Annotated in this window: 98 protein-coding genes (1 of these 98 only partly in view); 35 read left to right on the top strand and 63 right to left on the bottom strand. The window is 54.7% G+C overall.

The window, feature by feature from the left end; translation table 11 throughout:
* Positions 1–802, bottom strand: the 5' portion of a protein-coding gene (locus tag CRO33_RS17335; protein ID WP_038643559.1) for a carbohydrate ABC transporter permease. 71 nt of this gene lie to the left of the window's left edge; the window shows 802 of its 873 coding nt (coding positions 1–802); its start codon is at positions 800–802; its stop codon lies off the left edge, out of view.
* Positions 803–860: 58 nt separating this feature from the next.
* Complete coding sequence (locus CRO33_RS17330; protein WP_097118990.1) at positions 861–2,204, bottom strand: extracellular solute-binding protein; 1,344 nt, start codon at positions 2,202–2,204, stop codon at positions 861–863.
* A gap of 531 nt (positions 2,205–2,735) precedes the next feature.
* Here CRO33_RS17330 and CRO33_RS17325 point away from each other — a divergent pair.
* Both CRO33_RS17325 and CRO33_RS17320 read left to right on the top strand, forming a co-directional pair.
* The gene (locus CRO33_RS17325) at positions 2,736–3,335 is read left to right on the top strand and encodes a GNAT family N-acetyltransferase (protein ID WP_097118989.1); all 600 of its coding nucleotides are present in this window, start codon (positions 2,736–2,738) and stop codon (positions 3,333–3,335) included.
* A 13-nt stretch (positions 3,336–3,348) separates the two neighbouring features.
* A complete protein-coding gene (locus tag CRO33_RS17320; RefSeq protein WP_097118988.1) occupies positions 3,349–4,440 on the top strand; it encodes an ABC transporter ATP-binding protein in 1,092 nt (363 codons plus the stop codon).
* Positions 4,441–4,539: 99 nt separating this feature from the next.
* Here the strand turns inward: CRO33_RS17320 and CRO33_RS17315 are convergent, their stop codons facing one another.
* On the bottom strand, positions 4,540–5,661 hold the full coding sequence (locus CRO33_RS17315; protein ID WP_058961835.1) for an ROK family transcriptional regulator: 1,122 nt from the start codon (positions 5,659–5,661) through the stop codon (positions 4,540–4,542).
* Positions 5,662–5,687: 26 nt separating this feature from the next.
* Positions 5,688–6,563 (bottom strand): BadF/BadG/BcrA/BcrD ATPase family protein, encoded by an 876-nt coding sequence (locus CRO33_RS17310; protein ID WP_176505788.1) that lies wholly within the window; start codon positions 6,561–6,563, stop codon positions 5,688–5,690.
* Positions 6,564–6,830: 267 nt separating this feature from the next.
* Here CRO33_RS17310 and CRO33_RS17305 point away from each other — a divergent pair, with 267 nt between their 5' ends.
* Positions 6,831–7,991 carry a Gfo/Idh/MocA family protein gene (locus CRO33_RS17305; protein ID WP_097118987.1) on the top strand — a complete coding sequence of 387 codons (1,161 nt, stop codon included), beginning with the start codon at positions 6,831–6,833 and terminating at the stop codon, positions 7,989–7,991.
* A gap of 102 nt (positions 7,992–8,093) precedes the next feature.
* Here CRO33_RS17305 and CRO33_RS17300 read toward each other — a convergent pair whose 3' ends face one another.
* On the bottom strand, positions 8,094–9,332 hold the full coding sequence (locus CRO33_RS17300; protein ID WP_097118986.1) for an MFS transporter: 1,239 nt from the start codon (positions 9,330–9,332) through the stop codon (positions 8,094–8,096).
* Positions 9,333–9,749: 417 nt separating this feature from the next.
* Here CRO33_RS17300 and CRO33_RS17295 point away from each other — a divergent pair, with 417 nt between their 5' ends.
* Positions 9,750–10,349 (top strand): hypothetical protein, encoded by a 600-nt coding sequence (locus CRO33_RS17295; protein WP_097118985.1) that lies wholly within the window; start codon positions 9,750–9,752, stop codon positions 10,347–10,349.
* A 283-nt stretch (positions 10,350–10,632) separates the two neighbouring features.
* Positions 10,633–13,023, top strand: coding sequence for a glucose/quinate/shikimate family membrane-bound PQQ-dependent dehydrogenase (locus CRO33_RS17290; RefSeq protein WP_097119026.1), 2,391 nt, complete (start codon positions 10,633–10,635; stop codon positions 13,021–13,023).
* Positions 13,024–13,152: 129 nt separating this feature from the next.
* On the opposite strand, the gene CRO33_RS17285 is transcribed toward CRO33_RS17290, so the two are convergent.
* The 3 genes from CRO33_RS17285 to CRO33_RS17275 all read right to left on the bottom strand — a co-directional run bounded on the left by CRO33_RS17285 (position 13,153) and on the right by CRO33_RS17275 (position 15,913).
* Positions 13,153–14,364 carry an MFS transporter gene (locus CRO33_RS17285; protein ID WP_097118984.1) on the bottom strand — a complete coding sequence of 404 codons (1,212 nt, stop codon included), beginning with the start codon at positions 14,362–14,364 and terminating at the stop codon, positions 13,153–13,155.
* A 110-nt stretch (positions 14,365–14,474) separates the two neighbouring features.
* The gene (locus CRO33_RS17280) at positions 14,475–15,365 is read right to left on the bottom strand and encodes a LysR family transcriptional regulator (RefSeq protein WP_097118983.1); all 891 of its coding nucleotides are present in this window, start codon (positions 15,363–15,365) and stop codon (positions 14,475–14,477) included.
* A gap of 179 nt (positions 15,366–15,544) precedes the next feature.
* Positions 15,545–15,913 carry a helix-turn-helix domain-containing protein gene (locus CRO33_RS17275; protein ID WP_034826803.1) on the bottom strand — a complete coding sequence of 123 codons (369 nt, stop codon included), beginning with the start codon at positions 15,911–15,913 and terminating at the stop codon, positions 15,545–15,547.
* A 290-nt stretch (positions 15,914–16,203) separates the two neighbouring features.
* Here CRO33_RS17275 and CRO33_RS17270 point away from each other — a divergent pair, with 290 nt between their 5' ends.
* From CRO33_RS17270 to CRO33_RS17260, 4 genes are all read left to right on the top strand, one after another.
* Complete coding sequence (locus CRO33_RS17270) at positions 16,204–16,863, top strand: response regulator (RefSeq protein WP_034826805.1); 660 nt, start codon at positions 16,204–16,206, stop codon at positions 16,861–16,863.
* Positions 16,860–18,218 carry a sensor histidine kinase gene (locus tag CRO33_RS17265; RefSeq protein ID WP_097118982.1) on the top strand — a complete coding sequence of 453 codons (1,359 nt, stop codon included), beginning with the start codon at positions 16,860–16,862 and terminating at the stop codon, positions 18,216–18,218. Before CRO33_RS17270 ends, CRO33_RS17265 begins: the two co-directional genes overlap by 4 nt.
* A gap of 50 nt (positions 18,219–18,268) precedes the next feature.
* The gene (locus CRO33_RS24440) at positions 18,269–18,493 is read left to right on the top strand and encodes a hypothetical protein (RefSeq protein WP_141399032.1); all 225 of its coding nucleotides are present in this window, start codon (positions 18,269–18,271) and stop codon (positions 18,491–18,493) included.
* A gap of 328 nt (positions 18,494–18,821) precedes the next feature.
* A complete protein-coding gene (locus CRO33_RS17260) occupies positions 18,822–19,688 on the top strand; it encodes a nucleoside-specific channel-forming protein Tsx (protein ID WP_034826809.1) in 867 nt (288 codons plus the stop codon).
* Positions 19,689–19,771: 83 nt separating this feature from the next.
* On the opposite strand, the gene yjdN is transcribed toward CRO33_RS17260, so the two are convergent.
* The gene (gene yjdN, locus CRO33_RS17255; protein ID WP_097118981.1) at positions 19,772–20,203 is read right to left on the bottom strand and encodes a VOC family metalloprotein YjdN; all 432 of its coding nucleotides are present in this window, start codon (positions 20,201–20,203) and stop codon (positions 19,772–19,774) included.
* Between the two features lie 108 nt (positions 20,204–20,311).
* Positions 20,312–21,214: a LysR family transcriptional regulator gene (locus tag CRO33_RS17250; protein ID WP_097118980.1), complete on the bottom strand. Its 903-nt coding sequence runs from the start codon at positions 21,212–21,214 to the stop codon at positions 20,312–20,314.
* 114 nt (positions 21,215–21,328) lie between these two features.
* Between CRO33_RS17250 and CRO33_RS17245 the strand changes: the two genes are divergently transcribed.
* From CRO33_RS17245 to CRO33_RS17230, 4 genes are all read left to right on the top strand, one after another.
* The gene (locus CRO33_RS17245) at positions 21,329–22,642 is read left to right on the top strand and encodes an amidohydrolase (RefSeq protein WP_097118979.1); all 1,314 of its coding nucleotides are present in this window, start codon (positions 21,329–21,331) and stop codon (positions 22,640–22,642) included.
* Positions 22,639–24,078 carry a M20 family metallopeptidase gene (locus tag CRO33_RS17240; RefSeq protein ID WP_097118978.1) on the top strand — a complete coding sequence of 480 codons (1,440 nt, stop codon included), beginning with the start codon at positions 22,639–22,641 and terminating at the stop codon, positions 24,076–24,078. Before CRO33_RS17245 ends, CRO33_RS17240 begins: the two co-directional genes overlap by 4 nt.
* A gap of 149 nt (positions 24,079–24,227) precedes the next feature.
* Positions 24,228–25,748, top strand: a complete 1,521-nt coding sequence (gene abgT / locus CRO33_RS17235; RefSeq protein ID WP_097118977.1) for a p-aminobenzoyl-glutamate transporter — start codon at positions 24,228–24,230, stop codon at positions 25,746–25,748.
* A 188-nt stretch (positions 25,749–25,936) separates the two neighbouring features.
* Entirely contained in the window at positions 25,937–27,346 is a 1,410-nt protein-coding gene (locus CRO33_RS17230) for an MFS transporter (protein WP_097118976.1), read from the top strand.
* 161 nt (positions 27,347–27,507) lie between these two features.
* On the opposite strand, the gene CRO33_RS17225 is transcribed toward CRO33_RS17230, so the two are convergent.
* From CRO33_RS17225 to CRO33_RS17215, 3 genes are read right to left on the bottom strand one after another with little or no spacing between them, the layout of a single operon-like run.
* Positions 27,508–28,827 carry a c-type cytochrome gene (locus tag CRO33_RS17225; protein WP_097118975.1) on the bottom strand — a complete coding sequence of 440 codons (1,320 nt, stop codon included), beginning with the start codon at positions 28,825–28,827 and terminating at the stop codon, positions 27,508–27,510.
* Positions 28,828–28,838: 11 nt separating this feature from the next.
* Entirely contained in the window at positions 28,839–30,623 is a 1,785-nt protein-coding gene (locus CRO33_RS17220) for a GMC family oxidoreductase (RefSeq protein WP_038643584.1), read from the bottom strand.
* 2 nt (positions 30,624–30,625) lie between these two features.
* Entirely contained in the window at positions 30,626–31,360 is a 735-nt protein-coding gene (locus CRO33_RS17215) for a gluconate 2-dehydrogenase subunit 3 family protein (RefSeq protein WP_058962216.1), read from the bottom strand.
* Between the two features lie 295 nt (positions 31,361–31,655).
* Here CRO33_RS17215 and sbmA point away from each other — a divergent pair, with 295 nt between their 5' ends.
* The gene (gene sbmA / locus CRO33_RS17210; RefSeq protein ID WP_034826847.1) at positions 31,656–32,891 is read left to right on the top strand and encodes a peptide antibiotic transporter SbmA; all 1,236 of its coding nucleotides are present in this window, start codon (positions 31,656–31,658) and stop codon (positions 32,889–32,891) included.
* A gap of 103 nt (positions 32,892–32,994) precedes the next feature.
* On the opposite strand, the gene CRO33_RS17205 is transcribed toward sbmA, so the two are convergent.
* The 4 genes from CRO33_RS17205 to CRO33_RS17185 all read right to left on the bottom strand — a co-directional run bounded on the left by CRO33_RS17205 (position 32,995) and on the right by CRO33_RS17185 (position 37,946).
* Positions 32,995–34,635, bottom strand: coding sequence for a dihydroxyacetone kinase subunit DhaK (locus CRO33_RS17205; RefSeq protein WP_097118974.1), 1,641 nt, complete (start codon positions 34,633–34,635; stop codon positions 32,995–32,997).
* Between the two features lie 123 nt (positions 34,636–34,758).
* Positions 34,759–35,808, bottom strand: coding sequence for a 7-bladed beta-propeller protein YncE (gene yncE, locus CRO33_RS17200; RefSeq protein ID WP_097118973.1), 1,050 nt, complete (start codon positions 35,806–35,808; stop codon positions 34,759–34,761).
* A 215-nt stretch (positions 35,809–36,023) separates the two neighbouring features.
* Entirely contained in the window at positions 36,024–36,233 is a 210-nt protein-coding gene (locus CRO33_RS17195; RefSeq protein WP_097118972.1) for a DUF1471 domain-containing protein, read from the bottom strand.
* Positions 36,234–36,758: 525 nt separating this feature from the next.
* Positions 36,759–37,946, bottom strand: coding sequence for an MFS transporter (locus CRO33_RS17185; RefSeq protein WP_097118971.1), 1,188 nt, complete (start codon positions 37,944–37,946; stop codon positions 36,759–36,761).
* A gap of 103 nt (positions 37,947–38,049) precedes the next feature.
* Here CRO33_RS17185 and CRO33_RS17180 point away from each other — a divergent pair, with 103 nt between their 5' ends.
* Positions 38,050–39,000, top strand: coding sequence for an AraC family transcriptional regulator (locus CRO33_RS17180; RefSeq protein WP_097118970.1), 951 nt, complete (start codon positions 38,050–38,052; stop codon positions 38,998–39,000).
* A 62-nt stretch (positions 39,001–39,062) separates the two neighbouring features.
* On the opposite strand, the gene CRO33_RS17175 is transcribed toward CRO33_RS17180, so the two are convergent.
* The 7 genes from CRO33_RS17175 to gltP form a co-directional block, all read right to left on the bottom strand.
* Positions 39,063–40,607 carry a methyl-accepting chemotaxis protein gene (locus CRO33_RS17175; protein WP_097118969.1) on the bottom strand — a complete coding sequence of 515 codons (1,545 nt, stop codon included), beginning with the start codon at positions 40,605–40,607 and terminating at the stop codon, positions 39,063–39,065.
* A gap of 370 nt (positions 40,608–40,977) precedes the next feature.
* Positions 40,978–47,061 carry an autotransporter outer membrane beta-barrel domain-containing protein gene (locus CRO33_RS17170; protein ID WP_097118968.1) on the bottom strand — a complete coding sequence of 2,028 codons (6,084 nt, stop codon included), beginning with the start codon at positions 47,059–47,061 and terminating at the stop codon, positions 40,978–40,980.
* Positions 47,062–47,630: 569 nt separating this feature from the next.
* Complete coding sequence (gene murP, locus CRO33_RS17165) at positions 47,631–49,070, bottom strand: PTS N-acetylmuramic acid transporter subunit IIBC (protein ID WP_034826865.1); 1,440 nt, start codon at positions 49,068–49,070, stop codon at positions 47,631–47,633.
* Complete coding sequence (gene murQ / locus CRO33_RS17160; RefSeq protein WP_097118967.1) at positions 49,070–49,981, bottom strand: N-acetylmuramic acid 6-phosphate etherase; 912 nt, start codon at positions 49,979–49,981, stop codon at positions 49,070–49,072. Before murQ ends, murP begins: the two co-directional genes overlap by 1 nt.
* A 151-nt stretch (positions 49,982–50,132) precedes the next feature.
* Positions 50,133–50,537, bottom strand: a complete 405-nt coding sequence (locus CRO33_RS17155) for a type II toxin-antitoxin system HicB family antitoxin (protein ID WP_166933893.1) — start codon at positions 50,535–50,537, stop codon at positions 50,133–50,135.
* Positions 50,538–50,645: 108 nt separating this feature from the next.
* Positions 50,646–50,822 carry a type II toxin-antitoxin system HicA family toxin gene (locus tag CRO33_RS17150; RefSeq protein WP_097118966.1) on the bottom strand — a complete coding sequence of 59 codons (177 nt, stop codon included), beginning with the start codon at positions 50,820–50,822 and terminating at the stop codon, positions 50,646–50,648.
* A gap of 223 nt (positions 50,823–51,045) precedes the next feature.
* The gene (gene gltP, locus CRO33_RS17145) at positions 51,046–52,347 is read right to left on the bottom strand and encodes a glutamate/aspartate:proton symporter GltP (protein ID WP_058960091.1); all 1,302 of its coding nucleotides are present in this window, start codon (positions 52,345–52,347) and stop codon (positions 51,046–51,048) included.
* A gap of 581 nt (positions 52,348–52,928) precedes the next feature.
* Between gltP and acs the strand changes: the two genes are divergently transcribed.
* The 3 genes from acs to actP all read left to right on the top strand — a co-directional run bounded on the left by acs (position 52,929) and on the right by actP (position 57,036).
* Complete coding sequence (gene acs, locus CRO33_RS17140) at positions 52,929–54,884, top strand: acetate--CoA ligase (protein WP_097118965.1); 1,956 nt, start codon at positions 52,929–52,931, stop codon at positions 54,882–54,884.
* A 173-nt stretch (positions 54,885–55,057) separates the two neighbouring features.
* Positions 55,058–55,387, top strand: coding sequence for a DUF485 domain-containing protein (locus tag CRO33_RS17135; protein WP_097118964.1), 330 nt, complete (start codon positions 55,058–55,060; stop codon positions 55,385–55,387).
* A complete protein-coding gene (gene actP / locus CRO33_RS17130) occupies positions 55,384–57,036 on the top strand; it encodes a cation/acetate symporter ActP (RefSeq protein ID WP_097118963.1) in 1,653 nt (550 codons plus the stop codon). Before CRO33_RS17135 ends, actP begins: the two co-directional genes overlap by 4 nt.
* 83 nt (positions 57,037–57,119) lie before the next feature.
* Here actP and CRO33_RS17125 read toward each other — a convergent pair whose 3' ends face one another.
* The 3 genes from CRO33_RS17125 to CRO33_RS17115 all read right to left on the bottom strand — a co-directional run bounded on the left by CRO33_RS17125 (position 57,120) and on the right by CRO33_RS17115 (position 58,899).
* The gene (locus tag CRO33_RS17125; RefSeq protein WP_034826879.1) at positions 57,120–57,665 is read right to left on the bottom strand and encodes a YfaZ family outer membrane protein; all 546 of its coding nucleotides are present in this window, start codon (positions 57,663–57,665) and stop codon (positions 57,120–57,122) included.
* A 120-nt stretch (positions 57,666–57,785) separates the two neighbouring features.
* Positions 57,786–58,481, bottom strand: coding sequence for an LrgB family protein (locus CRO33_RS17120; RefSeq protein ID WP_034826881.1), 696 nt, complete (start codon positions 58,479–58,481; stop codon positions 57,786–57,788).
* Complete coding sequence (locus CRO33_RS17115) at positions 58,474–58,899, bottom strand: CidA/LrgA family protein (RefSeq protein WP_097118962.1); 426 nt, start codon at positions 58,897–58,899, stop codon at positions 58,474–58,476. The genes CRO33_RS17120 and CRO33_RS17115 overlap by 8 nt, the downstream gene beginning before the upstream one ends.
* 104 nt (positions 58,900–59,003) lie before the next feature.
* Here CRO33_RS17115 and CRO33_RS17110 point away from each other — a divergent pair, with 104 nt between their 5' ends.
* Positions 59,004–59,906, top strand: coding sequence for a LysR family transcriptional regulator (locus CRO33_RS17110; protein WP_058960088.1), 903 nt, complete (start codon positions 59,004–59,006; stop codon positions 59,904–59,906).
* Positions 59,907–59,936: 30 nt separating this feature from the next.
* On the opposite strand, the gene CRO33_RS17105 is transcribed toward CRO33_RS17110, so the two are convergent.
* From CRO33_RS17105 to soxR, 5 genes are all read right to left on the bottom strand, one after another.
* On the bottom strand, positions 59,937–61,586 hold the full coding sequence (locus CRO33_RS17105) for a Na+/H+ antiporter (RefSeq protein WP_097118961.1): 1,650 nt from the start codon (positions 61,584–61,586) through the stop codon (positions 59,937–59,939).
* A gap of 139 nt (positions 61,587–61,725) precedes the next feature.
* Positions 61,726–63,075: an NCS2 family permease gene (locus CRO33_RS17100; RefSeq protein ID WP_058960086.1), complete on the bottom strand. Its 1,350-nt coding sequence runs from the start codon at positions 63,073–63,075 to the stop codon at positions 61,726–61,728.
* A 152-nt stretch (positions 63,076–63,227) separates the two neighbouring features.
* Positions 63,228–63,515: a hypothetical protein gene (locus CRO33_RS17095; RefSeq protein ID WP_058960085.1), complete on the bottom strand. Its 288-nt coding sequence runs from the start codon at positions 63,513–63,515 to the stop codon at positions 63,228–63,230.
* 158 nt (positions 63,516–63,673) lie between these two features.
* On the bottom strand, positions 63,674–64,336 hold the full coding sequence (locus CRO33_RS17090; RefSeq protein ID WP_097118960.1) for a glutathione S-transferase family protein: 663 nt from the start codon (positions 64,334–64,336) through the stop codon (positions 63,674–63,676).
* A gap of 44 nt (positions 64,337–64,380) precedes the next feature.
* A complete protein-coding gene (soxR, locus tag CRO33_RS17085; protein ID WP_097118959.1) occupies positions 64,381–64,857 on the bottom strand; it encodes a redox-sensitive transcriptional activator SoxR in 477 nt (158 codons plus the stop codon).
* 97 nt (positions 64,858–64,954) lie between these two features.
* Between soxR and soxS the strand changes: the two genes are divergently transcribed.
* On the top strand, positions 64,955–65,383 hold the full coding sequence (gene soxS / locus CRO33_RS17080) for a superoxide response transcriptional regulator SoxS (protein WP_097118958.1): 429 nt from the start codon (positions 64,955–64,957) through the stop codon (positions 65,381–65,383).
* A 252-nt stretch (positions 65,384–65,635) separates the two neighbouring features.
* Complete coding sequence (locus CRO33_RS17075; RefSeq protein WP_034826901.1) at positions 65,636–65,917, top strand: YjcB family protein; 282 nt, start codon at positions 65,636–65,638, stop codon at positions 65,915–65,917.
* Positions 65,918–65,972: 55 nt separating this feature from the next.
* Here the strand turns inward: CRO33_RS17075 and CRO33_RS17070 are convergent, their stop codons facing one another.
* Positions 65,973–66,923 (bottom strand): ATP-grasp fold amidoligase family protein, encoded by a 951-nt coding sequence (locus tag CRO33_RS17070; protein ID WP_034826903.1) that lies wholly within the window; start codon positions 66,921–66,923, stop codon positions 65,973–65,975.
* An 8-nt stretch (positions 66,924–66,931) separates the two neighbouring features.
* Positions 66,932–68,188, bottom strand: coding sequence for an oligosaccharide flippase family protein (locus CRO33_RS17065; protein ID WP_058960083.1), 1,257 nt, complete (start codon positions 68,186–68,188; stop codon positions 66,932–66,934).
* Positions 68,189–68,715: 527 nt separating this feature from the next.
* On the opposite strand from CRO33_RS17065, the gene CRO33_RS17060 reads away from it, so the two are divergent.
* Complete coding sequence (locus CRO33_RS17060) at positions 68,716–69,111, top strand: transposase (RefSeq protein WP_097118957.1); 396 nt, start codon at positions 68,716–68,718, stop codon at positions 69,109–69,111.
* A gap of 903 nt (positions 69,112–70,014) precedes the next feature.
* Here the strand turns inward: CRO33_RS17060 and CRO33_RS17055 are convergent.
* Together CRO33_RS17055 and CRO33_RS17050 are read right to left on the bottom strand one after the other, a co-directional pair.
* A complete protein-coding gene (locus CRO33_RS17055) occupies positions 70,015–70,968 on the bottom strand; it encodes a DMT family transporter (protein ID WP_097118956.1) in 954 nt (317 codons plus the stop codon).
* A gap of 72 nt (positions 70,969–71,040) precedes the next feature.
* Positions 71,041–71,871 carry an AraC family transcriptional regulator gene (locus CRO33_RS17050; RefSeq protein WP_097118955.1) on the bottom strand — a complete coding sequence of 277 codons (831 nt, stop codon included), beginning with the start codon at positions 71,869–71,871 and terminating at the stop codon, positions 71,041–71,043.
* Between the two features lie 124 nt (positions 71,872–71,995).
* On the opposite strand from CRO33_RS17050, the gene CRO33_RS17045 reads away from it, so the two are divergent.
* Positions 71,996–72,523 (top strand): isochorismatase family protein, encoded by a 528-nt coding sequence (locus CRO33_RS17045; protein ID WP_097118954.1) that lies wholly within the window; start codon positions 71,996–71,998, stop codon positions 72,521–72,523.
* A 55-nt stretch (positions 72,524–72,578) separates the two neighbouring features.
* Here the strand turns inward: CRO33_RS17045 and CRO33_RS17040 are convergent, their stop codons facing one another.
* From CRO33_RS17040 to ssb1, 3 genes are all read right to left on the bottom strand, one after another.
* The gene (locus CRO33_RS17040; protein ID WP_097118953.1) at positions 72,579–73,808 is read right to left on the bottom strand and encodes a DNA-processing protein DprA; all 1,230 of its coding nucleotides are present in this window, start codon (positions 73,806–73,808) and stop codon (positions 72,579–72,581) included.
* A complete protein-coding gene (locus CRO33_RS17035) occupies positions 73,808–75,904 on the bottom strand; it encodes a RecQ family ATP-dependent DNA helicase (RefSeq protein WP_097118952.1) in 2,097 nt (698 codons plus the stop codon). Before CRO33_RS17035 ends, CRO33_RS17040 begins: the two co-directional genes overlap by 1 nt.
* 114 nt (positions 75,905–76,018) lie before the next feature.
* Entirely contained in the window at positions 76,019–76,570 is a 552-nt protein-coding gene (ssb1, locus tag CRO33_RS17030) for a single-stranded DNA-binding protein SSB1 (protein ID WP_034826920.1), read from the bottom strand.
* Between the two features lie 222 nt (positions 76,571–76,792).
* On the opposite strand from ssb1, the gene uvrA reads away from it, so the two are divergent.
* The gene (gene uvrA / locus CRO33_RS17025; protein ID WP_097118951.1) at positions 76,793–79,624 is read left to right on the top strand and encodes an excinuclease ABC subunit UvrA; all 2,832 of its coding nucleotides are present in this window, start codon (positions 76,793–76,795) and stop codon (positions 79,622–79,624) included.
* Between the two features lie 290 nt (positions 79,625–79,914).
* Complete coding sequence (locus CRO33_RS17020) at positions 79,915–80,979, top strand: NAD(P)-dependent alcohol dehydrogenase (RefSeq protein ID WP_034826924.1); 1,065 nt, start codon at positions 79,915–79,917, stop codon at positions 80,977–80,979.
* On the opposite strand, the gene CRO33_RS17015 is transcribed toward CRO33_RS17020, so the two are convergent.
* From CRO33_RS17015 to dnaB, 5 genes are all read right to left on the bottom strand, one after another.
* On the bottom strand, positions 80,980–81,336 hold the full coding sequence (locus CRO33_RS17015) for an MmcQ/YjbR family DNA-binding protein (RefSeq protein ID WP_097118950.1): 357 nt from the start codon (positions 81,334–81,336) through the stop codon (positions 80,980–80,982).
* Positions 81,337–81,524: 188 nt separating this feature from the next.
* Entirely contained in the window at positions 81,525–82,718 is a 1,194-nt protein-coding gene (locus tag CRO33_RS17010; RefSeq protein ID WP_097119024.1) for an amino acid aminotransferase, read from the bottom strand.
* Positions 82,719–82,766: 48 nt separating this feature from the next.
* Positions 82,767–83,381 carry a YitT family protein gene (locus CRO33_RS17005; RefSeq protein ID WP_097118949.1) on the bottom strand — a complete coding sequence of 205 codons (615 nt, stop codon included), beginning with the start codon at positions 83,379–83,381 and terminating at the stop codon, positions 82,767–82,769.
* Positions 83,382–83,611: 230 nt separating this feature from the next.
* Positions 83,612–84,103, bottom strand: coding sequence for an Lrp/AsnC family transcriptional regulator (locus CRO33_RS17000; protein ID WP_034826932.1), 492 nt, complete (start codon positions 84,101–84,103; stop codon positions 83,612–83,614).
* Between the two features lie 128 nt (positions 84,104–84,231).
* Positions 84,232–85,638, bottom strand: coding sequence for a replicative DNA helicase (dnaB, locus tag CRO33_RS16995; protein WP_097118948.1), 1,407 nt, complete (start codon positions 85,636–85,638; stop codon positions 84,232–84,234).
* A gap of 73 nt (positions 85,639–85,711) precedes the next feature.
* Here dnaB and CRO33_RS16990 point away from each other — a divergent pair, with 73 nt between their 5' ends.
* Entirely contained in the window at positions 85,712–86,695 is a 984-nt protein-coding gene (locus CRO33_RS16990; RefSeq protein ID WP_097118947.1) for a quinone oxidoreductase, read from the top strand.
* Positions 86,696–86,880: 185 nt separating this feature from the next.
* On the opposite strand, the gene pspG is transcribed toward CRO33_RS16990, so the two are convergent.
* From pspG to CRO33_RS16960, 6 genes are all read right to left on the bottom strand, one after another.
* The gene (gene pspG / locus CRO33_RS16985; RefSeq protein WP_097118946.1) at positions 86,881–87,147 is read right to left on the bottom strand and encodes an envelope stress response protein PspG; all 267 of its coding nucleotides are present in this window, start codon (positions 87,145–87,147) and stop codon (positions 86,881–86,883) included.
* A 385-nt stretch (positions 87,148–87,532) separates the two neighbouring features.
* On the bottom strand, positions 87,533–88,528 hold the full coding sequence (dusA, locus tag CRO33_RS16980; protein WP_097118945.1) for a tRNA dihydrouridine(20/20a) synthase DusA: 996 nt from the start codon (positions 88,526–88,528) through the stop codon (positions 87,533–87,535).
* A 91-nt stretch (positions 88,529–88,619) separates the two neighbouring features.
* Positions 88,620–89,945, bottom strand: a complete 1,326-nt coding sequence (locus CRO33_RS16975; protein ID WP_058960074.1) for an MFS transporter — start codon at positions 89,943–89,945, stop codon at positions 88,620–88,622.
* 48 nt (positions 89,946–89,993) lie between these two features.
* Positions 89,994–90,851 (bottom strand): NAD(P)-dependent oxidoreductase, encoded by an 858-nt coding sequence (locus CRO33_RS16970; RefSeq protein WP_097118944.1) that lies wholly within the window; start codon positions 90,849–90,851, stop codon positions 89,994–89,996.
* 20 nt (positions 90,852–90,871) lie between these two features.
* Positions 90,872–91,876 (bottom strand): transketolase family protein, encoded by a 1,005-nt coding sequence (locus CRO33_RS16965; protein WP_097118943.1) that lies wholly within the window; start codon positions 91,874–91,876, stop codon positions 90,872–90,874.
* A complete protein-coding gene (locus tag CRO33_RS16960) occupies positions 91,873–92,733 on the bottom strand; it encodes a transketolase (protein WP_058960071.1) in 861 nt (286 codons plus the stop codon). The genes CRO33_RS16965 and CRO33_RS16960 overlap by 4 nt, the downstream gene beginning before the upstream one ends.
* A 183-nt stretch (positions 92,734–92,916) precedes the next feature.
* Between CRO33_RS16960 and CRO33_RS16955 the strand changes: the two genes are divergently transcribed.
* Positions 92,917–93,810, top strand: a complete 894-nt coding sequence (locus tag CRO33_RS16955) for a LysR substrate-binding domain-containing protein (protein WP_097118942.1) — start codon at positions 92,917–92,919, stop codon at positions 93,808–93,810.
* A 119-nt stretch (positions 93,811–93,929) separates the two neighbouring features.
* On the opposite strand, the gene traF is transcribed toward CRO33_RS16955, so the two are convergent.
* Entirely contained in the window at positions 93,930–95,180 is a 1,251-nt protein-coding gene (traF, locus tag CRO33_RS16950) for a conjugal transfer protein TraF (RefSeq protein WP_097118941.1), read from the bottom strand.
* 452 nt (positions 95,181–95,632) lie between these two features.
* Here traF and zur point away from each other — a divergent pair, with 452 nt between their 5' ends.
* Entirely contained in the window at positions 95,633–96,154 is a 522-nt protein-coding gene (gene zur, locus CRO33_RS16945; protein WP_097118940.1) for a zinc uptake transcriptional repressor Zur, read from the top strand.
* A gap of 65 nt (positions 96,155–96,219) precedes the next feature.
* Here zur and CRO33_RS16940 read toward each other — a convergent pair whose 3' ends face one another.
* The 4 genes from CRO33_RS16940 to CRO33_RS16925 all read right to left on the bottom strand — a co-directional run bounded on the left by CRO33_RS16940 (position 96,220) and on the right by CRO33_RS16925 (position 99,133).
* Positions 96,220–96,432, bottom strand: a complete 213-nt coding sequence (locus CRO33_RS16940) for a CsbD family protein (RefSeq protein WP_097118939.1) — start codon at positions 96,430–96,432, stop codon at positions 96,220–96,222.
* A gap of 163 nt (positions 96,433–96,595) precedes the next feature.
* Positions 96,596–97,918, bottom strand: coding sequence for an MATE family efflux transporter DinF (gene dinF, locus CRO33_RS16935; RefSeq protein WP_097118938.1), 1,323 nt, complete (start codon positions 97,916–97,918; stop codon positions 96,596–96,598).
* 126 nt (positions 97,919–98,044) lie between these two features.
* Positions 98,045–98,659, bottom strand: a complete 615-nt coding sequence (gene lexA, locus CRO33_RS16930) for a transcriptional repressor LexA (RefSeq protein ID WP_034826962.1) — start codon at positions 98,657–98,659, stop codon at positions 98,045–98,047.
* 105 nt (positions 98,660–98,764) lie between these two features.
* Positions 98,765–99,133 (bottom strand): diacylglycerol kinase, encoded by a 369-nt coding sequence (locus CRO33_RS16925; protein ID WP_034826963.1) that lies wholly within the window; start codon positions 99,131–99,133, stop codon positions 98,765–98,767.
* Between the two features lie 127 nt (positions 99,134–99,260).
* Here CRO33_RS16925 and plsB point away from each other — a divergent pair, with 127 nt between their 5' ends.
* Entirely contained in the window at positions 99,261–101,684 is a 2,424-nt protein-coding gene (gene plsB / locus CRO33_RS16920; RefSeq protein ID WP_058960067.1) for a glycerol-3-phosphate 1-O-acyltransferase PlsB, read from the top strand.
* Between the two features lie 64 nt (positions 101,685–101,748).
* Here plsB and ubiA read toward each other — a convergent pair whose 3' ends face one another.
* The 4 genes from ubiA to CRO33_RS16900 form a co-directional block, all read right to left on the bottom strand.
* Entirely contained in the window at positions 101,749–102,615 is an 867-nt protein-coding gene (gene ubiA / locus CRO33_RS16915; RefSeq protein WP_176505791.1) for a 4-hydroxybenzoate octaprenyltransferase, read from the bottom strand.
* 24 nt (positions 102,616–102,639) lie between these two features.
* Positions 102,640–103,158: a chorismate lyase gene (gene ubiC / locus CRO33_RS16910; RefSeq protein WP_097118936.1), complete on the bottom strand. Its 519-nt coding sequence runs from the start codon at positions 103,156–103,158 to the stop codon at positions 102,640–102,642.
* A 91-nt stretch (positions 103,159–103,249) separates the two neighbouring features.
* Complete coding sequence (gene psiE, locus CRO33_RS16905) at positions 103,250–103,660, bottom strand: phosphate-starvation-inducible protein PsiE (protein WP_058960065.1); 411 nt, start codon at positions 103,658–103,660, stop codon at positions 103,250–103,252.
* A 70-nt stretch (positions 103,661–103,730) separates the two neighbouring features.
* Entirely contained in the window at positions 103,731–104,429 is a 699-nt protein-coding gene (locus CRO33_RS16900) for a UTRA domain-containing protein (RefSeq protein ID WP_097118935.1), read from the bottom strand.
* Between the two features lie 223 nt (positions 104,430–104,652).
* Between CRO33_RS16900 and CRO33_RS16895 the strand changes: the two genes are divergently transcribed.
* The 6 genes from CRO33_RS16895 (at position 104,653) to CRO33_RS16870 (ending at position 111,060) form a co-directional block, all read left to right on the top strand.
* Positions 104,653–105,714, top strand: coding sequence for an ABC transporter substrate-binding protein (locus CRO33_RS16895; RefSeq protein ID WP_097118934.1), 1,062 nt, complete (start codon positions 104,653–104,655; stop codon positions 105,712–105,714).
* A 98-nt stretch (positions 105,715–105,812) separates the two neighbouring features.
* Entirely contained in the window at positions 105,813–106,622 is an 810-nt protein-coding gene (locus CRO33_RS16890) for an alkaline phosphatase family protein (RefSeq protein ID WP_097118933.1), read from the top strand.
* Positions 106,622–107,470 carry an ABC transporter permease gene (locus CRO33_RS16885; protein WP_058960061.1) on the top strand — a complete coding sequence of 283 codons (849 nt, stop codon included), beginning with the start codon at positions 106,622–106,624 and terminating at the stop codon, positions 107,468–107,470. Before CRO33_RS16890 ends, CRO33_RS16885 begins: the two co-directional genes overlap by 1 nt.
* Positions 107,471–107,473: 3 nt before the next feature.
* Positions 107,474–108,259: an ABC transporter permease gene (locus CRO33_RS16880; RefSeq protein ID WP_097118932.1), complete on the top strand. Its 786-nt coding sequence runs from the start codon at positions 107,474–107,476 to the stop codon at positions 108,257–108,259.
* Between the two features lie 2 nt (positions 108,260–108,261).
* The gene (locus CRO33_RS16875) at positions 108,262–109,254 is read left to right on the top strand and encodes an ABC transporter ATP-binding protein (RefSeq protein WP_058960059.1); all 993 of its coding nucleotides are present in this window, start codon (positions 108,262–108,264) and stop codon (positions 109,252–109,254) included.
* A gap of 180 nt (positions 109,255–109,434) precedes the next feature.
* Positions 109,435–111,060 (top strand): Na/Pi cotransporter family protein, encoded by a 1,626-nt coding sequence (locus tag CRO33_RS16870; RefSeq protein WP_097118931.1) that lies wholly within the window; start codon positions 109,435–109,437, stop codon positions 111,058–111,060.
* A gap of 162 nt (positions 111,061–111,222) precedes the next feature.
* Here the strand turns inward: CRO33_RS16870 and gntU are convergent, their stop codons facing one another.
* The 4 genes from gntU to CRO33_RS16850 form a co-directional block, all read right to left on the bottom strand.
* Positions 111,223–112,563: a gluconate transporter gene (gntU, locus tag CRO33_RS16865; protein ID WP_097118930.1), complete on the bottom strand. Its 1,341-nt coding sequence runs from the start codon at positions 112,561–112,563 to the stop codon at positions 111,223–111,225.
* Between the two features lie 2 nt (positions 112,564–112,565).
* Positions 112,566–113,102, bottom strand: a complete 537-nt coding sequence (gene gntK, locus CRO33_RS16860) for a gluconokinase (RefSeq protein WP_034826988.1) — start codon at positions 113,100–113,102, stop codon at positions 112,566–112,568.
* Positions 113,103–113,242: 140 nt separating this feature from the next.
* Positions 113,243–114,238, bottom strand: a complete 996-nt coding sequence (gntR, locus tag CRO33_RS16855; protein WP_097118929.1) for a gluconate operon transcriptional repressor GntR — start codon at positions 114,236–114,238, stop codon at positions 113,243–113,245.
* A 180-nt stretch (positions 114,239–114,418) separates the two neighbouring features.
* Positions 114,419–115,114, bottom strand: coding sequence for a pirin family protein (locus tag CRO33_RS16850; RefSeq protein WP_097118928.1), 696 nt, complete (start codon positions 115,112–115,114; stop codon positions 114,419–114,421).
* Positions 115,115–115,343: the final 229 nt, after the last annotated feature.

The following is a 115,343-nucleotide window of genomic DNA, read 5'->3' as shown; positions in this document are numbered from 1 at the left end:
CAACCGCAGACGCGTAGCCAAAGTAGTGCAGATCAAAGCCCTGCTTATACATAAAGATGTTGGTCACCATGGTCGAGGTGCCCGGCCCACCTTGCGTCATCACATACACCAGATCGAAGGCCTTCAGGCTGGCAATCACCGTCAGCAGCAGCGCAATGCGCAGTTCCGGGCGCAGTGAGGGCAGCGTGATACGCATAAACTTCTGACGCCGTGAAGAACCATCCAAATCGGCGGCTTCTAATAGCGAGGGATCCATGCGCTGTAATCCAGCCATAAACAGCACCAGACAGAATCCAAAGAAATACCAGGTGGCGACAAAACCCACGGCCGGTAACGCCCAGGTGAAATCCCCCAGCCACGACAGAGCCAACTGCGGCAAGCCAATCGCGCGCAGGAACTGATCGATAGGACCAAACGCGGGGTTATACAGCCAGCGCCACACCACGCCCAATACCGCCATCGGCATGATGTAAGGCAGGAAAAACAGAATACGCAATACGCTGCGCTCTTTGCCGTTGCGCGTTTCATACAGGAAGCTGCACAACAGCAGACCGACGCCAATCGGCAGTAAGGTGTAAAACAACATCAGCAGCGCGTTGTTACCGAGCGCCACCCAGAAAACCGGATCCTGGAACATGCGCACGTAGTTGCTGATACCGGTGAAAATCGGCAAGGAGGTGCCATCCCACTCGGTGAAACTGATGCCGAGCGAGGCCAGCAGCGGCAGGAGTAAAAACACCGCATAGACCAGTACGGCAGGCAGAAGATAGAGCGCATTGCGCCAGGCAGATTTGTTCAGCATAACCTTACTCGCTTGCAGGCTAATTCACGGCCCGGCATTGCTGTCGGGCCGGACGTCATCAGTGCTTCAGGGTTTTCAGGTAACGTTGATAGTTGTTGTCGAAATTGGTGACCATCTGCTCCGGCGTCTGTCTTCCGGCCAGTAACAGCTGCACGTTCTGATTCAGCTCAGCATTCATGGTCGGCGTGGCCCAGTCCAGATAATGGCCGAGGCCATCATGCTCGTTGAGGGTCACCCATACCTGATACGTCTCCGCCAGCAACGGGTTATCCGCAGGGATTTGTGCATTCTTGCTGGTACCCGCCGGCAGGAAGCCCACTTTCAACCAGCGGTTAGCCATCTCATCGGAAACGATGTAGTCGATAAATTTGGCCGCCGCATCCTGCTGCTCTTTGGTTTTCGCGGTGTTGGTGATCGAGAACGCCAGATCGGTACCGCCCACCATTAGCGCATGCTGTACCCCCTCACCCATCGGCATCGCCGCGAAGTGCACATCTTTATTGTCTTTAAACTGGCCGAGATACCAGGTGCCGCTCACCAGGAACGCGGCCTGACCATTCTGGAACAGCGTGGCCGCATCATCATGGCCAATGCCTTCGAAGCCAGGGAAGAAGTAGCCTTTGTCTTTCCAGCTTTTCATCATGCTCGCCGCTTTCACCAGCTTGTCGTCTTTGAAGGTGCCGCCGACGTCGTAAATCAGATCGTCGAGGGCTTTGCGATCTTTACTCTCAATCTGTGCTTCCCATACGGTACTCAGCAACTGCTGGCCCATATTGCCATCCAGCAGGCCGAGCATCATCGGCGGCGTACCCGCGGCTTTCAGTTTCTCCATTGCCGCTTCCAGTTCAGGCAGGGTTTTCGGTATCGCAACACCCGCTTTGTCCAGCAGCGCCTTGTTGTAATACAGACCCACCATTTCACCGAGACTCGCCACGCCATACAGTTTGCCGCTACCAAAGTCTTGCTTATCAGACCAGCGGTTACGCTTGAGGATCGAATCCGGGAAGCGCGTGGTCCAGCCGTAAGTTTTGGCATAATCGTCCAGCGGCCACAGCAGTTTGTCTTTCACCAGCGAACCCATATCGCCACCGCCCTGATTGACCTGCGCGATTTGCGGGCCATCACCGGCAGTCAGCGCCAGCTTCAGTGGAATGCGTGTGTCTTCAAAAGAGTGCACCGAGCGCTGGATGGTAATGCCCGGATTCTTCTGCTGGAACGCTTTAACCGCTTCATCCACGGCTTCGGTTTGCTGCGGATAGTTATAAATATCCCATTCGTTCAGCGTGACCGCTTGTGCCGTCGCCAGGGTCGCACCGAGCAAAATCCCGGCTGAAACCAGACGCGACACACTGCGCAGTGAGCTTTTCATACGGGACGGACGTTTGGTTGAATCACACATCATGCTCGGTTTCTCCAACAGATGACTGGCATCCCTTCATCGCGACACCTGCATGTCCTGGCAGGTTGATTCAGCAGCAATAATAACGACGTTAATTCATACTTACTTTATGAAAAAAAGAAAGTCAAACACCCTCACTGCGGAATTTTTGCTCTGTGATACAGTGCAAACTGTGAGAAGAAAAGCGGGCTATGCAGTAGAGAATTCTGCATGACAGCCGCTGAAGCGCACACCATAAGAAGACATGCCTCTGCCGACAGCACAAATCACTCACGCCATTCCGCCGCATTAACCCACTGACAGACCATATGAAAATTCTATACTTATTGAGAGAGGTGAGAGGCCTCTGCGGCAAAATCATCCCAGAACACAGGCACCACAGGCTCTGCGCCGCTTCACGTGGCCGTTCAGGCCACCGTCCCCCCTCAGGATTTACCTCGATGTTGTGCGGTAGCGCAATTATTACACCTTGAAAACTAAGTCAGCTTTATTTACCGTAAAATCTGTTCATCTCATGACCACAGAGGCATCACCATGACGGCTAAAGGTGTTATTCGCCGCGCCAGCGAGAGCGATTTTCCGGCCCTGTCGCGCATCTGCTTAGAAACGGCCAATGCGGGCACTGACGCCACCGCGCTCTATTCCGACCCGGCACTGCCCGGCCTGCGCTTTGTCATTCCCTACGCGCGCTTTGCGCCTGACTTCGCTTATGCCCTTGAAATAGAAAGCGAAGTGATGGGTTATGCGGTGGCAGCACCGGATACACGCGCCTTCGAAGCAGAACTGGATGCGCAGTGGTGGCCGCCACTGCAACAACAATATCGCGACTACACGCCGCGAGCCCCCCTCGACAGCAAAGTGCTGGACGCCATCCTCCAGCCAGATGCCGCTGCAGAACAACTGGTAGCGCAATGGCCTGCACATCTGCACATCAATCTGCTGCCGCCAGCCCAGCAAGGCGGCTGGGGACGAAAACTGATTGAGCAGTTGCTGCAGGATCTGCGTGCCGCTGGCGTACCGGGTGTTTATCTGGGCGTAAGCCTGCAAAACGAGAAGGTGTGCGGCTTTTATCAACGTCTCGGTTTCACGCCCATTATGCGCAGCAACGCCATCTACATGGGCCAACTACTCTGATTGAGGCATCACCATGACCAGCCTGCATCTGCAAAGCGTTAAAAAGTCCTACGACCATGTGAATGTGATTCACGGTATCGATCTCACCATTAACAGCGGCGAGTTCGTGGTGTTTGTCGGCCCTTCCGGCTGCGGTAAATCGACCTTGCTGCGCATGATTGCCGGGCTGGAGGAGATCAGCGACGGCAAGCTGTTGATTGAAGGCGCAGACATGACGCACCAGCCCGCCACCGAGCGTGGCATTGCCATGGTGTTTCAGTCCTATGCGCTCTATCCGAATATGACGGTGCGCGGCAATCTGGCTTACCCGCTGGAAGTGATGAAGAAATCCAAAGCGGAAATTGAGAAAGCGATTAACCAGACGGCGGCGCGTCTGCATCTGACGGAACTGCTGGATCGCCTGCCACGTGCGCTCTCCGGCGGCCAGCGTCAGCGTGTGGCCATTGGTCGCGCCATCATCCGCCATCCACGTATTTTCCTGTTTGATGAACCTCTCTCCAATCTGGATGCTGAGCTGCGGCTACAGATGCGCATTGAGATCGCTCGCCTGCACGCCTCACTGGGCAACACCATGATTTATGTCACGCACGACCAGCTGGAAGCGATGACGCTGGCCGATCGCATCGTGGTACTTCGTCAGGGCAAAATTGAGCAGGTAGGTGCACCGATGGCGCTGTATCACGATCCCGACAATCTGTTTGTCGCCGGGTTTATCGGTTCACCGAAGATGAACTTCCTGCAGGCGGAAATCGCAACGATCGCGCCAGGTGCCGTGCAGTTGCGCGTGCCCGCATTGGGCATTCACACGCTGACCATGAAGATCGACGCAGCCTGCCATGAAGGACAAAAAGTCACGCTGGGGATTCGCCCCGAACATTTCTCACCGGCGCAGCAGGAAACCGATACGCTGAGCTTTAGCGCTGATTTGTCATTCAGCGAGATGCTGGGGCATACCAACTATCTTTACCTGGATATCGGTGAGGAGAAGTTACTGGTGATTGAGGAGCGTAACGCGGCAGAACATGAGATTGGCGACCGCGTCAGCTATCAGATCAATGCTGAGCGCGGAATGTTGTTTGATGAGCAGGGATTGCGCCTGCGTTAAGCGCCTGAACGAAGCAAGCGCCGTAGTTATGCTACGGCGCTCTCCTTATAACGAGTGAACAACGTCGATGCAGATCTCGCCACTACCGTTATTGCTGCTTTAAGACACCGTCTCTTCATCAGCCTGCGCCGCCAGTAAATCCAACAGCTTATTCACCGCAAAACCTGCCGCACCCTGTGCCCACATCCGATTCGACTCAGTGAGGAACTGCAGCGGCGTCATCTGCGGCGTGATCTTCAGGCGATAGGTCTGGAAGCTCTGCGTAATGTGGTCGAGCAGGATGCGCGAGGCCATCTGCGGCTCCATCGCCAGATACACCACGTCAGGATCGTAAGCCACCGACAGATTCGCCAGCGACATGCCCAGATGCTGCCCGGCCTCCGCCAGCGCGCTAAGCACTTCAGGTGTGGGCTGGCTATCCAGATCGCGTAACGTCTGCGGCAGCGCCTCTTTCAGTGAAACTGCCACACGCTGCAAAATCGCCTGTGACGAGGCGACATCTTCCAGCAAACGTTCGGAGCCATCACCGAGCAATGACACACCAATCTCACCGGCTTTGCCATGGCGGCCGCGATAGAGCTGGCGATCCAGCAAGATTCCGGCCCCAATCCCTTTGCCAAAGGTGGCGATCACTGCTGACTGCGCATGGCCCAATTGACCAAATACCAGCGCGGCCATGGCTAAGGCATTGGCATCATTTTCGATAAAGACCGGCAGTGAAAAACGTTCTTCCAGCAGGCGTGCAATCGGCACGTTGTTCCAGCCCAGCGCGCGTGACAAGACGCAAACGCCGTTGCTGGCATCCACCAGCCCCGAGAGTGCAAGCCCAATGGCACCGACTTTCTTTCCTTCCACACCACGCAAAAACTTCGCCAGCGCATCACCCAGTTGCTTGGGGGTCATCGCGCCTGAAGGGATCTGCTGTTCGCCAATAATGTTGCCGCTGAGATCGGTTAAGACGATCAAATTACGTTCGGCGTTAAGCTGAATGCCCACCACACTGGCGTGATCCGGGTTGAGGCCGAGCAGGGTTTTCGGTCGTCCCATTGATACACGACGCAACCCCAGCTCCTGCACAATACCGCCGGAGAGCAAGCGGTTGGTGGCCTGCGAAACCGTGGACATACTCAGGCCGCTACGGACTTTGAGGTCAGACTGGCTGATTGGCGCATTTTCGACAATCAGCCGCAAAATGCGTGCAGTTACGTTGGGAGCGCTCATGGATCTCTTTTTTAAGTTAGAAGAGGCTAAGCCGGTTGCTGGCTGAACTGGCTGGCAAGGCGCAGTGCGCCGCTTAAGGCATCGCCCTGCGGCGGCACAAGCTGTGCAGCAATCTCGGCCGGTAACCAGGGCTGAATCGGCACCGCAAGCCCCCCCATCAGGGCCAGTTTGCCGTGACTGCGTGCCAGCAAGGGTTGCACCATCTGCACGATATCGGCAGCGGCCTGCTGCACCAGCGCAATGCCATGGGGATCGCCCTGCTGTGCAGCGGCAAAGACTTCAGGTACCACGCTGCCCCACTCGGCGGGTGTTGCCTGCTGTGACCAGAGTAACATCTGTTCCGGGCTGTGTTGATGCAACGCCATAATACGTTCAGTCAGCGCTGAAGCAGGCACGATAGCTTCGTGCGCCAGCAACGCTAAGCGCCGTGCACGGCGTCCAAGGATGGCGCCTGAACCGGCATCCGACAGGGCAAAACCCCAGCCACCCAGCAGGGTAAACTGCGCGCCGTCCCAGGCTGCGCCCTGGCTGCCCGTCCCGACAATCAGCACCGCGCCTGGTGCACCATCGTGCGCACCCGCGCAGGCGATTTCGACATCGGTAAACAGATAACGCGCCTGACAACGAGGCTGCCAGCTTTGCAGCCGTGAATGCACCGATGCCACATTGGCCCCCGCCAAACCCGCCACCAGCAGGGTGCGGTCACGCGCATCAGCAGCCAGCCCCGCTTGTTGAAAGAGCGTGTCGATGACCGATTCAATGGCGTTGATGGCGGCATCATACTGCGACCAGACATTGGCGGGCCCGCCCGTTGCTTCCGCCAGCACGTGGCCAGCGTGGTCCGTCAGGCGCCCGCGACAGTGTGTACCACCGCCATCAATACCCAGCAAAAGTGATTGCACGCGCTTCCTCCTGCCTGCCACGAACGGCATGATGCTTATAGATGTGCGAAAGATAGGGGAAAAAAACTTAAATCGCAATCACAAATAAATACGCATTCCGTATAGTTAATTAATATTCATTTAAAACATAAAGATAACAAAAAGTACCAATTTGAGATCGGCGTTACGGATTGACATTAGTTTTTCTGCCGTAATAAGTTAATGGTCAGATTATCAGCAGCCTGATGGGTCGGGCAGCTAACAAGCAACGGGCTTCAGGGGTACAACATGAAAGTGGGCATTATTGGTCTGGGCTTTCGTCTTTCCCATGTGGTGAAAGAGTTCAACAAAGCTGACGCAGAGTTCTCCGTGGTGGGTTACGTCGATCCGGCTCCCGCTGGCTTGCCAAATCTTCACACCTTCGGTATTGATGCCGGGAAGGCGTTCGACAGCGTGGATGCGCTGCTCCAGCACGGTGGTTTCGATCTGTTGCTGGTGGGGTCACCCAACTTTATGCACCTCGAGCATATCCGTCAGGGGCTGGCCGCCGGTTACACCGTGTTTACCGAGAAACCGGTGGTGATCAATGAAGAGCAGACGATGGCGATGGCGCAACTGGTACAACAATATGGCCATGAGCGCATTCTGGTCGGCCTGGTGCTGCGTTACTCACCGCTGTATCACGATCTATTGAACGCACGCGATGAAAATCGTCTCGGTGAAATCACCTCAATCGAAGCCACTGAACACATCAAGCCTTATCACGGCGCCTTCTTCCAGCGCGACTGGCGACGTCTGGAAAAATACGCCGGTCCTTATATTCTGGAAAAATGCTGCCACGACATCGATCTCTATCAGGGATTGGTCGGTGAACGCCCGGTGCGCGTTGCCAGCTTTGGTGGACGTAAGAACTTCACCCCGCAGCATGCACCCACCGGGGCTGTCACGCCGCAATCAGAGGTGTATCACGTGAAGCCCAGCGGCTGGTCGAGCACGGATGCGGTGTTTGACGGCGACGCCGATATCGTCGATTACCAGACGGCGCTGATCGAATACGCCAATGGCGCAACTCTCGCCTTCCACGCCAACCTCAACGTGCCGGATGAATTTCGTCGTTTCTGCGTGATGGGCACCGACGGCATGGCCGAGGGCGACTTTGTGCGTAACTTCTTCCGCGTACACAACGCCCGTACCGGCGAGCGTGAAGTCGATACCACCTACAGCGGCAATGCTTATGACGGTCACTATGGTGCCGATGCGTTGATGGCTGAAGAGATCGTCAAACACATTAAACAGGGAACGCCACTGAAAGTATCCGTGGTGGATGCACTGGAAGCGGGTCTGACCGCGATCAAAATCGATGAAGCACGAAAATCGAAAACCGTGGTGGATATGACAGACAGCTGGAAACAATTTGACGCCAGCCTGGGGAAAACCGCGACCGTATAAGGTCAACCTCCCCCGCGCAGATCCCCCTTTGCGCGGGGCTTTTCATGGCAGTGCAGAGTGGTGACATCATTAACCGGCCCGCGAGCCGGTTTTTGTTGGCACTTAACCTGCGTTTTCATTCTCCAGCTTCTGCCGTTTGCGCAGATGCGGGAAAATCGTCATCCACACCGCCACCACCACCAGCGTGCCGATCCCGCCAAGTGCTGCGGCAGGCACCGCCCCCATCCACGCCGCCAGCAAGCCTGACTCAAACTCGCCCAGCTGATTTGAGGTGTTAATAAAGATGGCGTTGACCGCATTCACGCGACCGCGCATGTCATCCGGCGTATCCAGCTGCACCAGCGCGCCGCGAATCACCATGCTCACCATGTCGAACCCACCCAGCGCGGCCAGCGCCAGCAGAGAGAGCCATAATTGCGTGGAGAGCGCGAACACCAGCGTGGCGACCCCAAAGCCCGCCACCGAACCAAACATAATCATGCCGACGTGTTTTTCCAGCTTGTGACGGCTGAGCCACACGCCAACAATGAGCGCCCCTACAGAAGGTGCACCGCGCAGCATGCCCAATCCCCAGGGGCCGGTATGCAGAATATCCTGCGCGAAGATCGGCAACAGCGCGGTGGCACCTCCCAGTAACACGGCGAACAGATCGAGAGAGATCACACCCAACACATCTTTGCGCTCACGAATAAAACGCACGCCCGCAAACATGGTGGTGAGATTCATCGGCATCCGCGTTTGGGGTGGACGTTCATAGCGAAGGCGGCTGACCAACACCAGAGAGAAGAGATAAAACAGGGCGGAGACGCCGTAAACCACCTCGGGACCGGCCACATACAGCAGGCCACCTAAGGTTGGGCCGACGATCACTGCAGCCTGGCCGCCCACTGAACTCGCCGCCATGGCACGCGCGAGAATCGGTGGAGGCACCAGCGCAGGAAGCATCGACGTGATCGACGGCCACTCCAGCGCTTTGGCCACGGAGATCAGAAACACCAGTCCCCAAATTTCAATTTTATCCGCCCAGTGCATCAGCGTCAGTGCCACCAGGCCAAGCAGAGCTAGCCATTCAATCAATTGCCCGACCAGCACAATGCGGCGGCGATCAAACTGGTCGGCAAGATGGCCGGCCGGCAGAGCCAGTAATACCGAAGGCAGGAACTGCATCAGGCCAATCATCCCCAACGCCATCGCGCTGTGCGTAAGGGCGTAGATTTGCCAGCTAACCGCCACGGAGAACATCTGGAAACCAAACGATGAACAGGTGCGCGCCAGCCAGAAGGCGACAAACGACCTGTGCCGCAACAGAGAGTCTTCTGCTGCGGATAACGGTGAAGCCATATTTTATCCCATCCTAAATCATCTTCCGGCCAGCATCATTGCACCAGCCTGGTGAAAAGCCGTTTACCGACTCTCATTATCATTTTGCGGCCACAGAGTGCGACATCTGACGCTGGCAAGCAATGGCTAGCCGTGCGCTTTAAAAACAGTTGCTTATCTAAAATTTAACTAAGCATAGAGTTCTGAATATTAGCAGGCTGATTGTTTTCACCTGAAAATATCTGAATCATGCCAGAAATTCCAATAACTCAATATTAAATACATCTTTTAGCCGCCATATCTCTCTATCAGAGACAGCTAAAAAAGGTGACCTTAACAAACATTTCGATCTATATTGGAAGCGTAAAGATCACAGCAACCTTGCCGTCCTTATAATAATTAAGACGTTCCAGTTAATTAATTTATTCATAGAGATAAATGGAAAACAGTTCATACAATCCTTATGTTACTGAGCGTATCCGTCGCCTCGACGGGGCACTGATGGGCGTGTGTTATTCAGCACCCTTTATGCATTGTGAACAGGAAAGCACAGTATTACTTAACGGAAGCAACATAATTTCACTGCACAATCAGTTGCCCGATGCGCCCGAACGAATAATTATCCCTTTAGTGGGAAATAGTCTTGCGCGCTTTTTAAAGGCGCCAGAAAATTATCCCAGCCTGCAAATGGAAAATGTCTCCCTTGCTATCAATTATGCCAGTTTAGTTAAGCATGAAGCGGCATTGCGAGAAGCCGTACAGCATCACGCATTCTGGCTTTATGATTTGGCTCCGCCAGGAACGTGCTGGAAGAATATTGCCTCTTTTCCCTTCAGTGGAATTGTCCTGAACGATGATTTCTTCAATGATAATTATCTCAAGTTCAGCTTTCCCTTTTTGCTCGGATCCTGCCGGGAAAGAGAAGCAGAGGTGATATTACGCACTCCGCAATTAACTCTGCCGTTGTCTGTCTATGAAGACCTGCAACTTTCTGGCTGTCAGGAACAACGCACCAGCAACACCCTGTTTGAAGTGTAAACGCTTACACGAAATGCCGCCTCTTGCCGTTATGTCCCGATCTCTTCGGGCATAACGTTAGAATCTCCTCATAAAATGTCGCACTACTACCATTCCACAAGCGCAAAGCACTAAAAAAATCAAACCCGTTAACGTTTTTAAGATAAAATTTAACGCAAAGGGATCATCTGGCGTAACGGAAGCGCTGCGATCGAACATTTTAAGTCACTTCGTACTCTATGTCGGGAAACAACCTAATGCGTTGTTTCCTTTTAAGTTTATGGCAAAGAAAGAGGTTAATATTATGGGGAAAGCTTCCTCATCTTTTGGCGTGATTCGCTTTTTGACGGTGCTGTTCGCACTGCTCACAGGCGCATTTATGCTGGTAGGCGGTGTATGGCTAGCCGCAATTGGTGGTTCCTGGTACTACGTTATTGGCGGTGTGATTATGTTGATCACCGCTATCCTGCTGTGGCGCCGTAGCGGTGCAGCGATCATGCTGTATGCACTGTTGCTGTTGGCAACGCTGGTGTGGGGCGTTTGGGAAGTTGGTTTCGACTTCTGGGCGCTGGCACCACGTACCGATGTGCTGGTGATCTTCGGCATCTGGCTGATTCTGCCGTTTGTGTATCGCGGTCTGAATCATGCAGGTAAAGGCGCGCTGGGTCTGATGGCCGTTGCGCTGATTGCCAGCGTGCTGGTGCTGGCGTGGGCAGTGTTCCACGATCCGCAGGAGCTGAACGGTGAAATCCCAGCGGCGGCAGATAATGCCCCGCAAGCGCAGCCGCTGAGCAACATCAAGGATGCTGACTGGCCTGCGTACGCGCGTGACCAGCAAGGCACGCGCTTCTCTCCACTGAAGCAAATCAACACCGGTAATGTGAAAGAGTTGCAGGTAGCCTGGCAGTTCCAGACGGGCGATCTGAAAAACCCGAACGACCCAGGTGAAATCACCGACGAAGTGACGCCGATTAAAATCCGCGACACCTTGTATCTCTGCTCACCGCACCAGATTCTGTTTGCGCTGGATGCAAAAACCGGTAAGCAGAAGTGGAAATTTGATCCGGGCTTAAAACCGAATCCAACCTTCCAGCATGTGACCTGTCGTGGTGTCTCTTACCATGAAATGCCAGCAGCAGCGGATGCGTCTAACACCCAGCCTGCGCTGTGTTCACGTCGCATTTATCTGCCAGTGAACGACGGTCGTCTGTTCGCGCTGGATGCCGAAACCGGTGAACGTTGTGCCGCGTTTGGTAACAACGGTGAGCTGGATCTGCAGCACAAACAGCCGGTACTGACCCCAGGCCAGTATGAGCCGACTTCACCACCGATCATCACGGATACCACTATCGTGATTGCCGGTGCGGTCACTGATAACTACTCTACCCGTGAACCGTCAGGCGCTATTCGTGGCTTTGATGTGAACACCGGTAAACTGCTGTGGGTGTTTGATCCGGGCGCGAAAGACCCCAACGCGATTCCAGATGATGAACATACCTTCACCATGAACTCGCCGAACTCCTGGGCACCGGCAGTATACGATCCAAAACTGGATACCGTATTCCTGCCAATGGGCGTGACGACACCAGATATCTGGGGTGGTAACCGTACGCCTGACCAGGAACGTTTCGCGAGCAGCGTACTGGCACTGAATGCCACCACCGGCAAGCTGGTGTGGTCGTATCAGACCGTGCATCACGATTTGTGGGATATGGACCTGCCGTCACAACCGACGCTGGCCGATATCACTGACAAAGATGGCAACACCGTTCCGGTGATTTATGCCCCGGCCAAAACCGGTAACATCTTTGTCCTGGATCGTCGTACCGGTAAGCCAGTTGTCCCCGCACCGGAAACTCCAGTGCCACAGGGCGCTGCGAAAGGTGATCATGTATCCGCAACTCAGCCGTACTCCGAACTGACCTTCCGTCCGAAGAACAATCTGACGGACAAGGACATGTGGGGCGCAACCATGTTCGACCAACTGGTGTGCCGCGTGATCTTCAAGCGTCTGCGCTACGAAGGTCCGTTCACCCCGCCGTCTGAGCAAGGTACGCTGGTGTTCCCTGGTAACCTCGGTATGTTCGAGTGGGGCGGTATCGCGGTAGATCCACATCGCCAGATCGCGATTGCTAACCCAATGGCGCTGCCGTTTGTCTCTAAACTGGTGCCACGCGGTCCGGGCAACCCGATCGAGCCACCAGCCGATGACAAAGGCGGTTCAGGTACTGAAACCGGTATTCAGCCACAGTACGGTGTACCGTACGGCGTCGAGCTGAATCCGTTCCTGTCTCCGTTGGGTCTGCCATGTAAACAACCGGCCTGGGGCTATGTCTCAGCGGTTGACCTGAAAACCAACGAAACCGTGTGGAAAAAACGTATCGGTACCGTTCGCGACAGCGCGCCGGTTCCGGTTCCGTTCAAAATGGGTATGCCAATGCTGGGCGGCCCAATTACCACGGCCGGTAACGTGTTCTTCATTGGTGCGACTGCCGATAACTATCTGCGCGCGTTCGACACCAACACCGGGGAAATGCTGTGGCAGGCACGTCTGCCAGCCGGTGGCCAGGCAACACCGATGACCTACGAAGTGGATGGCAAGCAGTACGTTGTCATTGCTGCGGGTGGTCACGGTTCGTTTGGTACTAAGCTGGGCGATTACGTCATTGCCTACGCACTGCCAGATGCTAAATAAGTTTCTGATTTGATGTGACAAAGGCGGGCTGCGAAGCCCGCCTTTTTTATTGTCTCACTGCCTGCGCTCTGGCGTATCGCGTCATTATGAAGAAGCTAAAGGTTGTTCGAAGCGCCATACCTGTCGCCGTTACGGCTTCTTTAACACCCGCGCATTTAACAGCGCGCACAGCGCCATGATCACACAAGTCGCCAGAAACACTGGCCGCATGCCGAAAGCACCGCCAACAAATCCGCCAAATAACGGACCTGAGACCTGACCGACATACTGGGCCGAGGTCGAATACCCCAACATTTTCCCCACCTGCCCTTGCGGCACATTGTGGCGAATCAGCGCCGTTACACACGGCATCAAACCGCCCAGCGCCATGCCCATCAGGAAACGCAGCACCACTAACTGCCAGGCTTCGGTGATAAATGCTTGAGGTATTAGCAGCACAGCACAGGCCACCAGGCCATACACCAGCACGCGGCCATGCCCTATTCTATCCGCCAGGCGCCCCAAACGCGGCGCAGAGAGAATACTGCCCAGTGCAGCCGCCGCCATCACCACGCCCGCCGTCACCGTAATCGCATGATCGCCCTGCACGAACTGACCGATATACAGCGTGATAATCGGTTCAATCGACATATTGGCAAAAATCAGCAGCATGCCGGACAGCCACATCAGTCGCACCAGTGGCAGATTGACCGGCTTCTCACTCTCATCGTGAGTTTGCACCGTCTTTTTACCCGGCTGACGCGGCGCTTCTTTTAATAAAAAGGTGGTGGCAAGGAAGGCGAGGAAAATCACGGCGCCGGTCAGCCAGAAGGTATGGCGAATACCAATCAGCGGTGGCAACACCCCGCCCAGCAGTGGCCCCACCACGTTACCCGCCATAATGCCGGAAGACAACACACCCAGCGCCCAACCCGTCTGCTCTTTTGGCGTTTGCGCCGCGACCATGATGGTTGAACCCGATGCGTAGCCCCCCAATAATCCCGCCAGCAAACGCAAGGCAACCAGTTGCCACGGCGCCGTCGCCATGCCAATCAGCGACATGGCAATCGCCATTCCGAGGCTGGCACGAATCAACATCAGTTTGCGGCCATAGCGATCCGCCAGTTTTCCCCACAACGGCGCGGTTAACGCGGCGCTGAGGAAAGTGGCACCATACGCAGCCCCCGACCAGCGTGCAATCGCGGCAGGTTCCTGCACGCCAAGCTGCTGCACATACAGCGGCAGAAACGGCAGCAGCAACGTCATCGCCACAATGGTGCTGAACGAACCCAGCACGCAGACAAACAAATTACGTTTCCAGTGTTGCTGCTCAGGCGCTAACACTGTTGATGATTGCGACATAGTCATTCCCTGTTTTTGCTTTTTTAGCAGGCTAACAGCGGAGCACGACATAAAACAGGGAGAGAGAGATATTTGCCAACCAGCGTAATATTGTTGTCAGGCAACAACAATTAACTGCCGCTCAAGGCATTGATTAACGCATCACACAGCAACGTCACGGGGGATGAGGGTTGCGGCAGCTCTTTGAGCAGCAGATAACTGTGTAAACGGTCCATTTGCCACTCGGGCAACACCTGTTGGATCTCGCCGCGCCCCAGCGCCTCTTGCGTCATATACGCTGGTAAATAAGCGATGCCGGTGCCGGCCAGCGCCGCATTCAGCAGCGCCATGCTGTTGTTGGCGCGGAAACGGCTGTGCACATCCAGCGCCAGTCGCTGTTTATCGCGGCGAAACGGTAGTGCGGCCGTATGCGCGGGTCCGTGGAACAGCAACAAATCGTGACGTGTCAGGCGCTCTGGATGGTCGATAGCGGGATGCGCTGCCAGATAATCCGGCGTGGCATAGAGTCCCCACTCGATGGTGCTCAGTTCGCGATAATTAGCGACTTCCGGCGCACGCGCACGAATCACTATTGCCACATCCGCGCTGGGCTGTGGATCGTCACTGGTGGTGAGGTCGAGATCGACGTTGATATGAATGTGGCGGCGGATAAAGTCATTCAGAGTGGGAACGACGCACTGGCAGCCATAGGTGATTGGCGCCTGTAAGCGCACATTACCTGCGGGCAGTTGATGAACCTGCTGCACAAACGCATCGGCGCGGTGCATCTCTTCCAGCATGCGGGTACAAAACGGATAGTAAGCCTGACCCAGCTCGGTCAACGCCACTTTCCGCGTGGTGCGCTGCAGCAGTTTGATGCCGAGTCGCACTTCCAGCCGCGCGATTTCGCGACTGACATGGGATTTAGAGACGCCTAAGGTTCGCGCGGCTTCACTGAAACTTTGCCGCTCAACGACGCGCGCAAACAGCATCATGGCGGTGAGATTGTCGCTGTTGTCCATGTTCTCTGATGAGTAACAAACTGAGAACAGCAGCTTAAAAGTAAAAGCAGCAATAAGCACCGAATTTAATCAGCGCACATTGCGGAGCGGCGTAATTTATCGTGTAACGCCTTCGCGATTCACTGCGCAATAAATTGCGCCGCTACGTCTCCAGTGCGAGCTAATCTTAGCGTCATCGATCAACTGGCCACCGCTAAGGGGAACAATAAGCGTTCCTGTTCAACGCGGCGCTGGCGGCGTAACTGGCCCGGCGTGACGCTGAAATAGTTTTTGAATGTACGTGTATAGGCCTGCTGGGTATCAAACCCGTAGCTCATCGCCACCTGCAGAATCGCTTCATCGCTGTTGATCAGCGTGAGCGCGGACTCAGTCAACCGGCGCTGACGGATGTACTCTGCCAGAGAAAAACCGGTGTGCTGACGGAACAGACGTTGCAGATGCCAGCGGGAGTATCCCGAGCGGCGTGCTACTTCATCCAGATGCAAATCGTGCCCTAAGTTGTCTTCAATCCAGTCCAGCAAACTACGGATAAATTCGCGCTGATTCATGGGAACCTCCTGCTTCGACAATATGTCCAGTGCAGTCACTGTAGCGCGCTAAATTTATCCCTTAATTAGCAGAAAATTAGCGCAGAATTAGCAAGGGGGAAAGTGGGTGCTCCGCCTAAATAAGTTCAGCGGCAGAAAGGCAGCAAGAGCGTGAATCCTCAGAGGCTTGCATAAGTCAGTGAGGGGGTGAACGCTCGCAGCTCACGCCTCTGCAGCGGGAAGTATGACGGAGGGTAATTCTAGCCTAATTATCTGGCGCTACACTGCGTCCATCAGTTTGGGAGAACTCTATGCGTGTGCTGCTGGTAGAAGATGATGAAATGATTGGCGCCAACTTGCAGCAGGCGCTGGAAGCGGCGGGCTGGTCGGTGGACTGGGTGCGCGATGGCGTATTTGCCACCAACGCCTGGGCCGAAGGCGGTTATACCTGCGTGCTGCTCGATCTCGGTTTACCGCGGGAAGACGGTATTCACGTATTGAAGCGTGCGCGTACGCGTGGCGATATGACGCCCGTGCTGGTGCTGACTGCGCGTGACACAGTGCAACAACGCATTCAGGGACTCGACAGCGGCGCCGATGACTATTTGCTTAAACCCTTTGATCTGCAAGAGGTACTGGCGCGCATGCGTGCAATCACCCGACGTCGTCACGGAGCGGCGGATTCCCTGTTAGGCAGTGGCGATGTGCAGCTGGATATGATGACGCGCGAAGTGCTGTACAAAGGCCAACGCGAACAGCTGACTGCACGCGAATATGCCCTGCTCTACGCTCTGCTGGAGCGACCAGGTGCCATCCTGTCACGCGAACAATTAGAGAACCGCATTTACGGCTGGGGTGAAGAAGTCACCAGCAACGCCGTTGATGTGCTGATCCACGGCATGCGCCGCAAGCTCGATAACGAAGTGATTCGCAACGTGCGCGGTTTGGGCTGGCGAGTACCGGCAATATGAAACCTTTCACTTTTATGCGCTCCCTGCGTAACAAACTGCTCGCCACGCTGGTGCTGCTGCACCTGGCGATGATCGGCGGCGTCACCTGGTATTTCTACCATTGTTATGGCGACATGATGGGCACCATGAAGGACGATCAGCTCGCCAAGATTGCTGATGCCTGGTCCTCCAGCCAGCGCATGCCTGCGCTGATGCCAATGGTGATGCAGCAAGAAAAGCTGAAGAGCACCTACATCGTTCAGCTGTGGGACACCAACAATCATCTGCGCGCCAGCTCATGGCCTGCTTTACAGGCGCCGCTGCAGGCAAAAAAAGGCTGGTCCGATTTAAAAGTTGGCGACTGTGGCGATGACTGTGACTGGCGCGTGTATACCCGTCCCGGCGAACTGGGCAGTGAAATCGGTAATATTCAGGTTTTACACAACATCGGCTACATGAAAAGTTTGATGGTGAAGCGGGTGCTGTCCGCCATCATTCCTTTAATGCTGATGATGCCGCTGTCACTGCTGGTGATCTGGCTGGTAGTACGTGCCATCACGCGAGATTTGCGCGTTGCCTCGCGACAGATTGCCGCACAAGAAACATTGCATCCACACTCGGTATCGCCGGATGGCTTACCGGATGAAGTGCTGCCGCTGGTCGCTGCTTATAACTCTCTGCTCGATAAGCTACGGGCAGCCTGGTCATCGCAACGACAGTTCCTTGAAGATGCGGCACATGAACTGCGCACGCCGGTTACCGCCGTCACCTTGCAGCTGGAAAATCTGCGCCAGCATATTCAGCCTGGTGAAGCCAGTCGCCAGTTTGATCAGCTGGAAGCCGGCGTCACGCGGACGCGCCATCTGGTGACGCAGTTGCTGAATATCTCGCGCCAGGAAGATCAGTCAGTGGTGGCCACGGTGGAAACCATCCAGCTCGATGATTTGCTGAAAGAGAGCATCGAGCAGTTGATGGTGGTCGCCGATAAACGCGGCATTGATATCGGTTTTAATGGCACCACGCACTATCGCCTGCACGCCAGCCGTTCCGATTTGCGTAGCCTGTTTGATAACCTCATCGGCAACGCGATGCTGCACACGCCGGAAGGCAGCCTGGTGGATGTGCTGCTGCATCGGGTGGGCAATCACACCGTGGTGGATATCGTCGATAACGGGCCGGGCATGCCGGAGTCCTTTATCGAACGCGCCTTTGATCGCTTCACCCGTTCGCCAGATGTTCAGGCGCAAGGCAGCGGTTTGGGTCTGTCGATTGTGCGCAGCGTAGCGCAGAAGCATCAGATGCAGGTCGCGCTGTCGAACTGCCATAACGCCCAGGGACAAATTTCCGGCCTGCAGGTGCGTGTTACCCTGCCATGATCAACGTGCGCTACTGTGTTGAATAACAAACACGGTAGCGGCACAACGTATTGAGTCTTTTACTCTTCAAACTCGCAATCCCCGATAAATCACACATTTTTCCGCTTCAAATTCCTGGGCGCGATGCACCGGACATTTCTCCGCCATCAAATGCCAAAGGCGCGATGAACCCCGCATTTTCTGCCGCCAATTCCAAAGGCGCGCCGAACCACGCATTTTCTGCCGCCAATTCCAAAGGCGCGCCGAACCACGCTTTTTCCAACGTCATATTTTAAAGGCGCACGATGAATCGTGCCGCTACGTTCTTTTTCTTCATCTGAGATCTTTGCGGTTGTACGCGACAACGTAAACGGTTGCGGGGTTCCGTTCGCTACACGGCAACTATGTGATCATAGTCACATTTTTAATGAATCAAAATGCAACATTTTTTGACAAACGTGATCAAAATCTATTTCCTATCGCTGTGTTACAGGCACATTACGCACACTTGAAAATTCGGCGAATTAGACCGGTTAAAAAACAACTCACGGCCCATCCCCTGGGATCGCTTTCACTCGATCGCGACGCATCTGCGGCGATCACTAGCATGTGGTTAATAAAATAATGAAATTTAAAGCATTGATAGCAGGGGCCTTACTGGCCAGCAGCTGGACCGGCGCGGCACAAGCGGCAGACAGCGATCCGCAGTATCTTTCAGACTGGTGGCATCAGAGCGTTAACGTGGTGGGCAGTACACACACCCGTTTCGGACCACAGTTCAACAATGACGTGTATCTCGAATACGAAGCCTTTGCTAAAAAAGACTGGTTCGATTTTTACGGCTATGCGGATTTAACCAACTTCTTCGGCGTGGGTAACAGCAACGCGAACGGCATTTTCGACCACGGTTCGCCGCTGTTCATGGAAATTGAACCGCGTTTCTCTATCGATAAACTGACCGGTACCAGCCTGGCATTTGGTCCGTTTAAAGAGTGGTACTTCGCCAACAACTACATCTATGACATGGGTCGTAACGCTTCACAGCGTCAGAACACCTGGTACATGGGTCTGGGTACCGACATCGATACCCACAGCGATATCGGTCTGTCATTGAACGTGTATGCCAAATACCAGTGGCAGAACTACGGTGCAGCGAACGAAAACAGCTGGGATGGTTATCGCTTCAAAGTGAAATACTTTGTGCCGATTACCGATCTGTGGGGCGGCAAGCTGAGCTACATCGGCTTCACCAACTTCGACTGGGGTTCAGACCTGCGCGATGAGACCGGTCCATCACGTACCAGCAATTCGATCGCGTCCAGCCACATTCTGTCGCTGAACTACGATCACTGGCACGTTTCTACCGTGGCACGTTATTTCCACAATGGCGGTCAGTGGGCGGATGGGCAGGAGCTGAACTTCGGCAACGGTCCGTTTGAAGTGAAATCGACGGGCTGGGGTTACTATCTGGTCGTGGGTTACAACTTCTAATTCGTATGAATACAAGGGTCGCCATCACTGGCGACCCTTGTAAGGTACGCATTTATGCGTACCTGGTCACAAACTGTTCCGGTTTAACTCTGCGGCATGTCCGCACTCACCATCCAGGGCACGCCAAACTTATCGGTGAACATGCCGAAACCGTGCGCCCAGAATGTCGGCTCCCACGCTTTCGTCACCTCTCCGCCTGCGGATAAAGCATCAAACCAACGTTTTCCTTGCGCTTCATCGAGTGTCGATAAACATACGGAAAAGCCGGCGTAGTTTGCCTGCTGTGCGCCATCGCTCATCATCAATTCACCCTGACCGATGCGCAGCTGGGCATGCATGATTTGTTCTGGCGAGAAGGTCACGCCAGAGGGGCAGCCCTCATCCTCAACAGGGGTTTCATCCGGCATGTCACCGAAGGTCATTTTAAACAGTAGTTCGCCGTCAGTGGCCGCAAGATAAAAGGCGATCGCCTCTTCACAGCGGCCGTTGTAAAACAAATAAGGTGTAATTTGCATGGTCGGTTCTCCTTAACGTAAACGTACGGAGCGAGTGTAATGCGCAATTTTTAAAAAGCTGCGAGCCAAACCGCACTCTTAACTTTGCTGACAATCCAGGACACAATCTTACTTTTGTTGACAATAGCGGCGGAACAGCTGGGCCATATAAGCGCTCATTGGGGTCAGCGCGGTGTCTTTCCGCTGGATCAAATAGAAGGTGGCTTTTGGTAACGGATCGTCAAGATCGAGGGCAATAAGTTGCCCACCGTGCGTCGGATCCTCAATGACATCGCGCGAGATGATGCTGACAAAATCACTCTTTGCCACCAGGCTGGTGCAGGCCATAAAGGTTTCGCAGGTCACCACGATCTTCGGTGCCATGCCGCGTTCGCCAAACAGATCGTGCAGCAACCGATAGTAACTACCCTGCGGCGTCGGCATCGTCCAGTCACAGTGCTGCAACTCATTCAGTGAGCGGGCATGCGCCATCGGGTGGCCTTTACGCATCACCACCTGATAGTCACGCTCCATTAGCCGCTCAAAAATCAGCTCCTGATCCAGATGATGTTGATCGTAGGTATTAACGGTGAAATCCAGCGCGCCCTGACGCAGTTCATGCACCATCGACACCAGTTGACCCTCAACGATACGCACCTTCACCAGCGGGTATTCACGATGAAACTGGGTGATCACCTGCGGCATGATAGTGCGCGCAATACTGCCGCCCACGCCGATGTTCACTCTTCCGCCCGCCAATCCCAATCGCTGCTGAATATCCTCCTGCGCCACGCGCAATTCTTCCAGCACCAGACTGGCATGACGAAAAAAGTTATCACCGATATCCGTGAGCGTGACGCCTTGCTGACGACGTTCGAACAAACGTGCGCCAAGCGCCAGCTCCAGTTCCTGAATCGCTTTGGTCAGCGCAGGCTGTGAAAGTCCCGATAAGCGGCTGGCAGCGCGAATACTGCCCTGGCGGGCCACATCGACAAAGGCGCGCAGTTGATGAAGTTTGAGGTTGGCAGGCATGATTTTTGTGATAACCGTTGTTTATCAGTGACAAGATATTCGCATCTTATGCGCACCAATACCATTGTGTAGATTCGGGATAATGCATAAAAAACCAACACAAAGGATATGCCGATGAAAACCCTCTCCGACCTCGTCAACGCGCGGATTCCACAGATGCAAAGCTGGCGTCGCGATCTGCACCATTTTGCCGAATCGGGCTGGCTGGAGTTCCGTACTGCAACGATAGTGGCCGAAGAGCTGCATCGTCTTGGTTATCAGCTCAAGCTCGGCCGCGACGTGATCGATGCCGATGCGCGCATGGGCTTACCTTCTGACGAGGTACTGGCACAACAGGAAGCCCGTGCACTGGAGCAAGGCGCACTGCCACAGTGGATCTCGCATTTCTCAGGCGGCTTCTGCGGCGTAGTCGCCACGCTGGAGACCGGTCGTCCCGGCCCGGTGATGGGCTTCCGTGTCGATATGGATGCGCTGGACCAGAACGAAAGCCGTGATGCCGACCACATCCCTACCCGTGAAGGATTTGCCTCCTGCAACTCCGGCATGATGCACGCCTGCGGCCACGACGGCCATACGACTATCGGCCTGGCGCTGGCGGGCGTGTTGATGGAGATGAAAGATCAGCTCAGCGGCACCATTAAGATCATCTTCCAGCCTGCCGAAGAGGGCGTGCGTGGCGCTAAAGCGATGGTGGCCGCAGGCGTGGTGGATGATGTGGATCTGTTTACCGCTATCCATCTCGGCACAGGCGTACCTGCTGGCGAAATCGTTTGCGGCAGCGACAGCTTCCTGGCCACCACCAAACTGGACGTCAATTTCACTGGCGTCGGCGCGCATGCGGGCGGTAAACCAGAAGAGGGTCGTAACGCCTTGCTGGCCGCCGCGCAAGCTACACTGGCGCTGCACAACCTGCCACAACACAGCGGCGGTGTCGCACGCGTCAACGTAGGTGTGTTGCAGGCGGGATCCGGACGCAACGTGGTGCCCGATTATGCCCTGATGAAAGTGGAAACCCGTGGCATCAGCAATCAGGTTAACGATGACATCTATCAGCAAGCCCTGCGCGTGATTTCCGGCGCGGCGGCGATGTATGGCGTTGAGTACGACATCAAACTAATGGGTGGCGCACGCAGCTGTACCCCAAGCCAGCCGTGGGTCGATTTTATCCACCAGCAGGCCGATGCCATGGGGATTTTCACCTCGGTAGTGGATACCAAAAAGCAGGCGGCGGGTTCGGAAGATGCCACATACATGCTGGAGCGCGTGCAGCAGCGTGGCGGTCAGTCATCCTATGTGATCTTTGGTTGCGATCTGGCGGCAGGCCACCACAACGCGAAGTTCGATTTTGACGAAGCGATTATGGCCACAGCGGTGCAAACCCTCGCGACGCTGGCGCTGAACCAGGCACAGTTTGGAGGTCAGCGATGAGCCATCACGATTTTATCGATCGTTACATCAACGAAAACCAGCCGCGCTTCACCGCCCTTAGCGATGCTATCTGGGATGTACCGGAAACCCGCTTTGAAGAGACGCAATCCGCGGCCATTCTGGCCGATGCGCTGGAGCAGGAAGGCTTTGCCGTCGAGCGTGGCGTCGGCAATATCGACACCGCCTTTATCGCCAGCATCGGCAGTGGAAAACCGGTGATTGCTATCCTCGGTGAGTTTGATGCGCTGGCCGGTTTGAGCCAGCAATCAGGCTGCGCCACACCACAACCACTGGTGGAAAACGGCAACGGGCACGGCTGCGGCCATAATCTGCTGGGCACCGCCGGACTGGCCGCGGCCTTCGCCATCAAAGCCTGGTGGGCGGAGAACGGCCAGCGCGGCACGCTGCGTTTTTACGGTTGCCCAGGCGAGGAAGGCGGTTCTGGCAAAACCTTTATGGTGCGCGAAGGGCTGTTTGATGACGTGGATGCCGCTGTCACCTGGCATCCTGAAGGCTTCAGCGGCATGTTCAACCTCAGCACGCTGGCCAACATCCAGGCCGCATTTCACTTCAAGGGCGTTGCCGCGCACGCCGCTAACTCGCCGCATCTGGGCCGCAGTGCGCTGGATGCCGTCACCCTGATGAACACCGGTGCCAACTTCCTACGCGAGCACATCGTGCAGGAAGCGCGTGTGCACTACGCCGTGACCAACACCGGCGGTGTTTCCCCCAATGTGGTGCAAGCCGATGCCGAAGTGCTGTATCTGATCCGCGCGCCAGAACTCGATCAGGCACAGGATATTTATCAGCGGGTGATCAATATCGCCCAAGGCGCGGCCCTGATGACCGACACCACCATGACGGTGCGCTTCGATAAAGCCTGCTCCAACTATGTGCCGAATCGCGCGCTGGAAGCGGTGATGGAGCGCAACTTGCATCAGTTTGGCTTGCCCGAGTACAGCGCGGAGGAGCAGCAGTTCGCCGCCGAGATTCGTGCCACGCTAACGAAGGACGATCTGCGCAATGCGCGTTTGAACGCAGCGCGCACCGGCGGCGAGGCAGGCGTGGCATGGACCGAGGCGCTGGGCGACAAAATTTTGATGGATGAAGTGGCACCGTATGCCATAACGCGCGAGCTGCTGTATGGCTCAACCGATGTCGGCGATGTGAGCTGGGTGACGCCAACCGCGCAGTGCTTTGCGCCTTGCTTCGCCTTTGGTACCCCGCTGCACACCTGGCAACTGGTGGCGCAGGGCCGCACTTCGCTGGGCCACAAAGGCATGTGTCTGGCCGCCAAAGTGATGGCCGCCACCGCGCTGACCTTGTTGCAGGATGAAGAAGCACTGGCGCGCTGCCGCGAAGAGTTCCAGCGCGTGCGCCGCGAACAGCCCTACAGCTGCCCGATTCCGGCAGATGTGACGCCATCAAAATTATAAAAGCCTTAGCGGCATAAAAGATTCAATCCGGCGCAAACCCGGATGCAGTAACCAAAAAAATAAAAACTAAAGCCCGTCATACTTCGAGTCGCCTCAGCGGCTTGAAGTATGACGGGCGCAAATACAACAGACATGACGAGGAATAACCGATGGAAGTGACCACGGAGAACCGCAGCCCAGGGAAGCTGTTTAGCTGGATTGAGCGGGTCGGCAACAAAGTGCCCAACCCGTTCTTACTGTTTGTCTATTTGATCGTGGTATTGATGGTCGCCACCGCGATTATCAGCTACTTCGATCTGGCAGTGAAAAATCCCACCAATGGCGAACTGGTGCGGGTCAACAACCTGCTGAGCGTGGCCGGGATTCAATGGATTCTGCCTAACATCATCAAAAACTTCAGCGGCTTCACGCCACTGGGGTCCATTCTGGCGCTGGTGATAGGTGCGGGTTTAGCAGAGAAAGTCGGCCTGCTGCAATCGCTGATGGTGAAGATGGCCTCACGCGTCAGCCGCCGCTACGCCAGCTATATGGTGCTGTTTATCGCCTTCTTCAGCCATATCTCATCGGATGCCGCACTGGTGGTGATGCCACCGCTGGGCGCGCTGATCTTCCTCGCCGTGGGTCGTCATCCGGTGGCGGGTTTACTGGCGGCTATCGCGGGTGTCGCTTCCGGCTTTACCGCCAACCTGCTGATCGTCACCACCGATGTGCTGCTCTCCGGCATCAGTACCGAAGCCGCGAAAGCGGTGAGCGATACCGTGCACGTGAGTGTGATCGATAACTGGTTCTTTATGGCCAGCTCGGTGATTGTGCTGACGATTGCCGGTGCCATCCTTACTGATAAGTTTGTCGAGCCGCGTCTTCCTGCGTGGAACGGCGGCAACAACGATCGCCTGCCGCCGCTGACCACGCTGGAGAACCGGGGCCTGCGGGCTGCGGGCATTGCCGCGCTGGTGTTTATCGCCCTGATGGCCCTGCTGGTGGTGCCAGAACATGCCCCCCTGCGTAACCCGAAAACCGGCGGCATCATTCCTTCGCCGTTTATTCAGGGCATTGTGCCGATCATCATCCTGTTCTTCTTTGTGGTGGCAATTGCTTACGGCGCCGTGACGAAGCAGATTCGTCGGGCCGATGACATCCCGCAGCTGCTGGTCGATCCGATGAAGAGCATGGCGGGCTTTATTGTGATGGTGTTCCCGCTGTCGCAGTTTGTCGCCTTCTTTAACTGGAGCAACATGGGCAAATTCATGGCGATCGGTCTGACCGATATGCTGGAAAGTGCCGGCATCAGTGGCGCGCCCGCGTTCCTCGGTTTGATGTTCCTGTCGGCATTCTTGTGCATGTTTATTGCCAGCGGCTCAGCCATCTGGTCGATTCTGGCGCCAGTGTTCGTGCCGATGTTTATGCTGCTCGGATTCCATCCGGCCTTCGCGCAGATGATTTTCCGTATCGCGGATTCTGCCGTATTGCCCCTCGCGCCGATGTCACCGTTCCTGCCGCTGTTCCTCGGATTCCTGCAGCGATACCAAAAAGATGCGCAACTTGGCACCTATTATGTGCTGATCTTCCCGTATCCGGTGGTGTTCTTTATCAGCTGGATCATCCTGCTGCTGGCATGGTACGCACTGGGTTTACCGATTGGACCGGGCGTTTACCCCAGCCTGCATTAATCGCATCGCCATGGACGGCGATCACACTTCTGTGAACTGCAACGTAGATTGCGAAAATGTCACCGTTGCCCCTCTCGGCAACCCGCGATGAATTGATTATCCTGCTATTCCTTCGCTTGCTAACGGTTAATTATTTTTAAAACCCATAAAACCGTGCGAGTTCTGCAAACACCGAGGTTTATCCAATAATGACAACAATCACTTCGACAGGGATGGCGAACGATCACATCGCAGCGGATCGCCGCACCTTAGCCGGGCGCATCGATGCACTGCCCTCATCCGCAGGCTTATGGCGTTTTATTACGCTGCTGGCGCTGGGCGGTTTTTTTGAGCTCTACGATCTGTTTGAAACCGGCTATATCAGTTCTGGTCTACTGGCTGCTGGCGTGTTTCATACCGGCTCGGAAGGGGTGTTCGGCATTGCTGACCAGGCCGCCTTCGCCTCGGCGACTTTCCTCGGCCTGTTTGTCGGTGCCAGCCTGCTGGCTCCCTATGCCGACCGCTTTGGTCGTCGTCTGACCTTTATGTGCGCACTGGCATGGTATGGCGTGTTCTCGCTGTTGATGGCCTTCCAGCAGAGCGCCGAAATGATCATCCTGTTCCGCTTCCTGGTCGGTATCGGCCTCGGTGTTGAGCTGGTGACCATTGATACCTATCTGTCCGAATGGGTGCCTGCTCATCTGCGCAGCCGCGCTTTTGCCTACTCTTTCTTTATCCAGTTCCTGTCGGTACCCGCGGTGGCGCTGATGTCATGGTGGCTGGTACCGCAAACTATTCTCAGCCTTGAAGGCTGGCGCTGGGTGGTGATCGCCGGTGCGGTTTGCTCGCTGGTGATCTGGCTGATTCGTAAAAACCTGCCGGAATCAGCGCGCTGGCTGGCGCAGCAGGGCCGTCATCAGGAAGCGCATAAGGTGCTGAGTGAGATGGAAAAACGCTGCGGGATTGCGCCGGGCGAAGATTTCTCTGACAGCGATGCCGCAGCAGCGTTGCCAAAAAAAGGTCGCTTTAGCGAGATTTGGTCCCCGGCTTACCGCAAGCGTACGCTGATGCTGGTAGTGATGAACTTCTTCCAGGCAATTGGCTTCTTCGGCTTCGGTAACTGGCTGCCTGCACTGCTGTCCGGCAAAGGCGCAACGGTGACCCACAGCCTGCTGTATGCGTTCTTTATCACCCTGGCTTATCCGCTCGGCTCACTGATTTGCAGTCGCTACGCCGATAAGCTCGAGAACAAATGGCAGATCGTTTTCTCCTCCCTGATGACCGTGGTATTCGGCACGCTGTTCGCGCTGGCAACCAATCCGGTGCTGATGATCATCTGTGGCTTCCTGATCACCTACAGCAACGCGTGGCTGACCTTTAGCTACCACGCCTATCAGACCGAGATTTTCCCGACGCATATTCGCGCGCGTGCGGTCGGCTTCTGCTACTCCTTTAGCCGCCTGTCCACGGTGTTCAGCAGCATTTTGATCGGCATTATTTTGCAGTACGCCGGCAGCCAGGGCGTGATCGTCTTTATCGTGCTGAGCATGCTGATGGTGATGCTGTCAGTGGGGATTTACGGTCCGAAAACACGCGGGCTGGATTTGGAGAATATTTAACAAGACGTAAGGAGTCTTGATATCCAGCGGTAAGTAACGGGTGATAACGCAGTCTGGAGCCGCTTAGGGTCTGGCGTTTTGTAAAAAGGCCGCCAATGATGAAAATGGCGGCCCTATCTGGTTAAAGCGGTACGCAAATTTGCGCCCCGCTTTATGTCACTTTACTGCCCTTCCAGCACCTTAATGTCCGCGCTGCCCTGCTTCGACTCGACCGCCTCATCCTTGCGTAGCTTCGCCACATCCTTCGCCGTCACCGTCGACTTCACGCCATTACCCCAGCTGCCACGGATAAAGTTCACCACATCTGCCACCTGGTTGTCGTTCAGACGCCAACCGAATGCCGGCATGGTGATGGCTGACGGAGCGCCCTGCACGCCAGGCAAGGTGCCGCCCACCAATACGATGTGGATCAGCGAGGTCGGGTCCTCCGCCATGACGACCGGATTGCCGCGCAGTGCCGGGTAGAAACGTTGATAACCGCTGCCGTCGGTCTTATGACAGGCCGCACAGCTATCGACATACACCGAAGCACCTGGCTGGCTGTCATCGCCCTTCCACAACGCTTTGGCGACCGCATCATCCTGCGTGAACACCGTCTGGCTGGCATCCTTCGCACCCAGCGACTTCAGATATTTAGCAATCGCGCTGATATCTTCATCGTTGAGATACTGCAGGCTGTGCTGCACCACATCGGTCATGCCACCAAATACGGCGGTGTGATCGTTGCGGCCAAAGCGCAGGAACTGCTTCAGATCGTCTTCGCTCCAGCGGCCTAAACCATCACGGTTGTCACCGCGCAGATTGCTGGCGGTCCAGCCATCAATCGGTGCGCTACTGCCTGACAGGTAATCATTGCCTTCGCCGTTGGTCAGCGCTTTTTCCTGCATGGTGATGCTACGCGGTGTATGGCAGGCACCGCAGTGACCCAGACCTTCCACCAGATAGCGACCGCGCGCCAGCGCCGGATCTTCCTGCGCGGCGGGCTGGAACGCTTTCACGTCTGGCGCGAAGATGCCACGCCAGATGGAGAGCGGCCAGCGCATCGACAACGGCCAGGGAATGTCGCTGTCTTTGTTAGCCTGCGCCACCGGCTGTACGCCATGCATAAAGTAGGCATACAGCGCCTGCATGTCTTCATCGCTGACTACCGCGTAGGACGGATATGGCATCGCCGGATAGAGCGTCTCGCCATTTTTCGCCACGCCATGACGCACCGCTTTCTGGAAATCGTCGTAGCTGTAGTCACCAATACCGGTGGTTTTATCCGGGGTGATGTTAGTGGAGTAAATGGTGCCAATTGGCGTCGCCATCGGTAAGCCACCGGCAAACGGCTTGCCGCCCTCGGTGCTATGGCAGGCTACGCAGTCACCCGCGCGTGCCAGATACTCACCGCGCTTCACCAGAGCGTCCGAACCTGCTTCGTCCGCCACTGCGGCGAACGTCATCGTGCCCAGAAACAGGGCCAAAATGCTTTTGATCATCGCCGTGTTCCTTATGCCTGAACCAGGGGGCCGGGGTTCTTCAGATACTGTTCGCGGATAGCTTTCGCTGACCAATAGCTCAGCGCCGCCACCATGCCGGTTGGGTTATAGCCGAGGCCCTGCGGGAACGCAGAGGCGCCTGGCACAAACACGTTAGGCACATCCCAGCTCTGCAGATAACGGTTCACCGCACTGGTTTTCGGATCTTCACCCATGATCGCGCCGCCGCTCATATGCGTGGTCTGGTACACGGTGGTATCGAAGTGCGTGCCTGGTCCTTTGGCGCCGCCGATGATCATTTTCGGGTTCATCGCTTCGGTGATCTTGCGCATCTTGCCGACCATAAACTGCGCCATCTTGATGTCGTTGTCCTGCCAGTCAAAGGTCATGCGCAGCAGCGGCTGGCCATAGACATCTTTGTAGTTCGGATCGAGATCGAGATAGTTGGCGCGATACGACTGGTGCGCGCCGTGCGCATCCATCGAAATATGATGGTTATAGGTATCAGCCACAGCGGCTTTCCACTGGCTGCCCCAGTTTGGCGTGCCTTTCGGCGTCGGCAAACCGGAGATCGGTTTGGTACCCGCCTGGTTCACCCAGAACGGGGAGCCGCCAACAAAACCATGTGGGCCGTGGTCGAAGTTGTCTGCGTTGAAGTCATCCACTGCCACGCCCGCACCGCCCGCACCAATAAACGGGTTGGTGGTGGTGTTTTTGTCGAACAGCGCTTTCAGGGTCGAGATGTTCTGATAGGCGAAGTTACGACCCACCACACCTTCGTTGCTGATCGGGTTGTACGGTTTGCCGATGCCTGACAGCAGCATCAGATGCACGTTGTGGAACTGGAACGCAGACAGGATCACCAGATCCGCTGGCTGCACCACTTCACGCCCCTGACCATCCAGATAGGTCACGCCGGTGGCGCGCTTCTTGTCATCGGTCAGATTGACGCGCAGCACGTAGGAGTTGTTACGCAGTTCGAACTTCGGCTCCTGACGCAGCGCGGGCAGAATATTCACGTTCGGAGAAGCTTTGGAGTACATGTAGCAGGCATAACCGCTGCAGTAACCGCAGAAGTTGCACGGCCCCATCTGCGCACCATAGGTGTTGGTGTACGGGCCAGAGGTGTTGGCTGACGGCATATCATAGGGATGATAACCCACTGATTCAGCAGCCTGGGCAAACAGCTGTGCCGAGTAAGTACGCTTCTGCGCAGGCAGTGGGAAAGCACTGGAACGATCCGGCGCGTAAGGGTTACCCCCTTTCTCTTTGCCCTGCAGCTGGCCTTTGATCGACCAGGCGCTGCCGGATGTACCAAATACTTTCTCAGCCTGATCAAAGAACGGCTCCAGCTCATCATAGCTGACGCCGAAATCCTGGATGGTCATGCCTTCCGGGATGAAGTTTTTGCCGTAGCGCTGCTCGTAATGGCTGCGCAGGTTCAGCTCCACCGGATCGACACGGAAATGCACGCCTGACCAGTGCAGACCTGCACCGCCGGTGCCGGTGCCCGGCAAAAACGCCGCCAGCTGACGATACGGCACCGCAGTTTGCGAGGCATCGTGACGGATGGTCACGGTGCTTTTCGACAGATCCTGGAACAACTTTTTACGGATGTTATAGGTCAATTCATCAATCGACTGCGGATAAGATCCATCAGGATAGGTATCACGATGTGGACCGCGCTCCAGCGCCACCACCGTCAGACCGGCTTCGGTCAGCTCTTTCGCCATGATGGCTCCGGCCCAGCCGAAACCCACCACCACCGCGTCTACTTTTTTCAATTCATTTGCCACGGTTACGCCCTCTCCCCGCGAATATCCACTGACGGGAACGGATAACGTTCACCACGCTCCACCCAATCCATAAAGTCGGCACGTGCGCCAGGGAAGCCAATCAGCTTCCAGCCCACCATGCCCTGATTTCCACCGTGGATCGGATCGCTGAAGTAACCCTCGCGGGTGTTCTGCAGCAGGAAGGAGAAGAAGGTTTTGCTATTGAGCTGCGGGAACTGTGCCTCACCGCTCTCAAACGTGGTCAGCAGTGCGTCCTGCTGTTCGCCGGTTAGCTCAGCGAACACTTTGCCGTGCTGCTTTTTGCTCCAGCCATCGGCATCGGCCAGACCCAGGCGATAAATCTGCTGCGGCACCAGCGGAGACTGATAACCCAGCTCTTTAGGCAGATCGGGATTGAACGGCCCCTGCATATACCAGTTGCTGCCGGTGGCGTACGGCGTGTTCATTTGACGATCGATAAACTCCGGCACACCGGCTTCCAGTGCGCCAGGACCGCGTTCATCATTGGGGATCAGGCGCGCCACTGCCGCAGTGATAAAGGCGAACTCTTCCGCCGTGAACCAGCTTGGCTGATAAGCGCGTGCTTGTTGAGGTGCGACGGGTTGCTCTGCTGCTCCTGCGGCCATCGGCACCACTAACGCGCCCATTGCCGAACCGCCAACGGCCATCGCTGGCGCCAGGGTGATGGTTCTCAGCAGAAAATCCCTGCGACTGTGACCATTTTTTTGTTCTGACATGACATTGCCTCATTACCACATGAATGCGGTATGAAAGTTAACTCGTTGCGTTGTATTGTTTTTTTAGTTGTGGCTTAAGGGATACAGCGTCACTGTTACCGGTAACAGTGCACATAGTGTAACACCACAACTGTTATTAATTTAGTTTCTCGAAACAAATGCGCACAAAATACTTAACAAGTCATGGTGTCGCTTTACATCGCAGCAGCGATGCTGTCATCGTCAGATACAACCCACAACAGACAAAGCACTGTCTGACGCGGTATAAAAGAGTACACATAACAGCGGAGTGCCTATGTTTAAGTCCTATTTTCCGCGGCCAGCGCTGTTTTTCAGCTCGGCCGCGATTTGGAGTTTGATTGCGATTTTTGCCTGGTTTGGCTTTTTCAATGATTTTCCAGCACGCTGGCCTGCGCTACAGGCCGCAATGCAGCAGCCATTGCCAACCAATGCCAGCCGCTTTATTCATGCGAGCCAACTATGGTTTTATGCCTATTACTGGATCGTCGCAGCGATTTTCGCCCTTGCATGGAAGGTGATCGATAACCATCCGTGGCAGCGCTGGTCAGTGTGGGGTGCAGCATTGATCATCTTTGTCACCTGGTTTGGTGTGCAGGTCGGCGTAGCGGTCAATGCCTGGTATGGTCCATTCTATGACTTGATTCAAAAAGCCTTAACCAAAGCCGGATCGGTGCAGATTGCTGAATTTTACCAGCAGGTTCTTGCCTTTTTAGGTATCGCATTGATTGCGGTGGTGATTGGCGTGATGAACTCATTCTTTATCAGCCACTGGGTGTTCCGCTGGCGCACCGCGATGAACAATTACTACATGCACAACTGGCAGCGCCTGCGCCATGTGGAAGGTGCCGCTCAGCGTGTGCAGGAAGACACCATGCGATTTGCCAGCACGTTGGAAGATTGGGGCGTGAGTTTTATTCAGGCGATCATGACGCTGGTAGCGTTCCTGCCGGTGTTGATCACCCTGTCACATCACGTGAAAGATATCCCGCTGTTGGGCAATATCCCGTATGCGTTGGTGATTGCGGCGGTGCTGTGGTCGGTGTTTGGTACCGGACTGCTGGCAATCGTCGGGATTAAGCTGCCAGGGCTGGAGTTCCGCAATCAACGTGTGGAAGCGGCCTATCGTAAAGAGCTGGTGTATGGCGAAGACAACGCCGATCGCGCGTCACCGCCGACGGTAAATGAGCTGTTTAGCCGCGTGCGCTTTAACTATTTCCGTCTCTATTTCCACTATCTCTATTTCAACATCACCCGCATTCTCTATCTGCAGGTCGATAACGTGTTTGGGCTGTTCCTGCTGTTTCCGTCGATTGTTGCCGGGACCATCACACTCGGTTTGCTCAACCAGATTACTAACGTGTTTGACCAGGTGCGCTCATCGTTCCAGTATCTGATCTCCTCCTGGTCAACACTGGTCGAACTGATGTCGATCTACAAACGTCTGCGCAGTTTCGAGCAGATTCTGTCGGATATCCCGCATCAAGAGATGATGCGCGAGTCGGCGGAGTAAGGTTGTTGTAGCGGCGTTATTTATTGCGCATCTGTCAGCGGTTATATCGCTTCAGGTGTGCGCGATAAATCGCGCCGCTACCCTTCTCATCAATCAGCTGCCATCAGCCTGCTAACACCGTAAACACCTTCTCAACCGCATACGCACCCGGATCTTTCACTCCATCCAGACTTTGTTGGTTCAGATAAGCCGAACGTCCCGCTTTGGCACTCTGCATTTTTGCCGTGGCATCCGCGCCTTGCTGAGCGGCTTTCGCCGCAGCGGCCAGTGACTCACCCGCCACTAACGCCTCCAGCGCCGGTTGCAGCGCATCCACTAACGTACGATGCCCCGGCTGCGCGCCACCGTAATGCTTCATGCGCTCCAGACCATGCATTAATGCCTGCGGCAGTGCGCTGCCCTCTTCCAGTTTTTGCCCGGCGCTGGTGAACAGAATCGACATCAGTACGCCGCTTGAACCGCCCATCACCGTCGCCAGTTGCTCACCGATCAGCGCCATTAAGGTCGGCAACTCATCCAGCGGCAACTGCTTGTCACGCAGGCCGCGTTGAATCTTCTTCGCACCCGCAGCAAAGGTTGAGCCGGTATCGCCGTCGCCGACTTTGGCATCCAGCGCATTGAGTTCGCTTTCCAGATCGATCAACGTCTGCGTCACGCGGTCGACATGTTTTGCCACTTCAGCGTTGTCGGACGGATCGAAATCCAGCACGCTGCCGACTTTTTCCGCGCTCTGTAAACTGATCGGTGCAAAATCATAGACCGGTACCCAGCCCAGCACCTGCACCGGCGCATTGAGTGCCTCAAGGAAGGGTTCCTCCAGCGCCAGCAATGACAGCGAGAAGCCTTTCATATCTAAAGCGCTGACCAGGGTTGCCGGACCGATAAGGTGGGTAACCCGCGCCGCCAGTGGCGATTGCAATACTTCGCGCGTCAACACCGCCAGCTCCAGCTGGGAGAAGCCGCCGAGGTTGTTGATCAACAGCAGCGCCTGTTTGCCGTCTGGCAGCGACTGCGCCAGCTTATCGGTCATAATACTGCTGATTTTTCGACTGTTTTGGGTATCCAGTGTCACCACGCCCGGTTCGCCGTGGATGCCCATGCCCAGCTCGCTGTGGCCCGCTTCGACACGTTCATCACGCTTTTCGCCTGGGATATGGCAGGTCGCAAATGCCAGCCCAATCGATGAGGTGGCGTCGATGGCACGCTGCGCCAGCGCTTTAACTTCATCCAGCGATTGCCCCTGCTCGGCGGCAAAACCGGCGATCTTATGCACCAGCACGGTTCCAGCGATGCCGCGCGGCTGAGGATTTTCGGGCAGTGCAATATCGTCCTGCACCATCACCAACTCGACGTTGTAGCCGAGATTTTTCGCTTTCTCCGCCGCCAGCCCGAAGTTCAACCGATCGCCGGTGTAGTTCTTCACAATCAGCAGGCAACCTGCATCGCCCGTGACATTGATGATGGCATTGAGCACCGCATCGACGCTCGGTGAGGCAAAGATATCGCCGCATACCGCCGCCGTGAGCATGCCTTTGCCGACAAAACCGGCGTGCGCCGGTTCATGGCCCGATCCGCCGCCGGAGATCAGCGCCACTTTGCTCTTATCCCAATCTGTGCGCACCACCACGCGGATCTCATCACCGAGATCGAGGCGGCTCAGGTTATGCCATGGCGTGCTCAGCAAAACCCCTTCGATGGCTTCGTTCACCAGATCGTTTTTCTCATGCATAAAAAACTGGCTCATTGCTTCCTCTCCATTGGTGTTGTCGAGGTAAAAGGTAGCGTATATCGCGGGGCGAGCGGGGAAGGAAAGTGCGGAAATGCAAAGGGCGGCACACGCCGCCCATGAGTTTCAGATAACTGCCGCTTACAGCGCGATGCGCAGGACGCTATCCGGGTTTTTTGGTGGCTCTTTACGGGTGCCTGGCTGCTTGATGCTGACAAACAGCACTTTACCGTCTGCTGACAGCGCCAGGCTGTTTGGCAGGCCCGGTGCTTTCACCGTGCGCTTCACTTTATAAGAGCTGGCGTCGATGATGCTGATCTCGCCGGCTTTACGGTGCGTCACATACAGCTCGTTGCGGTCGGCATTGAACAGCACCGCCAGCGATTCTGGCACATCAATCTTATGAATCACCTGCTGAGTGCGGGAATCCAGCACCAGCACCTGAGGCTGTTTAGAGTCGCTCAGGAAGATGCGATGGCCCTGGGTATCCAGCGCGATATTCAGGAAGAAGTGGTCTTTGTCGCCATCGATTTTCTGACGTTTTTCAATCGCGTTCAGGCGCGTATTGATGGTCACCAGTTCGCCATCGGCGTTGGTTACGTACAACTTCTGTGCCGCAGAATCGATGGCCAGGCCGGTGCCCATTTTACCGGTGTTCGGTACGGTGCTGACCAGCTTCAGGGTTTTGCCATCCACAACCCACACCACGCTCTGCTCACCGAGGCCGGTGACATACACACGATCGGTTGCCGCATCCGCTGCCACTTCACGCGGTTGCAGTGGACGGACGGTTTCGCTGCGCTTACGCGCATCCAGCACCAGCGTGTTCAGCACTTTACCGCTGCTGGCATCGACCGAGGTCAGCGCCGCATCACGGGTATTGCCGAAGAACAGCGTGTTGGTTTTCTGGTTGATAGCGGCGCCAAAGGTCGGCAGATCGGTATTGATGGTCTGCTTCACCGACAGATCCTGCGGATCGAGACGATAAACGGTGCCGCCTTTGGTGCTGGCGTTTTGCGCCGTGGCGAGGAACAGCGCGTTATCGCTGTTGCTGAACGCCAGTTCGTAAGCCCCTTTGGAAATCACCTGGTTCAGCGGCTGAGACTCCGCTGCCAGTACCGCAGCGGAAGATAACAGCGCCGTTGCCAGCAGCAATGGACGTAACGCCCATGTTGTTTTAATCGCTTTCATAACTTCTCCATAGCAAATCCACCGCCTCATGGCAGTGAAGTGAAAGCCCGACAATGCAACCAATTTCAGAATGACAGCCCGAGGCGAGCCGACGAAGGATGTTAGTTTTTGAGAATAGTAATCATTTAGGTAGGAAAGTAACAGAATTTTATGCAGTTACCAACGCCGCCAGGGCACCCTAAGGCACCCTGTCAGCACAGATCGTTAACGCAGACTTATTTGGTCAACTCGGCAGTCATGTGCACGCCGTTGTTGAAGTTGGCTTCAGTCACTTTATAGGAAGCACCAGCTTTATGCGCCTGAGCAGCGATTTGCGCTTCTGCACCATCCAGTGTTGAAGCACATGCGGTGACGCTTTGCGCGAAGCTGGCGAATGGCAGAGCAGAGAGAGCGATAACAGCAGCAAAAGTTTTGATAGATTTCATAGTCAATTCCTCAATGATTTTTTATCGGATAAGGCGTCATCGCCTTGTTGAGATAAATAATAGGCGTGAATTCGATCACAAAAAAGCAGAGAGATTTGCCGTAGTTATTCGATTAATTTGAATATAAAAAGCACATTTGGATTAACCTGTGTGCAAAGGGTTAAAAAACTGGGTTTTTAGAGTGGTGCAGGATTTATGTCTGAAACAGCTGCTTTTCAATCTGTCACCGTTCATGGCTTGAGGCAGGCATTTCAAAGAGATTGCTAACAATACGCACAAGTGTTCAGAAGCAGGCTGGGGCCGCTTTGGGACAGGCAATCCGCAGCGCCGAACAGAATGAGTCTGCCAGGATAGCCCGCAGGACGCGGGCGGAAGGCGGGGCGGCACAGGGATGTGCCATCCCCCGCCGTTCCGTCAGGCAGACGAATGACGTGAGGGCACCGCGTAGCGGCGCGTGGACGCCAGTCCCAAAGCGGCCCCAGCCTGCGTGATCACGCGTGACTAAACACCGGTGCCGCAGGTAAATTAACCGTGATGTCGAACGCGGGTGAAAATAGTGATAGCCGCCAGCAGCATCAGCACGCCGCTGGCGAGGAACACACCGCCCGCGCCGTTGAGATCAAACATCCAGCCACCGGCCGCAGCACCTGCGGTGATCGCCAACTGAATCGTCGCCACCAGCAAACCGCCGCCGGATTCCGCATCATCCGGCACCGCACGGGAGATCCACGTTGACCAGCCGGTCGGCATCGAACCGAATGCCAGGCCCCACACCGCCACGCCGGCACCGACCAGCCACGGCAGATTGCCAAAACTCACCAGTACCACCGCCGTCACACTCATTACCAGCGCCATGCCGGTCAGCGTCAGCGACACGCTGCGCGTCACCAGGTAACCCGCCAGTGAGGTGCCGAAGAAGTTCGCCACGCCAAACGCCAGCAGCACCAGCGACAGCTGATTGATATTGAGCTGCGCGCTGCTTTCCAGGAACGGACGCAGATAGGTAAAGAAGGCAAAGTGTCCGGTGAACATCATGATCACCGCCAGCATGCCCCAGCGCATCAGGCCGTTACGCAGCAGATCCAGCACGCCGCCGCTGCGCGCTTTATTCTCTGGCGGCATCGCAGGCAGTGTGAAGAACTGCCAGAACAACGCCAGCACGCCCAATGCACCGGTCAGCAGAAAGATATTACGCCAGCCAATAATGCCGCCGAGATAACTGCCCAACGGTGCGGCAATGATGGTCGCCAGCGAAATGCCGCTAAACACTATCGACAGCGCCTTCGGCACCTGATCGCTGGGCACCAGCCGCATGGTAATCGCAGTGGAAAGCGTCCAGAAACCGCCAATCGCCATGCCGAGCAGCACGCGCGCCAGCAGGATCATTGGCAGATTCTCTGCAAATGCCACCAGCAGCGCCGAGGCAATCAGCAGCAGCGTAAAGGCCAGCATCACGACGCGACGATCGAGACGACGCGTAAGGTTGCCGACCACCAGACTGGTGAGCAATGCCACCAGCGCAGTCACGGTCACCGTTTGGCCCGCTTGCCCTTCGCTCACCTGCAGCGAGTCGGCAATCGGTGTCAGCAAGCTCACCGGCAGAAATTCGGCAGTGATCAGGCCGAACACGCCAAACGCCATGGCAAACACCGCGCCCCATGCGGGTTTATCCACCGCTATACTTGTTTCGACTACTTCAGTATCCAGACTCATTTGCGATCCCCATCACAAAAATTCAGGTTGTAAGCATAGTGAGATGACGCAAGACGATCTATGATACAAAAACTTTGTTTTTTGATAATTCGTCTGGATTCGTATGAGCCGCTATGAAGATCTGACCAGTGAACTGCTGATGGGCATGCGCCTGTATGGCGTGAAATATCAGCGTATCGCCTTACATAACCCTTTTGGTTTGCAATACGATGACGCGCCGGGCAAAGCACAATTGCACTTTGTTGGCCGTGGATCGTTAATGATCCGCTCAGCGTCTGGCGTGATCTATCCGTTGCAGGCAGGCGATGCGATGCTGATCCCGCACGGCAAAGCGCACGCGTTGATCTCCAGCGAAGACGCCATTTGTGAACCGATTGGCACCTTCAACAGCAAACCGATCTGTGGCAGCGTCTGTGACATCGCTGACAGCAGCGAAGGTTGCCCGGACGACAGCGATGTCATTTTATTTAGCGCCTGCATGGCGTTTGAACTCGGCGGTATGCAGCCGCTGGTACACACCATGCCGGATGTCATGCTGGTGAGTACCTTGCTGGCGCAGTACCCGGAAATCCAGCCGATTCTCGATGCGATGGAGCGTGAAACCCGCGAGCGCAAAGCCGGTTTCGCCGGGATTCTGTCCCGACTGGCGGATGTGGTGGCGGCGCAGATTGTGCGCGGCTGGGTGGAAAACGGATGCGGCAAAGGCAGTGGATTAGTGCAGGCACTGCGCGATCCGCGTCTTAGCCTGGCGATGGCAGCCATGCATCGTGAGCCGGGCGAAAACTGGACGGTGGAGCGGCTGGCACGCGAATCGGGCAGTTCACGCTCAGTGTTTGCCGCCCGTTTTCAAACGGCTACCGGCATGACGCCGCTGCGCTACCTCACTGAACTGCGCATGCGGCTGGCGGTGGAACGTATCGTCAATGAGGGCGAAGCGGTGGAAAGCGTCGCCTTCCACCTCGGATACGGCTCGCTGGCGGCGTTTAGCCGGGCGTTTAAACGCATTGTCGGCTCACCACCCGGCGCATTAAGGGCAGCGCGCGAGACGCTTTAACGAAACACGCTGATCGCTTCGACCAGACGATTCGGCGCATTTCGCGCCGCGTGCAATATCCTTTAACGAAACACGCTGATCGCTTCCACCAGGCGATTCGCCTGACGCGTCATGCGCCCGGACGCTTCGGCGCTTTCCGCCACGCGAGCGGCATTCTGGTGCGTGATATCGTCGAGATCTTCCACTGCAGTACTCACTTCACTTAACGCGATGGACTGTTCCGCCGTGGCAGAACTGATCTGGGCAATCAATGCCGTGACATTTTGCACCTGGTCGACAATATCCTGCATGGTGCGCCCGGCCGCATCAGCGTGATTACTGCCCGACTGCACGCGACCCGCGCTGGTTTCCACCAACGTTTTGATTTCACTGGCGGCTTTGGCGCTACGCTGCGCCAGGCTGCGCACCTCGCCCGCGACCACCGCAAACCCTTTGCCCTGCTCACCGGCACGCGCCGCTTCCACCGCGGCGTTTAACGCCAGAATGTTGGTCTGGAAAGCGATGCCGTCAATCACGCTGGTAATATTGGCGATGCGTTTCGAGCTGTCGGCGATCTCCGCCATCATCCCCACCATCTCCTGCATCACTTCACCGCCTTTCAGCGCGGCGTGGCTGGTATTTTCTGACAGCTTGTTTACTTCATTAGCCGTATCGGTGTTGCTTTTCACCGTGGCGGTCATTTCATTCATGGTGGCGGCGGTCTGCTGCACGTTGGCCGCCGCCTGCTCAGTGCGACGGCTCAATTCGTCGTTGCTGCGCGCTATCGCACCGCTGGCACTGAGTACATTGATCGCCTGGCCGCTCACATCATCCACCAGCCAGCGGAACATCAGGCCGAGCTGTCCGATGGCACGCAGCGTGATCCCGATTTCATCCACACGATCTAACTGATCCACCTTATGACTGGCGCCAGTGGCGACGCTTAATGCCTGGCGGCAGATACGCTCCATTGGACGGGAAATCTGCTGCTCCAGCCATAGGCTCGCCAGCAGCAATAAACCTGCCATGCCTGCGGCAAAGCTGCCCAGTGCCATCGGTGCCATCCCCAGCAGCCAGACGCCGATAACAGACAGCGGCAGTACGGCCAGCAAAGTAGAGCGAATACGCCAGCGCAGCGGCATAATTTTTAACAGTGATCCGAGACGACGCCAGCCGGTCCCGACCAGCAGCCCTTTATGGAAACGGCGGCCTTTGGCCCGCCCTTCGCGGAAATCACGGTACAGCGCTTCGGTCTGACGGATCTCTTCGGCGGAAGGTTTGGTGCGTACCGACATGTAACCCTGCACCTTGCCTTCACGCACCACCGGAATCGCATTGGCTCGCACCCAATAGTGATCACCATTCTTACGACGATTTTTCACCAGCGCGGTCCAGGGTTCGCCCTGTTTCAGGGTGGCCCACATGTCGGCAAACGCTTCCGGCGGCATATCCGGGTGACGCACCATGTTATGCGGTTGCCCATTGACCTCCTCCGGCTCGAAACCGCTAACCTCAATAAAGGCGTCGTTGGCATAGGTTATGTGGCTGCTGAGATCGGTGGTCGACATCAGCGTGGCGTCATCATCAAAGATAAATTCACGCTGAGTGATAGGCTGGTTGTTCCGCATGTGTGTTGTCCTTGCAAAATGCAGGCTAAAGGAAAAAATCAATTACACTTTTTTACCTTTTCGGCAGCGCAGGGAGCGGTCTTTAGCGATGAGAATTAATTTTTATCCTGAATTAAAGCCACAGTGAACAATATCCCTGTTTTTTGTGGCAGAAATTCATCGATAAAATTTTATTTAGAGTATATGAAATCAAGGTTTTGCCGAGGCGCAAGATGAGAAAGGTGCACAGCAATATGCACCTGAACCAACCCGCAATTGATGGCGACCTGGCCAATTTCGCATCTGTTTAATGACGCCATTTATCTTGAGCTGGCCAAATCCCGCAGCCATTGAACGACGATATTCAAGGCGACGCTTGAAATGTCCTCATTTAAAACTGCCACCTCACGCCCACGTTATAGCGCCAACCTTTGGCACCGTTGCCGCTGATCTCTTTGCGGTAATCCGCCTCCGCATACAGTGAAACATCTTTCTGCAACGTGGCGGTGCCGCCCGCGCCCACTTCCCACATCTGGCCAAAATGGCCGCTGGTGAAGGTAGCGCTCAGCGCAGGATTTTCTACCGAAGAGATGTTGGTGTCGGCCGTACCGCCCCAACCTTTGTAATAGTTGGCGCGCAGGTAAGGAGTGTATTGGCGATTGCTGTCATCCGTCCAGGTGCGATCAAGACGTGCGCCCAAACGTCCAATAGTCTGGTTGTAATCGCCGTAACGCACCTTGTTGCCATCTTCATCGGTGAAGTCGTTCATATTCAGCTTCATGTACATTAACTGCGCCTGCGGTTCCAGTTTGTAGCCATCGCCGAGAGCAAACGGATAACCGCTCTCGAGTGAGGCCGTCCAGCCATGGCCCTTCAGCTTCGCTTCCTGTTTTTGCCGTGCGATATCGGTTTCACCACGATGCCAGTCGAACGACAGCACGCCATCCAGATAAAACCCGTTCTGACGCTGCCAGGTGCCGTAAAAGGCCAGGCTATCGCTATCGAAGGTGGTGCTGCTGTAACCGTCGGCGGCATCGGGACGGATGCGCGTGTTACCTCGGGTATAGGCTAAGCCACCGCGCAGGCTGTCTTTGTCACCGTCGAGGCGTAGCACGTTACCCCCCACCTGCACCGCGCTGTAATCCAGATCGAAGTCATAGCCGTAATCGCGGAAGCGCTGGTCACTTTTGTATTTCAGGTTGGAACCGATGTAGCGCAGGAACATTTCGCCGCCATCGCCTTCCGGTCGTGTCTGCTCATGACGCAACTCACCAAGACGCTTATGCAGATCGTCGATAATCGCCGAGGTGTAATACGCCAGGCCAACCGGTGCAGAGATATAGGACGGCACCTGCGGCACCACGGCGGGACGCGCATCGTAGCTTTGCCCGCTGCCGAACGCATCGGTAATAAAGGTCGATGGGCAGCTGGCGCCATCTTCACACACGTAATAATTCGCCAGCCGGTAATCCCAGTAATTGTTGCCACTGCCGCTGACTAAACGCTGGCTGGGATCGGTGCTGCCCGGCGCGAAGGTGTAAAGCCGATATTGCCAGGGCCCTGCGCCGAGATAGCCGTCTTTAAGTGCAAAACTCTCGGGACCAGCGTTACCCGCCACCTGTGCCAGCGAAATCCCCTCGTTGCCCTCAATGCCACCATTGCGATTAAGATCCGTTAACGCACCGGTGCTGCTGTCGGTCAGTTTTACGTTCACCAGCGTAGTGCCGGTAGCGTTGCCGGTGACGTTGAGGTGGTCTGTGAACTGATTGCTCAGCCCGCCACCTGCGTTAAGGTCAGTGATCAGATTAAGCTGCCCGCCGCTGGACGCCAGCGAACCAGCGATATTCAAGGTGTTGCCCGGCGAGCCCGCACCGTTGGTCAGATCGAGAATACCGGCGTTATTCACCGTGAGTGAGTCCGCGGTGCCACCCGCTAACGTCGGATGCACATTGTTGCCCGCATACAGCGTTGAATTCTCATCGATATTAATGGTGCTGTGCGCCAGTTTGAGGTTGTCAGTGAGCGTCCATTGGGTATCGGCAAAATTGATGGTGCTCCAACCGCTGCCGAGGTTTACCCCTTTATTGAGATCGTCAGCGCCCAGGCTGCCACCACGTGAATCGATCTGATTAAACGTCAGCGTGTTTCCGGTTCCGCTGCCGCTGGTGAGGTGGTAGGTGGTGCCGAGATCCACCTTACTGACCTCCGCATTATTGTTATTGTCATTGCCCATGGTCAGGCTGCCGTTAAGCGATCCGCCCGTCCAGCGGAACACATCGGCCCCGCCGCCGGGGTTGATATCGCCGCGCACCTCCCCTTCGGTCAGCAGGATTTCATCATTAGCATTGCTGCCTGCCACCGCCACGGTTTGTGGATTGACTGTGATGATGTTACCGAAGTTTTCGAAGAGGGTTTTACCGCCGCGCAAATCCACCACCGGCGCCGTCAGGCTGTTGGAGGTGAACGTCCCGGTGTTGACGATAGTGCCCGCCGTGCTGGAGATCAGGGCCGATCCGCCCGCCGGATTATCGATCGTGACATCTGCGGCGGTAGTGACATTGCCGGTGGTGTTGGCGCGGATGCCGCTGCCACCCGCGCCGGTGACATTAAATTGATAGCCGGAGCCCAGTGTTAAATCGCCGCTGGTGGTCGATCCATCCGCATTGACGATGTTCAGGCCCGTACCGCTGCCGGTCACATTGGTGGTCACCGTTGAGGCCGGATCAAACGGCACCGCAGTGCGGATCCCGTTGCCATTCGCCACGTTGAGCGTCAGGTTGCTCAGGCTAACATTGCTGAGTTCTGCCCGGTTTTCGATGCCATTACCGCTGCCCAGTACGTTGACCGTGGCGTCGCTGGCGCTAAGCGCGCTGGCACCGTTATCGACCAGGATGCCGTGCGCAGTGCCACGCGTGGTGATCACGGTATCGCTGCCGGTTAACGCCAGCTGTGCGCCGTCACTGATGCGCACGCCTGCCACACCGTTATCGACATTGATCACGCCGCCTTTGGCCAGCGTGCTGCCGCTGCCAGACACATCCAACCCGGTGCCGTTCGCCACATTGACCGTACCGTTATTGGTCAGCGTACTGCCCGCGCGTGAGCGAATACCGATATTGTTGCTGCCGGTAAGATCCACCGTACCGTTGTTGACCAGCGTGGCGCCGTTGGTGACATCAAAGCCGATGGCGTTGTTGCCTGCGCCGTTAAGATTGCCATTGCTGGTGACGGTGGTGGCCGCTGAGGTGCCATCCAGCGCGTTGCTGAGATCGGTGCGCAAATTATTGACCAGCACGCCGACTGCGTTGCTGCCACTGACATTAATGCTGCTGCCGCTGGCCAAAGTGGCATTCGCGCCGCCCTCGGCACGTACTGCGGTGCTGCCCTGACCGCTGGCGTTGAAGCTGGTATTGGCGCTGTTGAGGCTACTGCCGCTGCCCGAGACGATCACACCCGTGCTGTTAGCGCCGCTGGTGGTCAATGAGGTGGGATTGCTGAAGCTCAGTGCCGCGCCATCATCGATACGGTATCCGGTGGAATTGAGGGTATTCACGTCCAGCGCGTTGGCGGCCGAGTTGATACGTGAGCCGCTGCCCGCCGCATGATAAGCCATCTGATCGCTGCCATTAAAGATCGGCACAGATCCGGCGGCGATGTTCACCAATGCGCCGTTGATTGCCTCTGCTCCAATCGCGCCAGAGCCGTTGAGGTTCAGGGTGCCACCGTTGAGATTCGCAATCACCCGACTGCCGCTGGCGCTGACTCCCCGGCTGCGGTTGATGGTACTGCCGCCATTGACGTTGATGTTACCGCTATTATTCGCCGTGGTATTGGCCGTGCTGCCGCTGCTGTTCACCGCAATACCGGTGCCGCCATCGTTGATGCTGATGTTACCGCTGTTAGTACCGGTCGCACCGCTCTCCACGCGAATGCCAGTGGCGTTAGCGCCGCTGAAAGCAATGTTGCCAGTGTTATTGAGCTGTGCGCGATTGCGCGCCAGATAGCCAATCAATCCACTTTGCGATGAATTCAGTGCCGCAGCAGAACTTAACGTCGTGCTGGTCACCGGCGCACCGCTATTACTGCCTGCCAGCGTATGCTTTTGCCCATCGACAATCGCGCCAATCGCGTTGTTGCCGGTGAGGTTGATGGTCGTGTCATTGTCGATGGTGCCCGTTGCCCCGCCTTCGATATTCACCCCCGTGGCGCCTGCACCACTGACGTTGAGCGTGGCATTGCGGGTGTTCACTTCGGTACCGCCGGTGCCGCTGCCGTTCACCGCGACCGAACCGGCGCCCGATGCCGTGAGTGACAGATCGGTGCCGTCAAAATCCGCGCCCTGCTCAACGCGGAACAGTGTCGAGTTGGTGGTGGTGACATTGAAGGGATTGTTGCCTGCTATGTTAATCCGCGCATTGGGGCCATAGGCGAAGAAAGCGATTTGATTACTGCCGTTACTGAACGTCGGTATTGCGTTAGCCGCTACTTCCACCGTGGCATTGCCGCGTGCGTGCACGCCAATCGCGCCCGTGCCGCTCAGATTCACCGGGCCGTTGACGTCTGCACTGGCCTGTCCGGTGCCCTGGCCCTCCACCCACACGCCAAAGTTGCGTGTACCGCTGGCGGGATCGGCCCCCCCGGCAACGTTAATGGTCCCCGTTGAACTTGCAGAAGCGTTATTGCCACTGGTCGCCACGACTTTCACGCCCGTGCCATTGACGCCGTTAAGGTTAATGGTGCCACTGTTATCGATGGTGCCGCTGCTGTTGGTCACCGACATCCCGACGTTTTCACGCGGCACGGTCGCGGCAGCACCATTCACATCAATGGTGCCATTATTGACCATCGTGACCCCGCTGGCACCGGTCGCCGACATGCCCGCCGCGTTCTGCACCTTTGAGCCAATCACGATGTTGCCGTTGTTGGTGGCAGAACCGTTTGCCACCAGCGCGATCCCGCTGGTCAGGCCGCTCTGATTCATGGCGGTATCCGCCACGTTGTCGGTCAGGCTGTTTTGAGGACCACGACCAATATAAATCTGCCCATCGGCATTGTTGGTGAAGGTGGAGGTCGGCGATGTCAGCAGTACGCCCGATGCTGTACCGCGCGCGCTGGAGCCGTTCACGCCGACGTTGATATTGCCGCTGTTGCGGGATGTAGCGTCATCCTCCAACCGAATACCGGCTACGCCATACTGCGAGTTACTACCGATCGTCGCCAGATTGACGATGCCGTTGTTGTTAAACGCACTGCCGCTCTGCACCAGCACCCCATTGGCACCGTAGCCGGTGGAGCCAATACCCGTGCCATCCTGGCGATTGAGGAACCCACCGTTGATCACGCCAGTCGTGCTGGTACTGCCGTTGCTGTTGCCAGAAAGCACCAGTGCCGTGCCGTTATTGGCGAGGGTGCCGCGACTGGCGAGCTTGCCATCAATCACCGCCTGCGCGCCGTTGGAGGCTTTGATCGCCCCGCCTGTCGAACCCACGACTTCCAGTGTGTTGCCCGCCGCGAGATTGACGCGAGCGTCTGGGCCATCGGCATTGACCACGATGCGGTTACCAATCGGCTTTGTGACTTCATCTGGCGGTGTGGCACTCACGTCATACACGATATTGCCGTTGGTGACGGTGACCGCTTTGTTGAACTCGGTCAGATAGTTGGCTTTGTCCAGATTGCCCGCTTGCAGTTGGCTAATCAGCCAGTTGTTGTAGGTCTGCAGTTCGCTGGCATTGGTCACGGTGAAGGTGTTGGTGGCGCCATCCAGCGTCTGTACGCTCACGCTGCCATTGTAGGTGGCGAGGTTTTGCACCTGAAAGGTTTGCGTCGCGCCGGCACCATCCGGTGTGGCGGCGGTGCCAAAGAAGCTGATGCGGTTGTTGGAATTCCAGTTCAGGGTGCTGTCGCTGCCCACCTGAAACAGCGTGGTCTGCTTCGCCGCCATGCTCCAGCTGTTGGTGCTGGCGCTGCTGGCTGCATTCGCTTGCCCGATATTCACATCAAGCGTGCCACCGTTCGAGACATCCGCAACACGCGTATTGATGTATTGATCGCCGTTAACGTTAACCACGTCCGGCACGGCGGTATCGGAGGTGACTGGCGTTTGAGCCACCAGACTGGCGGAGTTATAGACCTGGAAGGTGGTATTCCCGCCAGTAGTAGGATCGGGCACGGTGATGGCGAAGTTCTGCGGGCCGGGATCGAGACGAGTTTGATTGAGAAACTGCGCGCCCGATGTGATGTTGACCTGCCCCAGGCTGGAGTTCACTGATCCATCCGTTCCCGGCGCGAAATCAGGATTGCCCGTTAGCGTTTCATTGCTGCCGTTGACGTTAATACTCTGCTCGCCAAAGAGGTTGTCATTAACCTGCGGTGAATAACTTCCCAACGTAATGGCTTGCGCACTTATTGCCGGATAGAACAGCGCCTGCGCAGCTAATATTCCGAACGCAATCGGATTTAATGTGAACTTCATACTTCCTCCAGTGGGCGTGCAGCGTCCACGCTGTTATTGCAACAGCGTTAAATTCATCGCGAGGGATTCAACGGCAGGAATAACACCAACCCCGATGAGCAATTAATTTCTGAGAGCCACTGTGTGAAGAAAGTCTGGTGCAGCGAATAAGCGGTTAAAACTGTTTTTATAGATTAATTGGCTTTAGGTATAGACTTTTCTGCCATCGGACGCAAAAGGTAAATAAAGATAACCCGTTGTCATAATGGCGAAATATTTGTGAGGCGGGATAAATTATTGGCAATAATTGAGTCCAGAAGTTTCCAATAATTAGCCCGCTATCTTACTAATAGTTTCTTTATTTTTCCTTAGCAGTTTACTTACGAATGGCACGGCATATTCGGCGATATCAGCGCCAGGCTAAACGATAAGGCGAATTGCAAAAAACGTGACATAAATCACATTTAAATTCATTAAATCTTCAAGGTTTTGCCGGCGTATCCCCCATAGCGGCACGCCATCGCAGGCTTCATTCCAGCTTCACCGTAGCGGCATGATGTCGTGTGCTGCTACGGTGAATAGCAATGGCATTAGCTGAGATCGACGCCTTTGGTTCCGCCCCACCAGGTAAAGGCAAATCCACCGACCCACGCCACGATTAATCCGGCGAGATACACCGCCATACCGGCAAAGATCCCCTGTGAAGAGGTCATCAGCGGCAACGTAACCAATCCGGAAGGCCCAAATACCGTATTCATCCCCACCGGCAGACCGAGCCAGGCTACCAGACCAATGAAGAATCCACCTAGCGCACCGCCACAACAGGCAGTAATAAATGGCTTCAGGCGTGGCAGCGTAACGCCATAAATCAACGGTTCGCCCACGCCCAACAGGCCCGGTACTATCGCGCCCTTGATTTGCGTACGCAGTAGCGAGTGCTTATCGGCCTTGCACCACAGCGCGAGAGAAGCCCCAACCTGACCCGCACCCGCCATCGCCAGAATCGGGAATAATGAGTTAAAGCCCTGGGTTTCCATCAGCGCAAAATAGACCGGAATGAAACCCTGATGAATCCCGAACATCACTGCAATTAAAAATAGACCGGCCAAAATAGCGCAGCCAAAGGGATTGTTATTGAGATGAATAAATAACCATGACATGCCTTTAAATAACTCACCGCCAATCGGCATAATCACCATAAAGGTGATGGCGCCGGTAATTAATAACGTGAGTAACGATGTCAAAATCATGTCGAGATTATCGGGGATAATTTTACGCAGTTGTTTCTCAATCCACGCACCGAATATCGCCGCCAATAATACGCCGATAATATTGCCGCGCGGGTCAATCGCCATGCCAAAGAAATCTGACATTCCGCTGTAATAACCCACGGTGGCTTTTGGCATATAACCGAGCACAAACAGTGAAGCGATAATGGCACCGTTCACGCCAGTGCCACCAAAGGCTTTCTGCGCGTTATAACCAATGAGGATGCTCAGGAAGGTGAACAGCCCCTTGCCGAACACTTTCATGTAGGCCACGGTATCCAGCAGCCACTGCGCATGTTCACCGGGCTGGTTGAGGTGGAAAATCTGCTCAATCAGCGTGGCAAATCCCAACAGCAAACCGGCACCAATAAAGCCGGGAATCAATGGCGTGAAGATGGTGGCGAAGCAGGAGAGAAAACGGTGCAGCGCGCTGGTTTGCTTCGCTTTCATCTGCTGCTTTTGGGCGGCAGCAATAGTGCTGAGATCCTGCGGTTTTTCCGTTTCATCGCTATCCAGTAATCCCTGCATTTTCTCAGCGGCGGTTTGCGCTTTGCCGGGCCCCAGTACGATTTGCAACTGCGCATCACTGTCGATCACACCCAATACGCCGGGCAGCGTTTTCAGTTGGGCATGATCGACTAATGTGGCATCCGCGAGCGTCAGGCGCAGACGCGTCATGCAGTTGCCGCACTGCACAATGTTATGTGCGCCTCCCACCGCTTGCAGGATATCGCGCAGTAATCCTTCGGTAATGGCAGCCATTATTGCGCTCCTGCGTCACGCAACGCGTTACGGATAAAGCCGCTGTTTTGCTTCAGCAGCGCCTGGGCCTCGCTGGCATCCAATCCTGCCAGCACCATCACAATCGCCGTTTTGCAGTGACCGTGACACGCGTTCAGCGCCTGCTGCGCGGTGGCATCGTCGCAGTCAGTGGCCTGTTTGACGATGTTGATTTGGCGCTGCACCAGCTTTTGGTTAGTGGCTTCCACATCCACCATCAGGTTGCCGTACACTTTGCCACTGCGGATCATCGCGCCGGTGGTCAGCATATTGAGCACCAGCTTTTGTGCCGTACCGGCTTTCATACGCGAAGAACCGGTGACCACTTCTGGCCCCACTACCGGGGTGAGTGCCACATCCGCAGCCTGTGACATCGGGCTGTTAGGATTGCAGGTTAACGCCGCGCTAAATGCACCCTGCTGTTTTGCATAGGCTAACGCGCCCAATACATAGGGTGTACGGCCACTGGCGGCAATCCCCACCAGTACATCATTAGCGTTGAATTCGATGTCCTTTAAATCCTGTGCGCCCTGTTCTACGTTATCTTCCGCGTTCTCCACCGCCTGCAAAATCGCGGTGTGGCCGCCAGCAATTAAACCGACGACCTGCGAGCGCGGCGTGCCAAAAGTCGGTGGGCACTCGCTGGCATCGAGAATACCGAGGCGGCCCGACGTGCCCGCTCCGCAATAAATGAGGCGCCCGCCTTTACTGAAGGCTGCAGTAATCGCATCCACCACCTGCGCAATCTGCGGCACAATCGCTTCCACTGCCAATGCCACTTTTTTGTCTTCATCATTAATGACGCGCAGCATCGCTTCGGTGGGTAGCTCGTCAATGTTTTGGCTCGCTGGGTTACGCCCTTCGGTGATCATCTGGCTCAGGTCGATCTGCATCACGCACTCCTGTGAAAGAATAATTTATTCGGAAAACTATATACTATTTTGAATTGTTAATTCCTGCTCGGTTGTCATGTTTTTTGTACTTTTTGCAGAGGCTGGCATAAAAAAACCCGCCGGATGGCGGGTAGATGTTTAGCTATGTTGATTACGCGTTCGCTAATTCTCTGCGCGCTAACTCCGCCAGAAAACCGCTGCGCGAACCATATTCGCGGTGGGATTCGACATAACTGTCAATTTTGCTGAGTAAATTTTGTGGCAAAGTGATATTGAGCTTTACCGCTTTACCTTCATAGCGACTCAGATCGATCTCCACAAATGCCCAGTAACCTCCCTGACAGGCTTCATCATGAATGTGAGTCTCAATGTCTGCCGCTTTAGGGATGGCTTTGCTGGCATCCGCTAAAGATTCTACGTGTACATCAATCGCGTTAAATGCATCGCGCAGCGCATCATCTACGCTTTTGCCTGCAAAAAAACATCCCTCCACATCTGGCACAAAACCTGACCAGCTGTTGTCCTCTGTCTTATGCAGATAAACGGGGAATCTCATGTTCAGTCCTCACTAAAAAGAAATATTCAGTTAGGAATTCATTGCAATGTCTGCTGCAACTGCCATTGCTAATTTTTTCCAAATCGGGGGCATTGCCCCCGTATACATTTAGTCCATTAACTTCATTAACTTACGTAATGTTCCAGTTGCCAGGTCTTTTTCAGGATGAGGAAGTGAGATGTGATACGGCTTATCTGCTCTCACAAACACATGGTGGCTGCCTTTTACTCGGTCTAAAACCCAACCGCGCTCCAGCAACATCCTGATCAGCTCCCTGCTGCTCAATCAAACCTCCGGTTATCTTAGCGCTAAGAATATACCCACCATAACCACAAAACAAATTATTAGTGGTTATGGTGGGTATGAAATTAATCACAATTCCGGCGGCCAAACACCCAGGACACGTCTTGAATTGATATAAAAAAACCCGCCGGATGGCGGGTTTCGTTAACTACGCATCAAGGTGCATTACGCAGCTGAAGTCGTCATTTCGTTAAGGCTGATGGCCTTAACTGGCTTTCTGTGTGCGCAGTTCCAGCTCGTAGGCTTCGGCCTGCCTGGTGTCGAACTGGTTTTCCCAGCGTGCAATCACCAGCACCGCCAGCGCATTACCGATCACATTCAGCGCAGTACGCGCCATGTCCATGATGCGGTCCACACCGGCGATAAACGCCAGGCCTTCCAGTGGAATACCCACGCTGCCCAGCGTCGCCAGCAGCACCACGAAGGAGACGCCCGGCACGCCAGCAATCCCTTTCGAGGTCACCATCAGCGTCAGCACCAGAATGATTTCATCGGTCAGCGACAGGTCGATACCGTACAGCTGCGCGATAAAGATCGCCGCGATGCTCTGATACAGCGTTGAACCATCGAGGTTAAATGAGTAACCGGTCGGCACCACGAAGCTGGTGATGGCTTTCGGCGCGCCGTAGGCTTCCATCTTCTGCATGATGCGTGGCAGCACGGTTTCTGAACTGGAAGTAGAATAGGCCAGAATCAGCTCATCTTTCAGGATGCGCATCAGCGTGGTAATACGCAGTTTGCACATGCGCGCGACCGTTCCCAGCACCACGAAGGCAAAGAACAGAATCGCCACGTACACCAGCAACACCAGCTTGGCCAGCGGATAGAGCGAGGCAAAACCAAAGTTAGCGATAGTGACCGCAATCAGCGCAAACACACCGACTGGCGCATAGCGCATGATCATGTGCGTCACTTTAAACATGGTTTCAGACACTGAACGGAACACGGTCACCAGCGGATCACGATGTTCTGAAGGCAGCGCTGACAAGCCCATACCAAACAGCACCGAGAAGAAGATAATCGGCAGCATGTCGCCCTTCACCAGCGAGGCGAAAATGTTCTGCGGGATCAGCGACAGAATGGTGGTCACCAGGCCGTGGGGCGCCCCCTGTACCGCTTCCGTTGTGGCTTCGTATTTAGAGATGTCCACCGTTACCAGCGTAGACATATCAATGCCGCTACCTGGCTGGAATACGTTGGCCAGCGTAATGCCGACCACAATGGCAATGGTGGTGATCACTTCAAAATAGACGATGGTTTTGACACCAATACGCCCCAGTTTTTTCGCATCGCCAACGCCAGCAATGCCGACAATCAGGGAGGAAATCACAATCGGCACCACAATCATCTTGATCAGATGAATGAAAATGTCGCCTGCTGGGGTGAGAATGTTAGTGATTAACCATTCACGATCGTCTGGCTGATTATGCAGCACGGTTCCGACGATAACGCCGAGAATCAAGGCAATCAAAATTTGCCAGGCAAGGGTGAGCTTAAAACCTTTCATAACGCGTTACTTTCCTCAGTAAAAACCCCTTTGCTCCTCTGCGAAGCTGCAGAAGACATGACGCACAGGGAAGTGAGCAAAAGCCCGATAAAATAGAGGGTTATAGTGGACTGCATCAGACACTGCTGCGTAAGCATTTTGCGCCTGCGCGATGATGCAGCCTGAGTGGATACCTGCTGAACAGGGCCGAGATAAGTACCATTTTCACTGCGGTAATTGCAACCCCTAGGGGGTTAGCGTAAATCCTGCGCAACTGAGTAGCATAAAATGCTGACATTAACTTTTAGTCATAACTCGCTGTTATGAAAAGTGTTAATTCGATAATTTTCCGCATAGCTATTCAATTTCGGGCAAAAAACCGCCTGGCGCGTTTGCTGATTATTTAACCAGCGACAACGTCTGATTCCACGAAAAACCACAGACTGGGTCTCATTGGTTTCCGTGATGAACAGTATGAATTCGGGCGCTTTTCAGGCATACAAAAGGTCGTGATCCAGACTACAAAACAGAAACAAAGCCCAGTCACGCTCTTCAATTAACCTTTGATTGACATATGATTAACATCTTCAAGGAGGTCAGCCATGAGCCAAATACATAAGCATCCTGTACCCGCTGCCGTCGCAGCGAATGCCCTGATTAATGCCGATCAGTATGCGGCGCTGTATCAACAATCGGTTGACGATCCCGACGCCTTTTGGGGTGAGCAAGGTAAAATCCTCGACTGGATCAAGCCTTACAGCAAGGTGAAAAACACCTCCTTTGCCCCCGGCAATATTTCGATTCGCTGGTATGAAGACGGTGCGCTGAATCTCGCCGCCAACTGCCTTGACCGCCACTTGCAGACGCGTGGCGATCACCCGGCGATTATCTGGGAAGGCGATGACGCCAGCGAAAGCAAAACCATCACGTTCCGTGAACTGCACGGCGACGTGTGCCGCTTTGCCAACGTGCTGCTGAGCCTTGGCGTCAAGAAAGGCGATGTGGTCGCCATCTACATGCCAATGGTGCCCGAAGCCGCGGTGGCAATGCTGGCCTGTGCACGTATCGGCGCGGTGCACTCAGTGATCTTTGGTGGCTTCTCGCCGGAAGCCGTTGCCGGTCGTGTGGTGGATTCCAACGCGAAGCTGGTCATTACTGCCGATGAAGGCGTACGCGCCGGACGCAGCATCCCGCTAAAGAAAAACGTCGATGATGCACTGAACAACCCGAGCGTCACCAGCGTGAAAAACGTGGTGGTGTTCAAGCGCACCGGTAAAGATACCGGCTGGCGCGAAGGCCGCGATCTTTGGTGGCACGAGTTGGTGGCGAAGGCCAGCGATCAACACGAACCGGTCGCGGTAGAAGCCGAGCATCCGCTGTTTATCCTTTATACCTCCGGTTCTACCGGCAAACCGAAAGGCGTGCTGCATACCACCGGGGGTTATCTGGTGTATGCCGCCAGCACCTTCAAATATGTGTTTGATTACCATCCGGATGATGTCTACTGGTGCACCGCCGATGTGGGCTGGATCACCGGACACAGCTATCTGATTTACGGCCCACTGGCCTGCGGCGCCACTACCCTGATGTTCGAAGGTGTGCCGAACTGGCCGAAGCCGAGCCGTATGGCTGAAGTCGTCGATAAGCATAAGGTGACGCTGTTGTATACCGCGCCAACCGCGATTCGTGCCCTGATGGCCGAAGGCGACAAGGCCATTGAAGGCACCAGCCGTAGCAGCCTGCGCATCATGGGTTCCGTCGGCGAGCCAATCAACCCGGAAGCCTGGGAGTGGTATTACAAAAAGATTGGTGACAGCCGCTGCCCGATTGTGGATACCTGGTGGCAGACCGAAACCGGTGGCTTTATGATTACGCCGCTGCCAGGCGCGATTGAGCTAAAAGCCGGATCGGCTACCAAGCCGTTCTTTGGCGTGCAGCCCGCGCTGGTGGATAACGAAGGCAACGCGTTGGAAGGCGCAACCGAAGGCAACCTGGTGATCAACGATTCGTGGCCGGGACAGGCGCGTACGCTGTTTGGCGATCATGACCGCTTTGAGCAAACCTACTTCTCCACCTTCAAAAACCGCTACTTCAGCGGAGACGGCGCACGCCGTGACGAAGATGGTTACTACTGGATCACCGGCCGCGTCGATGACGTGCTGAACGTCTCCGGCCATCGTCTCGGCACTGCAGAGATTGAATCGGCGCTGGTGTCACATCCGAAGATTGCGGAAGCGGCAGTTGTGGGTATTCCTCACAGCATTAAAGGCCAGGCGATCTATGCTTATATCACGCTGAACCACGGCGAAGAGCCCTCGCCAGAGCTGTATACCGAAGTGCGTAACTGGGTGCGTAAAGAGATCGGCCCGATTGCCACGCCGGATGTGCTGCACTGGACCGACTCACTGCCGAAAACCCGCTCCGGCAAGATTATGCGTCGTATTCTGCGCAAAATCGCGGCGGGCGATACCAGTAATCTTGGCGATACCTCAACCCTGGCCGATCCGGGCGTGGTAGAGAAATTGCTGGAGGAGAAGCAGTCCATCACCATGCCGTAACCGGCATCGACGCGACGGAGAGTGTCAGCCTGTTCACGGCAGGCTACTCTCCGTCATCCCTACCTTACGCTGTACGCTTTTCACCATCGCACAACCTTTATAACTAGAATATTCAGCAGTTTAAATCATTTAACCGTGAGATATCTGCCTGCCTTTCCTCTGGAGAAACTGTGATGAACGAAGCCCTAAATCAACAGGAAGCAGTCTGGCAACAAATCGAGAGTAATCCGCGTTTTCAGGAACTGGTGCACAAGCGCCAGTCCTTTGCGCTGTTGCTCAGTATCATCATGCTGGTGTTGTACGTCGGCTTTATTTTGCTGATTGCCTTTGCCCCTGGCTGGCTCGGTACGCCGCTGCATGAAGGCACCAATGTCACACGCGGCATCCCCATCGGCGTTGGCCTCATTGTGGTGTCGTTTCTGCTCACTGGCGTCTATGTCTGGCGCGCTAACGGCGAGTTTGATCGCCTGACCAAACAAATCCTGAGCGAGGTGAAATCATGAAGCGCCTGTTCTCAGCCTTGTTAGCGGTAGTGCCTGCCAGCGTGTTTGCCGCCGACGCCATTACCGGCGCAGTGCAAAAACAGGCCACCAACTACGAAGCCATCATCATGTTTGTGGTGTTTGTGGCGGCGACGCTCGGCATCACCTATTGGGCCTCCAAACGCACCCGTTCACGTAGCGATTACTACACGGCGGGCGGCAATATTACCGGCTTCCAGAACGGTCTGGCGATGGCGGGTGACTTTATGTCTGCGGCCTCGTTCCTCGGTATCTCGGCGCTGGTTTACACCTCGGGCTACGATGGGTTGATCTACTCGCTCGGCTTCCTGGTGGGCTGGCCGATAATTCTGTTCCTCATTGCGGAGCGCTTACGTAACCTCGGGCGCTATACCTTTGCCGATGTGGCGTCATATCGCCTGCAGCAAAAACCGATTCGTACCCTGTCGGCCTGTGGCTCGCTGGTCGTCGTGGCGCTGTATTTGATAGCGCAAATGGTGGGTGCGGGCAAACTCATCCAGTTACTGTTTGGCCTCGATTATCATATCGCCGTGGTACTGGTGGGGATTTTGATGGTGATGTATGTGCTGTTTGGCGGCATGTTAGCCACGACGTGGGTACAGATTATCAAAGCCGTGCTGCTGCTGTTTGGGGCCAGCTTTATGGCGATTATGGTAATGAAAGCCACCGGCTTCAGCTTCAACACGCTGTTTACCGAAGCGATGGCGGTCCATCCGAAAGGTGCCGCGATCATGCAACCGGGCGGTCTGGTGAAAGATCCGATATCGGCACTGTCTCTTGGTCTTGGATTGATGTTCGGCACCGCTGGCTTACCGCATATTCTGATGCGCTTCTTTACCGTGGCGGATGCACGTGAAGCGCGTAAGAGTGTGTTCTGGGCCACCGGCTTTATGGGCTATTTCTACTTCCTCACCTTTATCATTGGTTTTGGCGCGATTCTGCTGGTCGGCGCAAATCCAGCCTTCAAAGATGCTTCTGGCGCGCTGATTGGTGGCACCAATATGGCGGCGGTGCATCTGGCGAATGCGGTGGGCGGCAGCCTGTTCCTTGGCTTTATCTCGGCGGTGGCTTTCGCCACGATCCTGGCCGTTGTTGCCGGGCTGACGCTGGCCGGTGCTTCTGCGGTTTCTCATGACCTGTATGCCAGCGTGATTCGCAAAGGTCAGGCGACTGAGCGTGATGAGCTACGGGTGTCGAAAATTACCGTGCTGATTCTCGGCGTGGTGGCGATTGTGTTGGGTATCGCGTTTGAGAAACAGAACATCGCCTTTATGGTCGGACTGGCGTTCTCGATTGCGGCCAGCTGTAACTTCCCGATTATTTTGCTCTCAATGTACTGGTCGAAGCTGACCACGCGCGGCGCGATGATTGGCGGTTGGCTGGGATTGATTACGGCGGTTGTGTTGATGATCCTCGGGCCGACCATCTGGGTGCAGGTGCTGGGGCATGCCACCCCGGTCTATCCGTATGAGTATCCGGCGCTGTTCTCAATGGCGGCAGCGTTTATCGGTACCTGGCTGTTCTCGATTACCGATCACTCCAGACAGGGTGCTGAAGAGCGGGCTAAATTCCGTGGTCAGTTTATTCGTTCACAAACGGGCGTAGGCATTTCCCAGGGCAAAGCGCACTAAACAAAAAATGCCGCCCAAATGGGCGGCATTCAATTTGTGCGATGATGAATCCGACGCGCCATCAGGTGCATCGGGTTTCATCATCAAAAACGCAGTGACGCGCCCACGTATGGGCCATCGACCAGCACGTTGTCTTTGCGATCGCCTTTGTTGTTCAACTCGATGTACTGATAACCCACACGCAGATTCAGCAGAGAAATCGGGGTGAAGCTCAGACCACCAGACGCTTCTTTGTAGCTGTCCAGCCGATCGGAGAACGCTTCCGGCGCGTAGTAGTATTCGCCGTACAGGCCCCACATACTGTTGAAGTTGTACTGTGCACCGGCACCTACAGCCACGGTGAAGCCATCACGACCATCTTCCGGATGGGTGAACAGTGCTTTGGCGGTAGGGGCAATGCGGAAGTCGCCAAAATCGATGTTGTAGCCCGCGCCCAGACCGTAGGTGCTGCCATCGTGATCGCTGCGCAGCCAGTTGCCTTTCAGGAACAGGCCAGGAGAGGTGGTGCCGAGGCCAAGGTTCAGGTTGGTGCTATGCTCACCCACGTCAACACTGCCCTCAATTGCCTGCGCGCCGCTGCTCAGCAGTGCCAGACCCAATACGCTTCCAGTAACAAGTTGCTTAAACATATGATTCCACTCCATGAAGGACAAATAAGTCGGCGCAAAGGGTAACAGCCTGGCAGCAGGAGACAACTTTATTTGGAAACCTTTACGTAAAAATCGATGACAGTGCGCAAAAAGCGACCATCAGGCCGCCCATAACAAGTGGCTCAACAGCGGTGCCAGAATCACCGTCACCACGCCTGACAGCATCATCACCAGGCTCGATACCACGCCCTCTTGCTGACCTAATTGATAAGCGCGAGCCGTTCCCGCACCGTGCGACGCAGCACCAAATCCGGCACCTTTTGCCACGCCCTGCTTGATGGCGATACGCAGAAACAGCACATCGCCTACTGCCATGCCAAACACCCCGGTTATCACCACAAACAGCGCCACCAAATCCGGCTGGCCGCCAATCGGCAGTGCAGCCGCCAGTGCAAATGGCGTAGTAATCGAGCGCACCGCGAGGCTGCGCTGGATGGTTTCCGGCAGCATCAGCAGTCGCGCCAGCCATACCGAACTGCACACCGCCACCAGCGTGGCGGTTAACACGCCGACACTCAGCGATAGCCAGTGGCGCTTGATGATCTCCAGGTTCTCATACACCGGCACCGCAAACGCCAGCGTTGCCGGGCCCAGCAGCCAGATAAGCCAGTGGCTTTCCGCGATGTAATCTTTCCAACTGACGTGTGTCAGCAGTAGCAGCGCCACCAGCACCACCGGCGTCATTACCAGCGGCATCAGCAGCAATGTCTGTTTGCGGCGATAGAGGCGTTTGTTGACGTAATAGACCAGCAGCGTCAGCGCCAGACACAGCAGGCTAATGATGAAATCAGCCATTATGCGCCTGCTTACGCGCCGCACGCGCCAGTTCGAAGCGGTACAGACGATCCACCACCAGCGAGGTCGCCGCCAGCACTAATAAGGTACTCACCGCAATCACCACACAGATGCGCCAGCCTTCACTGCGCAGCAAATCGCTATAATTGACCACCGCCACCACCGCAGGAATAAAGAACAGCAGCATTTCCGCCAGCAGCCAGTTGGCCCCGGCTTTTACCCAACGCAGCGGCACCACGCGTGTCATGATCAATAGCAACAGCAGCACCATTCCCACCACATTGGCGGGCAGCGGCAAATGCAGCCAGCTCACCAGTTTGTCGCTGGCCATAAACAGGCCGATATACAGCACCAACTGCAATGGCACAAAAACACGTTGCAGGATGTCCGTTCTGCGCGGACTCAATGCAAGCGCCATTTTCCTTCTCCCCAGAATTAAACGTTGGGCTTAGTATAAATCCGCGTCAAACTGTGAAAGAAATGAATTAAAATTATTCAAACTATGCCAAAAAGGAATGTTTGATGGACGTCCGCGCCCTACGCTATTTCACCGAGGTGGTACGCCAGCAAAGTTTCACCCGTGCCGCTGAGAAGCTGTTTGTCACGCAACCTACCATCAGCAAAATGCTGCGCCAGTTAGAGGAAGAACTCGGCTGCACGCTGCTGCTGCGTGAGGGACGCAAGCTGCATCTCACCGACAGCGGTCAGGCGGTGTATCAGCGCGGGCTGGCGATTTTGCAGGAGTTTCATCAATTGGAAGCGCAGATTGGCGATATCAATGAATTGAAAACCGGTGAACTGCGGCTGGGCATCCCGCCGATGGTCGGGATGCAGATCGCCGGTTCGATCTCCGCGTTTCGCCGCCGCTATCCGGGTGTGCAATTGAAGATTGTCGAATCCGGCGGCTTAACGGTGCAGCAGGCCGTGCTGAACGGCGGGCTGGATATCGCCCTCACTGCGCTGCCGGTCGATGCGGATTTGCCGCTCAATACGCTGGAACTGATGCGTCATCCTTTGTGCGTGCTGCTGCCGCGCAGCGCGCAGTGGCTCAATCGCAGCAGCCTGGGTCTCAAGGAACTGGCGGCTCATCCACTGCTGATCCTGAATGAAGAGTTCTCGCTTAATCGTCAGTTGATGAAGGCATTTCAGCGTCAGGGGCTGACGCCGGAGATTGCGGTGCGCAGCGCGCAGTGGGATTTCCTGGCAGCAATGGTACAAGCCGAAATGGGGCTGGCAATTTTACCCGAGCCGATTTGCCAGCGGCTGGATAAGCAATCGCTGCTGTGGTTGCCACTGGAATCGGAGTTGCAGTGGAGTCTGGGTTTGATCTGGCGCGAAGGCAGCTATCTGTCGCGCAGTGCGCAGGCGTGGATCGATTGCTGCCGCGAGCATTGGCCGGACGCGCCGCCACGGTTATCGGTGTAGCGGCGCTATATGCTAGCTGTTGAGCTGTGCTTACTCCTCTTTCTCAATCAACAACGCTTCCAGCAGGTCGAGATCGCGCAACAGCTTCTGCATCGTCTCGTTGGAGATCTCCTGCGTCGCGCGCAGATGGTAAACCTCGGCGCGCTCGGCACGCAGGGCATTGAGGCGGAAACGACGCTCCAGGTTTTCGGCAAACAGCGCCTGATCCACCTCATCTTTGCCCACCACGCGGCGGCGCAGATTGCCAATCACACGCAAACTGACCTCTTTCAACAGTTCCGGATCGATATTCTCTTCTGCATCGTTTTCCAGTCGCTGCTCCATTTTGTGCAGGCTCTCAATCGCCACATTGGCCATTGCCGCACGCGCATACTGGATTTCACGGCGATGTCCCGATTTATCGGTGCTTTCCATACCGCGTAACAATATCGGCAGCAGAATCACCCCGACAAACAGCGAGAACAGAATCACGCCGGTGGCAATAAACACCAGCTCATAGCGCGCCGGGAACGGTTCGCCATTGCTAAGAAACAGCGGAATCGACAGCACACCGGCCAATGTAATGGCACCACGCACACCGGCAAAAGAGGCGATGAGCAACTCACGGAATGAGTAGTTTGAGAATTCCAGCGGCTTCTTCTTCAGGAAACGCAAACTGGCACGTTGCATCATCCACAACCAGCCAAAGCGCACAATCATCAAGGCGACATACACCAGGGCAACATCGGTGAACAGCATCCACAGCTCGACGTTCGGATCGGCATTGGCTTGCGCGACGGAAGTTTCCAGAATGTCCGGCAGTTGCAGGCCCAGCATCAGGAACACCATGCCGTTAAACACAAACTCCAGCATCTGCCATACGCTATTCGCACGTAAACGCATCGCCAGCGGTGCCTGGCGGATAATGCCAGAGCGCGTGATGGTCATACCCGCCGCAACTGCCGCGAGGATACCTGACACGCCCAGATGCTCAGCAATCAGATAAGAGGCGAAAGGCAGCAGCAGCAGTAGCACGGTTTGCGTCGCCGGATCGTCACCGCTCCAGCGGCTCAGCAGACGCAGCGAACGGCCATATAGCCAGCATACCGCCACACCCGCGACCAGACCGCCGATCGCCACTTTGAGGAACTCCACGCTGGCGCCACCCCAGGTAAACACCATGGTGCCCATCGCCACCGCGACCGCAAACTTCAGTGATACCAGGCCGGATGCGTCGTTCATCAGGGCTTCGCCCTGCACAATCGACATGATCTTTTTCGGGATGCGCCCTTCCCCGACAATGCCGGAGAGCGCCACGGCATCGGTAGGTGACAGCACCGCAGCCAGCGCGAAGGCAGGGATCAGCGGAATACCCGGCACCAGCCAGTAAATCAGATAACCAATTCCGACCACGGTAATCAGCACCAGCACCAGTGCCAGGCCCATGATTTCGCGTCCGTGGTGCAGGAATTCGTTAATCGGCGTTTTCCAGCCATCGGCAAACAGCAGCGGCGGAATAAACAGCACGAGGAACAGTTCGGGGTCAAAATCGACATGCAGGCCAAAGCTCGGCACGGCCAGCAATGCACCAGCGGCAATCTGCACCAACGGCAGGGGAATTTGGAACGGCAATATGCGCGCCGCCACGCCGGAGAGTGACACCACCAGCGTCATGATGAGAATAGTAAAGAAGATTTCCATGCTTTCCTTAGGCGAATCAATTTCATTAAAGCGATGTTGTTGCGCAGGAAAGTGTAAAACAAAACGCCGCACAAAGGGGCAACCCTGCGTGCGGCGTGAACCAGAAAGAGACTTATCTGGAAATAAGCGCGTTCAAAAGTCAGATGGCCCAACCACCCGCGTAGAAGGCCACCAGGGCAACAGCAATCACCACGGTGCCCACGTTCAGCCTGCGCCATTCACCCGCAAAGAGGCGGCCAATCACCAACGAGCCGAAGCCGAGCATGATGCCAGTCACGATGTTGCAAGTCAGGACGATGAACACGGCAGTGACCAAACCCGACATCGCATCGACAAAGTCATTGAAGTCAATCTTCGCCACGTTGCTCAGCATCAGCAGGCCAACGTACATCAACGCTGGCGCCGTCGCGTAGGCCGGAACCAGATAGGCCAGTGGGGACATAAACAGAATCAACAGGAACAACAGACCGACGACAATCGCTGTCAGGCCAGTTTTACCGCCCGCAGCCGTTCCGGCTGCAGATTCGATATACACCGCCGCAGGCGAAGCACCGACTAAACCGGCAAACAGGCTGCTGACGGAGTCGGTGGTCAACGCGCGGCCACCGTTAATGATCTGGCCGTTTTTATCCAGCAGATTCGCCTGGCCCGCCACTGCACGAATGGTGCCGGTGGCATCAAATACCGCGGTCATCACCAGCGCCAGCACACTTGGCAGCACCACCGGTTGCAGCGCACCCATGATATCGAGACTAAACATCGCGGATTGGCCGTTGGCATCCTTCAGGCTCGGCATAGCGAATAGCCCCTGATAGGTGACAGCCGGATCAAAGATCAGACCCACCACAGAAATCGCTACGATGGTCAGCAAAATTCCGCCTGGCACACGACGTTTTTCCAGACCAAAGATGGCCGCCAGCCCGATCAGCGCCATAATCACCGGGAACGAGGTGAAGTGGCCGAGTGCCACCGGCAAGCCCGGCGCTGGGTTCTTCACAACCAGGCCAATACCATCGGCCGCAATCAGCAGCAGGAACAAGCCAATACCGACTCCCGTGCCGTGCGCCACGCCCATCGGCAGGTTACGCAAAATCCAGGCGCGAATCCCGGTGACCGAAATCAACGTGAACAGCAAGCCCATCAGGAATACCGCGCCAAGGGCAACCGGGACGCTAATGTGCTGGCCCAGCACCAGGCTAAACGCGGTGAAGGCGGTCAGGGAAATCGCACAGCCGATCGCCATGGGCAGGTTGGCCCACAATCCCATGATGATCGAACCAAAGCTGGCGACCAGGCAGGTCGCTACAAACACGGCAGTCGGCGAGAAGCCGGCTTTACCCAGCATACCCGGTACGACAATGACGGAGTAAACCATGGCTAAAAAGGTGGTTAGCCCCGCCAAAATTTCCTGACGCACGCTGCTGCCGCGTGCCGAGATGTTGAACCAGGCGTCCAGTTTTCCACTGGCCGGGCGTGAGTCGCCAGACATAGTAAATCCTCTGCGTTTTTTAAGATGTAATGAGCCCCACGGCCCGCGTTTGCGCATCATCCTGGTGAAGGTTCTCAAAGAGAAAAGAGGCAAACGTTTACGTGGCCGCGTATTCCAGGTCGTAAAAGGGGGACACGGAAAAAGGCAAACGATTATCTGGCGTTTGCTATGGGGTTTTCAACTACTAATCGATTATCAGGCAGGATAAAGCGCAGACTGGCGCGGGTTAACAACGTGGTTACACTGCTTTTGGCGAAACTTAAGGGGTCGGAACTGGCTGGAAAATATCGATATTTTTCATTCATCGCACAGTTTTCCTCCCCAACTGCACCGATGGTAAGAGGTGGATGCCTCATGAAGCGATAATTAACTTGAGGCCCAGCAAAGGCCCGCCCGAAGAGCAAAGCGTCCGCGCCATGGACGGCGCGGCCGATCTGCATGGATGCGTTATTCCTTTGCGATCGGGCGGGCCTTTGCTGGGCATGACACCCAACTCACAGCGATAATCCACAGCACCCAACCCACAACGACTAACCCACAGTACTCAACCTATAGTACCCAACTCACAGCACCCAACCCACAGCACTGCAGCGACAAACTAACTAAACGTAATCGCCCCGCCCTGCTCAATCGCGCGTTGCCAGGCAGCACGTTGCTGCATCGATTCCAGCCAGCGTGCGGTGGCCGGCATCTCTTTCAACGATCCCCGCACTTGCAACGCCAGCAGCGGGAAACTCATCTGCACATCGGCGATGCTAAACCGTGACCCGGCGAAATAACGATGCTGGCTAAGATGCTGCTCAATCACGTCGCCGTGCAGTTTTAGCTGCTTGTTCAACCAGGACTTCTGAATCCCTTTGCTCAACGCCACGCCTGCCGGACGTAAAATCCACGGCACCGGCTTCTTCCCGAGTTGCCCAAACACCAGCTTCATCACCAGCAATGGCATCAGCGACCCTTCTGCGTAATGCAGCCAGTAACGCGCCTGAATCTGTTCATCCTCATCCGTGATGGCGAACAAATGCTCTCTATCATATTTCTGCTGCAGATACGCCAGAATCGCCCCTGACTCGGCGATCACCCGATTGCCATCAGTAATCACCGGCGACTTACCCAGCGGATGAATCTTCTTTAATGAATCCGGCGCCAGCAGCGTGTCCTCGCGCTGATAACGCTTAATTTGATACGGCACCGACAGCTCTTCCAGCAGCCACAACACGCGATGCGAACGGGAATTTTCCAGATGGTGAACAGTAATCATGCGGTTTTCCTTGCCGGTCAAAGTCTCCCGGCAAGTATAGCGGATTAACCTTTATGCTCGTCCTGTTCAGGGTCGAGTAACACCGCTCCCGAACCTTGCTGCGCCAGACGGTCACCGGGATTACGCAGTGGACAATCGCGCATCGATAAGCAGCCACAGCCAATACACCCATCCAAATCGTTGCGCAGGCGCGTCAGGGTTTCGATACGCTTATCCAGCTCTTCACGCCAGTGCTGCGTCAGCGCATCCCACTCCTGCGTCGACATACGCTTGTTGGCTGGTACATGCATCAAACTGTCGCAGACAGTGGCCAGCGGAATACCGATGCGCTGCGCAATCTTGATAATCGCCACACGGCGCAGCACATCGCGGCTGTAACGCCGTTGATTGCCGCCATTGCGCGAACTGAAAATTAAACCTTTGGTTTCATAAAAGTGCAGCGCGGAAACGGCCACGCCGCTACGTTTCGCCACTTCACCCGGCGTTAACACCGGTTTTGGGTAATTGCGTTCTTTTTTCATTTAGGGCCTTTACCTCAAGTTAACTTGAGGAATTATACTCGCACCCCATCAAAACTTCGAATTTCAAACCCGATAAACCTTTCAGAAGGATGAGGCTATGATGCAACAGGAAATCATTTATTCACTGACACACTGGATCGATGAAAATCTGGATAAGGCCCTGTCGATCGACGAAGTGGCAGCAAAATCCGGCTACTCAAAATGGCACCTGCAGCGTATGTTCCGTACCGTGACGAAACAAACGCTGGGTGGCTATATTCGTGAGCGCCGCCTGACTCTGGCCGCTGAAGCGTTACGCCAGACTCAGCGTCCAGTGTTCGATATCGCGATGCAATACGGTTACGATTCACAGCAAACTTTTTCGCGCGTGTTCCGCCGTCAGTTTTCCCAGACGCCGACCGCCTATCGTCACACCATGCGCCGTCAGGCGATGATTCAGCGTCCGCGTCTGCTGAGTTTCGATTGCAGTGAAAACATGAACAGCTTTGCCCAGCGCACCACCGGCGAGTGCTGCCCGGTTCAGTGACATTCTGCGCGCCCTTCACGGGCGCACCTTCCCGCTTTGCCTCTGCCATCTCCCCCGCTTCGATAAAAATCTTTCTACCATACCAGGTATAAATTTTGTTCAAACTTTCAAATCGGGTGATATAATGTGACCCAAGTCACAGATTTACACCCACGTAAGACGGCCAGAAGGGCCTCCCTGACCCTCCTTCTCTGCCGCCAGTGATGTCCAATCAATGTCAGGGATATTACTGATTTGAAGAGGTTTTTGCAGATGGCTACGTTAACCACCAGTTTAATCGTCATGCGTTGGGAGCTGCTCAGCGCCATCATGATGTTCTTTGCCAGCACCATGAAAATTAAACTGCGTCAGAACAGTCACCACGTGATGGCACTGATGTGCGGCGGTATTGGTGTAGGCATGTCATGCTGGTTTGTCACCGGCCTGCTCGGCATTACCCTGAGCATGGAAAATCTGCACAACTTCATGGAAATCTCCAAAAACGCCTTCGTTGAAGTGATGAGCCAGACGCCTGCTGATTGGCCGATGCCTTAATCGCAGCCAATAAAAAACCCCGCTAAGCGGGGTTTTTTATTTTGCTGTGTGATACTCAAATTTTCTTCAGTACGGCTGGAATAGCGACTTCCGGCACCGTCACACCCGGTATCTGCGTACCGCGGCGGTCTTGAATCCACATATCACCCATCATCTGGTTTAATCCACGGTCCAACCCGGTTACCAACCCGGCACCTGGCGTAAACGTCAGCTCGCCAAAGTAAATCCGATCACCATCGATATACCAGTCCACACGCACATAATCAAAATCGCTCGCCAGGGTTTTACTGAGCGCTAATGCGTGCTGTAACTGCGCCATTTGTGGATTCACATCCAGCCCGGTATCGCGAATTTTGTGGTACGCCTCATTGAGGTTGTTCACATAAAAATTCATCGACAGTAACGGGTTACATCGGTTGTAAATCACCTGCAGCACATATTCAAAGCTGCCGTCACGCTTGTTGAACATGTGAAACTTGTAATCAATCGGCGCAGTTTTGCCATCACCAATGTACTGCTCCACCAGGATACGCGGCTTGATGTAGCGATAGTGAATCTCACGCGCTTCATTGGCAAAGTCGGTCTTCAACCAGCGATGGCAGTCACTGATAATTTTCTGCTTCTTCAGCGCATCCGGCTCTTCCAGCAGGATTTCCACCATATTGGAGCCGTGATTGGGCTTAATTACCGTGTTCTTCCAACTCGGCAGCGTATGCAGCGAGTGCGGGTCGCTGGTCTCATACACCAATGGGATCAGGTATTCGCTGCCCACTTTCTCGGCGATGTATTCGCGCACCGAATATTTATCCGACAGGCGGCCATAGATTTGGTAATCGCCAAAAACGAATTTCCGGTACAGCACCTTCTCATTAAACACTTTCGGTTGACGCAAATTGGGCAGTTTGCGGAATTTATGAAAGTAATAGATGCGGTCCTGGTAAGCCCAGGGCATCTTCTTGATGAAGTACTGGACACTTCTTCTGAGTTCATCTTTCAACTTGAGCATATCGGACCTCATTTGTAGGTTTTGTAGTTGAGTGAGGAAACTTGAATCTTCTGAATGACGCCGTTATTGAAGAAGTAATTCATTACGGTGAGGGACAGAAGTTCAGAGATGAAGACGCTCCAGGCGGCACCCATGATGCCGTAGCCCTGGATCAGCCACCACGACAGCGGCAGACTGATCACCATCAGGCAGATGATCTTCTTCAGCAGATAGTTAAATCCGCCCTCTTTCACCATGTAGCGATACGCTACGGTCCCCATTGCCGAAAAGCAGGTTGCTAACGACAGTAACGTAATGAGACTCCCTGACTGTGTGTACTCGTGACCATACAAAGCGATGATGATTTGCTCGCCATACAGCGCTATCACCGCTAACAACAACAATGAAACACCCATGACATAGCCGTTCAGCCGCGCAGTGAGCTTGATGGCGGCTGCTCCGCGCTCCCGGAAGATCTCCGAGAAGCAGGAAGTGATGATGGCAACCGGAATGAATATCCAGGACGCCGAAATGGTATTGGCGGCAGCAAACAGGCCGAGATCGCGAGCGGAGGCTATACCCGCCAGAAACATCTGGGCCGCCTTAACCTGCACGGAAATGAAGATGCTGGAAATTGCCAACGGTAAACCGGCGTACAGCAGATAACGCAGGTAGGTATTGCGCTTCTCCTGCGGTGGCGCCATGTCCTGGTTTTCGCGGTAAAAGTTAGACCGTTTAATGACGTACGGCACCAGCGTGACCATGACAATCGACAGCGTCAGCCACAAGGGATTGAGGTGCAGCCAGGCAATGGCGAAACTCAGGGTAAAGCCCAACAGCAGGCCGACCGAGTTGGCCACGGTATTGAGTCGGGAAGCCAGACGCGCATTGTTATAAACGCTGAACGTATCCTGCGTCACAAAAACGGAGGAGATAAACGAGGCCAGGGCAAATGCGAGGAAATTTTCCTGCATGTTGTACCACACCCAAATCAACACCGGGATGGAGGTCAGCAACAACAAGACCAACCGCATGGTGCGGGCCACCGCCATCAGCCGCAGGCCTTTCGGCGCACTTTTGCTGATGCGTTTGAACAGGATGGTTTCGGTACCGAAAATCGCTACGGTCTGTACCATCGAGAACAACGAGGTTGAAAACGCCATCTGACCGAATATGGTCGGGCCAAATGACTTCGCCACGTAGGAGGTCACAAATATGACGCCGAACACCGAGACGATCTTCTCAGACATCATCCAGGCGGCATTAGACATTACGCTCAATTTCATCGACTGATCCTTAGTATTACTTACAGCAACTGCCTTTCGGTACAACGTCCTTGAAATGAATTAACAAGCGCTCAGTGGGCCTGACTTAAATTAATAACTTCAAACCAAACTGGTCCGAAAAATGAGACTCCCGTCAGGATTCTTTGAATGAATTCAGGAAAATTCCGATTAAACCTGGTGCGAAACTCTGCGGATGTAAACGATTTCAGCCTGAATTCGAAGCAAAGGTTTACTGGCACACCCTGTGATTTTCACAAACAGGTTATGCCGTATTTCCAATGATTGTAGTATTTTTCTGCATTTGGGATGGAATGAATCTATATCAAAAACCCAAAGCCAGGAAGGCGTTCAATGGCATTCAGAATAAAATAAGATTTATCCCATGATGATATTTATTCTAAATAACTTAATTTAAACCTCGCAATTCTAATCGCGCACTTTAATACTGCATTAATACTCTTTTTGCAGTACCAGATATTAATACAGTAATTCTCATCCACTAATTGATAAGAAAGGTAAGAGCATTTATGAGAAAGTCACGATATAGCGAAGAGCAAATCACAAATGCCATTAAAGCTTCTGAAACGGGAGTGAAAGTCAGGGAGATTTGTGAAGAGCTTGGCATTTCCGAGGCCACCTTCTACAGCTGGAAGAAAAAGTTCTCTGGGCTTTCTTCAGAAGAAGGCAGAAAAATCAAAGAGTTGGAGGATCAACTACAAAACCTTACCCGTGAACTGCAGTCGTTGAGTTCCGATAAAGAGATGCTGCAAAGCGTGCTGAAAAACTTCTTCACTACAAATGAGAAGCGGCAAGCCGTTAACTTCCTGCAAACCACCTTCGACATTGGAACGCGTCGCAGCTGTCGTTTGCTGGATATTAGCCGCAGTGTTTACCACTATCCTTCAGGCTCCGATAATCGTTAACACCATTAAGACCGTTGTTATTTGACTTAATGCTGAGATTTGTTCTTACCAGAAGAGATGAAGATCATTTAATTCGGCGTTCGTAACATAACAATTCGCACCAATTTTTCCTGATGAATATCATCGCGGATTTGCTTCCTTTTTTGCGGTAAAATTGATTCACATCAGCAAAAGTCTCGCTATTCAAGCCTTTCATACGCAGCCCAATCTCATTACGGTGAGATTGGCGCTTCGTTTTATTACTTAATTGATATTAATGATCAGGACTGAATACCGATAAATCTGTTAAGCCATCATGAACAACGACATGTAATCGCCCTCACAGAAACTCTTATTTTTTTTGGACCTGTCACTTCAGGTGATGATCACAGCTCACTATTTTGCCAGAGTGATGCGCTGATAATCGCACCAGGATTGTTCCGGATTAGAAACGTTATCACGCCTAAACAATAACAGTAAAAAATGGCGACTTATGGGAAATATCGCCCGTTAATTCATCGCTGTGTTTAATCATTTTTTCATGCAAATTCAGCGGATGTTTCTCAACACCGGTGCAGCATCTTGAGAAAATGGTGGCTTAGAGCGGTGATTTTCAGTGCCAAATCGCAATAAAAATGCAGATAGAACACCTTTTTAACCCTCCCGAAGCCGTTTTTTTTACCCTTCCCCGCGGGTTATCACCTCGTTTCCACCCGCTGGAGTGACAGGATTGCCCCCCTGAATGCAACATGAGTTATGACAAAGTGGGGAAAAAACAGGCAAGGATAAGCGAGGGAAAGTTATATCGCGGTGGTGACTGAGGATATAAATGGCGAAGAGGAGCGCAAAACAGAGGGGGCAAATTCCTAAAAAAACTGAAGAAAGGGCTGCTGAGCCCCTCTACTCAGCAGCCAGAAATTCATGTTAAAGCGCGCTGACTTTCGGCTGCGGTTTAATACGCATGGCATAGATTACGCCAACGATGAGACAGCCAATACCAATGCCAGTGAGCAGCGGCGGCCAGTTCTGTCGCCAGAGGAAGGTCCACAGCAGACCCGCCAGCGTTTCGAACACAATCAGCGGCCCCATGATGACCGTTGGCACACGCTGGCTGGCCGCATTCCAGCATAGCGTGCCTAACCATGAACATATCAGCCCAATCGCCAGCATGATGAGGAGAAAACGCGTGGGCTGTGGGCCAAATGGCAGAGCGAACTCAGGCTGCTGCCAGTAAAGCTGACCGCACACGAATAAATAGAACACCAGCGCCAGCGGTAAGGTCACCAACCCTTGTGCCGTTGCCCAGCTACCGGCTTTATGCTGTGGATGCGCGCGCAGCCAGATGCCATTGCGCAGCGGATACCAGGTCCAGCAGGCGACCGCTAAAATCGCCAGTAACAGCCCTGTCAGGTAGCGCGACCAGTCAAATTCCGGTCCCTGCATTTGCATCTCAGCGGCATTCACGCAGCCCAGGCCAGCAGCAATAATCAGTAGCGCCGGAAAGAGTTTACGCCAGGAAAGTCGCCCTTCAAGATGGCCGTAGCAAAGGTTGGCCGTCACGGTGATGACCACCGGCAAGGTGCCAATTATCATGGTCGAGATGGGCGCACCGGTGCGCTGGATAGCACTGGCGAGACAGGCGTAATAGAGCAGATTACCGACCAGCGACAATTTCAGCGCCTCCAGCCAATCTTTGCGCGCCAGTTGTTTAAGACGGCGGCGATCCAGCCACGCCAGCGGCAAGACGACCAGACCGAATGCCACATAGCGTCCGGCCGATTGTAGGGTGCCCGGATAGTCTGGGATCAACAGTGGGCCGACAAAAATCAGCCCCCACATCAGTCCTGCGGCAAGTGCAAATACGATTCCAGCAAACATTCTCTTTTCCTTTATGACCTTTCCGCCGCAGTGTGGCGTAACCGGATAATAAAGGCTTGTAGCAGATTGCGGTTAACGTGAGGGGAAAACTTGCTTTTGATAACGCCCTGGCGTGATGCCATAACGGTGAGCAAACGCGCGCGTGAGGTGTGCCTGATCGGTCAATCCAACAGCCGCCGCTACCGAAGCCGCGCTTTCTCCCATTCCTAAACGTTGCTTGGCTTCGAACAGGCGAAAGGCCATCAGCATCTGATGTGGCGTAACATGGAAGTGGTGTTTAAAACTGCGGAGAAAATGCCACGGCGACAAAGACGCCAGGGCGGCCAGCTCATCAAGACGAACCGGCTCCGCCAGGTTTTCACGCAAATAGGCTTTTACCGCATCAAAGCGATGGGCGCCCTCTTCGGGTCGGGATTTTCCCTGATGTGCCAGCGGGCGTAATAGCTCCAGCAGTTCCAGCAACAGACTCTCGCGTTCCAGCGCACTGGTGGCTTGCCACATCTGTGCCAGACGCTGGGAAAAGGGCTGTGCCAGGCGGACATCTGTGCGCAACGCTTCACTAAACCACCAGTGACGATCGCCGGTAAGCCGTTCCATCTCCTGCGGATCAATATAGATCATGCGATAACGCCAGCCCTCATCACAGGCCGATTCCCCGGTGTGCAATTCATCAGGGTTCATCATTACCAGTGAATGCTGCGGTGCCGTATAGTGCGTGCCGCGGTAGCGAAAACGCTGTGCACCCGATTCAATGGTGCCGATACCGAAGGCTTCATGGGTATGCGGCTCAAAAGCGTAACGCGAGATGTGCGCCTGATACAGCTCGATACCCGGCAGTTCAGCAAAATGCTGGAACTGCGCCTGATCGCACTTATCAGGAAAGATTTCCGGAACCACCTTCACATCACACCTCCTAAAAACAGGTTAATTAGCATGCGCGGCGGCGAGCTGAAATGCAAAACAGATTTGCTTTACCTGCATGCGTAACAATCGCGATACTGTCATCCTCTATATAAAGGAGGCAGTGATGGCTAATCGGGTTGTCGTGGTAGTGGATATGCAAAACGGCGTGCTGGCTTCGCCACGTTTTGATCGTGACGGACGTTGTCAGCGCATCAATCAACTGACGGCAGCGGCCGATCAGGTGATTTTCATTCAGCACGTTGAGCCAGGCCTCGAAGTAAACAGCGAAGGTTGGCAGATCGTGCCGGAATTGGATCAGCCAGCCAACGCGATCTACGTTAACAAGACCGCCTGTGACAGTTTTTGGCAAACCGACCTGGCGGCTCAGCTTGATCAACATGGCATTGAGAGCTTTGTGATTTGCGGCTGCGCGACCGATTACTGCGTGGATACCACCATCAAAGTGGGTGCCAGCCTGGGCTATCACATCACCGTTGCCGCCGATGCGCATACCACCGCTGACCGGACTTACGTTTCCGCACAACAGCAGATCAATCAGCACAATGAAATCTGGGCGGATTTGATTCTGCCGGGCAACCCGGTGTTAGTGCGTGATACTGAGGTAATTTTGCGGGAGTGGCGGCCGCATTAGCAGTCACTTTGCCGGGCAGAATTGTCCGGCTTCCATTATGGGCGGCATTCAGCAGCTAGATTTTACGCTTCCATTGATAACGGTTTGATCCTGCCAGCTGTTCAATCAGCCCCTCATGCTCCGCACGCTGCAACCATTCAGTCAGCTGAATCTGATGCAGACCGGTTCGCAAGCCCAGATCTTCAATCGTGACCGGATAGGCGGCCAGTGCAGGCAATTGCGCCTGAAAAATCAGGTAAAAATCGGATGGATGCCAGATTCCTTCTGGTTCCTGAGCCACATTAGCATCCGCGATCTTGTCGGGCATCGTGTGCCATGCGCCGCTCAATAGATCATCCTGCTGGTAAGGCTGATGACGATGAGTCGTCATCCATTGCGCAACATCAATGTCATCGGGGTGAGCAGCGCACCATTGCCCACCCTGTGTGACCAGTTGGGCGTTGCTGGCCTGTACATCGTCGGTCGGCTTAACCCACAACGGTACCCATTTCTTGCGCAGATTCTCTTCCGCACCAGCCAGCGTACCGCCCTTGTGACCCGCGTGTACGACCAACGCACTCTTCGCCAGGCAATAAACATATCGATTGCGCGCCATCGCGTGACCCACAGTAAAGCCTGCTTCCGGATAGAAAGGCGAAAGCAGCAATAACTTTCCTGCCATGAGACCTTTACGCCATTTGGCGCTGGTCGCAGCGGTGAGCAGACTATCACTGAGAACACCAATGACGGCTCCGTTATGTTGCAAAGCGCCCAGCATCGCGGCTTCATCAATGCCTCGTGCACCACCCGAAATCAGATTTATATTCGCAGAGACAATTCTTGCCGCAACCTGACGACTGAACGTTAAATCCCGCTCGCTGGCATTTCTTGACCCAACCACCGCAAGGCCTGGGTGATTTAACAGAGTGATATCACCACAGCCGAATAGCACCGGCGGCGCGTCAGTGCGCAGCTGTTGCTTTAGCAGCCTTGGATATTCAGCGTCAGAACGTGTTAACACCCACAACCCCGCACGCTGCCAGCGTTCAATCGCTAACGCCAGGCTATGTCCACGGCTCAGTAGCGCTTCAATACGCTCGCGCGTGATATGAGAATCAACCCAGCTGGCTAGCATGACATCAGCACCAGAGCCGAGCAGATCGGCGGGTGTTGCAGATTGTTGTTTCAGCCACAGGGCGAATCGCCCCCATTCAGCATTACCTAGCGGCTTCACCTCATCCTCACTCTGGCGCGAGAAGTCGCTGGTTAACAAAAGCGTTGCCTGTGCAACAGGAGATAAATTCATCACTCTTTCACCGTTGAGGTTGCCAGCGCCAGTGGATAGACAATGCCGCTACCCGCTTGCTGAAGCAGGGCTGCAGTCACTGCCATCGTCCAGCCTGAATCGACAATATCGTCTACCAGTAACACGGCAGTGGCAGGCAGGTCAGCGCTGGTGGCAAATGCGCCATCCAGATTACGACATTGATGGAAGCGATTATTCTGCAGACGTTGCTGAGGGTTATCTTTCACTTTCTGCAGTGCATCGACAAAGGGTATGCCGAGTCGCTGTGCCAATCGGCGGGCAAAATCCGCTACCAATTGAGGCTGACGCAACGACGGTACGCAGCAAACCCACCGTGGAGCAGGTGCTGGCTGCCAGCGCTGTTCAATCATTTCCACTATGGCAGCAACCAGTTCATCACTGAAATGACCGGCTGCTTTCTCGGCCACTACGCGAGATCCCCATCCGGCATCTCCCCAGCGCGAAAGCACCCGACCTTCCTGCGCACGCAGAGCGGCAGGTAAATTGCCGCGAAAACCGTACTCTTCAAATGCCTGAGCAGCCACCTGAATTTTGGGCAAAATCACCGTTTCGGCGCGCTGAAGAAAGGTCGCTGCCTGATGAGCCAGTGTCGCATCCACCTGCGGGTCAATCAAAGGTCGACCGAGGCAGCTGGCACATTTGCCACAGGATACGGGGTCTGTGTCATCCAGTGATAATCGCAGAAACGTCATCAGGCAACTGCGCTGTGAGATATAACGCTGCACCTCCTGCCACTCTTGCTCGCGCTGTTGCGTCAGATGCACGATACGTTCGCGATCCAGCAGATAAGCGACCGGCGTTCTCCGCCATTGGGATTTGACCTTAATCACCGGAGCAGGATTCTCAACGCTGAGCAATTTCAGCACTTTTTCAATTTGCCCCTGGCGCAGATTGGTCTGCTGTTCGATATCACGAATCGACAACCCATCACTCTCCTCCAGCAGTTGCAAAATATCATATACCTGAGTTTCTGCTGGAAAAGCAGACTGCCGGAAAAACTGGTGAATATCGCGATCTTCACCGCCTGACATCAGCACGCCAACCGCATGGTCGATGCCACGTCCTGCACGCCCTACCTGTTGGTAGTAAGCAACAATGGAAGCGGGTGCCTGATAGTGCAGCACGAAGCTCAAATCAGGTTTGTCATATCCCATTCCCAGTGCGGTGGTCGCCACCAAAACTTTCAATTGGTTAGTTAGCAGCAAGGTCTCAAGGTGTTGACGATAGTCGTTGCTGCTGTCGAAACCAGCGGCCTCAACGCTGCCATGATAGGCGCGCGCATCAATGTGCTGCGTGCGTAACCAGGCCGCAACCTGCTCGGCATCCCGCACGGTGAGCGTATAGACGATACCGGTTCCCGGAAGAGAGGGAATGACCTGCGCCAGCCAGGCAAGGCGAGAGGCCTGATTCGGCAAAATGAGCGTTTGCAGCGCCAGACTTTTACGAATCAGCTCACCGCGCTGAATCACGATGTCGCCCATCTGTTGCTGTATATCTGCAACGACACGATTATTGGCGGTAGCGGTGGTGCCGAGCACTGGCGTATTCGCCGGTAGTTGCCGCAAGATGCTGACAATGCGCCGATAATCAGGACGGAAATCGTGCCCCCAATCGGAGATACAGTGCGCCTCGTCAATCACCATGAGCGCGATACGGTTGGCAATCGGCTGCAGTACGGTTTCGATGAATTGATCATTGGCGAGACGTTCTGGAGAGATGAGTAAACAATCGACCTGATTGTCCAGCATCCGTTGTGTCACTGAAGACCAGGCACTGCTGTTCGAAGAATTGAGGGTTTCAGCAACAATACCCAGTCGACGAGCCGACTCAATTTGGTTACGCATCAGCGCCAGTAGCGGTGAAACAATGATGGTCGGACCCATACCGCGATCGCGAAAAATTTTGGCGCTGATAAAATAGACGGAGCTTTTACCCCAACCCGTGCGCTGCACCACCAATAATTTCTGTCGATGATTGACCAAAGCATCAATCGCTTCCCACTGCCCTCGACGAAACTGAGCCTGCTCATCCGCCAGTGCGGTTTTTAATAACACTTCTGCCTGATGCTGTTTCATTATCACTCCTTGATGGGAAATGCGTCCCTTCTTTTGATTGAGAAACCTGAGAGCCAGATACAAAAAAGCCCCGTAAAACGAGGCCTTAGCGAGTAGTTATGCGTGAGCGTTGACTCAGAACGGGATGTCGTCGTCAAAGTCCATTGGCGGTTCGTTGTTCGCCGGTGCGCTCTGCTGCTGCGGACGCTGTTGTGCGCCGCCGCTGAACTGGTTGCCGCCCTGAGGCTGCTGCTGAGGTTGCTGTGGCTGGCCCCAACCGTTGTTATTGCCGCCGCCCTGGCCGCCCATCGGTGCGCCGCCTGCGTTCGCGCCCTGCTGACGTCCACCCAGCATCTGCATGGTGCCGCCAACGTTAACAACCACTTCGGTGGTGTATTTTTCCTGACCGCTCTGATCCTGCCATTTACGGGTACGCAGCTGGCCTTCGATGTAAACCTGAGAGCCTTTACGCAGGTATTCACCCGCCACTTCAGCCAGTTTGCCGAACAGCACAACGCGGTGCCATTCAGTGATCTCTTTGTTTTCACCGGTTTGCTTGTCGCGCCAGCTTTCCGACGTGGCCAGCGTAATGTTGGCTACCGCGCCACCATTTGGCATGTAGCGCACTTCCGGATCCTGACCCAGATTCCCGACAAGAATCACTTTGTTTACGCCACGACTGGCCATGTTGCTGTCTCCCGATGAGTTGATGCTAAAAGTCTAAGCCAAAAATTGTATCACGTCACAATGACGGTGCCCACTTCAGAGCAGGCTCGCAATTTTTATTTGGCACACAGAATAGCAAAAACACTGGATATTTATTCAGTTTATTTTTTGTGCCATACTAACGCGTTTCTGCTGGTCATGCTGGCAAGGCATGGCGAGTGTTGTTCAATCCGGGAAAGGTGAATGGATAAGATCGAAGTCCGCGGTGCTCGCACCCATAATTTGAAGAATATCAACCTGATCATCCCTCGCGATAAGCTGATTGTGGTCACCGGTCTGTCGGGTTCCGGTAAATCTTCGCTGGCGTTTGATACGTTGTATGCCGAAGGTCAGCGTCGCTATGTTGAATCGCTCTCGGCCTATGCGCGCCAGTTTCTTTCATTAATGGAGAAACCGGACGTGGACCATATTGAAGGTCTCTCGCCCGCTATCTCTATTGAGCAGAAATCCACATCGCATAACCCGCGCTCGACGGTCGGGACCATTACCGAAATCCATGACTATCTGCGTCTGCTGTTTGCCCGTGTGGGTGAGCCGCGCTGCCCGGATCACGATGTTCCGCTGGCAGCACAGACCGTGAGCCAGATGGTGGATCAGGTGATGGCGCAGGAAGAAGGCCGTCGTCTGATGCTGCTGGCACCCGTGGTGAAAGATCGCAAAGGCGAACACACCAAAACGCTGGAAAACCTCGCGGCGCAAGGCTACATCCGCGCCCGTATCGATGGCGAAGTCTGTGATCTCTCCGATCCGCCAAAGCTGGAACTGCAGAAGAAACACACCATCGAAGTCGTGGTGGACCGCTTCCGCGTGCGCGATGACCTGGCAACGCGCTTAGCCGAATCCTTTGAAACCACGTTGGCACTGAGTGGTGGCACCGCCATCGTCGCCGACATGGATGACAGCGATGCCGAAGAGCTGCTGTTCTCGGCTAACTTTGCCTGCCCTATTTGTGGCTACAGCATGAGTGAACTGGAACCGCGCCTGTTCTCGTTCAACAACCCGGCTGGTGCCTGCCCAACGTGTGATGGGCTCGGCGTGCAGCAGTATTTCGATCCCGATCGTGTGGTGCAGAACCCTGAACTGTCACTGGCTGGCGGTGCAATTCGTGGCTGGGATCGCCGCAACTTCTATTACTTCCAGATGTTGCGCTCGCTGGCAGAGCATCTGGATTTCGATGTCGAAGCGCCTTTTAACAGCCTGAGCGACAAAGCGCGTGAAGTGATTCTGTACGGTTCCGGCAAAGAGAGTATCGAATTTAAATACATCAACGATCGGGGCGACACTTCGGTACGTCGTCATCCGTTTGAAGGTGTGCTGCACAACATGGAACGCCGTTATAAAGAGACGGAATCCAATGCGGTGCGTGAAGAGTTGGCGAAATTCATCAGCAACCGCTCCTGCACCAGCTGCGAAGGCACACGCCTGCGCCGTGAAGCACGCCATGTATTTATTGAGAATACCAACCTGCCGACCATCTCTGAGATGAGTATTGGCCATGCCACCGACTTCTTCCGCAATCTGAAACTGAGCGGGCAGCGTGCGCAGATCGCCGAAAAAATCCTGAAAGAGATCGGCGATCGCCTGAGCTTCCTCGTTAATGTCGGTTTGAATTATCTGTCGATGTCGCGTTCCGCAGAAACCCTCTCTGGCGGCGAAGCGCAGCGTATTCGTCTGGCAAGTCAAATCGGTGCGGGTTTGGTGGGCGTGATGTATGTGCTGGATGAGCCCTCAATTGGTCTGCATCAGCGCGATAACGAACGTCTGCTTGGTACGCTGATTCACCTGCGCGATCTCGGCAACACCGTGATTGTGGTCGAGCACGATGAAGATGCGATTCGCGCCGCTGACCACGTGATTGATATCGGTCCTGGCGCGGGTGTGCACGGCGGTCAGGTGGTGGCTGAGGGTGACGTGAATGCCATTATGGCTAACGAAGCTTCGCTGACCGGTCAGTATCTGAGTGGCAAGCGCGAAATCGCCATTCCGCAACAACGCGTGAAAGGCGATCCGGCAAAAGTGCTGAAACTTACCGGTGCGCGCGGCAACAACCTTAAAGACGTCACATTGACGATTCCGGTGGGTCTGTTTACCTGTATCACCGGTGTATCCGGTTCCGGTAAATCCACGCTGATTAACGATACGTTGTTCCCGATTGCGCAGCGTCAGCTGAACGGCGCGACCACCACGGAAGTGGCGCCGTATCGCGAGATCGCCGGTCTTGAGCATTTCGATAAAGTCATCGACATTGACCAGAGCCCTATTGGCCGTACGCCGCGCTCGAACCCTGCTACTTACACCGGCATTTTCACCCCGGTGCGTGAGCTGTTTGCCGGTGTACCTGAAGCACGTTCCCGTGGCTACAATCCAGGACGCTTCAGCTTTAACGTGCGCGGTGGACGTTGCGAAGCCTGCCAGGGCGATGGCGTGATCAAGGTCGAAATGCACTTCCTGCCGGATGTGTATGTGCCGTGCGATCAGTGCAAAGGCAAACGCTATAACCGCGAAACGCTGGAGATTAAATACAAAGGCAAAGGCATTCACGAAGTGCTGGATATGACTATCGAAGAAGCGCGTGAGTTCTTTGATGCCGTCCCTGCGCTGGCGCGTAAACTGCAAACGCTGATCGACGTGGGCTTGTCCTACATTCGCCTCGGTCAGTCTGCAACCACGCTGTCAGGCGGTGAAGCGCAGCGTGTGAAACTGGCGCGTGAGCTGTCGAAACGCGGTACCGGGCAGACGCTTTATATCCTTGATGAGCCAACCACGGGTCTGCACTTTGCTGATATTCAGCAGTTGCTGGAAGTGCTGCATCAGCTGCGCGATCAGGGCAATACCATTGTGGTGATTGAACACAACCTCGACGTGATCAAAACCGCTGACTGGATTGTCGATCTCGGCCCAGAAGGTGGTAGCGGCGGCGGCGAAATCCTGATTTCTGGCACGCCAGAAACCGTGGCGGAGTGTGAAAAATCCCACACCGCTCGCTTCCTTAAGCCGATGTTGAAGAAGAAGTAAAATTGAAGGCCCGCAGTGCGGGCCTTCTTATTTCTTTCAATCCACAGACGCCGCACTCTCTAGTTTACTCGCTGAATATTGCAGTCAGTCGGGCCTGGTACCTCGCTGTCAGATTCCGCAGCAAAATGCAGAAACAGGCAAGAATCAGACAACTTCAGGCATATACGCATCTCATCCTGCTGACTATCCTTACACAGTTCCTTTTTGGCGTAGCTCGTTACGCCTTTGTCCCTTCAGCTCGCTGAACGGGATCCCGCAAAACACTCACGACACACCCGATTGGAGACACCATGAATATTACGCATGCCTATGCCGCACAGGACGCGAAAACTAAACTCGCCCCGTTCGACTATAAGCCGCGCGAGCTGCGCGCTCATGATGTGCAGATTGAAGTGTTGTACTGTGGCGTTTGCCACTCTGACCTGCATCAGGCGCGCAACGAATGGAAAAACACCATCTTCCCGGTGGTGCCAGGCCATGAGATCGTTGGACGCGTTACCGCCGTTGGCGGCCACACTCACAAATACAAAGTGGGCGATCTGGTCGGTGTCGGCTGTATGGTTGACTCCTGCCGCAGCTGTCCAAGCTGCCAGGAAGGACTGGAGCAGTATTGCGAAAACGGTTTTGTTGGCACCTATAACGGTGAAGATCGCGAAACCGGCGCCATCACCTACGGCGGTTACTCCACCAGCATGGTGGTTGATGAAAGCTTTGTGCTGCGCGTGCCGGAAAACCTTGAGCTGGCAGGCGTTGCCCCGCTGCTGTGTGCCGGTATCACCACCTACTCACCGCTGCGTCACTGGAACGTCGGTCCAGGTAAGAAAGTGGGCATCGTCGGTCTGGGCGGCCTCGGCCATATGGGCGTGAAAATCGCGCATGCGATGGGCGCGCATGTGGTGCTGTTCACCACCTCACCATCGAAGATTGAAGACGGTAAGCGCCTGGGTGCTGATGAAGTGGTGATTTCGAAAGATGCTGATCAAATGGCGCAGCACAACAACAGCTTCGATTTCATCCTCAACACCGTGGCTGCTCAGCACGATCTCAACCCGTTTATTGCCCTGCTGAAACGCGATGGCAACATGACGCTGGTGGGCGCGCCAGAGCACGATCATCCGGCTCCACAGGTCTTTAATCTGATCTTCAAACGTCGCAGCATTGCCGGTTCACTGATCGGTGGTATCGCTGAGACACAGGAGATGCTGGATTTCTGCGGCAAGCACGGTATCACTTCAGATATCGAGCTGATCGCCATGAACCAGATTAACGAAGCCTACGAACGTATGCTGAAAAGCGACGTGAAATACCGCTTCGTGATTGATATCAACACCCTGCGTGAAGAGTCAGCAGCTTAATTAGCGCGCGTCTTCATCATGGCTGACGCCCGCCGCACGCGTGGCGTCAGCCTGTTGCCAGGAAGCTTCCACCAGATAATAAATCTGCGAATCCTTCAGCGAGCCATCCAGCCACAGCGTACTCCAGTGCGACTTATTTAAATGCTCACTCGGAAACACATCACTGTGCTCTTCGCGCAATAAATCGGCCAGCGCAGGCGAGGTTTTCAACGACAGCGCCGGACGCCCTTTCACCTCATGCACCATGGCAAACAGTATGCCTTCGCTTTTTACCTGTGTGGCATCCCATTCATTTTTATAGCTCTGCTCCGCACCCGGCTTACTCATGCAGTAGGTGAGGAGGTCCGAAATGTTCATGCTGTTTTCTCCTTGGTAGAGGCCGATTTGAGGCCCGATGACGCCTGCCATCGGTTTCGATACAGACGTCATTACACCGTTTAAGTGTGCAGCAACTCAGCCAAAGGTAAAGGCGGTGGCACCAGATAACGCGCATAAAAAAACCGCCAGCCCTAAGGCATGGCGGTTTCCTCATGCGGTGAAGTGCGTTACATCACGGCAGCAAAGGCCTCAGCCACCTGGTTAACGTTGCGGCTGTTAAGGCCAGCCACACACATGCGGCCGCTGGCGATCAGATACACGCCGAACTCATCACGCAGGCGATCAACCTGCTGCGCGCTTAAACCGGTGTAACTGAACATGCCGCGCTGCTTCAGCAGGTAATCGAAGTTTTTGCCTGGCAGTTTGGTGCTTAATACGTTGACCAGCGTCTGGCGCATTTCGATGATGCGCAGGCGCATAGCTTCCACCTCGGCCAGCCAGTTGTTCAACAGTGCTTCATCGTTCAGTACGCAAGAAACTACCTGCGCACCAAAGTTTGGCGGGCTGGAGTAGTTGCGACGCACGGTGGCTTTCAGCTGACCCAGCACGCGTGCAGATTCTTCTGCGCTCTCGCACACGATGGACAGGCCGCCAACGCGCTCGCCGTACAGCGAGAAGATTTTCGAGAATGAGTTGCTGACCAGTGCTGGCAAGCCTGCAGCCGCAATCGCGCGAATCGCGTAAGCATCCTGCTCCATACCGGCACCAAAGCCCTGATAAGCGATATCGAGGAACGGAATCAGTTCCTGCGCTTTCAATACTTCGGTGGTTTCATCCCACTGTGCGTTCGTCAGATCCGCACCCGTCGGGTTGTGGCAGCATGGGTGCAACAGCACGATAGATTGCTTCGGCAGCGTTTTCAGCTTGGCAATAAACGCATCAAACTTCACGCCGTTGGTCTCTTCGTCGTACCACGGATAAGTCTGTGCGTCGAAACCGGCACCGTTGAAAATTGCGATGTGGTTTTCCCAGGTCGGATCGCTCACCCAAACATTTGAGTTCGGGAAGTAACGCTTGAGGAAATCCGCCCCTACTTTCAGTGCACCGGAGCCACCCAACGTCTGGATGGAAGCAATGCGGCCGGCCTTCAGCATCGGGTGTTCTTTGCCAAACAGCAGCGGTGCAATCGCATTACGGTATGGGCCCAGGCCTTCCATCGGCAGGTAAAGTGACGCCTGATGCGGCTGCGCCTGCAGGCGTTCTTCTGCGGCAGCCACGGCTTGCAACTGAGGAATGATGCCCGCCTCGTTGTAATAGAGACCAATGCTCAGATTCACTTTATTGTCGCGTGGGTCCTGTTTGAAGGTTTCCATCAGCGACAGAATTGGATCGCCAGCATAAGCATCAACGTTTTGAAACACGGTGCAGATCTCCATGATTGGTCATAAATAGTCGGTAAAGAGGCGTCATCAAACCATGTAGCGGCCGGGACGATGATTCATAGCGATGATGAGATTGAGGATCACCGCGCCCGCAATTGAGGCCAAAAGTATCGGTAGCGACACCACGAAAAGCGAAGCGAGTACCACGCAGGTATCTACCGCCATTTGCAGTTTGCCGGCGCGCAGACCGATGTGGTCCTGCAGCCAGAGTGCCAAAATATTGATACCGCCGAGACTGGCTTTGTGACGAAACAACACTATAAACCCAATCCCCATCACCACGTTACCGAACAATGTCGCATAAAACGGATTTAGCGCAGAAAAATGGATGAACATCGGATGCAAGTGTGTGAACAGTGAAACCAGCCCCACCGCGCAGAACGTTTTAATCGTGAATTCCCAGCCCATGCGGCGCACTGCCAGCCAGTAAAACGGCAGGTTAATCAGGAAAAATGCGCTACCAAAAGAGAGGTGCGTCAGATAGCTGATTAAGAACGCGATACCTGCAGTGCTGCCAGTCAGCGCGCCCGCCTGTTTCAGCATCATCACGCCAAAGGAAACCATTAACGTGCCGAGCACTATCGCCAGCGCATCTTCAATACGTGAATGAGGAATTTTAGTGGGTTGAACAACGTTATCCATGGAGTAATCTCAGTGCAAATGATGCGGTTCAAATGCAAAAAACGCACCACATAGGCGGCGCTAAGTCGCCACCTATGGGGTACCAGCGATTATCCAATTGATATCTAAGGCGCTTTTATTGCAGGTTTTTGTGCATCAACCCAAGCTTCAATCGTTGATTCATGCACAAATCTGTTTTCTGGTGCGCGTTGTTTGCATTCAATGTGCGTTAATTGCACCAGATTAGCACATCATGCACTTTTTTGGCGCGTTTTGTGCTCGGGGATAATCATCAAGCCGTTCTCTTTTAAACGGCTCAACACCACGGAGGTTTTCACATGGGCCACACTCTGATGGCCGGCCACCAGCTGACTGATCAACGCACTCAGCGAGGCTAAATCAGCCACGGCCACTTTCAGCAGATAATCAGCATCACCGGTGGTTTTAAAGGCATCAACAATCGCATCCTCCTCTGCTACCATGCGATGGAAACTCTCTTCATAATCTGGCGTGTGATTCTTTAAACGCACTTCAATCAAGCCCACCATGCCAAGACCCACCGCGTCCGGCGAGAGCCGTGCGTGATAGCCGAGGATGAGGTTTGCCTGTTCGAGATTGATGCGCCGGCGTGAACATTGAGACGCCGAAAGACCGACTAAATCACTGAGTTCCTGATTGGTAAGGCGGCCGTTAGATTGTAATAGTGTCAATATCTTAAGGTCGTAATCGTCTACCTGAGTCATTCTGCTTCCACAGCGTTATAGGGTGCGCTTTGGTACAGATAACCTGATTAAAGCCAAGGTTGTCCAACACTATTTTCTGATGACGTGAAATGCATGCACAAATCGTGCATGCATCTCGTTGGAAAGGATTATTCGTCGTCGTAAGACGGCCCTGCGTAGTTATCAAAACGCGACCACTGGCCATTGAAGGTCAATCGTACTGTGCCGATAGGGCCGTTACGCTGCTTACCGAGGATGATCTCGGCGATCCCTTTAAGATCGCTGTTTTCGTGATACACCTCATCGCGATAGATGAACATAATCAAGTCAGCATCCTGCTCGATCGAACCCGATTCACGCAGATCCGAGTTCACCGGACGTTTATCGGCGCGCTGCTCCAGTGAGCGGTTAAGCTGCGACAACGCCACCACCGGAACATTCAGCTCTTTCGCCAAAGCCTTGAGCGAGCGCGAGATCTCTGCGATCTCCAGCGTACGGTTGTCCGATAGCGCCGGCACGCGCATCAACTGCAGGTAGTCGATCATGATCAGGCTTAAACCGCCATTCTCACGAAACACGCGGCGCGCGCGCGAACGCACTTCCGTGGGTGTCAGACCAGAAGAATCATCGATAAACATGTTCTTCTTCTCAAGCAGGATGCCCATGGTGGCAGAGATGCGCGCCCAATCTTCGTCTTCCAGCTGGCCGGTACGAATGCGCGTCTGGTCCACGCGCGACAATGACGCCAGCATACGCATCATTAGCTGTTCGCTGGGCATCTCCAGACTGAAAATCAGCACCGGTTTGTCTTGTAGCATCGCGGCGTTTTCGCACAGGTTCATGGCGAAAGTGGTTTTACCCATCGACGGACGCGCCGCCACGATGATCAAATCTGAACCCTGCAAACCGGCAGTCTTTTTGTTGAGATCCTGATAGCCGGTATCCACTCCGGTGACACCATCGTGCGGGGTCGACACCAGCGCTTCAATACGCGATACCGTGGCTTCCAGAATTTGCTCAATGTTCTGCGGGCCTTCTGCTTTATTGGCGCGCTGTTCAGCAATCTTAAAGACGTTGGATTCTGCGAAATCAAGTAATTCTTCGCTGCTACGCCCCTGCGGATCGTAACCGGCATCAGCAATTTGGTTCGCGACCGAGATCATTTGGCGCACAACGGCACGTTCACGCACGATATCCGCATAAGCGCCGATATTCGCTGCACTTGGCGTGTTTTTCGCCAACTCTGCAAGATAAGCAAAGCCACCGGCCATCTCCAGCTCGCCCAGTGTTTCCAGCGATTCAGAGAGCGTAATAAGGTCAATCGGCTGGCCCATTTCCAGCAGACGCTGCATCTCAGAGAAGATCATGCGGTGCGAACGGTTGAAGAAATCATCCGCCACCACGCGCTCGGAGACGTTATCCCAGCGTTCGTTATCCAGCATCAACCCACCGAGCACCGACTGCTCCGCTTCAATAGAGTGCGGCGGCATTTTCACGCCTTCCAGCTGACGATCGCGGGGTTCGTTGGATTTGTTGGTGGGTTTATTTCCTGCCATAGTGAATGCATTACCGATCGTGAAAGGGACGCGCAAGTATACCGTCCCAGGATGAACAATCACAGGAGTCAGAATGGCAAAGCGTATTCAGTTCAACCAACACGGTGGCCCGGAGGTACTGCAATGGGTCGATTTTGAGCTGGCCGATCCCGCCGAACATGAGGTTCAGGTCGAAAACAAGGCAATTGGCATCAACTATATCGACACCTATGTGCGCAGCGGGCTCTATCCGGTGACAGCTTTCCCGTCCGGGCTGGGCACTGAAGCCGCTGGCGTGGTGAAACGCGTTGGCTCAGGCGTGACGCGCTTTAAGCCCGGCGATCGCGTGGTCTATTGTCAGGCTGCGCTGGGTGCCTATAGCGAAGTGCATAACGTGGCGGAAGATCGTCTGGTGATCCTGCCGGAGAGCATTAGCTTTGAACAAGGTGCTGCCTCGTTTTTGAAAGGCTTAACCGTGCAGTATTTGCTGCGTCAGACCTACAAAGTGAAAGCCGATGAAATCTTCCTGTTCCATGCCGCAGCGGGCGGCGTGGGACTGATTGCCTGTCAGTGGGCTAAAGCGCTGGGCGCGCATCTGATTGGTACCGTGGGCTCCGCCGAAAAAGCGCAGATTGCAAAAAATGCCGGTGCCTGGGCGACCATTAACTATCGCGAGGAGAATATCGCTCAGCGCGTCAGTGAATTGACTGACGGTGAAAAGGTCGCGGTGGTGTATGACTCGGTGGGGAAAGACACATGGGAGCCTTCTCTCGATAGCCTGCGTCGTCATGGCTTAATGGTGAGTTTTGGTAATGCCTCGGGCCCAGTCACCGGCGTTGATCTTGGGATTCTGAACAAGAAAGGTTCGCTGTTTGTCACACGCCCTTCGCTGTTTGGTTACATTACCAATCGTCAGGAACTGGATAATGCCAGCAACGAGTTGTTCTCGTTAATTGCCAGTCGTGCGATTCAGCTGAAGGTACCAGAAGAGCAGAAATTTGCCTTGAGCGATGCGGTGCGCGCGCATCAGGTTCTTGAGAGCCGCGCCACGCAAGGTTCCAGCTTGCTGATTCCCTAAAAAGTTAAGGGCTTCCCGAAGGAAGCCCTTTTTTCTTTCTTTTTATAGTTCGCGCTGGTGTAGGGTCAGCGGCGATGAATTCGTTTTGAATTACTTTACGCATCCTGACAGAAAACATAAGTAAAAAATATGTTTAATTGCAGATTCGTACTAAGCAATTATCGACTCTGTGATCGCTCCCGCATTTAGCGCCAACCACGCCGCTCTAACTTACTGATTTTTCTTTTCAGTCTGTTTAATTTCACTTCACCGCTCGGTGTCGTAAAGGCGCGATAAAGCCACACGGCTACCACCGCCAACACCAGCCACGGCAACAACTTGATAACAATCGCGAATAACCCGCCGAGGAACATCACAACGGTGGCAACAACCAATGCAGCGATAACGCCCAGCAGTGAAACGCCAGTCAGCAACAGCATCAGAAAAAAGCCGATAACAAATAAAATTTCCACGAAGGCTCTCCTGTGTAAGTAACACAGAGTGCATTACAAGATACGTGCCAATATAAGCATACGGTTAATACATTGAAAAATAAGATGTTATATTCAGAAGAGGTATTTCAGCAGTGATGAAATTCACTAATTATTGGTGCATTTTAAACCGTATTAACGGCAGCGATGCTTCTCTGAAGGGACAGAAATGGCCCGTCAGAAAAGCAAAGCTTCCGCGCCAGAGACAAATAGGCTGAGAGCGTTTTCGGCCATGCGCAGCATCGGGCCGTTTCCCAAAAATGGGGCGAATGTTCGCGCGGCAGATCGGCACAGAGGTGTGCTTTCCCTGGCGTTCGGACTGCCCTTTTATGGCCGGGCACACCGGCCCACCGCGACTCACCTACAATCAGGCTTCCTGTGGAATCTTATCCGCGACCAGCGCCAGTGCCGCTTCCAGCACCCGTACATCGGCACCCGGCTTATGGGCATTTTCACTTAAATGACGACGCCACTGGCGCGCACCAGGAATGCCCTGGAACAGGCCCAGCATATGGCGTGTAACGTGCCCCAGATAGGTGCCTTTGCTCAGCTCCGCTTCGATGTAAGGGTACATCGCACGCACCACCGCGACCGGATCGACAGACGGCGTATCGCGGCCGAACAGTTCACTATCCACTTGCGCCAGGATGCCGGGGTTCTGATACGCTTCACGGCCCATCATCACACCATCCATATGTTGCAAATGCGTTTTCGCCTCTTCCAGCGTCTTGATGCCGCCGTTAATCGCCATGGTCAGCGCCGGAAAATCACGCTTCAGCTGATAGACACGCGGATAATCCAGCGGCGGAATCTCACGGTTCTCTTTCGGGCTTAAACCAGAAAGCCATGCCTTACGCGCATGGATAATAAAGGTATCGCAGTTGCCCTTATTGGCCACCGTACCAATGAAATCACACAGAAATGCGTAGCTGTCCTGCTCATCAATTCCGATACGGGTTTTCACCGTCACCGGAATACTGACCACATCGCGCATCGCTTTAATGCAATCTGCGACCAGCGCGGCGTCAGCCATCAGACAGGCACCAAAGCGCCCATTCTGCACGCGATCGGATGGGCAACCGACGTTAAGGTTAATCTCGTCGTAACCGCGCGCTTCCGCCAGCTTCGCACATTGCGCCAGGGCTGCCGGATCGCTGCCGCCCAACTGCAGCGCCAGCGGATGCTCCTCTTCGCTGTAAGCCAGATAATCGCCTTTGCCGTGAATAATGGCGCCCGTGGTCACCATTTCGGTATACAGCAGCGTATCGCCGCTCAGCTTACGGTGAAAATAACGGCAGTGGCGATCGGTCCAGTCCAGCATCGGAGCGATAGAAAAACGTTGCGAAGAGAAAGTATCGGTCATGAAACGCAGTAAATCCGGAGTTAGTGAGTGACGAGAAACTGCGCAATGATACCACAGCAATAACGGGCGACACAGCCGCCCGTTATTTCACTCACACCGTCGGGGCTGTTGAGGTTGATGAGGCTGGCAGAGAGGGCTCGCCCACTTTCACCGGCGCGGTTTCCCGTGTGTTGAAGGCGACCCAGGTTGAAATGACACCCAGTAACGAGAACATCACCGCCGGTCCGATCCAGCCGACCATGCCGTACACGCCTGTTGCGATGAACGGTAACAGCCCCGCCACTACGGACGCGCCGTTGTAGCCCAATGAAATACCCGAGGAGCGGACGTTAGCCGGAAACTGCTCGGAGAACCAACTCGACTCCACCGCAAAAATCGGGTCATGGCTAAAGAGCAGAGACATAGCGACAGCGACAATCACCATCATCACTGCACCGGTGTTGATCAGCATAAACATAGGAATGCCAAACAGAATGGTGAAGATGGCGCCAATCAGGAATATTGGGCGACGTCCCACCTTATCACTTAGCGCGCCATACAGCAGATGGCTGCCGAGCCCCAGCGCTGAACCAATCAACGTGCCCCATAACACATGGCGCGTATCTGTGATTTCCGCCAGCACCACATAGGACAACATAAAACTGGTCGTGATGTAGTAGCCACCCGTCTCTGCCAGGCGTAGCCCCATAATTTTGACGATGGTGCGCCAGTCGCGACGAATCACTTCCAGCGCGGGCTGCTGCACAATCTGCTTATCTGCTTTGGCTTTCTCGAATTCCGGCGATTCCGCGACCTGCATTCGGATAAAGATGCCAATGGCCACCATCACAAACGAGATCAGGAACGGCATGCGCCACACCCAATCACCTTCAAACAGTGCCGCAGAGAGCAGGAAAGAGCCATTCGCCAGCAGCAGGCCGAGTGGTATCCCGAGTTGCGGTACTGCACCATAGAAACCGCGCTTTTTCACGGGCGCATGCTCAAATGCCATTAACACCGCGCCGCCCCACTCTGCGCCGAATCCGATCCCCTGGATCATGCGTAATAAGATCAACAAGATCGGTGCCAGCACGCCAGCCTGCTCATAGGTTGGCAACGCACCGATCAATACGGTGGCACCGCCCATGGCCAGTAATGACCAGAACAGCACGGTTTTTCGGCCATAGCGATCGCCGAAATGGCCGGCGAGGTAGCCGCCAAACGGGCGCATCAGGAAGCCGACCGCTAAAGTGGCGAATGCCGCCAGAATGCCGACGATAGGCTCTTGCGTGTGGAAAAAGATCTTACCAAACCAGGCTGCAGCGGCGGTGCCGTAGATAAAGAAATCATAGCTCTCCACCGCTGAGCCAATCATTGAGGCGAAAGAGACTTTCGCCGCATTGTCGCGGGTGTTTGCAGGTACAGAAGTCGTGTTCATGTGTTACCCCGGTATTATCGTATTTTTCGGGCAGCAGTGATGGAGCGGTTAATTTGCAGGTTTGCTCCAGGTCTCGATCACTCTGCTGTCATCACGTTGCCCCAATCCGGCTTCTGCTGCCGCCAGATAACGAGCATGAGCGACCTGTAACAGCGGAACCTCAGCGTGGCAGGCGGTCGCCGCCTCTGCCACTAACCCGCTATCCTTGACAAAGATGTTGATGGCGCTGGAGACCGGGACATCTGTCCCCTCCAGCATGCGCGGACCACGATCTGACAACATCCACGATCCCGCCGCGCCGCGCTCGACCAGTTTCAATACCTGAGCGGGTGCTAACCCCAGCGACTTTGCCAGACTTAGCGCCTCCGCGGCTGCCACAATATGCACCGAGCAAAGGTGCTGATTGATCACCTTGATCCCCTGCCCCTCGCCAACCTCGTCACCCACTATCGACACCGATCCCATGGTTTTGAGTACTGGCTCAACAAAGGCAATGGCGGCAGATGCGCCGGAAGCAAAAATCACTAACTCACCGGTGCTGGCGCGGGCGGTTCCGCCCGTGACCGGTGCATCCACGACCTGCGCACCGGCAGCAATCAGTGAAGAAGCCGCCTCACGTACCGCCTGCGGCCCGACAGTGGACATGATGACCCAGTGCTGACCAGTCACCTGCGGCAGCGCTTCCGCCACCAGCGCCTGCAGCTGCTGTGGCGTGGCGACCATCACCACTACTACATCCGCTTCAGGTGCTTCTGCAATGCGGCTAACCGCTTCAATCCCCTGCGCCTGAGCACGCTGGCGCGACGCTTCAAACACATCCACTCCGATTACCGCATGCCCTGCACGCTGAATCTGGCAAGCCATAGGAACACCAATTGCCCCGGTGCCGACAAATATCACCTTCATGCTGTTCTCCTTTCGCGCCGTTATGCCAGCCAGACGCGAATCGCGCTGACCATCGCTTCTGTGGAAATGCCGTAGCGGTCGTGCAAAGTGGGCAGCGCACCCGCATCCAGGAACTGATCGGGCAAGCCGATTTGACGAAACACGGGCATGACCTGCGCATGCATTAACGTGGTCGCCACCGCCTCACCCAAACCGCCGACCAGGCTATGGTTCTCAACCACCACCACTAAACGCCCGGCACGGCGGCACTGGATGATAATGGTTTCAGTGTCCAGAGGCTTGATGGTCGGTACGTGCAATACCGCAACATCGACGTTATCGGCTGCCAACGCTTTTGCTGTCTCCAGTGCTCGCATTGTCATAATCCCACTGGAAATCAGCAGCACATCACGGCCATCGCGCAGCAATTTGGCTTTGCCCAGTTCGAATTGATAATCGTATTCGTTCAGCACCAGCGGCACCTTACCGCGCAACAGACGCATATAAACCGGCCCCTGATGGTCAGCGATAGCGGCAACGGCTTGCTCCGTGTCCAGCGCATCACAAGGATCAACAATGGTCATGCCCGGAATACCCCGCATCAGCGCGATATCTTCAGTGGCCTGATGGCTTGGGCCGTAGCCGGTGGTTAACCCCGGCAGCGCAGCGCAGATTTTCACATTCAGCTGCTCTTCCGCGATCACTTGATGGATAAAGTCGTAGGCACGACGCGTGGCAAACACCGCATAGGTGGTCGCAAATGGCGTCATGCCCTCCTTCGCCATGCCACCGGCTGCGCCCATCAATAGCTGCTCTGCCATGCCCATCTGAAAATGACGTTCTGGATAGGCCTGGGCGAAGATATGCAAATCGGTGTATTTTGACAGGTCGGCAGTCAACCCAACGATCGACGGCCGGGTCGCAGCGGCTTTGACCAGCGCATGACCAAAGGGCGCAGCAACCGTGGCTTGACCTTCTGCGGCAATTGAGGCAATCATCGCCGACGTTGTCAGGCGTGGCTTTTTCTCTGTGGTGATGCTGCTCATTGCGTGGCCTCCTGAGCCTGATCGAGGATGGTGATGGCCTGTTGCCACTCGTCAGCATCCACACGAATAAAATGATTCTTTTCACGCGCTTCCAGGAATGGCACGCCTTTACCCATTAGCGTGTCCAGCAGAATGACGCGCGGCTTGGGTTCGCTTAACGCGCGTGCCCGATCAAATGCCTGCTTCACAGCAGCAATGTCATTGCCATCCACACGCTGTACATGCCAGCCAAATGCCTGCCACTTATCTGCCAGCGGTTCAAATCCCATGACCTTGCCAGAGGGGCCATCTGCCTGCTGCTGGTTGATATCCACCATGACGATCAAATTACTCAGTTGATGATGTGCCGCTCCCATCGCAGCTTCCCAGGTTGCCCCTTCATCCAGTTCGCCATCTGACATTGAGTTGTAAACAAAAGCCGGATTTCCTTTATGACGCAATGCCAATGCCATACCGACACCAATCGTCAGCCCCTGTCCGAGCGATCCGCCTGAAATTTCCATGCCTGGCGTGTAGGTCGCCATGCCAGACATTGGTAAGCGACTATCATCAGATCCATACGTTTCCAGCTCCTCCACAGGAATCACGCCCGCTTCAATCAACGCCGCATAAAGAGCAATCGCATAGTGGCCGTGGGAAAGCAGAAAACGGTCGCGGCCTTCCCATTCGGGTTCTTCCGCGCGGTAATTCATCGCATGGCACCATGCCACGGCCAGCATATCAGCCAGTCCCAGAGCCTGGCCGATATAGCCTTGCCCCTGTACTTCGCCCATTTGCAATGCGTAGCGACGAATACGATAAGCGTGCTGTGACAGCCGCTGTGTAAGGCTCAATTCCGGTTCTGCAAGAGTCGTCATATCTGTTCCTGAAAGAAGAGAAAATCAGCAGAGTTGGCAAGCAGAAGAGCGATCTGTCATGGTGAAAGCTGCAGCGGATTCACGTGCCATTTTCACCTGCTTGCCGTTTAGCAGCAGATTACTCAGCCCTGGCGCCTGCCGACAAAAGCAAAAAATGCATCAACTGTTGAATGGGATTCACAAATGACATTATTAAAAAAAGCTCCACTGTCGCTGTTGCGCGCGTTTGAAGCCGCAGGCCGCACAGGGGCATTTACCGCCGCAGCGCAAGAGTTGGATTTGTCGCCTAGCGCCATTAGTCATGCGATTCGTAAGCTGGAAGAGACGCTCGACACGCGCCTGTTTCAGCGCAGTACACGCGAAATCATGCTAACCAAAGAAGGGGCAATCTTGCTGGAACATATCCAGCGGGGATTTGATGAGATGCAGCGTGGACTTTCGCTCGTCACCGCTGATGAATCGCGGCCACTGCGTCTGCACACCGCGCCAAGCTTTGCCCATCAGTGGCTATTACCCCGCCTGGGAAGCTTTATTGCCGCACACCCACATATTGATCTGCGTCTTTCAGCCAGCACCGAATATGCGCGCTTTGAGCAGGATGACTATGATTTAGATATTGTTTATGGCGAGCCGCGTCCTTCGCCTTACGAGAAAATCCCGCTGGCCGTGGAGGAATTAACACCGCTTTGCTCACCACAGATTGCCGCACGCATCCGCTGCCCGGAGGACCTCTATCACCAATCGTTGATTCAGTGCGATGTGCAACTCTACCAATGGAAGGGCTGGTTTGAAGCCAATCACCTGACGCCTCCGCGCCATTATGGTTTGCGCTTTGACCGCAGTTTTATGGCGATTGCCGCTGCCGTAGATGGTCTGGGAGTGGTGCTGGAATCCAAATTATTAGCAGAACGAGAGCTTGCCAGTGGGCGCTTAGTTTGTCCGCTGATTGAGACCACCCAGGAGATTCACTATATCGGCCATTACCTGGTGTTCCCACGGCATCAGCATCGCCACTTTGCGTTAGATAGCTTTAAAGATTGGCTACTTTCCCAGTTGAATCTGGCACAACTTCGCTGATTGATAACGATCACAAATTCTGCGCCCAGGAATGAAACAGGCCGCCAATGGCGACCTGTTTTTGTGAGCATGTTCACGCCATTTCAGGGTGAATGTTAGCGTGATGTGAAATGACGCAATCAGAAGTTAAATCCGAGCTGCAGCATGCCGCCCCAGGTATTATCGTCACCCACTGAACCAGCAAGATCCAGATGCACCGTGTTGTTAAACGGTGAAACGCCCAGACCTGCGGTAAACACATTGGCATCATTTGATTTCATATCCGCACGATAACCCGCGCGCAGTGCTAACCAATCCAGCACGCGATACTCGGCCCCCACTCCCGCATATTGGCTGCTTTCTTCCGATTTGAAACGCTTGGTTTGCGTCAAATCAACATCGCCTGCCAGGGTGAACGCGCCGTAGTTCCAGGCCAGACCTGACGTGACCAGCGGACGGATTTGATAGGTATCGCGGTAGCCTTCCACTGTTTTGGTGTCGATGTCGCGTGAGATCAGGTTCTGCCCTGTCACACCCAACGTCCAATGCTCACCAAAGTCGGTCGCGATGCCTGCATCAATGTTGAAGCCGGTATCGGAACTGCGGTATTGGCTGTTGTTGATATTACTTTTATCAAAGTTATAAATACTGGCGGTGTAGTTATACAGCCAGGTTTTTTGCAGCTTTGGTGTCACGCCCACAGAAACCGGATGGCCAGCGACATCAAATTCATGTGCCAGTGCCACACCATAGTCCGTGACTAGTGCTGCCAGACCATGACCGCTCGAACTCAGTTTATCCTGATCGCCTGGCACGGGGATCACCGTGCCGTTAGCCACACCGCGCAGATAGGTAATATCGCTGTCCACAACGTTAGCCTGCACACTGGCCGTGCCGTAGGCTTTGGTAATAAAGGCAAAAGGCAGTGTTTCATTCGGTACAGTAACAGCAAAAGCGACACCCGCAGTACCGTGTGCTTTATCACCCTTTAAGTCATCCAGCTGATTAGCCATATCACCAGCCGCAGCCTTTAATTCCGGATAACCTCTTAAATAGTCGGCAAACGTCAGATTGTCGATCACGTTTTTGTAGCGATCAACACTGTCCGTGATGTCATCAACTTTGTTAATTAATTTGTCTTTGTCGGTAACCTGCACACCGGCTGAAGGGAATATGACGCTGACGTTATCTTCAGGTTTGGCTTTGGTCATCAATGCCGGGTTAGCCAGCACCGCTGAACTCCAGGTTGACGAAGCGACGCCGGTGCCACCCATGGCATCGTTACGCGCGTCATACCATGTACCTGCTGCCAGAGCTGAAGAAGAAAGAAATACTGCATTCAAACCAACAAGATAAGCTACTTTTTTGTGCCTGAATAATGTCTTCACCATGAGCCTGCCATCACCTTTGAAATGTCGCTGAATAACTCAGAAACGAAACAGTTTAGTTAGCCGCTATTCTGAACCCTGGCTAACACATCATTGCTGTGAATTAAAAGGAAATAGCACTGCTGTTCACAGAATTGGATACAACCACACCATTCTGTTGTTTAGTTATGCAGAAAAATGAACAAATCCTAAATTGATGCCAGATATTACTTAAGGCCTTTTGAACCTTAGACGCTAACCCGGTGAGTTGCAAAGCAAAAATAGCGTGATAATTACGCTATATGACTGATCTCATAGAGGGTCTGAAATGAGCAGTTTTATCAGCACAACAGGAAGGTTAAGTTAATTTATTGATTAACGAGATTTTTCCTGGTCTTTAACCGGGTAAAAAGCAATCACAGCAGGGTAAAAGTTTGTGTGATAAAATAACATCGCCTGCAACCTGGAGAACACTTATGTCAAACCTCACGCCCGCACAACTGCTTACTCAGGCAGAATCCCTTTGCCTTGACCGCGGCGTGCGCCTGACCACTCAACGCGCTGAAGTGTTGCGTTTAATGGCTGAGCAGAATGGTTCGATCAGTGCTTACGATCTGCTGGATCAACTTCGCATCAGCGAGCCGCAGGCTAAACCTCCGACCATTTACCGCGCGTTGGATTTTCTGCTGGAGCAGGGTTTTATTCATCGTGTCGAATCAAATAACAGTTATGTGGTTTGCCACCATTTCGACGAGCCTGCGCATACTTCGGTGATGCTGGTGTGTGATGGTTGTGCGGCAGTCAGTGAAAAACACGCACAGGGCGTAGAAAAGATTATTTCGGGATTGGCCGATCAAGCAGGTTTCTCATTGCGCCACACGGTTATTGAAGCCCATGGTTTGTGTGAAAACTGCGCAGAAGTCGCAGCGTGCAATCATCACGATAGCTGCGATCACGATCATGAGATAGATACGAAAAAGAGAGTGAGAAAAGGGTGAGTGGCACTTCCTTGTGCCTTGCCGACGGGTGATCGGCGGGGTAGGAGCATCTTCCTTAATTCCGGTTACCAGCGGTAATCTTTATTGTGACTTTCCCAGTCTTTCACTTCGCTTTCGGCCTGGTCTTTAGCGTAGCCGTAGCGTTCCTGAATTTTACCGACAAGCTGCTCGCGCTTACCTTCGATGACCGTCATATCGTCATCCGTCAGCTTGCCCCACTTCTCTTTCATTTTCCCTTTAAACTGCTTCCAGTTACCGCTCGCTTCGTCTTTGTTCATCATAATCCTCCACATCATCCTGAGTGAGATGCGATGATCTCCTGATAAATCAGGTAATCACCCACACAACGCGCTACTCAATTGCGCCGTATGAGATAATTATAGTAGCCAGATAGGATTACGCAAAAAATACAGAATAATCTGTAGTTTACGCTTCGCTTATTCAAACAGTGAACCAGCTATCGTGTCGCCAGTGACGTCGCCACATCCACCAGAGCGTCAAGCCACGCAAGGCAAGAAACACCGTCACCGCCAGCCATAAGCCGTGATTACCGAGCCACGGGAGTGTCAGCAAGGCAAGCCCATAACCCACTGCCGCCATAACCATGCTGTTGCGCATTTCGCGCCCGCGCGTGGCACCGATAAACATACCGTCCAGCAGATAGCACCAGACACCGATCAGCGGAAGAATCACCTGCCAGCCAAGATAGCGATCGGCCATCTCTCGCAGTGGCTCAAGCGAAGTGAGCAACGCCACAATTTCGGGGCCGGTTATTGCATAGATGGCTGCGAACGCCAGGGCAACGATACCAGCCTGACGGCAGGCAGCATGCCAAATCAGTAATAAGCGACTGCGATCTCGCGCCCCCACCGCTTCACCGGAGCAGGCCTCCACGGCATAGGCAAAACCATCCAGCGCATAGGCCGTAAACGTCAGGAACATCAGCAGTACGGCATTCACCGCAACAACATCTGGCCCTAAACGCGCGCCTAGCAAGGTGAGTGACGCGAAACAGATTTGCACCATTAGCGAACGCAGCATGATGTCGCGGTTGAGCCGGAACAGGCGTGCCGCATCACCACGCCAACTCTGTTTTAGCTGATTGAAAGAAATGCCGCGCAACTTAAGCACACGTACCACCATCCATAACCCCACACCCAGCGTGACGTACTCTGCCACCGCCGTTGCCGCCGCCGCACCTGCAACGCCCCAGTGAAGCTTCAGCACAAACAGGAGATCGAGCAGGATATTCACCAGGTTACCGACAATGAGCAGCACCATCGGCGCTCGCGCATATTGCACGCCAAGCAACCAGCCCAAAATCACCAGATTGGCTAAGGTCGCCGGTGCGCTAAGCCAGCGAATGTTGATAAAAATTTGTGCCTGGTGTTGCACTTCCGGGCTGCCGCCCATTAATGAGGCTGCGATCAAACTGAAGGGCGCGCGCAGTAATAAAAACAGCACGCCCGCCACCAGGGCGATCAGCAAAGGTTGCGTCAACGCCCGCGCTAAAGCGGTTTTATCGTTCGCGCCAAACGCCTGCGCAGTCAAACCCGTGGTGCTCATGCGCAGGAACAACAGCAACATAAAGATGAAACTGGTCGCCGTTGCACCTACCGCCACGCCACCGAGGTAAATGGGGCTATCGAGATGGCCAATCACTGCCGTATCGACGACACCGAGCAGCGGAACAGTAATATTGGAGAGAATCATCGGCAGCGCCAGCCGCCACAATGCTTTATCTGAGGAGGAAAACAGCCGCATTCGCCCGTTCCATTGTTGCGCTGGTCAATAGGACCATTAACCGGCAATCAGCCTGAAGAGGAAAATCAATGTATCAGACTGCGGTCAGCACAGCGACCAACCGCAGCGGGGGAATTCAATGAGAGATTAAAGCCATTCGCCGTTACGTACGATGCCGACAGCCAAACCCTCAACGGTCAGAGCCTGCTCACGGGTATCGACCACAATCGGCTGGAATTCGGTGTTTTCTGGCAGCAAATGCACAATGGCACCCTGCTTTTTCCAGCGTTTGACGGTCACTTCATCATCAATGCGCGCCACCACAACCTGACCATTACGGACTTCCTGGGTTTTATGCACGGCAAGCAAGTCGCCGTCCATAATCCCGATGTCTTTCATCGACATACCACTCACCCGCAGCAGAAAATCGGCGGTAGGTTTAAACAGATTGGCATCAACCTGATAGTGCGCTTCGATGTGCTCTTGCGCCAGCAGCGGCTCACCGGCGGCCACGCGACCGATCAGCGGTAACCCTTCGGAGACTTCTTCTTCCATTAGCAGGCGGATGCCGCGAGATGCACCGGATACAATCTCGATGACGCCTTTACGCGCCAGTGCTTTCAGGTGTTCTTCCGCAGCATTGGGCGAGCGAAAACCCAGTTGCGCAGCAATTTCCGCACGCGTTGGCGGCATGCCGGTCTGGTTAATGTGGTCGCGAATCAGATCATAGACCTGTTGCTGCCTGGTGGTTAACGCTTTCATCCCGCCCCCTGGTTGTTTATACAGTCGCTGTGAGTATATACAGGTATTGGCGAAATGAAAACCAAAACAAAGGGAAAAATCAGCGGTTTGAAGATTCTGGAATACCTATCGCAAATGCGACCAGAGCAGTGCGATCCAGACAAACAGAGCCAGTAAGATAGCCAGCAACACCGCCGCTGAGCCCATATCTTTTGCTCGTCCGGCTAAAGGATGGCGCTCTTGCCCAATGCGATCCACCACCGCTTCAATGGCGCTATTCAGGATTTCAACGATGATCACCAGCACCACGGAGCCAATCATCAGCACACGGGAAATCGCATCAACATCCAGCCAGCAAGCCACCACAATCGCCACCAGTGCAGCAATGGCTTCCTGACGAAATGCGGCTTCATGTTTCCAGGCGGCGCGCAAGCCCTGCCAGGAATAACCGGCTGCATTCACTATTCTTTGAATACCGGTGACGTTATTTGCCATGCTTTGGAACCCTTGATGTGATTTGGCGTCAATATGTGGGCTATCTGAGGTCGTGTAAGCCACAGATCTTCGTTGCACTTTCTGGTATGCTTGCCGCGCTTTGCTAACAAGAGGCTTTAAGTTGTCTATGTCAGGTTGGCGTAAACTTTATTACAAACTATTGAATTTACCACTCTCTTTTTTGGTAAAGAGTAAGGTCATTCCTACCGATCCTGTCTCAGAACACGGGATCGATCCGACTCGTCCAGTGATGTATGTTTTGCCTTATGATTCAAAGGCTGACCTGCTCACTCTTCGGGCACAGTGCCTGAAACATGATCTGCCCGATCCGCTGGCTCCGCTGGAGATCGACGGCACGCTACTGCCGCGTCACGTATTTATTCATGATGGCCCACGCGTATTCCCCTATTTCGTTGCCAATCCTGAATCCGTGAAGCTATTCCACGACTACCTCGATTTGCACCGCAGTAACCCGGATCTCGACGTTCAGATGTTACCGGTTGCGGTGATGTTTGGTCGTGCGCCGGGACGCGAAATCCAGGGAGAAGATACGCCACATCTGCGCATCCTTAATGGTGTAGAGAAATTCTTCGCCATTTTGTGGCACGGACGTGACAGCTTTGTGCGCTTCTCGCCGACCGTTTCCCTGCGCCAGATGGCGACGGAGCACGGTACGGATAAGTCGATTGCCCAGAAGCTGGCACGCGTGGCTCGCATTCACTTCGCGCGTCAGCGCCTGGCTGCTGTAGGCCCACGTCTGCCTGCGCGTCAGGATCTGTTCAACAAGCTGCTGCAATCCAAAGCGATTGAAAAAGCGGTTGAAGATGAAGCGCGTAGCAAAAAAATCTCGCACGAGAAAGCCCAGCAGAATGCTGTTGAGATGATGGAAGAGGTCGCAGCGAACTTCTCGTATGAGGCCATTCGCGTCACAGACCGCGTGATGGGCTGGCTGTGGAGCCGCCTTTATCAGGGCATCAACGTCAACGGTGGCGAGCGAGTCCGTCAGCTGGCGCAAGATGGCCATGAGATTGTGTATGTGCCCTGCCATCGCAGCCACATGGACTATCTACTGCTCTCTTACGTGCTCTACCATCAGGGGCTGGTGCCGCCACACATCGCGGCCGGTATCAACCTGAACTTCTGGCCAGCAGGTCCGATTTTCCGTCGTCTGGGTGCTTTCTTTATTCGCCGTACCTTCAAGGGCAACAAACTCTATTCCACGGTGTTCCGTGAATATCTGGGCGAGTTGTTCAGCCGCGGATATTCAGTCGAGTATTTCGTTGAAGGCGGGCGCTCGCGCACGGGCCGACTGCTGGATCCTAAAACCGGCACGCTGTCGATGACCTTGCAAGCCATGTTGCGCGGCGGTAGCCGTCCGATTACGTTTGTTCCGATCTACATCGGCTATGAACACGTCATGGAAGTGGGTACTTACGCCAAAGAGTTACGTGGCGCGGCCAAAGAGAAAGAGAGTTTCCTGCAGATGGTGCGCGGGTTACGTAAACTGCGCAATCTTGGCCAGGGCTACGTTAACTTCGGCGAACCCCTGCCGTTGATGAACTATCTGAACAAAAACGTGCCGGAATGGCGTGATGCGATCGATCCGATTGAACCACAACGCCCGGCATGGATGACGCCGACCGTAAATGATATTGCGGCACGTCTGATGGTGCGTATTAACGAAGCCGGTGCCGCCAATGCCATGAACCTGTGCGTCACTGCACTGCTGGCTTCACGTCAGCGCTCCCTGACGCGTGAACAGTTGATTGAGCAACTGGAATGCTACACCCAGCTGCTGCGTAACGTGCCTTATTCGCCGGAAGCGACCGTGCCGGAGATGAGTGCTGAAGCGCTGCTTGATCACGCCATGGGCATGAACAAGTTTGAGACGGAACAAGACAGTATCGGCGATATCATCATTCTGCCGCGCGAGCAGGCCGTCCTGATGACCTACTACCGCAACAACATCCACCACATGCTGGTCATGCCATCGCTGATTGCCGCTATTGTGCAGCAGCATCGTGAGATCAGTGAGGCGGAGCTGCTGCGTCAGGTGAGTCTGGTTTACCCGATGCTGAAGAGTGAGCTGTTCCTGCGCTGGGATAACGCAGAGCTGCCAGGCGTGCTGAATGCCCTCTGTGCTGAGATGGCGCGACAAGGCCTGATTACCGAGCATGATGGGCAGTTACGCATGAATCCGGCCCGCCATCGTTCATTGCAACTGCTGGCTGCCGGTATCCGTGAAACGCTGCAGCGTTTTGCCATCACCTTCGCCATTCTGAGTGCCAAGCCGACGATTAACCGCGGCACGCTGGAGAAAGAGAGCCGCACGCTGGCGCAGCGTTTGTCAGTGTTGCATGGCATTAACGCGCCAGAGTTCTTCGACAAAGCGGTGTTTACCGCGCTGGTGCTGTCACTGCGTGATGAAGGCTACATCAGTGATTCAGGCGATGCCGATGCGGAACGCACCCACATTATGTGGCAGATGCTGGCAGAGCTGGTGACCAGTGATGTCCGTCTGACCATTGAAAGTGCTGTAGCCCACGAATAACGTCGGGCCTAAAAAACAGAAAGGCGACCCTCAACGAGTCGCCTTTTTTTATGGCAGCAACCCCTTAAAACAGGTCAATAAATGGCTGAGTATTGAGAAGTACGCCAATAAACAGCACCAGACCAACGTAGTTATTATTCAGAAAGGCCTGAAAGCAAGGATCGCGTTCACGTTGAGCAATCAGCTTTTGTTGATACACAAAGAAGCCGCCCGCCACCAGTAATGACCAGTAAAACGCCCCGTTCAGATGCAACATTAATCCGACTAGCGCCATTAGCCCCAACGTGGCCAACTGCAATAAGCCGATGATCAATTTATCGAAACGTCCGAACAGAATCGCTGTGGATTTCACGCCAATCTTTAGGTCGTCATCACGATCAACCATCGCATATTGCGTGTCGTAAGCCACCGTCCAGCAGATATTCGCGAAGAACACCAGCCAGCAAACAATAGGTAAGGACTCACTAACCGCCGCCCAACCCATTGGAATCGCCCAGCCGAATGCCGCTCCCAATACCACCTGGGGTAAATGGGTATAGCGCTTCATAAACGGATAGACCCACGCCAGTGCCAGGCCACCAAATGACAGCAAAATCGTCATACGGTTCATGGTCAGCACTAGCGCAAATGCCAGCAACCCGAGCACGACAAACAGGATTTTGGCCTCTTTCTCCGTCACCGCGCCGCTCGCCAGCGGACGCGATGCGGTCCGTTTGACATGACCATCCACCTTACGGTCCGCATAATCATTGATCACGCAACCCGCGGCACGCATCACAATGACGCCGAGCACAAATACCACCAGCACAGACAAAGGCGGCACCGCCATGCCTGATAACCACAGTGCCCACATGGTGGGCCACAGCAGCAACAGCGTGCCAATCGGTTTATCGATGCGCATCAGGCGCCGATAAGCCTGCCATTTGGTCATGGTTAAGGTTTTTTCCACAATCCTTTATCCTTGATTCAGCGCGCGGTACAACGGCGACGCTGGTAAAAACAGTTCAGTTAGCAGCAGCGGTTTGCCTGATAAACGCAGGCGCGAGCGACGTCCCCACAGATCGTCCACCTGACCGGGATCGATAAAATCGCGGCTCAGCGTCGAGGAGGCGAAAAGATAGCGCCCCAGCGGACGGGTGCCAAGATTTTGCAGCATCTGCTCCGGGCCGTTCAACGTGCTTTCTGGCACCACGGTTCGCCCAATCAACCAGGGTTCGCCATCGCCGCACAGCACGATTTCACGTAACCAAAAGCGCTCATCGGCGGGCAGGAATTCCGCTTCTGGCGCTATCTCGTCAGCGGTAATAAAGCTTTCGCGGATCAGTTCCACCGTCACCTGCTGGCAATGCTGCTCGAAGCGACGCGTCATGGAGTCTTCCTCCAGTAACCAGTCGAGCAGAGGGGGGGAAAGCAAGGGGGAAGTGGCTGGCAGCCAATGCAGTGCGAGTAACTGGCGCAGCGCGTGATGCGACATCAGGACATCTCCGGAGAAAAAGTTGCCCTAGTTTAACGCAGAGAATCGGGCGTGGCACTTCTGGTTGTGCCACGCCAGACAGAAGGGGGGATTATTCGCGCTTTAAGCGATTGCTATTGGCTAACCACAGCGTGACCACCAGAATTAAAATCGCCGCTGAATAATAAAGCGTGTCGAACGGGTTTTTATGGTCAACGATAATCAGACGAATGATTGCGGTGATGCCGATATAGATGAAATAACGCAGCGGGAAGTGATAGCCGGACTGGAAGTACTTCACTATCAGCGCGATAAATTCGAAATAGAGAAAATAGATCACGATGCCTTCGATCAGCAGGTAAGAAGACGCCTGCTCACCAGTGCTAAACAGCACATTAGCTAAATGAATCGTCTCTTTGCCAAGAAACACCACCAGGATGATGGCCAACGTCACCAGGCCAATATTCAGAACCCACTGTAATACCGAAGCAATAAGCTGCCCCGGTGCTGATTTTGTTGTCATTTTTATGCGCCTCAAAGTACGGAAACTCTCTGGCGTTATCATGCTGTAGTGTGATCAAAATCACAATATGCTACACATCAACATCCACACAGAGTGCGTCATAGCGCCAGTACTCGCAGTCACAGTCGATGACCCGTTTGTGCTGATCGCGGTTAATGCGTGTAATGAGTAATCCGGGAGTTCCGCTGGCGACATTGAGTGCCGGTGCCGCGCGCGCAGGAAGCGGGCCGGGCAGAATGGTAAAGCGAGCGCCGCCGTAGCGAATGCCATAGCGCTGATCGTAGAGATCGGTAAGTGAGCGGGTGAGGTCTTCCTCAAGCAGGCCGGGAAAAAAGGCCGGATTGAGGTAATGCTCCACGTACAACACCGCGCGCCCATCAATACGTCGCAGGCGTCGAATGCGAAACACGCTATCCCCTTCCAGTAACTGCAAATGTCGTGCAATCACCAGCTGTGCCGGGACTTCCCGCGCCTCAATTACTTCAGTGAGAGCGATGCGCCCTTGCTCGGCGGCCATGGCATGAAAGTGGCTGTGATGGGCCGGGTTATATACCAGCCTGGGTGGGGCGAGAAACCAACCTCGACGCAGCTCACGGTAAATGACGCCCTGCGCTTCCAGCAAGCCCAGCGCCTCACGCAGGGTAATACGCGTGGTGGAATAATGTTCACTTAAACTGCGTTCTGCCGGCAAACGTCCGCTGGCAAATTCACCGTTTTCAATGCGTTCGCTCAGCGCCGCAGCAATCACATCCACCGTTTTCGACGACATTTTTTAGCCTCATTTTGGGGCAATTCTGCACTATGACAGTTCGATGACTACAATATGACAGGCATATCCCACGCTTTCGCGCGCTGTATCCGCATGTGGAGCTACGCGTCACACCACATTTCACCACCATGGTCATAAAACCTTCATCTGATCGGGCTACATTGGCTCGGTTCTTGCTGGACTAGACCAAGACGTCCCAAAACTTACACCCGGAGCAACCGAGATGAAAGCGTTTATCTCCTCTGTAGTAGCCAGTGCCGTACTGCTTGCGCTGCCCGCCGCGCACGCCGCCGATAACGACCTTGCCGCGCTGGAAAAAGCCGCACGTGCTGAGGGCCAGGTCAACAGCGTCGGTATGCCAGACAGCTGGGCGAACTGGAAAGACACATGGAATGACATCAACAGCAAATTTGGCCTGAAGCACAGCGATACCGATATGTCATCGGCGCAGGAGCTGGCTAAATTTGATGCAGAGAAAGAGAACGCCAGCGCCGATATCGGTGATGTGGGCGCCGCGTTCGGTCCGGTTGCTGTGACCAAAGGTCTGGCACAACCGTACAAACCAACGCATTGGGATCAGATTCCAAGCTGGGCGAAAGACAGCGAAGGCAACTGGATGCTGGCGTATACCGGCACCATCGCCTTCCTGATCGACAAGCAGCAGGTTAAAGATGCACCGCACAGCTGGGCCGATCTGAAGAAAGGTAAGTATGTGGTCACTATCGGTGACGTCGGCGTGGCTGCTCAGGCGGCTAACGGCGTACTGGCGGCCAACTACGCGATGGGCGGTGATGAGAAGAACCTGAAGCCAGCCCTGAAATTCTTTGGCGAGCTGGCTAAAGAAGGCCGTCTGGGCGTGACCGATCCGGTGATTGCCAACATTGAGAAAGGTGAAATTCAGGTTGCCGTGGTATGGGACTTCAACGGTCTGAATTATCGCGATCAGATCGACAAAAACCGCTATGAAGTGGTGATCCCGTCTGATGGCTCCGTGATTTCCGGTTACAGCACCATCATCAACAAATACGCCAAACACCCGAACGCCGCCAAACTGGCGCGTGAATACATCTTCTCTGATGCCGGTCAGATCAACCTGGCGAAAGGTTATGCACGTCCAATCCGCGCTGAGCATTTAACTCTGCCAGCCGATGTGCAAGCCAAACTGCTGCCGCAGTCTGAGTACAAAAATGCCCGCCCGATCAAAGATCAGGCTGCATGGGATAAGAGCTCGAAAATGCTGCCGCGTCTGTGGCAAGAGAACGTGATTATCAATATGAAGCAGTAATTTGCACACACCCTGGCGGCGCGATGTCGCGCATCGATACGCAATACGTTGCGCCGCTAAGCGCAGTGCCCGCAATTTGAATGATGTAAGGAACGGGAATGAAGACAATCCTGGTGGTACTGGATGGCCTGAGCAATCAGGTGGCACAGCATGCGATGGGCTATCTGTTTGCTGAATGCAAACAGGGCTACGGCCAATACTACACGCTGACCTGCGAACTGCCTTCGCTGTCACGTCCGCTGTATGAATGCATTCTGACTGGGATTCCGCCAGTGCAGAGCGGCATTATTCATAACGGCGTCAATCGATTGAGCAATCAGCGCAGCATCTTCCATTACGCCCGCGCCGCCGGTTTAACCACGGCCGCTGCCGCCTATCACTGGGTGAGTGAGCTGTATAACCAATCCCCGTTCAACAATGCGCGTGATCGCCACACCGTCGCCCCCGATTTGCCGATTCAATACGGCCACTTTTACTGGGACGACAGTTATCCGGATTCCCACTTGTTTGAAGATGCCGAGAGCCTGCGTCTGAACCACGATCCGGACTTTTTACTGATTCACCCCATGAATATCGACGATGCCGGGCACAAGCATAGCCTGTCATCGCCACAATATCGCAACCGCGCACGTATGGCCGATGGCTATCTGTCGCAGTGGATGCCCGGCTGGCTCGCTGCGGGCTATCAGGTGATCGTCACCGCCGACCACGGCATGAACGATGACCGCTCGCACGGCGGCATTTTACCGGAAGAGACGCAGGTGCCGCTGTTTGTGTTTGGTGCGGGCTTCTCCCGTCAGCCCGATCTCGAACCGCAGCAAACTGAACTGTGTGGCATCGTTTGCACGCTGCTGGGCATTGAGCACGATAAACCGGTGTGCCACGGTTTGCTGGCGGAGCCGCGTTAATGAAGGGCAAAACCCTCGCCACGCTATTGCTGCTGCCGTTCGCCTTCTTTTGGGTTGCCTTCCAGCTCGCGCCGCTGCTGTGGATCGCCATCAACAGCTTCTGGAGCGACATGAACGAGCGTTGGGGTATCGATAACTACATCGATATCCTCACTTCACCGTTTTACCTGCAGGCGTTTCGCCTGTCGCTGGATATCTCCATCTGGTCGAGCATTTACGGCCTGCTGATCTCGTTGATTGCCGGCTATTCGCTGCATCAGCCAGGCAGCGGCCGCTTTCAGCGCTTCCTGATGTCGTTTACCAACATGACCAGCAACTTTGCGGGTGTGCCGCTGGCGTTCGCCTTTGTGATTCTGCTGGGCATGAACGGCTGTCTGACGCTGCTGCTGCGCCACTTCGGCATGCTGGAAGGGTTCAAGCTGTTCTCGCGTGACGGCATGGTGCTGGTTTACACCTGGTTCCAGATCCCGCTCGGCATTCTGCTGCTCTATCCGGCGTTTGATGGCTTACGCAAAGATTGGGAAGAGTCGGCCGCGCTGCTCGGTGCCAGCCGCTGGCGCTACTGGTGGCATATTGGTTTGCCCATCCTGTTCCCGGCGCTGTTAGGGACTTTTGTCATCCTGCTGGCCAATGCGCTGGGTGCTTACGCCACCATTTATGCGCTGACCACCGGTAACTTTAACGTGGTGCCAGTACGTATTGCCGCGCTGGTGTCGGGTGATATCTCGCTCGATCCGAATACCGGTGGAGCGCTGGCCATGTTGCTGGTGTTCATTATGGCGCTGATTACCGTGGTGCAGCAGTATCTGGTGCGCCGCAGTTATCTCAACGCGAAATCACAGGAGTAGAACGTGTCTCGCGCGGAAAAAATTTATCATCGCCTGATTATCTGGCTGCTGCTGATCATCCTCGCCGCCCCGCTGCTGGCGACGTTGCTGTATGGCATCTCGACTGACTGGAGCGACACCATTCTGCCGCAGGGCTTTACCCTGAAGTGGTTGATTGAGCTGTGGAGCGATCCGCGTTTCCTGACCGCATTGGGCCACTCCTTGCTGATTTGCTTTGGCGCGCTGCTGTTCTCATTAATGCTGGTGCTGCCTGCGATGTTTGTAATCGCTTACTATTATCCGAAGCTGGATGCGGTGATGAACGTGCTGATTCTGATGCCGTTTGCCGTGCCGCCGGTGGTGTCATCCGTTGGCCTGCTGCAGCTTTATTCCTCGTCACCGCTGATGATCACCGGCACGCCGTGGATTCTGGTCGGCTGTTACTTCACCATCGCGCTGCCGTTTATTTACCGTGCTATTGCCAACAATATGCAGGCGATCAATCTGAAAGAGCTGATTGATGCGTCTCATCTGCTGGGTGCCAGCACCTGGCAGGCGGCACTGTTTGTGGTACTGCCGAATCTGCGTAAAGGCGTGTTCATCGCGGTGCTGCTCTCCTTCTCATTCCTGATAGGTGAGTTTGTGTTCGCTAACCTGTTAGTCGGTACCCGCTATGAAACCTTGCAGGTGTATCTCTACAATATGCGTAACGGCAGCGGCCACTTTACCAGTGCGCTGGTGATCTCTTATTTTGCTGTCGTCCTGCTGGTCACCTGGCTGGCGAATGCCCTCAATCCTGAACGAGGCTGACCATGAGTTATCTGAACGTCACCCAGCTGAACAAAAGCTACGGCCCCACCAGCATCTTTGAAAATATCGATTTCAGCGCCGATGAAGGTGAGTTTGTTACCCTGCTCGGCCCGAGCGGCTGCGGCAAATCAACGCTACTGCGCTGCATCGCCGGTTTGACGGATGTCGATAGCGGCAAAATTCTGCTACAGGGTCAGGATATCGTGCCGCTGCCACCGCAGAAACGTACCATTGGCATGGTGTTCCAGAGCTACGCGCTGTTCCCCAACATGACGGTGGAGAAGAACGTGGCGTTTGGCCTGAAAATGCAGAAACTGCCAGGCGGCGATATTCAGAAACGGGTGATGGAAGCGCTGGCACTGGTCGAGCTGACCGATTTCGCCCGCCGTTATCCGCACCAGCTTTCTGGCGGACAATGCCAGCGTGTTGCCTTAGCGCGCTCGCTGGTGACGCGCCCTCGTTTGCTGTTGCTGGATGAGCCGCTCTCCGCACTGGACGCGCGCATCCGCCGCCATCTGCGCGAACAGATCCGCAATATCCAGCAAGAGTTGAAGCTCACCACGATATTCGTGACCCACGATCAGGAAGAGGCGCTGACGCTGTCTGACCGTATCGTGCTGATGAATCGTGGCAAAATCGTACAGAACGGTAACGCCGAAGCCCTCTACACGCAGCCAGCTGATCTGTTTGCCGCCGGGTTTATCGGCAACTACAACCTGCTAAGTGCGGAACAGGCAACGCAGCTCACCGGCCAGACATTCACGGGTCAGGTAGCGATTCGACCTGAGTCAATCCGCTTGAGTGCACCGCAGGATGGCATTCCGGCCACTATTCTCAGTCACAGCCTGCTAGGTAACGTGATCCGTTATCGTGTACTGGCGCATGGGGTTGAATTGTCAGTGGATGTGCTGAATCGCAGCGTGGCGGATTTGCACCCTGCTGGCATGCAAATTGGTCTACAGTTAGAGATGTCGACGTTGCGCCAGGTTGCTTAAATTTAACGAGAAATTGGCAACGCAACGCGGCAGTATTCAGCGTTAATGCAGCCTGTTAATCGTTGTCGCGGCGGCCTTTAGGCTGCCCATGGCCGCACTTCGGTGCGCCCGACACCTCGGTACTCACCCACAGGCTTGCAGTTGGTGCAATGTAAGTCTGAGGATAAGGAACCGCCCGACGTGTTGACCCTGCTCAATCTCTTATCTGCTGTGGCCCTGCTGGTGTGGGGCACGCACATTGTGCGCACTGGCATCATGCGCGTGTACGGTGCCGATTTGCGCCGGGTGCTCAGCCGCAGCGTGGAAAAGAAGCCAATGGCGTTTCTCGCCGGGATTGGCGTCACCGCGCTGGTGCAGAGCAGCAATGCCACCACCCTGCTCGTCACCTCGTTTGTCGCACAGAATCTGGTGAGTCTGACGCCTGCGCTGGTGGTGGTGCTCGGTGCCGATGTCGGTACCGCCATCATGGCGCGTATCCTGACCTTCGATCTCTCCTGGCTATCGCCGCTCTTCATCTTCTTTGGTGTGGTGTTCTTCCTCAGCCGTAAGCAGACGCGGGCCGGACAAATGGGTCGAGCTGCCATTGGCCTTGGCTTAATTCTGTTAGCGCTACAGTTGATCGTGGCCGCTGCTAAACCCATTACCCAGGCGGCGGGCTTGCAGGTGCTGTTCTCCACGCTAACCGGAGATGTCATGCTGGATGCACTGATTGGCGCGGTATTCGCCATCATCAGTTATTCCAGCCTCGCGGCGGTGCTGATCACCGCTACACTGACGGCAGCGGATGTGATTTCATTCAAAGTGGCGCTCTGTCTGGTGATTGGTGCCAACCTCGGCAGTGGTTTGCTGGCAATGATTAACGCCAGTGGCTCAAATGCTGCGGGAAAACGCGTGGCACTGGGCAGCCTGCTGTTCAAGCTCATTGGCAGCCTGGCGATTTTGCCACTGGTGAATTATATCGCTGATATTCTGGACAAGATGCCGGTCGATGACGAAGAACTGGTGATCTTTTTCCATGTATTTTACAACCTGATTCGCTGCCTGATTATGGTGCCATTCGCCGAACCGATGGCGCGCTTGTGCCGTCGTATGATTTCCGACGAGCCGGAAACCGATGCCCATTTACGCCCTAAACATCTCGAGCGCAGCGCGCTGGATACCCCTGCGCTGGCATTGGCCAATGCGGCGCGCGAAACCTTGCGCATCGGTGATGTCGTTGAACATATGATGGAGTCCTTCAATAAAGTGGTGCATGGCGAACTGCGTGAAGAGCGCGCGGTGCGGCGTCTGGATGATGATGTCGATGTGCTGTATACCGCCATCAAACTCTATCTGGCGCGCATGCCGAAAGAGGATTTGGCCGAGGAGGATTCGCGCCGCTGGGCCGAGGTCATCGAGATGGCACTCAACCTTGAGCAGGCGGGCGATATCATTGAACGCATGTGTGCGGACGTGGCGGTGAAATCGCTGAACGCCCGTCGGGCATTTTCCCCCGAAGGGCTGGAAGAGCTGAACACATTGCAGGAGCAGGTACTCAACAATCTGCGCCTCAGTTTGTCGGTGTTTCTGTCGAAAGATATCCCCAGCGCGCGCCGACTACGCCGCTCCAAACACCGTTTTCGCATCCTGATTCGCCGTTTCTCACACGCTCACGTCGAGCGCCTGCATCAGAAAAATGTGCAGAGCATCGAAACCAGCTCCCTGCATCTAGGGTTGCTGGGAGATATGAAGCGTCTGAACTCGCTGTTCTGTGCGGTGGCGTATACGGTGCTGGATCAGCCGGATGATGAGCGGGATGAGGATTAACGAAGAGTCTGGTGCGATGATCAACGGCTGCGGGATGCAGCCACATCGTCATACATGCGCGACCAATCGGCTGTGCTATTCGGTCAGGTCGCCATCAATGGCAACCTGCCGTGCGGATAGGTGAATTTTATAGGGTGCGCATTGCGGCGCACCTAAAAATTCTTACGACAGCAGAGTGAACGCGATCATCCCGACAATGGCACCGGTGGTACCCAGAATGGTTTCCATCAGCGTCCAGGTTTTCAGCGTTTCACCTTCCGTTGCACCGGTGAAGCGGCCAAACAGCCAGAAACCGGCATCGTTGACGTGACTAATAATGATGGAGCCACCCCCGATGCAGATCGACAGCGCCGCCAACTGCGCGCCGCTGTAGTGCAGCGGTTCAATCACTGGCATCACCAGGCCCACGGTCGTCAGACAGGCCACGGTCGCCGATCCCTGAATCACACGGATCGCACCGGAAAGGATGAAGCACGCCAGCGCAATCGGCATCCCGGCGCCAGTGAGCGCGTGACCCAATACCGGGCCGACGCCAGAATCCACCAGCACCTGCTTGAACACACCGCCCGCACCGATCACCAGCAGAATAATGCCTGCCGGTTGCAGCGCACTGCCGCACACCTGCATCACCTTCTCTTTGTCCATTCCCTGGCGATAGGCCAGACCGTAAATCGCTACCAGACACGCCAGCAGGATCGCCGTAAACGGATGGCCGATAAACTCCAGCCACTCGTAGAGACGTGAATCCGGTGTGGTGAAGCGCGCCCCGATGGTTTTCAGGCCCACCAGCAACAGCGGGAACAGGATCAGTGCCAGGCTGAAGCCAAACGACGGCAGCTTACCCTCTTCCACTTCTGGCTGATGATCTTCCGGCGGCGCACTGAAACTGACATGGCGGGCAATAAAATTGCCAAACAGCGGACCCGCAATCAGCATACCGGGAATCGCTGCACACAGGCCCAGCAGGATCATCCAGCCAAAGTCCGCGTGCATCTGGGAAGCCAGCAGCATCGGGGCCGGCCCCGGCAGCAGAAACGCCGCAGAGGCCGCCACACCAGCAAACAGTGGAATGACCAACTTCACTAAGTTGCCATGGGTACGACGCGCCACGGCAAAGGCGATGCTGATCAGCAAGACCACCGCTACTTCAAAGAACAGCGGTAGCGCGCAGATCAGCCCGGCAATCCCCATCGCGTAGTGCGCCCGGTTTTCACCAAAGGCTTTCAGCATGCGGATAGCGATTTGATCGACTGCGCCGGTTTCATGCAGGATTTTGCCGAACATCGCGCCCAATGCCACCACGATGGCGAGAAATCCGAGCGTCCCGCCCATGCCTTTTTGCATGGTGTCAGCAATTTTATCCAGTGGCATGCCAGAGAACAGACCGGCACCAATTGAGACTAACATCAGGGCGATAAAGGCGTGCATACGCGCTTTCATCACCAAAAACAGCAGCAGCAGGACGGAGCCTGCTGCGGTTAACACCAGCGTTGCGGTACTCATTACTAACCCTTGTTGGTTGCTTCCTCAATGGTCGCAACCGTGGCCGCAACGACTTCATCCAGTGAATGATTGATATCAACCACCAGCACATCGGGCTCGTCAGCCCCAGGCTCTTGCAAGGTCTCAAACTGCGTCACCAGCATCTGGGGCTTAAAGAAGTGACCTTTACGTGCTTTCAGACGCGATTCGATGGTTTCGAAATCGCCCTTCAGATAGATGAATTTCAGGTTTTGGTTGCCCTGTCGCAGGATGTCGCGGTAGGACTTTTTCAGCGCCGAGCAGACGATAATCGAAATAGCCTGGGTGCGCTGCATGGCGAAGGCGGCATCATTCAGCGCCTGCAGCCACGGCTGGCGATCGTTATCATCCAGCGGATGACCGTCGGCCATTTTCATGATGTTGCTACGCGGATGCAGGAAATCGCCATCCAGAAATGCCGTGCTCAACTGATGAGAAACCTGATTAGCGACGGCAGACTTTCCGCTGCCGGAAACGCCCATCAGGATAAAGACGTGGTGCGATGGAGATGGCGTGGTCATGGTTTTGCGCTCCGGCAGGTTGCCTGCCAATGTTACCGATAACAAATTTGATTATCATTTTCGGAGCCCACTGCGGGACTGGCAACCCTTGTTAGGTGGAAAAGCACGAAAGTGTGAACTGACTCAAATAATCGCCAAAATCAGATGCTGCCACCTTCTGCAATTTCAAACCCGACATCCAGCGGCTCGGTCACGCTGCGGTCGCCGCCAATGCGCGCCAGCAGCATCGCAGCCGATTCGCGTCCCATGCGCTCACGCGGGGTCAGCACCGTGGCCAGGCGCGGCGTGACCACTTGGGTAATATCGTGGCCGTGGAATCCGGCAATCGCCATTTGCGCAGGTACGTTTAACCCCTGGCGCTGGCACTCAAACATCGCGCCGACTGCCAGGTCATCGTTGGTACAAAACAGGCTGTCGGTTTCGGGATAGCGTTTCTGCGCCTCGCATAGCAGCTGCGCACCGGCGCTGAAGGAGGAAGCATCTTCCATCATCACGCTGTGCGGCGTGAGCCCGGCTTCACGCATCGCCTTTTCGTAGCCCTGCTGTTTTTGCAGGGTACGCTCATCCAGACGTGCGCCGAGGTAAACGGTGTGGCGATGTCCTTTTTTCAGAATAGCATGCGTCATCTGCCGCGCCGCTTCGACGTTATCGAAGCCCACCGCCATATCGAGACACGGCGTGACTGAGTCCATCATCTCAATCACCGGAATACCCGCCACTTCCAGCATGCGCAGTGTGCCGGGCGTATGGGTGCGTTCGGTGAGGATGACGCCGTCGATGTTCCAGCCGAGCAGCGATCGCAGCTGTAGCTCTTCTTTGTCCGCGTTGTAGCCAAAGTGCGCCACCAGGGTTTGATAGCCGGCCTCATCGGTGACGGTTTCAATGCCGCGTAACACGTCGGCGAACACCTGGTTGGTGAGCGAAGGCAACAGTACGCCGATAGCGCGACTGGTCGCATTAGAGAGCATATCGGGGGCACGATTGGGGATATAACCGAGTTCATCCAGTGCGACGGCGATCTTATCGCGCAGCGCCGCAGAGACCTGATCGGGGTTTCGCAGGTAGCGACTGACGGTCATTTTTGTGATGCCGACGCGATCGGCAACGTCCTGTAGTACCGGCCTTTTCTTCTTCATCGTATGCGCCTGAGGTCAGAGATACGATGAGTCTATCATTTTTTTGTCAATTTCAGGCTTTGCGGAAAACCATGAATACCCGCTCTGATTTTGTGCACATCGGTACGCACCCAACGAAAAGTCGGCAAAAAATGCAAGGTCGCCATAGAGGGCAACCTTGCACGATTTATTGACAGGCTGTTACACCGGCGGCAGATCAAACAGCAGAATCTCTGCATCGCTGTCAGCGTTGATGGTCAGCGCGCTTTCATCCCAGATCGCCAGCGCATCACTGGTACCGACCTGTTCGCCATTCACGCTCACCAGACCTTTTACCACCTGAATCCACACACGACGACCCGCTTCGACAGTCACCGCGTCGGCTTCGCCCTTAGCAAACACCCAGCGCGACAGGGTCATGTCCTGGAACACTTTCAGCGATCCTTCACGCTCATCCGGGGACAGGACAAACTGGCGACCTTTCACATCCTCGAAGCGGCGCTGCGCATAGCGTGGCTCAATGCCTTTGCGCTCTGGAATGATCCAGATCTGATACAGATGCAGCGGATCTTTATCACTGGCGTTGTACTCTGAATGGCGCACGCCAGTACCGGCGCTCATGATCTGGAACTCACCTGCCGGGATCTGCTCTTTGTTGCCCATGCTGTCTTGATGTTCCACGGTGCCAGACAACACATAGGTCAGGATTTCCATGTCTTTATGCGGATGGGTACCAAAACCCTGGCCGCCATCAATCACGTCTTCATTGATAACGCGTAAGGCCGAGAAGCCCATAAAGTTGGCATCGTAATAATCGGCGAAAGAAAAGGTGTGCCAGCTATCGAGCCAACCGTGATTGGCGTGACCGCGTTCTTCTGCTTTGCGTAAGTAGATCATGTTCAATTCTCCTCAATGTTTTTTACAGTGTGTGCCTGAGAGAGATTGATTGATAGCTGAAAAACTTCACGCCTCTGTTCAAAAATGCTGAACGTTTTGGTGGTGATCGGACAATGAGGATGAAAGAGGCAAATAGCAGGCAAAAAAAAAGCCAGCACCCGAGCTGGCTAAGAAACACTGGAAGCAATGTGAGCAATGTCGTGCTTACCCGGTAGTCAGGAGACGTTCC

This window comes from Pantoea sp. GL120224-02, assembly GCF_900215395.1.
Classification (GTDB): Bacteria; Pseudomonadota; Gammaproteobacteria; order Enterobacterales; family Enterobacteriaceae; genus Pantoea; species Pantoea communis.
The sequence above is the reverse complement of the archived record's forward strand: the minus strand, read 5'-3'. Positions and strand labels throughout refer to the sequence as shown.

Excerpts from the sequence above, each read along its gene's own strand:
- CRO33_RS17035 (WP_097118952.1), bottom strand. The coding sequence starts at position 75,904 with ATGAAACAGCATCAGGCAGAAGTGTTATTAAAAACCGCACTGGCGGAT.
- CRO33_RS17305 (WP_097118987.1), top strand. The coding sequence starts at position 6,831 with ATGAAAGTGGGCATTATTGGTCTGGGCTTTCGTCTTTCCCATGTGGTG.
- CRO33_RS17260 (WP_034826809.1), top strand. The coding sequence starts at position 18,822 with ATGAAATTTAAAGCATTGATAGCAGGGGCCTTACTGGCCAGCAGCTGG.
- psiE (WP_058960065.1), bottom strand. The coding sequence starts at position 103,660 with ATGACAACAAAATCAGCACCGGGGCAGCTTATTGCTTCGGTATTACAG.
- CRO33_RS16875 (WP_058960059.1), top strand. The coding sequence starts at position 108,262 with ATGAGTTATCTGAACGTCACCCAGCTGAACAAAAGCTACGGCCCCACC.
- CRO33_RS16970 (WP_097118944.1), bottom strand. The coding sequence starts at position 90,851 with ATGAAGGTGATATTTGTCGGCACCGGGGCAATTGGTGTTCCTATGGCT.
- CRO33_RS17225 (WP_097118975.1), bottom strand. The coding sequence starts at position 28,827 with ATGATCAAAAGCATTTTGGCCCTGTTTCTGGGCACGATGACGTTCGCC.
- yjdN (WP_097118981.1), bottom strand. The coding sequence starts at position 20,203 with ATGCAAATTACACCTTATTTGTTTTACAACGGCCGCTGTGAAGAGGCG.
- CRO33_RS16975 (WP_058960074.1), bottom strand. The coding sequence starts at position 89,945 with ATGAACACGACTTCTGTACCTGCAAACACCCGCGACAATGCGGCGAAA.
- CRO33_RS16890 (WP_097118933.1), top strand. The coding sequence starts at position 105,813 with ATGAAGACAATCCTGGTGGTACTGGATGGCCTGAGCAATCAGGTGGCA.
- CRO33_RS17290 (WP_097119026.1), top strand. The coding sequence starts at position 10,633 with ATGGGGAAAGCTTCCTCATCTTTTGGCGTGATTCGCTTTTTGACGGTG.
- dnaB (WP_097118948.1), bottom strand. The coding sequence starts at position 85,638 with ATGGCAGGAAATAAACCCACCAACAAATCCAACGAACCCCGCGATCGT.
- CRO33_RS17100 (WP_058960086.1), bottom strand. The coding sequence starts at position 63,075 with ATGTCTGGCGACTCACGCCCGGCCAGTGGAAAACTGGACGCCTGGTTC.
- CRO33_RS17280 (WP_097118983.1), bottom strand. The coding sequence starts at position 15,365 with ATGGACAACAGCGACAATCTCACCGCCATGATGCTGTTTGCGCGCGTC.
- CRO33_RS17055 (WP_097118956.1), bottom strand. The coding sequence starts at position 70,968 with ATGTTTGCTGGAATCGTATTTGCACTTGCCGCAGGACTGATGTGGGGG.
- yncE (WP_097118973.1), bottom strand. The coding sequence starts at position 35,808 with ATGAAAGCGATTAAAACAACATGGGCGTTACGTCCATTGCTGCTGGCA.
- CRO33_RS17075 (WP_034826901.1), top strand. The coding sequence starts at position 65,636 with ATGGCTACGTTAACCACCAGTTTAATCGTCATGCGTTGGGAGCTGCTC.
- CRO33_RS16955 (WP_097118942.1), top strand. The coding sequence starts at position 92,917 with ATGACATTATTAAAAAAAGCTCCACTGTCGCTGTTGCGCGCGTTTGAA.
- CRO33_RS16900 (WP_097118935.1), bottom strand. The coding sequence starts at position 104,429 with ATGTCGTCGAAAACGGTGGATGTGATTGCTGCGGCGCTGAGCGAACGC.
- ubiA (WP_176505791.1), bottom strand. The coding sequence starts at position 102,615 with ATGACCAAATGGCAGGCTTATCGGCGCCTGATGCGCATCGATAAACCG.
- soxS (WP_097118958.1), top strand. The coding sequence starts at position 64,955 with ATGATGCAACAGGAAATCATTTATTCACTGACACACTGGATCGATGAA.
- CRO33_RS17040 (WP_097118953.1), bottom strand. The coding sequence starts at position 73,808 with ATGAATTTATCTCCTGTTGCACAGGCAACGCTTTTGTTAACCAGCGAC.
- CRO33_RS17275 (WP_034826803.1), bottom strand. The coding sequence starts at position 15,913 with ATGAATCAGCGCGAATTTATCCGTAGTTTGCTGGACTGGATTGAAGAC.
- CRO33_RS16850 (WP_097118928.1), bottom strand. The coding sequence starts at position 115,114 with ATGATCTACTTACGCAAAGCAGAAGAACGCGGTCACGCCAATCACGGT.
- CRO33_RS17295 (WP_097118985.1), top strand. The coding sequence starts at position 9,750 with ATGGAAAACAGTTCATACAATCCTTATGTTACTGAGCGTATCCGTCGC.
- uvrA (WP_097118951.1), top strand. The coding sequence starts at position 76,793 with ATGGATAAGATCGAAGTCCGCGGTGCTCGCACCCATAATTTGAAGAAT.
- actP (WP_097118963.1), top strand. The coding sequence starts at position 55,384 with ATGAAGCGCCTGTTCTCAGCCTTGTTAGCGGTAGTGCCTGCCAGCGTG.
- murQ (WP_097118967.1), bottom strand. The coding sequence starts at position 49,981 with ATGCAGATCGACCTGAGCCAGATGATCACCGAAGGGCGTAACCCAGCG.
- gntK (WP_034826988.1), bottom strand. The coding sequence starts at position 113,102 with ATGACCACGCCATCTCCATCGCACCACGTCTTTATCCTGATGGGCGTT.
- plsB (WP_058960067.1), top strand. The coding sequence starts at position 99,261 with ATGTCAGGTTGGCGTAAACTTTATTACAAACTATTGAATTTACCACTC.
- CRO33_RS17065 (WP_058960083.1), bottom strand. The coding sequence starts at position 68,188 with ATGAAATTGAGCGTAATGTCTAATGCCGCCTGGATGATGTCTGAGAAG.
- CRO33_RS17115 (WP_097118962.1), bottom strand. The coding sequence starts at position 58,899 with ATGGCGCTTGCATTGAGTCCGCGCAGAACGGACATCCTGCAACGTGTT.
- gltP (WP_058960091.1), bottom strand. The coding sequence starts at position 52,347 with ATGAAAGGTTTTAAGCTCACCCTTGCCTGGCAAATTTTGATTGCCTTG.
- traF (WP_097118941.1), bottom strand. The coding sequence starts at position 95,180 with ATGGTGAAGACATTATTCAGGCACAAAAAAGTAGCTTATCTTGTTGGT.
- CRO33_RS17320 (WP_097118988.1), top strand. The coding sequence starts at position 3,349 with ATGACCAGCCTGCATCTGCAAAGCGTTAAAAAGTCCTACGACCATGTG.
- CRO33_RS17330 (WP_097118990.1), bottom strand. The coding sequence starts at position 2,204 with ATGATGTGTGATTCAACCAAACGTCCGTCCCGTATGAAAAGCTCACTG.
- CRO33_RS17215 (WP_058962216.1), bottom strand. The coding sequence starts at position 31,360 with ATGTCAGAACAAAAAAATGGTCACAGTCGCAGGGATTTTCTGCTGAGA.
- CRO33_RS17105 (WP_097118961.1), bottom strand. The coding sequence starts at position 61,586 with ATGGAAATCTTCTTTACTATTCTCATCATGACGCTGGTGGTGTCACTC.
- CRO33_RS17125 (WP_034826879.1), bottom strand. The coding sequence starts at position 57,665 with ATGTTTAAGCAACTTGTTACTGGAAGCGTATTGGGTCTGGCACTGCTG.
- CRO33_RS16965 (WP_097118943.1), bottom strand. The coding sequence starts at position 91,876 with ATGAGCAGCATCACCACAGAGAAAAAGCCACGCCTGACAACGTCGGCG.
- dinF (WP_097118938.1), bottom strand. The coding sequence starts at position 97,918 with ATGCGGCTGTTTTCCTCCTCAGATAAAGCATTGTGGCGGCTGGCGCTG.
- CRO33_RS16960 (WP_058960071.1), bottom strand. The coding sequence starts at position 92,733 with ATGACGACTCTTGCAGAACCGGAATTGAGCCTTACACAGCGGCTGTCA.
- abgT (WP_097118977.1), top strand. The coding sequence starts at position 24,228 with ATGGAAGTGACCACGGAGAACCGCAGCCCAGGGAAGCTGTTTAGCTGG.
- CRO33_RS17315 (WP_058961835.1), bottom strand. The coding sequence starts at position 5,661 with ATGAGCGCTCCCAACGTAACTGCACGCATTTTGCGGCTGATTGTCGAA.
- CRO33_RS17185 (WP_097118971.1), bottom strand. The coding sequence starts at position 37,946 with ATGAGTCTGGATACTGAAGTAGTCGAAACAAGTATAGCGGTGGATAAA.
- dusA (WP_097118945.1), bottom strand. The coding sequence starts at position 88,528 with ATGACCGATACTTTCTCTTCGCAACGTTTTTCTATCGCTCCGATGCTG.
- CRO33_RS17245 (WP_097118979.1), top strand. The coding sequence starts at position 21,329 with ATGAAAACCCTCTCCGACCTCGTCAACGCGCGGATTCCACAGATGCAA.
- CRO33_RS17070 (WP_034826903.1), bottom strand. The coding sequence starts at position 66,923 with ATGCTCAAGTTGAAAGATGAACTCAGAAGAAGTGTCCAGTACTTCATC.
- CRO33_RS17005 (WP_097118949.1), bottom strand. The coding sequence starts at position 83,381 with ATGGATAACGTTGTTCAACCCACTAAAATTCCTCATTCACGTATTGAA.
- acs (WP_097118965.1), top strand. The coding sequence starts at position 52,929 with ATGAGCCAAATACATAAGCATCCTGTACCCGCTGCCGTCGCAGCGAAT.
- CRO33_RS17110 (WP_058960088.1), top strand. The coding sequence starts at position 59,004 with ATGGACGTCCGCGCCCTACGCTATTTCACCGAGGTGGTACGCCAGCAA.
- CRO33_RS17060 (WP_097118957.1), top strand. The coding sequence starts at position 68,716 with ATGAGAAAGTCACGATATAGCGAAGAGCAAATCACAAATGCCATTAAA.
- soxR (WP_097118959.1), bottom strand. The coding sequence starts at position 64,857 with ATGAAAAAAGAACGCAATTACCCAAAACCGGTGTTAACGCCGGGTGAA.
- CRO33_RS17015 (WP_097118950.1), bottom strand. The coding sequence starts at position 81,336 with ATGAACATTTCGGACCTCCTCACCTACTGCATGAGTAAGCCGGGTGCG.
- CRO33_RS17250 (WP_097118980.1), bottom strand. The coding sequence starts at position 21,214 with ATGCCTGCCAACCTCAAACTTCATCAACTGCGCGCCTTTGTCGATGTG.
- CRO33_RS17090 (WP_097118960.1), bottom strand. The coding sequence starts at position 64,336 with ATGATTACTGTTCACCATCTGGAAAATTCCCGTTCGCATCGCGTGTTG.
- CRO33_RS17170 (WP_097118968.1), bottom strand. The coding sequence starts at position 47,061 with ATGAAGTTCACATTAAATCCGATTGCGTTCGGAATATTAGCTGCGCAG.
- CRO33_RS17020 (WP_034826924.1), top strand. The coding sequence starts at position 79,915 with ATGAATATTACGCATGCCTATGCCGCACAGGACGCGAAAACTAAACTC.
- CRO33_RS17045 (WP_097118954.1), top strand. The coding sequence starts at position 71,996 with ATGGCTAATCGGGTTGTCGTGGTAGTGGATATGCAAAACGGCGTGCTG.
- CRO33_RS17265 (WP_097118982.1), top strand. The coding sequence starts at position 16,860 with ATGAAACCTTTCACTTTTATGCGCTCCCTGCGTAACAAACTGCTCGCC.
- CRO33_RS17300 (WP_097118986.1), bottom strand. The coding sequence starts at position 9,332 with ATGGCTTCACCGTTATCCGCAGCAGAAGACTCTCTGTTGCGGCACAGG.
- CRO33_RS17205 (WP_097118974.1), bottom strand. The coding sequence starts at position 34,635 with ATGAGCCAGTTTTTTATGCATGAGAAAAACGATCTGGTGAACGAAGCC.
- CRO33_RS17095 (WP_058960085.1), bottom strand. The coding sequence starts at position 63,515 with ATGCAGATCGGCCGCGCCGTCCATGGCGCGGACGCTTTGCTCTTCGGG.
- ubiC (WP_097118936.1), bottom strand. The coding sequence starts at position 103,158 with ATGTCGCATCACGCGCTGCGCCAGTTACTCGCACTGCATTGGCTGCCA.
- CRO33_RS17325 (WP_097118989.1), top strand. The coding sequence starts at position 2,736 with ATGACGGCTAAAGGTGTTATTCGCCGCGCCAGCGAGAGCGATTTTCCG.
- CRO33_RS17195 (WP_097118972.1), bottom strand. The coding sequence starts at position 36,233 with ATGAAATCTATCAAAACTTTTGCTGCTGTTATCGCTCTCTCTGCTCTG.
- gntU (WP_097118930.1), bottom strand. The coding sequence starts at position 112,563 with ATGAGTACCGCAACGCTGGTGTTAACCGCAGCAGGCTCCGTCCTGCTG.
- CRO33_RS17135 (WP_097118964.1), top strand. The coding sequence starts at position 55,058 with ATGAACGAAGCCCTAAATCAACAGGAAGCAGTCTGGCAACAAATCGAG.
- CRO33_RS17285 (WP_097118984.1), bottom strand. The coding sequence starts at position 14,364 with ATGTCGCAATCATCAACAGTGTTAGCGCCTGAGCAGCAACACTGGAAA.
- CRO33_RS17175 (WP_097118969.1), bottom strand. The coding sequence starts at position 40,607 with ATGCGGAACAACCAGCCTATCACTCAGCGTGAATTTATCTTTGATGAT.
- CRO33_RS16895 (WP_097118934.1), top strand. The coding sequence starts at position 104,653 with ATGAAAGCGTTTATCTCCTCTGTAGTAGCCAGTGCCGTACTGCTTGCG.
- CRO33_RS16990 (WP_097118947.1), top strand. The coding sequence starts at position 85,712 with ATGGCAAAGCGTATTCAGTTCAACCAACACGGTGGCCCGGAGGTACTG.
- CRO33_RS17230 (WP_097118976.1), top strand. The coding sequence starts at position 25,937 with ATGACAACAATCACTTCGACAGGGATGGCGAACGATCACATCGCAGCG.
- CRO33_RS16885 (WP_058960061.1), top strand. The coding sequence starts at position 106,622 with ATGAAGGGCAAAACCCTCGCCACGCTATTGCTGCTGCCGTTCGCCTTC.
- sbmA (WP_034826847.1), top strand. The coding sequence starts at position 31,656 with ATGTTTAAGTCCTATTTTCCGCGGCCAGCGCTGTTTTTCAGCTCGGCC.
- murP (WP_034826865.1), bottom strand. The coding sequence starts at position 49,070 with ATGGCTGCCATTACCGAAGGATTACTGCGCGATATCCTGCAAGCGGTG.
- lexA (WP_034826962.1), bottom strand. The coding sequence starts at position 98,659 with ATGAAAGCGTTAACCACCAGGCAGCAACAGGTCTATGATCTGATTCGC.
- CRO33_RS17270 (WP_034826805.1), top strand. The coding sequence starts at position 16,204 with ATGCGTGTGCTGCTGGTAGAAGATGATGAAATGATTGGCGCCAACTTG.
- CRO33_RS17240 (WP_097118978.1), top strand. The coding sequence starts at position 22,639 with ATGAGCCATCACGATTTTATCGATCGTTACATCAACGAAAACCAGCCG.
- CRO33_RS17155 (WP_166933893.1), bottom strand. The coding sequence starts at position 50,537 with ATGAGATTCCCCGTTTATCTGCATAAGACAGAGGACAACAGCTGGTCA.
- CRO33_RS16940 (WP_097118939.1), bottom strand. The coding sequence starts at position 96,432 with ATGAACAAAGACGAAGCGAGCGGTAACTGGAAGCAGTTTAAAGGGAAA.
- ssb1 (WP_034826920.1), bottom strand. The coding sequence starts at position 76,570 with ATGGCCAGTCGTGGCGTAAACAAAGTGATTCTTGTCGGGAATCTGGGT.
- CRO33_RS16925 (WP_034826963.1), bottom strand. The coding sequence starts at position 99,133 with ATGGCAAATAACGTCACCGGTATTCAAAGAATAGTGAATGCAGCCGGT.
- gntR (WP_097118929.1), bottom strand. The coding sequence starts at position 114,238 with ATGAAGAAGAAAAGGCCGGTACTACAGGACGTTGCCGATCGCGTCGGC.
- CRO33_RS17180 (WP_097118970.1), top strand. The coding sequence starts at position 38,050 with ATGAGCCGCTATGAAGATCTGACCAGTGAACTGCTGATGGGCATGCGC.
- zur (WP_097118940.1), top strand. The coding sequence starts at position 95,633 with ATGTCAAACCTCACGCCCGCACAACTGCTTACTCAGGCAGAATCCCTT.
- CRO33_RS17120 (WP_034826881.1), bottom strand. The coding sequence starts at position 58,481 with ATGGCTGATTTCATCATTAGCCTGCTGTGTCTGGCGCTGACGCTGCTG.
- CRO33_RS17000 (WP_034826932.1), bottom strand. The coding sequence starts at position 84,103 with ATGACTCAGGTAGACGATTACGACCTTAAGATATTGACACTATTACAA.